Source organism: Saccharothrix sp. NPDC042600 (genome assembly GCF_040647305.1).
Classification (GTDB): domain Bacteria; phylum Actinomycetota; class Actinomycetes; order Mycobacteriales; family Pseudonocardiaceae; genus Actinosynnema; species Actinosynnema mutabilis.
Genome location: NZ_JBEZBW010000011.1, coordinates 54,274 through 141,867, shown reverse-complemented (window position 1 = coordinate 141,867; position 87,594 = coordinate 54,274). Strand labels below are relative to the sequence as shown.

Here is an 87,594-nt window from a genome sequence, read left to right as displayed (position 1 = left end):
GCACCGGCCGGCCGGCACCGGGCGGCCGGCACCGGGCGGGCAGCCAGCACCGGGCGGGCGCGGCGGCAGCGCGGGCGTGGCCGGCGTGAGCGGTCAGGGGTGCAGGTAGCGGAGCTGGCGGGACTTGCCGGTGGTTGCCTCGGCGTGGGCTGCGGCGATCGCCGGTCGGTGGGAGGTTTCCGGCACGCCGACTTCCCACCACGCCCCCGCCTCCGTCCACGCCGCCGGGTGGGTGCGCAGGACGACCACGGCCGGTCGGTGTTCCGTCCGGGCCACCTCGCGGGCGGCTCGGTACGCCTCGGCCAGGCCGGTCGGGTCGGCGGCGTCGTCGACCGGGAAGACCGCGCAGCCCATCGCCGCCGCGTGCGCCGCGAAGTCGGTGCGTGGCGGCTTCGCGTGCGGGGTGCGGCAGTCGTCGTAGAGGTTGTTGAAGGGCGCGCCGCCCTGGCCCGTCTGGAGGCGGTGGATCACCGCGTAGCCGTCGTTGTCGCACACCACGGCCACGAAACCGTGCCCCGCGAACGCCGCCGAGAACAGCTCCGAGTTCAGCATCAGGTACGAGCCGTCACCCAGGAGGGTGGTGACGACGCCATCCCTTCGGGCGATCGCCGCGCCCCACGCCCCGGCCAGCTCGTACCCCATGCACGAGAACCCGTACTCGACGTCCATGGTCGCCTCGCCGACCGCCCGCCACCCGCCGATCAGCTCGCCGGGCAACCCGCCGGACGCGGTCATGACGTAGTCCTCGGGACCGCTCGCCGCATTCACCACGCCCACCACCTGCGCATACGTCGGCAGCCCTGTCCCGGGAGCGCGCAGGCCGTCGATGTGGGCGTCCCAGCGCGCCCGTTCCGCGGCCGCCCGGTCGGACCACGCCGACGACGCGCGCCACGTGCCGAGCAGGTCGGTCAGCTCGCGCAACGCCTCGTCCGCGTCGGCGACCACGGCCAGCGCGCCGTGCTTGACCGCGTCGAACCGGGCCGCGTTGAGCGACACCAGCCGGGCGTCCGGCGCGAACACCGTCCAGGACGCGGTGGTGAAGTCCTGCAGCCGGGTACCGACCGCGATCACCACGTCGGCCTCGGCCGCCAGGACGTTCGCGCTGGTCGAACCGGTGATGCCGAGCGGACCGGCGTGCAGCGGGTGGTCGTGCGGGACCAGCGTGCGGCCGGCGGTGGTCTCCACGACGGGCACCCCGTGCTGCTCGGCGAACCGCAGCGCCCGCCCGGCCGCGCCGGAGTACCGCACGCCACCCCCGAGCACCAGCAACGGCCGGCGCGCGGCGCGGACCGCGTCGGCGGCGGCGGTCAGCGCGCGCAGGTCGGGGCGCTGCCGCTGGGGGCGGTGGACGACCGGGGTGAACAGGGCGTCCGGGAAGTCGTACGCCTCCGCCTGCACGTCCTGGGGCAGCGCGAGGACGACCGGGCCGCAGTCCGCCGGGTCGGTGAGCACGCGCGCCGCCTGCGGCAGGGTCGCCAGGAGCTGCTCGGGCCGGGTGATCCGGTCGAAGTACCGGCTGACCGCGCGGAAGGCGTCGTTGACCGTGGTGGTCGGGTCGCCGAAGTGCTCGACCTGCTGGAGCACCGGGTCGGGGGCGCGGCTGGTGAAGGTGTCGCCGGGCAGGAGGAGCAGCGGCAGGCGGTTGGCGTGGGCGACGCCGGCGGCGGTGACCATGTTCAACGCGCCGGGGCCGATGGACGACGTGGCGACGCCGACCCGGCGGCGGTGGGTGGCCTTGCCGATGCCGACGGCGGCCAGCGCCATGCCCTGCTCGTTGTGGCCGCGCCAGACCGGCAGCTCGTCCCGGTGCTCTTCCAGGGCGTTGCCCAGGCCGAGGACGTTGCCGTGCCCGAAGATCGCGAACACGCCCGGGAACAGCGGGGCGGTGGTGCCGTCGAGGAGTTCGGTGTGCTGGGCGAGCAGCCAGCGGACCAGGGCCTGGGCCGTGGTGAGTCTCATGCCGTCCGTCCTTCGGCGGTGGTGACCGGGCAGCGCGGGTCGAGGGCCTGGGTGCGCCAGCTCTCGCGCACCCAGGTGTGGGCGGGGTCGTCGCAGAACGCCATTGAGCGGTCCGCGCCGGGCCCGGCCAGGACGTTCAGGTAGTACATCGGGTAGCCGGGGGCGGCGACGCACGGGCCGTGGTAGCCGCGCGGGATGAGGAAGACGTCGCCGTCGCGCACGGTCACGTCCTCGTCGATCGCGCCGTCGTCGGTGTAGGTGCGGTGGAAGCCGAAGCCCTCGCGGGACGGCGTCACGCCGTCGCGGCCGGCGATGCGGAAGTAGTAGACCTCCTCGTTGACCACCTCGCACGTGTCGTCGTGCTTGTGCGGCGGGTAGGACGACCAGTTGCCGTCCGGGGTGATCAGCTCGCACGCGATGAGCTTGTCGGCGTGGTCCCAGACGCCCGGGACGCCGAAGTTCGTCACCTGCCGGGTGGCGCTGCCCGCGCCCCGCACCTCGACCGGCACGTCCTCGGCCGGCCCGTAGCGCGCCGGGAGCCTGCGGCCGGCGCGGGCCATCGGCAACGCGACCTCCACGCCGTCCTTCGTGGACAGCCGCACGGTCGCGTCGCGGGGGACGTAGGCGAAGTCCGTGACCCGGGTGAACACGGAGTCGCGGCCGGCGAGGTCGAAGCGCTCGCCGTCGACCTCGACGGTGCAGGAGCCGGACAGGGGCAGCACGAAGGCCTCGAACCCGCCGGTGTCGAGGGTGCGGGTGGCGCCGGGGTGCAGGAGCAGGACGCGCAGGCCGGTGTGGGTCCAGCCGGCGTCCTCGGGGTACAGCTCCACGGCGTTCTCGCCGTCGGAGAGGGTGCCCAGGGGGCGGTGCAGGTTCTTCACGCGCTCACCTCGGTCGGAGTCGTGTCGCGGGCGGCGCGGAGGACCTCGGCGGCGGCCTCGACCGCGCCGGCCACGTCGCCGTCCGGCGGGTACAGCAGGGCCCGCCCGATGACCAGGCCGCGCACGGTCGGGTGGCGCAGCGACCGGCCCCACGACGCCAGGTCGTCCTCCGGCCGCGCCGACGGCACGCCGCCCAGCACCAGCGCGGGCAGGGTGGTCGCGTCCAGCACCTCGTCCGGCGAGGCGGGCAGCTTGAGCCACGTGTACGCCGACGTCACGCCCAGCCCCGCCGCGACGCTGCCCGCGCGGGCCAGGGCGGCGGCGTCCTTGCGCAGCACCAGGTGCCCGTCGGCGTCGCGCTCGTAGGGCAGCGGCTCGACCATGGCCATCAGCCCGCGCTCGGCCAGGGCCGACACGGCGGCGGCGCAGCTCTCCAGGGTGGGGACGGTGCCGGGGTCGGAGTCGACCAGGCGCAGCAGCATCTTGCCGCCGTCCAGGCCGCACGCGGCGATGGCGGTCGGGTCGTAGGCGGTGAACCGGTCGTCGATCTCCCAGTCCGCGCCGGCCAGGCCGCCCCGGTTCATCGAGCCGATGACGACCTTGTCGTGCAGGCCGTCGAGCAGGAGCAGCTCCTCGATGACGTCCGGGGTGCCCAGGACGCCGTCCACCGCCGGGTTGGCCAGGGCGGTCAGCAGGCGGTCCAGCAGGGACCGGCGGTCGGCCATGGCGAGCGGGTCCCCGCCGACGCCGAGCGCGCCACGCGCCGGGTGGTCCGCGGCGACCAGGAACAGCGTGCCCCGGTCGGACAGCAGCCGGTCGCGCCGGCGGCGGGCCAGGTAGGCGCGGCGCACGCTGCCCGGGTCGGTCGCCCGGGTCTCCAGCAGGCGCCGCCACTGCTCGTCGGTGATCACGGGTGTGCCTCGATCTCGTCCGGGGTGGGCATGGCGTCGGCGCAGGCCAGGCGGGACGCGACCAGCGCGCCGGCCACGTTGGCGTAGCGGGCGGTGCGCACCGGGTCCCAGCCCGCCAGCAGGCCGTGCGCCAGCGCGCCGCCGAACGCGTCCCCCGCGCCCAGCCCGCACACCACGTCCACGGGGTGCGGCGGCACGGTCCACCGGCCGTCCGGGGTGGCCACCAGCACGCCGTCCGCGCCCTTCTTGACCACGGCCAGCGCCACGCCGCGGGCCAGCAGCCGGTCGGCGGCCCCGTCCGGGTCGGCGGTGCCCACGGCCACCTCGACCTCCGACCGGTTGCCCACGGCCACCGTCACGTGGTCGAGCATCCACCCGATCTCCCGCCGCGCGGTGTCCACATCGGACCAGAACATGGGGCGGTGGTCGAGGTCCAGCACGGTGTGCGCGCGCCTTCCCCGGTGCTCCAGCAGCTTGCGCTGGGTCGTCCGGGCCGGCTCGGCGCTCACGCCGGTGCCGGTCACCCACAGCAGGGGGACGTCCGCGACCAGGTCCCACGGCACGTCCGCCTCCTCCAGCGTGAGGTCGGGCGCGATCGGCGCGCGGTAGAACAGCAGCGGCGGGTCCTCCGGCGGGTCCAGGGCGCAGAACACCACCGGCGTCTGGAGGCCCTCGGCGGTGCCGACGTGCGCCGACGACACCCCGAAGCCTTCCAACGCCTCCCGCACGTACGGCCCGAACCCGTCCGGCCCGACCTTGGTCAGCACCGCCGAGGACCGGCCCAGCCGGGCGGCGGCCACCGCCACGTTGGTCGCGGTGCCGCCCAACGACTTGGCGAACGTCTTGACCCCGGCCAGCGGCACGCCGCTCTGCTCCGGGTACAGGTCCACCCCGACCCGGCCGACGGTCAGCACCTCGATCATCCGGCGACGCCCCGCAGCTCGTGCGCCAGCGCCTCCAGTTCCGCGCCGCCCGCCATCTGCCGGGTCAGCTCCTCCAGGGTGATCTCGGACTTCTCGTAGCAGCCCAGCGGACGACCCCGCTTGAGCAGCAGGAACCGGTCACCGACCGGGTAGGCGTGGTGCGGGTTGTGGGTGATCAGCACGACGCCGAGGCCGCGGTCGCGGGCCTGCGCCACGTACTTCAGCACCACCCCGGCCTGCTTCACGCCCAGCGCGGCGGTCGGCTCGTCCAGGATCAGCACCTTCGCGCCGAAGTGCACGGCCCGCGCGATGGCCACGCACTGCCGTTCGCCGCCGGACAGCGTGCCCACGGGCTGCTCGACGTCCCGCAGGTCGATGCCCATCTCGGCCAACGCGGACTTCGTGATCGCCCGGCCCTTCCCGCGGTCGAGGAACCTGAACGGCCCGAACCCGACCGTCGGCTCCGAGCCGAGGAAGAAGTTGCGCCACACCGACATCAGCGGCACGACGGCCAGGTCCTGGTACACCGTCGCGATGCCGCGGTCGAGCGCCTCGCGCGGCGAGGAGAACGTGATCTCCTCGCCCTCGACCAGGAACCTGCCGCGGTCGTGCCGGTGCACGCCGGCCAGCACCTTGATCAGCGTGGACTTGCCCGCGCCGTTGTCGCCGAGCACGCACGTGACCTCGCCGGCGTTGACGACGGTCGAGACGTCCCGCAGCGCGATGACGCTGCCGTAGGTCTTGCCGATGTCCTGGACCTCGATGAGTGCCGGTTTCTCCGGGGAAGTCATCGCCGCACCCTCTCCGCCCGCCGCCGCAGGGCGTTGTTGACCAGCACGGCCGCGAGCAGCATCACGCCGAGGAACAGCTGGAACCAGTCGCTGTTCCAGTTGGCGTAGACGATGCCCTGGCGGGCCATGCCGAAGATCAGCGCGCCGATCGCCGCGCCCACCGCCGACCCGAACCCGCCGGTCAGCAGGCACCCGCCGATGACGGCCGCGATGATGAACTGGAACTCCAGCCCGATGCCCTGGTTGGCCTGCACGCTGGTGAACCGCAGGATGTTGATCGACCCGACGAGCCACGCCGCGCCCGCCGTGGTCATGAACAGCAGGACCTTGGTGCGCAGCACGGGAACGCCGACCGCGCGCGAGGCCTGGGCCGCCCCGCCGACCGCGAAGATCCAGTTGCCGAACCGCGTCCGCACCAGCACCAGCGACGCCACGACCGTGAACAGGACCCACCACACGATCGACACGTAGAACGACGTGCCGGCCAGGTCGAACGTCGAGGCGAACAGGAAGCCGGCGGACTCGTAGCCCTCGGTGGACCGCATCCCGGAGACCTGGACGGTGCCCGTGACCAGCCGCGTCACGCCGAGGTTCAGGCCTTGCAGGGCCAGGAACGTGCCCAGGGTGACGATGAAGCTGGGCAGGCCGGTCCGCATCACCAGCCACCCGTTCAGCGCGCCCACGGCCAGCGCGAACGCCAGCGACGCGAGCAGCGCGAACCAGACGTTCCAGCCCAGCCTGGTGGAGAGGATGGCCGTGACCAGCGCGGTGGACGCGGTCAGCACGCCGGCGGACAGGTCGAACTCGCCGCCGATCATGAGCAGGGCCACCGCCACCGCCATGATGCCCAGCGTGGACGCGTCGTCCAGCCAGGTCGCCACGCCGCCGGGGCTCAGGAACCGCTCGGTGACCACCGAGAAGAACACGAACACCAGCAACGCGCCGAGCAGTGCGCCGATCTCGGGCCGCACGACGAGCCGGTCGAGCAACCTCGGCGACCCGAGCCGTTCGTCCTTCGGTGGAGCTTCCGCTGCCACGGCCATCCTTGTCGTCTCCCTTACCTGGTGCCGCGCTTGGCGTACTCGGCGACCTTGTCCACGTTGGACTTGTCCACGAAGCCCGGCCCGGTGAGCACCGGCTTGCCGCCGCCGACGGTGTTGGCGTTGTCCCGGTACAGCTTGAGCATCACGACCGGCAGGTAGCCCTGCTCGTACTGCTGCTGGTCGACCGCGAACAGCACGTCACCGGACTTGATCGCGTCGGTCACGTCGGAGTTCAGGTCGAACGTGGCCACCGCCGCTTTGGACGACGCGCCCTTGGCCGCGTTCACCGAGCTGACCGCCACCTGCGGGTTCAGGGCGAGCACCGCGTCCACCGACGGGTCGGTCTGCAGCGCGCCCTTGATGCGGGACTCCACGTCGGTCGGGTTGTTGATGTCCACCTGGAGGTTTGTGACGGTGCCGCCGAAGCCGGCGCGGGCCCCGTCGCAGCGCTGGTTGAGGCCGACGTTCCCGGCCTCGTGGATCACGCAGAGCAGCTTGGTCTTGCCCGCCGCCTTGAGCTTGCGGCCGGCTTCCTCGCCGGCGACGCTCTCCTCCTGGCCGACGTGGGCGAGCGCGCCGAACGAGGCGCTCTTGTCGCCGCCGGAGTTGATGGTGATGACGGGGATGCCCGCCTTGACGGCGTTCTCGATCGAGGTCTTGAGGGCGTCCGGGTTGGCCATCGACACCACGATGCCGCCGACCTTCTGGGACACCGCGTTGTCGATCAGGGTGGCCTGGCGGCCGGGGTCGCCGTCGGAGTTGTAGTCGACGGTCACGCCGAGCTGCTTGCCCGCGTCGGTCGCGCCGTTCTTCACCACGTTCCAGAACGCGTCGCCCGCGGTGCCGTGCGAGATCACCGCGACGCGCAGGTCGCCGGAGGGCTGCGCGGCGCCGGTGCCCGGCTGGTCGGTGGTCTGGTTCGACGCGCCGGGGCCGCTGCACGCGGCCAACAGCACGAGTCCCGCTGCCGCGAGGCCCACGCGCAGGGCTTTCCGGACAGAGCGAACGGACGTCATCGTCACTCCTCGCTGGGGTTGGTCGAGCCGGTGGACTGGGTGAGGTGCGCGAGGCTGCGCGCGGTGTCCCGCACGGGGGTGTCGGCGGGGTCGGTGTCCGAGAGCGCGGTGTCCTGCTCCAGGACGAGCCAGCCGGTGTACCCCCGGTCCCGCAGGAGTGCCACCAGCGCCTGCACGTCCACGTCGCCGTCGCCCAGCGGCACGTACATGCGCTGCCGGACGGCGGCGGTGTAGCCGGTCTCCCCGGACCGCACGGTCGCGGCGATGTCCGCCCGCACGTCCTTCAGGTGCACGTGCCCGATCCGCTCGGGGTGGCGGCGGGCCAGCTCGACCGGGTCCGTGCCGCCGATGAGCAGGTGGCCGGTGTCCAGGCAGAGCGGGAGGTCGGAGTCCGCGAGGAACCGCTCGACCTCGGCGGTGCGCTCGACGTGCGTGCCCACGTGGGGGTGCAGGACGGTGCGCAGGCCGTGGCGGGCGGCGGTGTCGCGGACCTCGGCGGCGGTGGCGACCAGGGTGCGCCACTCGTCGTCGGTGAGCGCGGGGCGGTCGTCGTAGCCGTCGAGACCGGTGGCGGCGGCCAGCACCAGCACGTCCCCGCCGGCGGCGGCGAGCAGCCGGGCGACCCGGTCGGCCTCGTCCAGGGTGGACTCGACGTCGGTGTGCAGGGTGACCGCGAGGAACCCGCCGACGAGCTGGAGACCGTGGCGGTCCAGGAGTTCGCGCAGCTCGTCAGGGTTCGAGGGCAGGTAGTCGGGCGGGCCCAACTCGGTGGCCTTCAGGCCGAGGGAGGCCATCCCGCCCAGAACGGTTTCGGGATCCAGGACGCGGCCCCACCCCGGTACCTCGCAGACGCCCCACGAGATGGGCGCACCGGCGATCTTCACGCCGTCACCTCCGTGTCGATGGTGTCGATGCGGACCGGGGCACCAGACCGCCGCGACCGCTCGCACGCCTCGGCGAGCTGGAGGCTGATCAGACTCTCCCGCGCCGGCGACGGGTTCGCCACCCTGCCCGCCACGACGTCGGTGAACACCGCCATCTCGTTGAGGTAGGCGCGGTGGAAGCGCTCGGGGAAGCCCGGGTAGGCGTTGTGCGCGCGGGGGCCGTCGGGTTCCAGCGAGGTCAGCGGGGTGCGCGGGTCGAGGCCGGCGGTCAGGGAGTCCTTGCTGCCCAGCACCTCGATGCGGTGGTCGTAGCCCAGCGGGTCGTGCCGGCCGCCGGCCAGCGTGGCGTGCGCGCCGCCCGCGAACTTGAGCAGGACGACCGCGTTGTCCACGTCGTCGGCCTCGGCGAACGCCCGGTCGACCAGCACCGACCCGGACGCGTACACCTCCACCACGGGCTGCCCGACCAGCCACGGCACGGCGTCCAGGTCGTGGATGAGCAGGTCGCGGAAGATGCCGCCGGAGTGCGGCAGGTAGGAGAAGTCCGGCGGGTCGGCGTCGTTTCCGACCGCCCGCACCAGGTAGATGTCGCCGACCTCGCCCGCCCGGATGCGGCGGTGCAGTTCGGCCACGGCCGGGTCGAAGCGGCGCTGGAAGCCGACCAGCACCTCCACGCCGGACTTCTCCACCTCCGCGACCAGCTCCTCCATCTCGGCCAGGTCGCTCGCGATGGGCTTCTCGCACAGCGTCGGCACGCCCGCCGCGATCGCCTCGCGCACCAGCGCGGGGTGGGTGGTGGTGGGCGTCGCGAGCAGGACGCCGTCACACGCGGTGAGCAGCTCGGCCAGGTCGTCCACGCTCTTGGTGCCCGGCAGGCCGGCCGACGCCTGCGCGGCGCGGCCCGGGACCGGGTCGAACAGCAGCACCTCGTCCACCTGTTCGAGCCCCGCCAGGTTGGTGGCGTGCATGGTGCCGATCCGGCCTACTCCGGCAACTCCGATCCGCATCCGGAGGGTCTCCGTCCTGGTAGGAGGGGCTTTGCGTTAGAGCGCTCTATTGGTTGGAGCGCTCCAATGCTGTAGCCTCCGTCACACCGAAGTCAAGGGCCGGTTTTCCGGCGGCCGTCGGACGCGAGGGGAGGCGCCAGTGGTCAGGCCCACGATGGAGGACGTCGCCGCACGTGCGGGGGTGTCCCGCGCCTTGGTGTCACTGGTGATGCGGGGTTCACCCAAAGTGAGCGACCAGCGGCGCGCCGCCGTCCTGAAGGCCGCCGAGGAGCTGGGGTACTCGCCGCACGCGATGGCCCGCTCGCTGGCCAGCCGAACGTCCCACGTGCTCGGCGTGATGGTGTCCGACCTGCACAACGCGTTCTTCGCCGAGGTCGTGGACGGCCTCGACGCGGTGGCCCGCGAGCAGGGCTTCGACCTGATCATCAACACCGGTGGGCGCAGCCCCGCCCGGGAGCGCCGCGCGGTGCAGAGCCTGCTGTCGTTCCGGCCGGCCGGGCTCGCGCTGCTCTCGCCGGTCGTGCCGTCGGCGGCGATCAAGTCGGCGGCCGACCAGACCTCCGTCGTCCTGGTGGCCCGGTCGTCGCGCCTGTCCACCGTGGACACGATCAACGACGACGGCGAACGCGGCATCGGGCTGGCCGTGGACCACCTGGTGTCGTTGGGGCACACCGAGATCGCCCACCTCGACGGCGGCGAGGGCACGCAGGCCGCACCGCGCCGCCGGGGCTACCTCGCCGCGATGGAGGCGCACGGCCTGGCACCCCGGGTGGTCGCCAGCGAGTACACCGACGCGGGCGGCGCGAAGGCCGTGCAGGAGCTGCTGCGCGGCGGTGCGGTGCCGACGGCCCTGGTGTGCTGCAACGACTTCAACGCGGTCGGCGCGATCTCGGCGTTGGAGGACGCCGGGTTCCGCGTGCCGCACGACGTGTCCGTGGTGGGCTACGACAACACCTCGCTGGCCGCCCTGCGGCACGTCTCGCTGACCACGATCGACCAGCCGCGCAACGAGTTCGGCCGGCTGGCCGCCGAGGCGCTGCTGCAACGCGTGCGCGGCGAGCGCACCGAGCCGGTCCGGCACCTGCTGCACCCGTCCCTCGTCGTCCGCAACACCACCGCCGCACCTGGAGGTCCGCGTTGAGCACCACCATCCCGCACTGGATCGACGGCGCCCGCACCACCGGCGTCTCCACGCGCACGTCGGACGTGTTCGACCCGGCCACCGGGGAGGTCGCGCGGCAGGTGGTCCTGGCCGAGCGGGCCGACGTGGACGCGGCCGTCGAGTCGGCGCTGAAGGCGTCGGTCGGGTGGGGCGAGTCGTCGCTGGCCACGCGCAGCCGGGTGCTGTTCGGGTTCCGGCAGCTGGTGGACGAGCACCGCGACGAGCTGGCCGCGCTGATCACCGCGGAGCACGGCAAGGTGCTGTCGGACGCCGCCGGCGAGGTGCAGCGCGGGCTGGAGGTCGTGGAGTTCGCCTGCGGCATCCCGCACCTGCTCAAGGGCGAGCACGCCGAGCAGGTGTCGCGCGGGGTGGACGCGTACTCGCTGCGCCAGCCGCTGGGCGTGGTCGCGGGCGTCACGCCGTTCAACTTCCCGGTCATGGTGCCGATGTGGATGTTCCCGGTGGCGATCGCGGCGGGGAACGCGTTCGTGCTCAAGCCGTCCGAGCGCGACCCGTCCGCGTCGGTGCGGCTGGCGGAGCTGTTCCGGGAGGCCGGGCTGCCCGACGGCGTGCTCACCGTGTTGCAGGGGGACGCGGTCGCGGTGAACGCCCTGCTGGACCACCCGGACGTGGCGGCGGTGTCGTTCGTCGGGTCCACGCCGATCGCCAAGCACGTGTACGCGCGTGGAACGGCGGCGGGCAAGCGGGTGCAGGCGTTGGGCGGCGCGAAGAACCACATGGTCGTGCTGCCGGACGCGGACCTGGACGTGGCGGCGGACGCGGCGGTGTCGGCCGGGTACGGCAGCGCGGGCGAGCGGTGCATGGCGATCTCGGTGGTCGTCGCGGTCGGGGACGTCGGGGACGCCCTGGTGGAGAAGATCGCCGCGCGGACGCGCGAGCTGGTGACGTTGCCCGGCACCGATCCGCGGGCGCAGATGGGTCCGTTGGTGACGGGCACGCACCGCGACCGCGTTCAGTCCTATGTGGACGCCGGCGTGGCGGAAGGCGCCTCGTTGGTCGTGGACGGCCGCGGGTACGCGCCCGACGGGCACGAGGGCGGGTTCTGGCTCGCGCCGACGCTGTTCGACCACGTGACGCCGGAGATGTCGGTGTACCGGGACGAGATCTTCGGGCCCGTGCTGGGCGTGGTGCGGGTGCCGACGTTCGAGGACGCGGTGGCGCTGGTCAACGCCAACCCCTACGGCAACGGCACCGCCGTCTACACCGGTGACGGGCTGGCCGCGCGGGAGTACCAGCGGCGGGTGCACGTGGGCATGGTCGGGATCAACGTGCCGATCCCGGTGCCGATGGCGTACTTCTCGTTCGGCGGGTGGAAGGACTCGCTGTTCGGCGACACCCACGTGCACGGCGCGGAGGGCGTCCGGTTCTACACGCGGGCCAAGGCGATCACCGCCCGGTGGCCGCGCCAGCACGGCGTGGACCTGGGCTTCCCGACGCACGGCTGATCACGGTCGGTCGATCTGCGGGCGGCGGCGGTCGGCGGGCGGCCGGTCGGCGGGCGGCGAGCAGCCGCGGGCGGGCGTGGTCGGGTGGCGGGGACGGCTCGGTCAGCGGTCCGGGGGGCGGACGTAAGCGAGGGCGAAGGCCGTGTCCGCCGGGCGGCCCGTGGGGTCGAAGCACCACACGCTCAGCTCCACCGCCCCGCGCGTCATGTAGCCGTTGAGCGCCGCCACCGAGCAGGTCCGCACCTCGCCGCCCAGCACGCTCACCTGCACCGTGTCCGTCGGCCACACCCTGGTCCGGAACCCGAGCGTCGTGTACTTCACCGTGTACCGGCCCACGTTCGTCCGCACCACCGAAGGCACCTCGCCGGTCGTGCTGAACGACCGCGCCACCGCCCCGCCCGGCTCGACCGCCAAGTGCCCAGCCGGCACCGCGTCACCGTGCAGCCCGGTGTCCGTGAAGCTCACCTGCCACGTCGTGTCCCGGTCGCACGACACCCGAAGCGTCCCCGACCCCACGGTGTGCCGGCAGCGGGCGAAGCCGCCGGTGGCCGTCAGCTGCGCGTGACCGGCACTCGCGGGCACCTCGTACTCGCCCACGCCCAGCCGGGTCGCCTGCGCGGACGTCACAGCCGGACCACCACCCACGTACACGTGGAACGCCAGGTTCTTCGGCGTCCCCGCGACCCCGTAGCAGTTCACGCCGACCAGGGCGTCGTCGCCGTCCACCCGCTGGTCCCGCACGACGCACACGTCGGCGGCCTGGGAGTGCGGCGTCACGTGCGCCACCGGTGAAGCGGCCAGGCCCGGCATGCGCACGGTGTACTCGCCGACGCCGGTCCGCAGGACGCTCGTCTTCCGCGCCCACCAGTGGTCGTTGCCCGGCAGGTAGCCGCCCCACGTGGACCACTGGTGGTTCGGGTTCAGCTGCGCCGGCACGCCCAGCGCGGTCGTGTGCTGGTGGACCTGCGCGTAGCCCCACCCCGGCCGGCTCGGGCCCGGGTCCACCGGGTGCCGCGGACCGGGCTGCTCGCCGGCGGCGAACGGCGGGCGGATCGTCGCGATGCCGAAGTGCTTGTCCGCCAACGCTCCCGTGTCGTCCACGCACTGCACGTCCACCCACACCTCACCCAACGGGTGCGCGAACGTGTGCCACCACTGAGTGTGGCAGTACCCGGAGTCGGTCGCGCCGGAGAACGCCGTGCCACCCCACGTCCCGACGCCCCGCACCAGCACGCGGTACTGGCCGACGCCCAAGCGGTGCACCGTGAACGCGCCGCCGGTGTTGTTGTACGAACGGGCGGTGTCGATGCGCAGGTCCGGCGCGGTGCCCGTGGTCTGCGCGTACGCGCCCACCCCGGCGAGCGCCACGCCCTCGACGTGGGTCGCGGCCCACCGGGTGTCGCGGTCGCAGTGCACGCGCAGCGTCCGCCCCCGAACGCCGGACGACTGGCAGCGCGCGAAGTCCGACCCGTACGGCGTGACCTGGGTATAACCGGTGCCGTTCCCGGCGGGCAGGTCCACCTCGTAGCGACCCACGCCGGTCCGGCGGACGGGCGCGTCCGGCCCGACGACCGCGGCGCCCGGCGCGGGTTCGGCCAGCAGCACGGTGAACCGCGTGTCGGCCGGCGTGCCGCCTTCGGCGCAGGCGACCACGACGACCTGGTCCGCGCCGTCCTCCCGGTTGTCCCGCACGACGCAGCCGACGGGGCGGGCCACCGCGTAGAAGGTGACCGTGGCGTGCGCGACCGCCGTGTCCGACGCCTGCGCCGGGAACCGCAGCCGGTAGACGCCGGTGGCCTCGCGGGTGACGGTGACGGGTCGCGGCGTGCCCCACTGCCACGTGCCGGACAGCTCGGTCTCCTCGCCGATCGGCGACCGCCACGGCTCGACCCGCGCGTACGCCCACTTCGGCGCGCGCGGCGGAGGCGGCGGCAACTCGGTCGTCGTCGTGGTGGTCGTCGTCGTGGTCGAGGTCGGGGCGGTGACGGGCGGCGCGGGCGACTCCGGGGCCGGCGCGGCGGGCGTCGGCCGCGTGGTGGTCGGCGGCGGTGGGGCGACCGGCGGGCGGGTGGTGGTGAGCGCGACGACGGGTTGCGCGCCCTGCGGCGGGGTCCCCGTCGACAGCGTGGGCACGAACGGCGCGGTGACCTGCGTCGTCGGCAGCGCCACGGTCCCGTCCCGCTCGGGCTGGGTGGCCAGCACGGCGATCACCGCCGCCGCGACGAGCCCGATCGCGCCCGCCGCGACCCGCACGAGCGCCGGGTTCTCCTGCGCCGCCCGGACCGCCGCGTCCACGCCGGGCAAGCCCATCACGCGCGTCCCCAGCGACCCGAGGAGCCGCGGCGGCGCGGTCGCGAACTCCGTGCCCCGGCCGAAGAACGCGAGCGCCGTGCGCCGGTGCTCGTCGTCGTGCGCGACCCCGATCAGCCCCGGGCCGAGCGCCCACCGCGCGCAGTCCCGCGCGTCGGCCCGCCGCGCCCCGCAGACCGCGCACCGCGCCGCGTGGTCGAGCACGAGCGTGGACTGCCGGGCGTCGAACGGGGTGGTGACCAGGGCGGCGAGCTGCTCGCACCGGTGCGCGCCGACGTGCCCGATGACGTAGGAGGTGACGGCGTTCTCGGTGGCCCGGCGGGCGCGTTGGAGCTGCCGGTCGGCCTGGCCGCGCGGCACGCCCAGCTCCTCGGCCAGCTCCGCGCCGACCACCAGCCGGCCGCGCTCGGCGGTGAGCCGGATGTGCGCGGCCATCACCGGGCGCAGCCCGGCCGGCACGCCGGGCAGGGCGTCGCGCAGCACGTCCATGACCCGGGCGCGGGTCATCAGGTCCTCGATGTCGGTGTCGGGTTCGACGGCCCGGTCGGGCACCTCGCGGTCGTCCCGGCGGGCCGTGTCGGTGTAGTGGGCCTTGAGCAGGTTGTGGGCGATGCCGGTGAGCCAGGCGTCCAGCTCGCGCGGCTCCTGCCCGTTGCGCAGGCCCTCCAGGGCGCGCACGACGACCTCGCCGACCAGGTCGTCCACCTCGTCGGCCCGGCGCACCCGGGCCCGGAAGAACGGCCGGACCTTGGCCTGGCAGCGCGCGAAGAGCTCGCGCCGGGCGGCCTCGTCACCGGCACGCAGTCGGTCCAGGAGCGGTAAGTCCTCGTGGGCCATCATCGACACCATCTCCACCGGTCGGGGTCGTGTTACCTCCGGTGGGGACGTGCGTGCCGGAACCGGGATCTCCCCGGTTCCGGCGGATCTCCTCCTACGCGTCCACCTTCTCCCGCTCGACCTGCGGCGACGCCGCGGCCGGCGCGGGCCCGCGGACCAGGCGGCGCGCCAGCGGCCACGCCAGCAGGACCACCACGACGGCGTACACCGCGATCGAGAACGGGGTGTTCACCAGCCCTCCGAGCGAACCGTCGGACAGCTGCAGCGCCCGCCGCATCTGCTGCTCGGCGGCCGGCCCGAGGATGGTGCCGATGATCGCGGGCAGCACGGGCAGGCCGTAGCGGCGCATCGCGAAGCCGAGCAGGCCGATCACGAACATCACCAACAGGTCGAACACGTCCGCGTTCACCGCGTACGCGCCGACGCTCGCGAAGAACAGGATGCCCGCGTACAGGTACGGCCGCGGGATGCGCAGCAGTTTCGCCCACACCGGCGCGAGCGGCAGGTTCAGCACCAGCAGCAGCACCAAGCCGATGAACAGCGACGCGATCAGGCCCCAGACCAGCGCCGACTCGCGCTGGAACAGCAGCGGGCCGGGCTGGATGCCGTATTGCTGGAACGCCGCCAGCATGACCGCCGCCACCGCCGTCGTCGGCAGGCCCAGGGTCAGCATCGACACCAGCGTGCCCGCGGCCGAGGCGGACGCCGTCGCCTCCGGCCCCGCCACGCCCTCGATCGCGCCCTTGCCGAACTCGTCGCGGTGCTTGGACAGCCGCTTCTCGGTCACGTACGACAGGAAGGTCGGGATCTCCGCGCCGCCGGCCGGGACCGCGCCGAACGGGAACCCGATGAACGGCCCGCGCAGCCACGGCTTCCACGCCCGCTTCACGTCCGCGCGGTGCAACCACGGCCGACCCACCGGGATGGCCTCGCCCGCCGTGCGCCGCAGGTGCGCGGCGACCCACAGCGACTCGCCGACCGCGAACAGCGCCACCGCGACCACGACGACGTCCACGCCGTCCGCGAGGTGCAGCGAGCCGAACGTGAGCCGCTGTTGGCCGGTCATCTCGTCCAGGCCGACCAGGCCGATGGTGAGGCCGATGAGCAGGGACGCGAACCCCCGCACGCGGGACGCGCCCAGCACGGAGGTGACGGCGATGAACGCCAGCACCATGATCGCGAAGAAGTCCGGCGCGCCGATGTCCACGGCGTACTTCGCGACCGTGGGGGCCAGCAGCACGAGCAGGGTCGTGCCGATGACGCCGCCGACGAAGTGCCCGATGGCGGCCGCGGCAAGCGCTTGCGCACCCCTGCCCCCGCGGGCCATCGGGTTGCCGTCGATCGCCGCGACCACCGCCGCGCTCTCGCCCGGGGTGTTGAGCAGGATCGACGTGGTCGAGCCGCCGAACATGCCGCCGTAGTAGATGCCGGCGAACATGATGAACGCGCCGGTCGGCTCCAGGCCGTAGGTGACCGGCAGCAGCAGGGCCACGGCCATCGCCGGCCCGATGCCCGGCAGCACGCCGATCGCCGTGCCGAGCAGGACGCCCAGCGCGGCCAGCGCCAGGTGGGTCGGGGTCAGCGCGGTCGCGAACCCCTCCAGGAGGTTGCCGAAGACGTCCATCACAGCACCCCCACCAGCGGACCGCCGGGCAGGGGAACGCCGAGCAGGTTGTTGAACAGCACGAACGTCAGCACCGACAGCCCGGCGGCGATCAGCGGGTCGCGGACGGGGTGGCGGCTGCCCAGCGCGTAGGCCGCGCCCCAGAACAGGACCGCGCCGGAGATCGGGAACCCGACCACGCCGATGAGCGCGGCGTTGGCCAGGAACGCCCCGCACAGCAGGAGGACCGTGCGCCAGTCGGCGGGCGCGGACAGGTCCACGTCCTCACCGCCCTCGGCCTCGCCCCGGCCGCCGCGCAGGACGTCCCGCGCGAGCAGGACCGCGACCACGACCAGCGCAACGCCGACCACGACCGGCACCGCCTTCGGGCCCACCGGGCCGCGCTGCGCGAAGTCGGTCGGGATGCGGATCGCGTCCACCAGGACCAACCCGCCCAGCGCCACCAGGACGGCGCAGATGCCCAGTTCCGAGTGGTCCCGCCACCACGACCGGCGGGACCGCGCTTGTGTCGTCATGCCAGCCCCAAGTCCTTCAGCACCGTGGCCACTCGCTCGTTCTCCTCTCGCAGGAAGGCCCCGAACTCCGCGCCGGGCGTGAAGGCGTCGGTCCACCCGTTGCGCGTCAACGCCTCCCGCCACTGCGGGGTCGCGTGCAGGTCCGTGAACAGCTCCACCAGCCGGGCGCGGTCGGCGTCGGACACCCCCGGCGGGGCGACCACGCCGCGCCAGTTGGTGAACTCGACGTCCACGCCCGCCTCGCGCAGCGTGGGCGCGTCCACCCCGGGCACCCGCTGCCCGCTGGTCACCGCCAGCACGCGGATCTGCCCGGCCTCGATCTGGTCGCGGTACTCGCCCACCCCGGACACGCCGAACGCGACCTTCCCGCCCAGCACGGACGCCAGCAGCTCGCCGCCGCCGTCGAACGGGATGTAGTTGACCTGCCTGGGCGCCAGCCCCACGGCCTTCGCGATGAGCATCGGCGCGAGGTGGTCCGGCCCGCCCGGCGACGACCCGCCGCCCACCTGCACCGCGCCGGGGTCCGCCTTCCACGCCGCGACCAGCTCGGCCAGCGTCCGGTACGGCGAGTCCTTGCCGACCACGACGATGTCCGGCTCCTCGATCAGCTTCGCGATCGGCGTGGTGTCCAGCAGCGACGACGGCGACTTGTTCGTGTAGACGCTGCCGACGACGCCCAGGCCCATCGACATGACGAGCTTGCCGTTGCCGCGCTCGTTGACCGTCCGGCCCAGGCCGACGGTGCCGCCCGCGCCGGGCAGGTTGAACACCTCGGCGTTGCGGATCAGCTCGGCGTCCTCCATGGCCTTCGCGGCGGTGCGCGCGGTGACGTCGTACCCGCCGCCCGGCGAGTTGGGCACCAGCACGCGCAACCCGCGCAGGGTGGCCCCGCCGCCGTCCGCGCCGGAGGTCAGCAGCGGCGGCACCAGCACGACGACCGCGAGCGCGGCGGCCACCGCGAGCCGGCCCCTCCACCGTCCCGAGGGCCGGCCGGACAGCCGCTCGGACGGCATGTCGGTGGTCGGTGACGACACTGTGATCCCCGCCTCTCTTCCGCGTGGTTGGACATGTTGCACTCGTGTAAACAGGGAAGTCCCGCTTGCGCGCCTAGAGGTTTTTTTGGTCGTTGTGGTCACGGAGGTGCCCATGGGTGGACGTGGGTCGCTGGCGCGCCAACTGCTCGTGTGGCAACTCGTAGTGGTCGTGGCGCTGCTCTGCGCGGTCGGCGTGCTGTCCGTCGTCCAGGCGGGGGCGAACTTCCGCACGACCGAGGGACGCCGGATGCTGTCCGTGGCCGAGGACACCGCCGCCACCGCCGGGGTCCGCGCCTCCCTGGCCGACCCGCTGCGGCACTACGCGCTGGCCCCGTTCGCCACGACCGCGCAGAGCCTGTCCGGCGCGAGCTACGTGGTCATCGCCGGCGCGGACCGCGAGGTGCTCACCTCGCCCGACCCGGGCCAGGTCGGCGAACCGCTGGAACTGGGCGACAGCACCGCCCTGGCCGGCCGCTCGTGGGTGGGCGAGCTGGGCGGGGCGACCGTCGCGCACGTGCCGGTCATCGGTGACGGCGGGCAGGTCATCGGCCTGGTCGCCGCCGGGCAGCAGGCCCCGGGGTTCTGGGAGGGTGTGCTCGACTCGCCGGACAACGCGCTGCGCCTGCTCGGCGTGGCGCTGGTGATCGGCGTGGCCGGCTCGCTGCTCCTGGCGCGCCGGGTGAAGAACCAGACCCTGGGCCTGGAACCGCACGAGATCACCGCCCTGGTCGAGTACCGCGAGGCGTTGCTGCACGGCATCAAGGAGGGCGTGGTGGCGCTGGACCCGCAACACCGCGTGACCCTGGTCAACGACCACGCCCGCGAGCTGCTCAACCTGCCCGACGACGCCGTGGGCCGCTCGGTGGCCGACCTGGGCGTGGACGAGCGGCTGCGCGACGTCCTGACCGGCCGCGTCACCGGAGCCGACCAGGTGGCGCTGGGCGAGGGCCGGGTCCTCACACTGAACCGCATGCCCCTCGACGTGCACGGCTCGGTCGTCACCCTCCGCGACCGGACGGAACTCAGAACGCTCCAGGACGAGCTGGACGCGAGCCGGCACGCCACGGACACCCTGCGCGCCCAGGCGCACGAGTTCAGCAACCGCCTGCACACCATCGCGGGCCTGGTGGAGCTGGGCGAGTACGACGAGGTGCGCGGTTTCATCAGCCGGATCAGCGGGGCGCAGGGCCGGTGGCGGGCGGAGGTGTCGTCCCGCGTCGCCGACCCGGCGGTGGCGGCGCTGCTCATCGCGAAGTCGAGCCTGGCGGCGGAACGCGGCATCGGCCTGCGCCTGGACCCGGGCAGTCGGCTGTCCACTGTGGACGAAGTGCTGTCGACGGATCTCGTGCTGGTGCTGGGCAATCTCGTGGACAACGCCCTCGACGCGTTGACCGAGCAGGGCTGGATCGAGGTGTCCGTGCGCCAGGTGGACGGCGAAGTCCTCGTGGTGGTCCGGGATTCCGGGCCGGGCGTCGCGCCGGAGCTGGCCGAGGAGGTGTTCCGCCACGGCTTCACCACCAAGGCGGCGGAACAGGGTTCCCGGGGCCTGGGGCTGGCGCTGATCCGGCAGACCTGCTTGCGGCGCGGCGGTTCCGTCCGCGTGGACGGCGCCGTGTTCACCGCGCGGCTGCCCGTGGAGGTGGCGGTGTGATCAGGGTCCTGGTGGTGGACGACGACTTCATGGTCGCGAAGGTCCACAGTGGATACGTGGCGCGGACGCCGGGCTTCGAGGTCGTCGGCGTCGCGCACACCGGGGCGGACGCGCTGCGGCTGGTGCGGGAGCAGCGGCCGGACCTGGTGCTGCTGGACATCTACCTGCCGGACCTGGACGGGCTGGGCGTGCTGCGCGAGCTGCGGTCCGGGCCGGACGAGGTGGACGTCATCGTGATCACGGCGGCGACGGACGTGGAGACCGTGCGCAGCGCCATGCGCGGCGGGGTGCTGCACTACCTGATCAAGCCGTTCGAGTACGCCGCGCTACGCGACCAGTTGGCGCACTTCGCGGCCCTGGACCGGCGGCTGGGCCGGTTGGCGTCGGCCGGGCAGGCGGACGTGGACCAGGTCTTCGGGGCGCGGCCGACGTCCGCGGCCCGGTTGCCCAAGGGGTTGAGCCCGCCGACCGCGGCGCTGGTGGAACGGGTGCTGCGGGAGCGGCCGGGCGGGGTGTCGGCGTCGGAGTGCGCGGAGGCGACCGAGCTGGCCCGGGTGTCGGCCCGGCGGTACCTGGAGCACTTCGTGGCGATCGGGAAGGCCGAGGTGCGGCTGCGGTACGGCGGCACGGGCCGACCCGAGCGGCAGTACGTCTGGCTGGGCTGACCGCCGACGCCGCGCGGGAGCTAGTCCCAGCGGCCGGTGCGGCCCTGCTTGGTCTGGGCGCGGCGCTTCTTCTCCGCGATCCGGCGTTCCTGCGAGCCCTTGGTCGGCTTGGTGGGCCGCCGCTTGGGCGGCGGGGGCGCCGCCGCGTCGCGCAGCAACCGGACCAGCCGTTCACGGGCCGCCTGGCGGTTCTTCAGCTGGGTGCGGAACTCGCTGGCCGCGATGGTCAGCACCCCGTCCACCAGCCGGTTGTCCAGCCTGGCCAGCATGCGGTCGCGCAGGTGTTCCGGGACGGCCGGCGAGGACGCCAGGTCGAACGACAGCTCGACCCGGCTGTCCGCCGTGTTCACGCCCTGGCCGCCGGGGCCGGAGGACCTGGAGAAGCGCTCGCTCAACTCGGCCGCCGGCACCACCAGCGTCCGCGTCACCACCAGGTCCTCGCCCACCCGACCAGGTTAGAACGTCAGGCCGGGGATCGCCGCGAGCTTTACCGCCTGGTCCTCGGTCAGCGGCTGACCGCCGTCGCCCACGGCCTTGTCGCTGCTGTTCGACACCTGGACGTGCACCCAGCCGCCCGGGATGGCCACGTCCGCCAGGGTGAGCTTGATGCCGTTCCACTCGCTGGTGCTGACGAACACCTCCCGCTCGTCGGGCTGCCGGTACACCCGGCAGCCCGGTGAGCACTTCGGCAGGTCACCCGGCATGAGGTAGATCAGCACCATGCCCCGGCCCGCCGACGTCGTCACGTCGGTGACCGACTTGTACTGGTTGCCGGACGCGGCGAACGTCCACGGCGTCATCGGGTCGCCGGCGATCGGGTCGACCCGCGCGCCCTCCGGCAACACGCCCGACGCGGCGAGCAGCGCCGTGAGCTGTCCGGCCCGCTCGTCCGTCACCGGCCGCGGCGGCTCGGCCCGCGGCATCGTGGGCGGTGACCCGGTGGTGCCCGGCTTCACCGTCTCGGTGGGGGACGACTCGTTCGCCGGCGACGACGGCGGGGCCGCGGTGGTCAGCGGCGGGGACGCCGAGGACGCCCCCACCTCCACCGAGCCGCCGCCCCCGCTGGACCCGAGCATGGCGGGCACGCACACGGCGGTGACGGTCGCCAGGACGGCGACGCCGGTCGCGGCGCGGCGCACGGCCACGCGCCGCCGGCCGGCCTTCATGATCTTCGGCACGTCGAGGGTGAGCGGGGGCTCGCCGTCGAACGCGGTTTCCAGGGCCTGCTTGATGTCGCTCATCGCTGCTCCTCGAAGACGTGGCGGCCGAGAAGTTCCCGCAGCGTGGCCAAGCCCTTCGCCGCCTGGCTCTTCACGGTGCCCTCGGACCGACCGAGGAGACGGGCGGTCTCGGTGATGCTCAGGTCCTCCCAGTAGCGCAGGACCACGACGGCGCGCTGCCCCTTCGGCAGGGCCGCCAACGCCTCCCGGACGTCCAGGTCGGCGTGGCCGGCGCCGGTCACGGGCGTGTCCGGCAGCCGCTCCACCACCGTCTCCCGGCTGCGGAACCCGCGCCGCGACTCGTCGATGGCCGCGCGGACCAGGATCTTGCGCGCGTAGGCGTCCAGCCCGCCGTCCCGGCGGATCCGGGGCCACGCCACGTACAGCTTGGTCAACGCGGTCTGCACCAGGTCCTCCGCCCGGTGCCAGTCCCCGCACAGCAGGTACGCGGTCCGCCGCAGCACCAGCGCGCGGGCTGCGACGAACTCGGCGAACTCGCGGTCGCGTTCCACTCGCCCTCCCTCGGTCGCCGGTCAATACGGGACCGGGACCGCGCGGGGTTGCCTCACCCGTCGAACGACATCCAGGCGTCCACGTCCAGCTCGACGCGGGCGCAGTCCCCGCCGGGGCCCCGTTCGGCGGCGAACACGAACTCCCGGCCGCTGACCAGCGGGAACTCCACCCGCTCGATCGGCTCGCCGGCGCCGACGGCCACCCCGTCCACGGTCACCCGCCACCGCACGGCCGCGGCGCAGCCGCGCTGGGCAACCGACAGCCGCGCGACCCCGTCCCGCGGCCCCCGCCGGTCGACGGCGGCGAACCGGGTCTCCACCTTCCCGCCCGCCGCCAGCTCGTAGCGGTGCACCTGTTGGCACACGGTGGAGTCGTTGAGCTGGAAGCACTGGTCCGCGGTGCGCGGCCGGTCGCCGCCGACGACCTCGACCGCCGCCCGGTCGGGCAGCAGCCGGCCGATGGCGTAGGCGGAGAGGATCAGGACCACCGCGGCGCCGGCCGCCGCCGTCACCGCCCGCAGCCGCTTGCGCAGCGCCTCGTCCCGCCGGCGCTCTTCGGCCTCGAACTCGGCCAGCAGTTCCGGCTTGTCCGTGGCCAGCGCGAGGACCTTCACGAAGTCGCGCGAGGACGCCTTGGCCGTCCGAGCCGCCAGGACCGCCGCGACCAGCGCGACCACCGCGCTGAAGATGCCCGCCAACCACGAGAAGCGCTCGATCGACTCCCACGACACCCCCGCCATCCAACCGGACGGCGCGGGGCGTCATGGTCGTTTTCTAGAACCTCGGGTGATCACCGACGAGCGCGGTCGCGCCGTCCTCGGACCGGGTCACCTCGCCCAGCACCCAGGCGGGCACGTGGCGGGCGGTCAGCACGGCCAGGGCGCGGTCGACGTCCTCCGGGGACACGACGGCGACCATGCCGATGCCCATGTTGAACGTCTTCTCCATCTCCTCGCGCTCCACCCGGCCGCGCTGGGCGATCATCTGGAACACCGGCGCGGGCGTCCAGGTGCCGCGGTCGAGGGTGGCGTGCAGGCCCTCGGGCAGCACGCGCGCCAGGTTCGCGGCCAGGCCTCCGCCGGTGACGTGCGCGAACGTCCGCACCTCGGCCTCCGCGGCCAGCGCGAGGCAGTCCTTGGCGTAGATGCGGGTGGGCTCCAGCAGCTCCTCGCCGAGGGTGCGGCCGAACTCCTCCACGTGCCCGGACAGCGGCATGCGGCCGATGTCCAGCAGCACGTGCCGGGCCAGGGAGTACCCGTTCGAGTGCAGTCCGGACGACCCCATCGCGATGACGACGTCGCCGTGCCGCACGCGGTCCGGCCCGAGCATCGCGGACGCCTCGACCACGCCCACGCCGGTGCCGGAGATGTCGTAGTCGTTCTCGCCCATCAGGCCGGGGTGCTCGGCGGTCTCGCCGCCCAGCAGCGCGCAGCCGGCCTGGACGCAGCCCTCCGCGATGCCCTTGACCAGCGCCGCGACCTTCTCCGGCACGACCTTGCCGATGGCGATGTAGTCCTGCAGGAACAGCGGCTCCGCGCCGCACACCACCAGGTCGTCCACGACCATCGCGACCAGGTCGATGCCGACGGTGTCGTGCTTGTCCAGCGCCTGGGCGACCGCGATCTTGGTGCCGACGCCGTCGGTGGACGACGCGAGCACCGGCTCCTTCCAGCGGTCCAGGCGCAGCTTGAACAGGCCCGCGAACCCGCCGATGCCGCCGAGCACCTCGGGCCGCTGCGCCTTCGCCGCCCACGGCTTGAGCTTCTCCACCGCCTCGTCACCTGCGGTGATGCTGACTCCGGCGGCGGCGTAAGTGGCCTTGGGGGTGTCGGTCACGTCACTGGCTCTCATGTTGTGCGGGCAGGTCTGTCAGGGACGCCGCAAAGCGTCCTCGGCACCGTACCCGTTCGCCAGAACGGGAGCCGCCGAGCCCGCCACGCCCCGGATGCCCTCCAGCAGGTGCTTGCCGATCAGGGCGTCCTCGGGCAGCGGGATGGGGTACTCGCCGTCGAAGCAGGCCGAGCACAGCCGCGTGCGGGGCTGTTCGGTGGCCGCGACGAGCTGCTCCAACGACACGTAGCCCAGCGAGTCGGACCCGATGGAGCGGCGGATGCCGTCGTCGTCGAGGCCGTTGGCGATCAGCTCGGCGCGGGAGGCGAAGTCGATGCCGTAGAAGCACGGCCACTTCACCGGCGGGGACGCGATCCGGACGTGCACCTCGACCGCGCCGGCCTCGCGCAGCATGCGGACCAGGGCGCGCTGGGTGTTGCCGCGCACGATCGAGTCGTCCACGACGACCAGGCGCTTGCCGCGGATGACGTCGCGCAGCGGGTTGAGCTTGAGCCGGATGCCCAGCTGCCGGATGGTCTGCGACGGCTGGATGAACGTGCGGCCCACGTAGGCGTTCTTGACCAGGCCGGACCCGTAGGGGATGCCGGAGGCCTGCGCGTAGCCGATGGCGGCCGGAGTGCCGGACTCGGGCACCGGGATGACCAGGTCGGCCTCCACCGGGTGCTCCTGGGCCAGGCGGCGGCCGATCTCGACGCGGGTGGCGTGCACGGACCGGCCGGCGATCGTGGTGTCCGGGCGGGCCAGGTAGACGTACTCGAAGATGCAGCCCTTGGGCTCGGGGTTGGCGAACCGGGACGACCGCAGGCCGTTCTCGTCGATCGCGATCAGCTCGCCCGGCTCGACCTCGCGGACGAACGACGCGCCCACGATGTCCAGGGCGGCGGTCTCGCTGGCCACGACCCAGCCGCGCTCCAGCCGGCCCAGCACCAGCGGGCGCACGCCGTGCGGGTCGCGCGCCGCGTAGAGGGTGGACTCGTCGGAGAAGGCGAGGCAGAACGCGCCGCGCAGGGTCGGCAGGAGCTGCATGGCGGCCTGCTCGATGCCGATGTCCGCGGCCTGCGCCGCGAGCAGCCCGCACACCAGGTCCGAGTCGGTGGTCGCGCCGTGGCTGGTGTCCACGCCCAGCTCGCGGGCGCGGCTCAGCAGCTCGGCGGTGTTCACCAGGTTGCCGTTGTGGCCCAGCGACAGGCCGGAGCCGGTCGCCGTGGTGCGGAAGGTGGGCTGGGCGTTCTCCCACGTGGTGGAGCCGGTCGTGGAGTAGCGGCAGTGCCCGACGGCGACGTGGCCGCGCAGGCTGGACAGCACCTGTTCGTCGAACACCTGGCTGACCAGGCCCAGGTCCTTGAAAACGACGACCTGGCTGCCGTCGCCGACGGAGATGCCGGCGGCTTCCTGCCCGCGGTGCTGCAACGCGTACAGGCCGTAGTAGGTGAGTTTGGCGACCTCTTCGCCTGGCGCCCAGACACCGAACACCCCGCATTCCTCGCGGGGCTCCTGCTCGGTATCGGTGCGGCCGGCTGCTGACTGGTCGGTGACCACCGAGTGCTCCCTAGCGACGCGGGCGGGCTGCACACCGAGTGTAAGGCGAACGGGGGGTGAACCACCCCCATCAGCACCCGTCGGACGTGAGCAAGCACACCCCGTCAGTCCAGCTTGATCACGCTGAGCAGGCTCTGGTCACCGGTGGTCTTGAGCGGCAGCCGGCCCCAGAGCCCGTAGTGGACGATCTGCGCCTCGCCGGTGATCTGGAGGTCGGTCTCCTCACCCGGCCACGCGGCCCGCAGCTCGGGAACCACGCCGGGCTCCAGGGTGACCACCCACGCCTCGGGGACGTCGGTGAGCTGCACGAACGCGGCGCCCTTGGCGGTCGGCGGGACGTCGGTGGCGTACTTGGCGGCCAGGAGGGTGCCCAGGGACTCCTCGATGCCGTCCACGGCGAAGTCGGTGTCGCCGGCGACCAGTTCGCGCAGGGCGGCCTGGGCGTCCCAGCGGCGCAGGTCGAGTTCGTGGGCGATGCGGCGGTGCCACACCCACGCCAGGTCGGGCGCGGCGGGCGAGAACGTCCAGGCGGGGCGGTTGCCGGGGACGGCGGGCAGCACCTCGGCGGCCAGCGCGAGCTGCGCGTCCAGGTAGTCGAGGGGGACGACGTCCCGCGGCACCGGGGGCAGGTTGAGCCGGACCGTGCTGCCGCTGCGCAGGTATTCGAGGGAGGTCTGGAGGAAGCGGCCGACGTGCAGGGTCAGCTCGGTGAACGTCCAGCCGGGGCAGCTGGGCACCTTGGCCTCGGGGTCGGCCGCGCCCACGGCCGCGCGGAACATCGCGGCCTGCTCCTCGAACTTCGCCGTCCACCGCTGCGGGTTCCAGCCGCCCATCGCCCCTCCAGGTGTTCTGTGCCGCCCTACCGACGCGGCCACGGCGGACATGGTTCCGCATCGACGTCCGGGATGGGCGGAACCGGGGATGATCGTGCTGCGTCGGAGGGTCCAGCGGCTGTGCGGCACGAAGGGTGGGGAACCGTGTTCGGTGTGCGACCAGAGACGTTGCGCGCGGCGTCCAAGCAGTTCCACGAGGGTGCGGACGCGGCGGGCGACGGCGCGGAGATGATCTCCATGCTGCGGCTGGACGCGGGTGCCCTGGGCGAGGTCGCCGCCGCCGCCGAGTTCGCCGACGCCCTGGCCAAGTGGGCCGGCGAGCAGTCCGACGACCTGCGCCGCGGCAGCGCCTGGTACCGCGACGCGGGCGACGGCCTGAACGAGAACGCCGACGCCTACCAGCGCGCCGACGACGACTCCCAGAACTCGTTCCGCACCGTGGAAGGTGGCCTCGCGTGAGCTACGTCGACCCCGAGGTCCTGTACGGGCAGCTCGCGTCCGGCGACGCGGGCCGAGTGGCCGCCGCGGCGGACCCCATCAGCGGCGCGCGGAGCGCGGTCGGCCGCGCGAGCCAGGCCGTCACGTCCGGCGGCCAGACCGCGACCGCCACGTGGCAGGGCGAGTCCGCCACGAAGTTCGGCGCACGGGCGGACCTGTCGACGAAGTCCGCCACCGTGGCCGGCGAACGCCTGGGCGCGGGCATCGACATCGTCCAGGCCGCGTCCCGCGCGTACGGGCAGATGCGCGGCAGCGCGGACCAGCTCATCGACTTCTGGCGCGGCCGCTCCCCGGCGCTGGACGAGGCCCAGACCCGGGAGCTGGCGAACAAGGTCAACGAGCAGCTGACCAACGTCAAGAACAGCTACGAGAACGTCCTGCGCTCGTACGCCAAGGCCCTGACCGGCGTCCGCCCGGCCTTCCAGGAAGTCGCGGCGAAGGACGCGGGCTGGAACACGGCCGTCCAGGCCATGCGCACCACCGCTGCGGTCCCGCCGCCGGGCACCGACCCGAAGAAGGTCGCCGAGTGGTGGAAGTCGCTGACGAAGGAACAGCAGGACGAACTCCTGCGCACGAAGTTCCAGGAACTGGGTCAACTCCGCGGCCTGCCCTCCGGTGTGCTCGACCAGGCGAACCGTGCCCGCATCAAGGACGACATCCAGCGCTTCGGCGCGGAGCGCGACCAGCTCCAGTCGCAGATGGACGCCCGCGCACGCGAGTTGGGTCTCGACCCGAACAAGTCCGAAGACCTGAACAAGCTCATGAACGACCCGCAGTACGCGTCGCTCTCGGAGCAGCGGCAGGAAGCGGCCACCAAGGCGGACAACGCCGCCAAGGCCGAATCCAGCCTCCGTGATGCCACGCGGATCGCCGGGGAGAAGGGCTGGAACGCAAGCGACGTCCGGGTGCTCGCCTACGACCCGTACGGCCCGCGCGGCGATGGCGGCATGGCCATCGCCTACGGCGACCCCGACACGGCCAAGAACCTCGCCGTGTGCGTGCCGGGCACCGGTTCCGAGCTGGACAGCTTCTCCGTCGGCCAGGCCGCCAACCTGCGCGAGGCGATGGGCCCGAACGGCAACGCCACCATCCAGTGGCTCGGCTACGACGCACCCGGCTGGGCGCCCGGCGAGGTCGACAACCCGGCGCAGGCCCGCGAGGGTGGTGCGAACCTCGTGGCAGACGTCAACGGCTACCGCGCCGCCGCCGAGGCGGCCGGCAACCGCCAGCACCTCACGGTGATCGGCCACTCCTACGGCTCCACCACGGTCGGCTACGCGGGCATGAACGGCCTCGCGGCCGACGACATCGCCTTCGTCGGCTCGCCGGGCGTGGGCGCGTCCAACGTCAGCCAGCTCTCGGTGGGTCCCGGCCACGTCTACGCCGGCGCGACCGAGCACGACCCGGTGGTCCAGGGCACCAGTTCGAGCTGGTTCACCCGGGACGGCTCGTCGATCGGCCCGTACGACGACCGCTTCGGCGCGAAGGTGTTCGGCACCTCCGACTCGTCCATGATCGACCACGCCCACTCCGCCTACTACGACAAGGGCTCGGAGTCGGTGCAGAACCTGGCCCGGATCGCCAATGGCGACGGCGCCTCGGTGACCGAGCAGAAGTGGCACGACAACCCGGTCGGCCCCTCGCTGCCCGGCTCGCACATCCCGGTCGTCGGGCCGGTGCTCGACGCGGTGAGCGGCACGGCCGTCGGCGCGGCCGACCTGGTGACCGACGCGGGGTCCGGCCTCTACAACGCCGGCCGCGAGGCGTGGAACGGCAACTGGTCGAACGCGGGCACCGGCCTGGTCAACACCGGCAAGGAGATCGTCAGCGACGGCCTGGACGTCGTGGTCGGCGGTGTCGGTGACGTCGTCGAGGGTGGCCGGGACATCGTGGAAGGCGCGAAGGGCGCCTGGGACCGGACGGTCGGTTCCTGGTTCTGACCGGTCAGGGTCGGCGGCAGGGCCCGGTCTCGTCCTGGGGGTCGATGCCATCGAGGCCGTTGTCGTCCCAGCGGCGGTGGTGGCAGAGCACCACGTCGCCGACCTCGATGTCGGGCGGGAACTGGTCGATGTTCGCGCCCTCGGTGGTGATCGGGGGCAGTCCCTCGGGCTGCTCCCGGTCCGGCTCCATCACGACGTAGGGCGGGCGCGTCTGACCGACGCTCTCGTACGCGGGGTGGATGCGGACGACCTTGAACCGGATCTCGCCCGTCCACTCGCTGCACCCGGTGAGCAGCGAGCCGGCCACCAACAGCGGCGCGCCGATCTTGAACGCCTTCACGGGGCAGACGTTAGCCGGCTGCCCGCGCTGCGCTCAGGCTTTGCGGCACGAACTGATGGACTGCACGCCCTCGGCGTCGTCGAGCTTGCTCTCGTCGCGCTGCTTCACCTTGCAGACCAGGGTGTCGCCGACCTCGACGCCGGAGGGCGCCTCGTCAAGCCGGACGAAACCCCCGGTGATGGGCGCCGCGCCGGACGGCTGGTCCTGGGCGAGTTCCAGGGAGAGCTGACCCTCCCACTTCTGGCCGGACACCAGCACTTCGTCCTTGGTGACCTTGGTGACCTTGAAGCGGACGTCGCCCTCCCACTCGCTGCTGCCGCACCCGGCGAGGACCGTTCCGACCGCGAGGATGGCGGCGACCGCCTTGAGCGCCTTCACCCGGTCGAGCTTAGTCAGATCCGGACGACCGGGAGCAGGGTGGAGAGGTCGGCTCGGCTGCCGGATGCGGTCACCCGCGCGGCCTCCAGGGCCTGGGACCACTCCAGGCGGCCTGTGGCCAGGAGGAGCCAGGTTTCCGGGTCGGTTTCGATCACGTTCGGTGGGGTGCCTCGGGTGTGGCGGGGGCCGGCTACGCACTGGACTGCCGCGAATGGCGGGACCCGCACCTCGACGCTGCGGCCCGGGGCGAGCTGTTCCAGGGTGCGCAGGCTGAGCTTCACCGCCGTGGCCAGGACCGGGCGGTCCGGTTTGTCCGCTTCCCCGGTCAGCCAGGGGATCACGGCGGCCACGGCGGTGCGCAGCTCGGTCGGGTCGACGGGCTTGGGCGGCATCCGACCAGGTTAGCGGTGGCGCAGGGCGCGTTGGGCCTGGTGCAGGTTGCGGGGCTCGACCGGGGTGCCGTAGGACTCCAGGGCCGCGTTCAGGGGGCCGGTGAAGTCCGGTTTGTCGATCTGGCCGAACTCGGTGACCTCGCTGATGCCGACCGTGGCGCTCAGCGGTGCCACGTGGTCGATCTTCACGCAGCCCGCCCGGCCGTTGGTGACGGTCACGTTCCAGTGCGTGAACCTCGCCCCGTACAACGGTCCCGCGTCCGCCGAACCGCCGTGCGCGCCGTCGTTGCGGATCGTGATCTCGGTGCGGACGTTGGCGAACGGCAGGCCGCGGTGCGTGTCGAACGTGCCCGCGTCCATCCGCCCGCGCGACCAGACGTTGCCGCACGACAGGCCTTCCACGTTGATGCCGTGGTGGCCGGACCCGGGCGTGGGCGGTTCGGTGAAGGCGCCGATTGCGAAGTCCTGCACCAGGTTGTCGTGCGACTGCTCGCGGCAAGCGTACGAGTGGTGCTGACCCCGGCCCTCGACGCGGGTGTTCAGCAGCGAAACACCCTTGGCGGACACCAGGAGGAACCCGTTGTCACTGTCCACAACGGACACGTCGTCGGCCCAGCAGTCCCAGGCGCACTGGAACGCCAGGCCGTTGTACCCCTTGTCCTGCAAGTGGGCCGGGCGGGCCGTCTTCACCATGCGGATCGTCAGGCCCTCGACGCCGGCGCCGGTGATCGGCGGCGCGAGCGTGGTCAGGCGGGGGTTGAAGGACGGGCGGGCGTCCAGGGGCAGCGGTTGGACCAGGCGGACCTTGTTGCCGCGCACCGATTCGATGCGGACCGGCCACAGGAAAGGCTTGTACGACAACAGTTTCGTCTTGTCGCTCCACTTGTAGGTCTGCGTGCCCGGGATGTCGCCGCACATGTGCTTGAACAGCCCGTGCTCGCCGTCGTCGTCCAGTTGGAGCAGGACCCGTTGCCCGGCGCGGAGTTCCGACCCGTCGGCGACGGTGAGGTCACACGTTCCACGATCCGCGTGTTCAACAATCCTCGTCAGCTCGGTGCTCTCGTCACCGCCGTTGCCGGTCCAGCCTTCGAACGGCCAGCGCTGCGCGCGGATCGCGTCGACCAGCGCGCGGTACCGGTCGCGGTGGCACACCCACACCAGCCCACCGCTCCAACTCCACGCGGAACTGGCGCCGCCGTACCGGCTGCGGTTGATCCCGACGACCTCTTCGAGCGAGCGCGTGGCGAACAGCGTGGTGCGGGCACTGCCGACGCCGCGCAGGACGACGTTCGAGTAGCCGACGCGGACGATGTCGTCGATGCGGTAGGTCCCGGCGGGCAGCAGCACCGTGCCACCGCCGCGCCGGCCGACGTCCTCGATGGCCCGGTTGACGGCGGCGGAGGCGTCGGCGGAACCGTCCGGCTTGGCGCCGTAGCGCAGGACGTTGGCGCGCACGGCGGGGCGGGGCGGGCGTTGCCCGGTCCGGTAGCCGGCGAAGGCGACGTTGGGGATGCGCGGGTGGGCGTTCGGGTCGGCCGCGAACTCCCGCCACAGGTCGGCGGGTGCGGGTGCCGAGCCTCGCGCGGTGCCGGCGAACACCGCGCTACCGAGTAGGGCCGCTCCGGATCCGATCAGGAACTGCCGTCGCTCGATGGTCATCTGGCCGTCTCCTCGTGCAAGGGGGCGGCAGCGGTGACCAGATCAAACCCCAGGAACGACCCGAACGCCAGACCCGGGGGCCGGGCGCGCGCAGGAAACCCGCCGAACCGGGCGCCGGGCGCGCATACGGGACGCGCCGACCCGACCCCGGGGGCGCTAGATCTTCGCGGCGCGCACGGCCTCGGCCAGCAGCTCCTCCACCTGGTGCACCAACCGGCGCGCGTCGGTCGGCGTGAACGTGCTCCACGGCTCCGACCCGTTCGACGCCCGCCGTTGCTGCAGGTAGCGCCCGTCCTCGGTGTCGAAGAACGCCACCACCCGGTCCGGCCGGCAGCGCTTGCCGTACTTGTCCCGGGCCGCCGCGCCGAAGTTGCCCGTGTGGACCAGGCCGGTGAACATCTTCACCAGCGTCGTCGCGTCCTCCTGGCGCACGCCGTGGTTGCGCAGCGAGTTCTCCAGGCTCTTGGGCGAACCGTCGGAGTTCTTCACCGCCTTCTCCAGGTCGGCGCTGGGCATGGTCACCGAGTGACCCGTGCCCGCCGGGTGCGCGGGCAGCGTGCCGAGGACCGCGCTGGGCAGGCCGCTGCCGGCCGCGCGCCGGAACGTCAGCTGGTTGTCGCTCAAGGTCGCGATCGCGCCGTGGTCGCCGTTGGCCACCGCGAGCACGCGCACGCTGCGGCCCACCCAGATGCGGCCGTCCACCTCGCGCTCCGGCCGGACGAACTGCCGGAGCAGGTAGTCCAGCTCCGGGTGCAGCCCGGTCGGGCCGCCCAACCCGCGCGCGCCGACGGCCTGCCACACGCGGCGCTCCAGGTCGGCCCGCTCCTGGTGGGTCTTGCCCGGCGACGGCACCTTGATCACCAACGGCATCGGCCCGAGGTCGAGCCGTTCCCACAGGACGTCGAACTCCTCGGCGGAGAGGGTGATCGGTTCCCTCTCGGCCTGCCCCCCGAAAATGGTCACTGCTGCCGCTCCACGTCACCCTCAGCACCGGCCCCACCCCGACGATGGGGCCCTCTTGCCAGTCCAGGCCGGGACCCGTGGAGGTCCCGGCCTGGACGCCGAACTGTCGAGCTACTGCGGGGTCTCGCCGATCACCGGCGGCGCGACCAGGCGGTCGTCACCGAACACGTCGTCCGTCTCGACCAGGTAGTCGGCGGACTTGTGCTCGATGTCGTCCTCGCCGTTCGCGCCGTGGCCGGCCGCGCCACCCGCGCCCATGCCCGCGCCCGGACCACCGGGACGACCACCGGGGCCGCCCGGACCGCCGGGGCCACCGGGACCGAAGCCGCCGACACCGGCCATGCCGCCACGACCGGGCATCCCGCTCGGGTTGCCGCCCATGCCGGGGCCACCGGGCATGCCCGGCATACCGGGACCGCCGGGGCCGAAGCCGCGACCCATGCCGTTCGGACCACCGGGACCACCGGGACCGCCCGGCATGCCGGGACGCATCGGCGGCACACCCGGCCGGTTCTGACCACCCGGACCGGTCGGCACGCGCGGCGGCACCGGCGGGTTCGTGCCCGTCGGCGGCTTCCAGGCGGGCGTCGGACCACCGGGCGGGTTCGTGCCCGGCGGCAGACCGCCGATCGGCGGCGTGGGCGTCGGCGTGACCGGCGGCGGGGTCGGGGTCGGCGTGGGCGTCACCCACGACGGGTTGGTGGTGCCGCCCGGGAACGACGGCGGCGGGGCCGCCGGCGGGGTCGGCGTGGGCGCGGTCCAGGACGGCTTGGTGGTGCCGCCGCCGCCGTCACCGGGCGGCGTCCACGTCGGCGTGCTGTTGTAGTTCGCGCTGCTGGTGTTGTAGCTCTGCTGCCCGCCGGGCGGCGGGGTGTCGACCACGACCTGCGGCGGGGGGACGAACTCGCCCAGCGTGTTGGAGTTCCACTCGCTGCTGGACTGGTAGTTGTTCATCACCTCGACGGCCTTGGCCTCGGCGTTGTCCTGCGCCGCTTCCTGGGCCTCGTGGTCCTTCTGCTGGTTGATGACGTGCATCATGCCCACCGGGCCGCCCAGCGCGCCGAGGACCTTGTCCCCGGTCGACGGGGCCTCGGTGGTCACCTTGACCGGCTCGGGCATCTCCTTGCGGGCGTCCGCGATGTAGTCCGCCTGCAGCTGCGCGGAGGCCTTCATCGTGTCGGAGCCCTGCTTGGCGTCACCGGCCCACTGGGCGAGCGGCGACAGCGCCTTCTGGGTCTCGTCGGCGGTCGAGCCCTCCCACTTGGCGCCCAGCTTCTCCAGGCCGCGGTGGATCGACTCGTCGATGTCGGCCAGGGTCTCGGAGAGCGCCTTCCACTTGTCCTCGATCGGACGGGAGGCGGCGACGCCCGGGCCTTCGTTGATCATGCGGTGCAGATCGGGGTGGGCATACCCGCGCCAGCGGTGGTCACCCATCGTGCTCGCCCCCCTCGGGTGCGTTGTCCATCAGTCTGTGGTCGGTGGTGGTCAGTCGCGCTTGACGCGTCCCCAGGATGCGACGTTGTCACCCTCGACGCGGCGGTAGTTGTCCTCGATCGCCTGGAGCTGCCGCACCACGCCGTCGAGCTGCTTGCGGTACTCCTTGATCGCGGTCAGCGCGGCGGAGTCACCGGCCTCGAAGGTGTCCTGGTTGAACTTCTCCGCGGTCTCCTTGGAGACCGGGTCGCCCGCCCAGTTCTTCGCGCGCAACGCCCACTCCGCGTCCCGCAGCTGCGCGTCGAGGCGCTCCAGCGCGTCGGCGAACACCTTCTTCGCCTCGGGAATGGCCGTCGGGTCGACGTGCAGCTTCTGCTGCGTCCCGCTGTACGCCGGCGGAGTATCCGTGGTACCCCCGCCACCACCATCCGCGATGAACACGGCACACCCTCCTGTAGTGCTGCACATACCCCAGCGTGTGCATTTGGGATGACTCTAGCTCTGATGCGTGACGCGGGTGGATGGTTCCACGTGCAAAGCGAGTAGTTCTACTCGTGTTTCAGCGAGCTGAAAGGGTGGCGACCGCCGCACCGGCGATCTGCTGCACCAGCTCGCACAGCCGGCCCTGGGGCACCGACTCGTCGATGCTGGTCGTCTGGAGCGCCAGCACCTGCCCGTCGGACACGTCCACCCCCAGGTAGCAGGAGCTCTTCTGCTCGGGCGTGCTGCCGAGGACCGCCGGGTAGCCGGCCACCTGGAGCTGCTGGGTCTCGACGTCGAAGCTGCCGTCGGTGAAGAACTCGATGCCCGCGGTGGTGGCGGTGATCACGGTCGCGCCCCACGTGCGGTCCTCGCGGTTGTGGTCGCACGACGGCGACTGGAACACGGTGGACGTGCCCTTCGTGGGCGGGCGGTCGAGGCCGAGCTCCTTGCGCTGGGCGTCGGTGAGCAGCGTGCAGGGATCGACGTCCTTCAGGTTGATCGTCTTCGGCCGCTTGGCCGGTTCCTTCGACGTCGAGGTCGGCTTGCCGGACGACCCGGTGGTCGCGCTGGTGGGCGAGCCCGGGGTCGGGGAGCCGGTGGTCGACTCGGAGCAGCCCGCGAGGAGCAACACGGCGGCGAGGAGCGGCACGGCACGGCGCATGGAGCCCAAAGTATCCGATCGGCGCGCACGGAGCGTCGCCATCGCGCACACCCGCGTCACCCGTCGGCAGCATTGCCCGACCGCCCCACTGAACGGAAACCTCCTTTACGAAGAGCCGCCGCCCTGATCAGGGGAGTTGCAATGCGCTCACGGGCAGTCCCGCTCGTGGCGGCTCTGGCACTGGCCCTCGCCGTGCCCGACGCCGTCGCCCTTCCCACAGACCGGCCCGGTCGGACCGCCGGCACGCCCCAGGCCCCGCTCACGGTCGCCGCCGACCCCGGCACCGCCGCCACCGTCCCCGACTGGCGGCTGCAGTCCAGCGCCCGCGCGCCCCAGACCGGCGCGGACATCTCCACCACCGGGTACTCCGACGCCGGCTGGCTCACCGTGCCCGCCCGCTCCACCGTCCTCGCCGGCCTGGTCGCCGGCGGCGCCTACCCGGACCTCACCCGCGGCGACAACCTCAAGCAGGTGGACCCGGCCGACTTCACCGTCCCCTGGTGGTACCGCAAGGTCTTCACCGCCGACCCCCGCCCCGGCACGCACACGTCCCTCCGGCTCGACGGCGGCGTCATCTCGCGCGGCGAGGTCTGGCTCAACGGCGCCCTGGTGGCGGGCCCGGACCGGGTCGTCGGCGCGTACCCCACGCACGAGTTCGACGTCACCGCCCTCCTCCGGCCCGGCGCGAACGCCCTCGCGATCCGCGCCCGGGCCGCCGACCCGAAGCAGGACCTGCTCATCCACTTCATCGACTGGTCGCAACTGCCGCCCGACCGCAACCAGGGCCTGTTCCGCGACGTCCGCTTCACCACCAGCGGCCCGGTCTCCCTGCGCTTCCCCCGGGCCACCGCCGACCTGCCGCTGCCCGCCCTCGACAGCGCGAAGGTCACCTTCGAGGTCGAAGCCCGCAACAACACCGACGCCCCGGTCACCACCCTGGTCACCGGCACCATCGGTCACACCCCGCACAGCCGGACGGTCACCCTCGCCGCCCGCGCGACCACGACCGTCACGTTCACCGAGGACGTCACCCGCCCCCGCGTGTGGTGGCCGTTCCAGATGGGTGACCAGCCCCTCTACACCGCGTCCTTCACGGCGACCGTCAACGATCAGGACTCCGACCGCGCCACCACCCGGTTCGGCATCCGCGAGGTCTCGTCGTCGCTGGTGGACGGCGGGCGGCAGTTCCACGTCAACGGCAAGCCGTTCCTCGTGCGCGGCGGCGGGTGGGCCTCCGACCTGTTCCTGCGCACCGACGTGCGCAGGATCGAGGACCAGCTCGGGCTCGTCCGCTCGATGGGCATGAACACCCTGCGCCTGGAGGGCAAGCCCGAGAACGACGAGCTGTACGACCTCGCCGACCGGCTCGGCATCATGCTGCTCACCGGCTGGGAGTGCTGCTCGAAGTGGGAGGACTACGCGTCCTTCGACGCCGAGGACATGCGCGTCGCCGGCGAGTCCGCGGAGAGCGAGGCCCGCCGCGTGCGCAACCACCCGTCGATGCTCGGCTTCCTGATCGGCAGCGACGCCGCGCCCGGCGCGGAGCTGGAACGCGTCTACCTGGACGCCCTCGCCCGCGCGCACTGGAACCTGCCCATCGTCTCCTCCGCCAAGGCCATCGCCTCGCCCCGGCTGGGCGCGCCCGGGATGAAGATGGAGGGCCCGTACTGGTGGGTCCCGCCGACCTACTGGTACACCAAGCGCCTCGGCGGGGCGTTCGGCTTCGCGTCCGAGGTCGGCCCCGGCCCGACCATCCCGGAGCTGGACGAGCTGCGGAAGTTCCTCACCCCGCGGGACATCGCCAAGCTCACCGACTACAACGCCGTGCAGTACCACCTGGCGCCGTCCCCGACGTTCAACAAGCTGTCCTTCTGGGGCACCGCCCTGGACAACCGGTACGGCCGGCCCGCCACACCGGAACAACTGGTGCGCAAGGCCCAACTGGCGAACTACGAGGTCAACCGCGCCCAACTGGAAGCGTTCGGCCGCAACTCGTCCGACCCGTCGAAACCGGCCACGGGCGTCATCCACTGGATGCTCAACGACGCCTGGCCGACGCTCTACTGGCACCTGTACGACTACCACCTGGCCACGGCCGGCTCGTACTTCGGCGCGAAGGCCGCCCTGCGGCCCCTGCACGTCCAGTACTCCTACGACGACCGCTCGCTCGTCGTGGTGAACACGGGCCTGGCCGAGGTGGGCGGCCTGCGGGTCCAGGCCACCGTCTTCACCCTGGACGGCACGGTGAAGGCCGACGACACCCACCCGGTCACCGCCCGCGCCAACGGGTCCACCCGCGCCGGCACCCTGCCCACCCCGGGCGGCCTGTCCACGACGTACTTCGTGCGCCTCCTGCTCAAGGACGGCCAGGGCCGCGTCCTCGACCGCAACGTCTACTGGCTGTCCACCAAGCCCGACACCCTCGACTACGCGAAGTCCACCTGGTACCACACGCCCCAGTCCGCCTACGCCGACCTCAAGGGCCTGGACCGCCTCCCGACCGGCCAGGTGGCGGTGAGGACCGCCTCGACCGACGGCGAGACCCGGGTGGAGCTGACCAACACCGGCCGCTCGGTCGCGTTCTTCGTGCGGGCGACGATCCGCAAGGGCGCCGGCGGCCCGGAAGTCCTGCCCACCGACTGGAGCGACAACTACGTGACGCTGTGGCCGGGCGAGACCGTCACGCTCACCGCCCGCTACCGGTCGGCGGACCTGGGCGGGGCGTCCCCGGCGGTGGAGGTGTTCGGCCACAACGTGCCGCGGGTCGTGCGCTGAGTCGTAGACCGGCGTGGACCGCCGTAGCCTCTCGTCCCGTGGGTGACACGGTGCGGGCCGCGATGGTGGTGCCAGGCAAGCCCGACCTGGCGACGGTGGTGGACCACGAGGTCACCACGCCGTCCGACGAAGTGGTCGTGCGGGGCTTGCTGGCCGGCATGTGCGGCACCGACGTGGAGATCATCCGCGACGGCTTCGGCCGGCTCCCGCCGGGCAGGGACGGCCTGGTGCCCTTCCACGAGTCGGTGGGGCGGGTCCTCTCCGCGCCGGACGGTTCGGGGTTCGCACCGGGCGACCTGGTGGCGGGCGTGGTCCGCAGGCCGGACCCCGAACCGTGCCCGGCGTGCGCCGTGGACGCCTGGGACTTCTGCCGCAACGGCGGGTACCTGGAGCGCGGCATCAAGGAGCTGGACGGGTACGGCATGCAGCGCTGGAGCGTGCCGCCCAAGTACGCCGTCCGCCTCGACCCCACCCTGGGCGAGCTGGGCGTCCTGACCGAACCGGCGTCGATCGTGGCCAAGGCCTGGACCCAGGCCGACCGGCAGTCCCGGCGCGCCCACGTGCAGCCGCGGAAAGCCCTGGTCACCGGGGCCGGCCCGATCGGCTTGCTGGCCGCCCTCCTGGCCACCCAGCGCGGCCTGGAGGTGCACGTGGTGGACCGCGTCGAGAAGGGCCCGAAACCCGACCTGGTCCGGGCCCTCGGCGCGCACTACCACCGCTCGCTGGACGAGGTCGGGGACGTCGACGTCGCCATCGAGTGCACCGGCGCGGCCCCCGTCGTCTGGGACACCGTCCGGCGGGCCTCGACCACGGTCCTCGCGGGCCTGACCGGCGACCACGACCCGGTCCCGCTCGACCCGTCCGTGTTCGACTCCGTCGTCCTGCACAACAAGGCCGTCATCGGCACGGTGAACGCGGGCCTGCCCGACTACGAGACCGCGGCCGAAGCCCTCGCCCGCGCCGACCGGGCGTGGCTGGACGGCCTGATCACCCGCAGGATCCCCCTGGACCGCTTCACCGAGGCCCTCGACAAGGAGGAGGACGACGTCAAGGTCGTCATCGACCTGGCCTGATCAGGCGCGCAGCAGCTCGTCGATCTCGCCGGGCGTCATCGGCTTGGCGAAGAACCAGCCCTGCCCGGTGTCGCACCCGATCCGGTGCAGGCGCTTGGCCTGCGACGGCGTCTCCACGCCCTCCGCCGTCACGCCCAGCTGCAACGCGTGCGCCAACTGCACCAGCGTGGACACGATCTGGACGTCGACCGGGTCCTCCTCGTCGGCCGCCCGCAACCCCTCCATGAACGACCCGGCGATCTTCAGCTCGTGCACGGGCAGGTGCTTGAGGTAGGCCAGGTTCGAGTAGCCGGTGCCGAAGTCGTCGATGGCGATCCGCACGCCCATGTCGGACAACGCCCGCAGCGCCTCCAACGGCTCGTCGGCGGTGCCCATGATCGCGCTCTCGGTCAGCTCCAGCTGCAGGTGGTGCGGCGGCAACGCGCACTCGTCCAGGATGCGCTTCACGTCCCGCACCAGCTCCGGGTCCCGCGACTGCCGCACCGCCAGGTTCACCGACACGAACGGCGCGGACTCGCCGAACTCCTCCAGCCACCGCCGGGCCTGCCGGCAGGCCGCCCGCAGCACCCACCGGCCCAGCGGGACGATCAGCCCGGTCTCCTCGGCCAGCTCGATGAACCGGTCCGGCGCGAGCCGCCCGAACTCCGGGTGCTGCCACCGCACCAGCGCCTCGACGCCGACGACCGTGCTGTCCTCCAGCCGCACCAGGGGCTGGTAGTCCACGTAGAACTCGTCGCGCTCCAGCGCCGCGGGCATGGTCGCGGACAGCGTGAACCGGGCGACCTCGCGGGCGTTGCGCTCCGGGTCGTACAGCGCCCAGCGCGACTTGCCGTCCGCCTTCGCCCAGTACAGCGTGATGTCGGCGTCGCGCATCAGGTCGGCCGCGGTCGTGCCGGACAGCGCCCGCTCCACGATGCCGATCGACGCCGACACGGTCAGCTCGTGCCCGCCGATCCGGATCGGCGACTCCAGCTCCCGTAACACCCGGTCGGCCACGTCCACGATGTCCTGGGTGTCCGCCGACCCCTCCACCAGGATGACGAACTCGTCGCCGCCCATCCGCGCGACCAGCTTGCCCTCGCCGGACACCGAGTGGTCCAACCGCCGGCCGACCTCGACCAGCAGCTGGTCGCCGATGTCGTGGCCCAGGCTGTCGTTGATCACCTTGAACCCGTCGAGGTCCAGGTAGCACAGGCCGGCGCGGCGGCGCGCCCGGTTGTTGAACACCCGCCCGAGCCGCTCCAGGAACAGCGCCCGGTTGGGCAGGCCGGTCAGCGGGTCGTGCAGCGCCTGGTAGCGCAGCCGGTTCTGCAGCAGGTGGCGGTCGGTGACGTCCTCGATCATCGCCACCTGGTACTGCGGGTCGCCGTGGTCGTCGCGGACCAGGGACAGCGTCAGGTGCGTCCACACCTGCTCGCCGTCGGCGCGGCGGAACCGCTTCTCCGCCCGGTAGTGGTCGCACTCCCCGGCGGTGAGCTGGTCGTAGAGGCGCCAGACGCTGGAGCCGTCCTCCGGGTGCATCAGGTCGCGGATGTTGTACTGCCGCATCTCCTCGACGCTGAACCCGAGCATGTCCTGCAACGCCTGGTTGACGTCGAGGATGCGGCCCTCGATGTCGGCGATGCCGATGCCGATCGCGGCCTCGGTGAACATCGCCCGGAACCGCGCTTCGGAGGCCCGCAGCGCCGCCTCGGCCTGGTCGCGGGCGTCCAGCACGGCCGCCCGGATCGCCTCCTGCTCGGCCAGCGTGCGCTCGCGCAGCGCGCGGGCGTACCCGGCGGACAGCGCGCCCTGCAACGCGGCCAGGCGGGACCGCATCAGCTCGTCGGGCGCGATGCCCAGCTCGGCGAGCAGGTCGTCGCCGAGCAGCTGGATGGTGCGGCCGAGCGTGTCCGTGCCGGTGAAGTGCGCCTCCACCAGGCGGGCGCCGATCTCGTAGCCGGGCGCGGTGCGGAACGGGCTCGCGTGCAGCGCGTGCACCAGCACCTCGGTGAGCGCCTGGAGGTGCTCGGCGACCTCGGTGCGGGTCATCGGGACGTAACTGCTGCCGATCACCGCGGTGGCCCACGTGCGGGCGAAGGACTCCGCCCCGGCCAGTACGGCGGGGTCGAGGTTCGATCGGCCCGGTGTCGCCACCCGATGGTCAACCTGTTCCGTCATGTCCGCCGGCCTACCGCCACAACGCAGAGGATACGGGCGTGCGCGTGCTGGAGTCGAACATCAGGACTTCCGCCCCACGGCGCCGAAGCCCAGGAAGTGGGCGGCGCCCTCGTCCACGTCGTCGGGCGACTCGGGGTGCCACAGGGGCAGCCGCGCCACGCCCGGCTCCACCAGGTCGAAGCCGTCGAACAGGGCCTCCACCTCCGACTTGCGCCGGTAGGTCATCTCGCTGACGCCGCGGTTGTAGGTGCCGCGGGCGTCGTCCCACGCCGGGTTCCACTCGCCGTCCTCGTAGCCGGCGTGGGAGACGGCGAGGAAGCTGCCGGGCGGGAGGGCGTCCCGGTAGGCGGCGACGATGCCGTGCGGGTCGTCGGTGTCGGGCACGAAGTGCAACAGGGCGATCATCAGCACGGCGATGGGCCGGTCGAAGTCGAGCAGGTCCTGCACCTCGGGGGACTTCAGCACGCCCCGCGCGTCCCGCACGTCGGTCTGCAGCACGTTGACCGACTCGTTGCCGGTGAGGATGGCGCGGCTGTGCGCGACGGCGACCGGGTCGATGTCGACGTAGACGATCTTCGCGTCCGGGTCGACGGCCTGCGCGATCTCGTGCACGTTGCCCACGGTCGGGATGCCGGACCCCAGGTCCAGGAACTGCCGGATGCCCTGCGCGAGCAGGTACCGGACGGCGCGCCGCAGGAAGGCGCGGTGGTTGAGGATGACGTTCCGCAGGATCGGCACGTCGGCCAGCACCTTGTCGCCCACGGCCCGGTCGATGGCGAAGTTGTGCGCGCCGCCCAACCAGTAGTCGTAGACGCGTGCGATGCTCGGACGCCCGAGGTCGATGTCGACCGGCGCCCAGTTGGGGCGCTCCACGCTGTCCACGGGGTTCTCCTTACGCCTTGGTCCGGCCGGTTGCCCGCCGTTGCGGTGACCCCCACATCATGGGCCAATCCGGTGAGTTAGCACACCGCTCCCCCGCGGGTAGTTGTGTTCCCGTCACCGTGTCGGCGGTCACCGGGAAGAATGCCCGCCTTGTGAAGTACCTGTGGGCCGCGGGCGCGGTCGTCAGCGCGGTGGGCTGGGTGTGGTTGCTGCTGGTCGTCCGGCGGCGCAGGCCCCGGCTCAAGCCGGTGCTGGTTTCCGCCGTCGGCGCGTTCCTGCTGGTCACGGGCTGGCTGTTGGTGCTGGACCCGAACAGCCCCAAGCACGAGCTGATCAAGTCCGGCGGGCTGGCGGCCGGGTCGGTCGTCGCGCTGTACGCGTTGTGGCTCAACGACCGGCGCCGGCGCATGGACGAGAAGCGCCACGACCTGGAGATCCAACGGGCCGAACACGACCGGTCGCGGGTCGCCGACGAGAGGTTCGCCCGATCGGTGGAATTGCTGGGTCACGAGACCGAACAGGTGCGGGTCGGCGCGATGCACGCCCTGGCCGGCCTCGCGCGGTCCCGCCCGGAGTACACCCAGACGGTGCTCGACGTCCTGTGCGCCTACCTGCGCCGACCCTTCCAGCCCGACGCGCTCGACGCGCGGGCCGGGGAGCGCGCGCCGGAGCGGGAGCCCGACGGCGCCGGCCACTACACGCCGGAGAGCGAGCGCGAGCTGGAGGTCCGGCTCACCGCCCAGCGCCTGGTCGCCGACCTGCTGCCGCGCGACGACCAGGGCGGCGCCGAGCTGTACGACCTGAACCTGACCCGGGCCTACCTGGAGTACTTCGACCTCTCGCACCGCCAGGTCGGCGAGCTGACCGTCCGGGCCGCGCGGCTGGCCCGGTCCAACTCGTTCCACCACCTCGTCGTGCACGGCGGGGCGTGGTTCACCGACTCGGTCAGCACGGGCCGGCTGCACATGCACGACATGATGTTCTGCGACCTGGGCTGGTTCAGCCGGGTCGAGTTCGGCGACCGGGCGGACTTCGCGCGCACCCGGTTCTTCGGCCGGGCGAAGTTCGCCGGGGCGCGCTTCCGCGGGCCGGTGACGTTCGAGGGCGCGCGGTTCGACGAGCCGGTGGACCGGATCGGGCTGGAGCTGCCGCCCGACGCGGTGCCGCCCGCGGGCCGACTGGACGAGGTGGTGGGGTGAACGTGCGGGGACGGGCGTTGCTGGCGGTGAGCGTGGCCGCCGCGGTCCTGGTGGCCGTGGCGACGACGGTCGTGCTGCTGTGGGTCGAGCCGAAGCTGTCCAAGGCGGAGGCGGTCAAGACCGGCGGGCTCGCCGGCGGCGCGGTCGTCGCGCTGTACGCGCTGTGGCTCAACGACCGCCGCCGCCGCACCGAGGAGGCGCGGCACGAGCTGGAGAGCGACAAGGTCGCCGACGAGCGGTTCGCGCGGGCCGTGGAGATGCTGGGCGACGAGGCCGACCAGGTCCGGGTGGGCGCGATGCACGCCCTGGCCGGCCTGGCGCGCTCCACGCCCCGCTACAAGCAGACCGTGCTCGACGTGCTGTGCGCCTACCTGCGGCGACCGTTCACGCACGCGGCCTACACCAAGCTGGCGGAGGACCCCGACCAGGCGTTCCACCGGTTCACCGCGGCGGACAAGCCGACGCCGGAGGAGGACCGCGAGCGCACCGTCCGGCTCACCGCGCAGCGGCTGATCACCGACCTGCTCCCGTGGGGCCAGGACACCGACCCGACGCTCTACCACCTCGACCTGACCGGCGCGAACGTCGAGTACCTGCGGTTGGAGGGCCGCCGGGTCGGCCGGCTGACCGCGCGGCGCACCCGGTTCCACGGCATCACCGCGTTCCGCGAGGTGTCGTTCGGCAAGCCGGCGCTGTTCTCCGGCGGCGAGTTCCTGGGCCGGGTGGACTTCCGCGACGCGCGGTTCACCGGCGGGATGTCCTTGCAGGAAGTGCGGTTCGAGCGCCCGTTGGACGTGCGCGGGGCGAAGGTCGGCGAGTTCCTGCACATGCCGCCGACCGCGCCGGAGCTGGTCGGGTCGGTGGAGCTGCTCCCGGGGACCCGCGTGAAGGAGGACCCGACCGGGTGGGAGCTAACCGGTCGCGAGGGTGCGGTCTTCCAGCACCATGTCCAGCAGGACTGACGCCGCCGCGCTCACGCTCGCCCCGGTGACCACGGACGTGCCGGTCGTCGGGGCGTCCGCGATCGGCACGAACCGGGCCCGGGTCGGCTTGTGCCGGAACGACTCGGGCACCAGCGCGACGCCCAGCCCGAAGCCGACGAAGTCCAGCAGCGAGTGGACGTCGTTGACCTCCACCGCGACCCGCCGCTCCACACCGGCCTGCGCCAGCGCGCGGTCGACGTCGTCACGCGTGCCCCAGTCGGGGTTGAAGTCCACGAAGGACTCCCCGGACAGGTCGGCCAGCAGCACCGACTCCTCTTGCGCGAAGCGGCTGTCCGGGCCGCAGACGAGCACCATCGACTCGGTGTCCACAGAGGACTGCGGCAGGTCGCCGGCGCTGGCCGAGGTGACGAACGCGAGGTCCAGCCGGCCCGCCCGCACCTCCTCCGCGAGTTCGCCCGAACCGCCCTGCCGCAACCGGATCTCCACGCCGGGGTGCCGGTCGTGGAACCGGGCCAGCACCTCCGGCAGGTGCACGGCGTGCAGGCACTGGACCGACCCGACGGCCAGCGTGCCGCGCAGCAACCCCTGCACGCCCGCCACGGCGTTGCGGGCCGCGTCGACCGTGCTGAGCACCCGCCGCGCCTCCTCCAGCAACGCCCGCCCGGCCTGAGTCAGCTCGACCTGCCGCGTGGAGCGCAGGAACAGCGGCGCGCCCAGCTCGACCTCCAGCGCCCGGATGGACGCGGACAGCCCCGACTGGGCGACGCGCATCCGCCGCGCGGCCCGCGTGAAGTGGCACTCCTCCGCGACCGCGACGAAGTACTCAAGCTGGCGCAACTCCACGATTCATCACCCGAACTGCTGAATGGCATCAGGTCCTTCTGTTGGACAGCTTAATGCTCCGGGCGCACGCTGGTGGGGACAGCCGACGAAAGGACCAGCACACCATGCACCAGCGCCGGATCGCCGACGCCGAGGTCAGCGCCATCGGCATGGGCGCGATGCCCCTGTCCCTGGCGGGCCGGCCGTCCCGCGACCAGGCCGTCGAGACCGTCCGCGCGGCCCTCGACGCCGGGGTCACGCTGTTCGACACGGCCGACGCCTACTCCGCCGACGAGCACGACTTCGGGCACAACGAGGAGCTGCTCGCCGAGGCCCTGAAGGGGGTGACCGGCGTCCTGGTCGCCACCAAGGGCGGGCACACCCGAACGCCCGGCGGCGACTGGGGACTGAACGGCCGCCCGGAGTACCTCAAGGCCGCGTGCGAGCGGTCGTTGCGGCGGCTCGGGGTGGAGGTGATCGACCTCTACCAGTTCCACCGGCCCGACCCGGCCGTGCCGACCGCCGAGTCCGTCGGCGCGCTCGCCGAGCTGCTCGACGAGGGCAAGATCCGGTTCGCGGGCGTGTCCAACTTCGACCCGGCGCAGATCCGCGAGGCCGACGACGTGCTCGGTGGCCGGCTCGCCGCCGTGCAGAACCAGTTCTCGCCCGCGTTCCGGTCCAGCGAGCCGGAGCTGGACCTGTGCCACGAGCTGGGCATCGCGTTCCTGCCGTGGAGCCCGTTGGGCGGGATGAGCGCCGCCGGGCGGCTCGGCGAGCGGTTCGGCGCGTTCGCCGAGGTCGCGGACGCGCACGGGGTCAGCCCGCAGCAGGTGTGCCTGGCGTGGATGCTCGCCAAGTCGCCGGTCGTGGTGCCGATCCCGGGCTCGTCGCGGCCGGCGAGCATCCGCGACTCGGCCGCCGCGGTGCACCTGGTGCTCACCGACGACGAGCTGAAGCGCCTGGACGGGTGACACCCGCCCGGATGCGGAACCGCAGGCGTTGCCCGACGATCTAGGCCAGGCGCACCAACGGTCTACGGCGAACGGGGGGCTCACCGATGAGGTTCCGCACCTGCTTGACACATGCGGGCGCGATCGCCATCACCCTGGCGATCGCGCCCGCCGCGCAAGGCCTGCCGGAGGGTTCCGCCGACCACTACGCGGGCTCGCAGATCGCCAAGCACGAGGGTTGGGGGCGCTCCGGCGACCCCCCGACCGAGGGCAAGGTGCCCGGGATGGACGTCAGCAGCCACCAGGGCGACGTCGACTGGCCGAAGGCGTGGGCGGACGGCGCGCGGTTCGCCTACGTCAAGGCGACCGAGGGCACCGGGTACCGCAACCCGAACTTCGCCCAGCAGTACAACGGTTCCTACGCCGTGGGCATGGTCCGCGGGGCCTACCACTTCGCCCTGCCCGACCGCTCGTCCGGCCGGGAGCAGGCGGACTTCTTCGTGGACAACGGCGGCGGCTGGTCGTCCGACGGCAAGACCCTGCCCGGCGCGCTGGACATGGAGTACAACCCCTACGGGGACACGTGCTTCGGCCTGGACCAGAACGCGATGGGCGCGTGGGTCGAGGACTTCAGCAACCGGGTCCGGGAGCGCACCGGCCGGCACCCGACGATCTACACGTCCACGAGCTGGTGGACCAGGTGCGTCGGCACGTCCCGGTCGTTCGGCGACACCAACCCGTTGTGGGTCGCGCAGTACAACGACACCCTCGGCCCCCTGCCGCACGGGTGGAGCTACGAGACCATCTGGCAGTGGCGGGCGGCCGGGCTGTTCCCGGGCGACCAGAACCTGTTCAACGGCCGCGCGGAGCAGTTGGCCCGCTTCGCGCGGGGCTGAGCCGGACTACTCCGTTTCGTGACCAATTAACACGAAGTCTGGCTATCCGGTTAGAACAGCGGCACACTGCCCAACGAGTCACCCCCTGCACTGGCTCGAAAGGTGTTCGCCATGAGAGCACTCCTGCGCGGCGCCACACTCGCCGCGACCGCGTTCGCCCTGATCACCACCACCCTGACCCCCGCACAGGCCGCCCCCGCCGTCGACGACCACGCCATGGGTTCCCAGATCCGCAAGCACGAGGGCGGTGGCGACCGCCGGATCGTGATCAACACCGACCCCAGCGCCCAGGCGGTGGTGTACGGCATCGACGTGAGCTCCCACCAGGGCAACGTCGACTGGGCGTACTGGTGGGGCCAGGGCAAGCGCTTCGCCTACGTCAAGGCGACCGAGAGCACCACCTACCGCAACCCGTACTTCGCCCAGCAGTACAACGGCTCCTACAACGTCGGCATGATCCGCGGCGCCTACCACTTCGCCCTGCCGGACCGGTCCGGCGGCGCCGCCCAGGCGGACTTCTTCGTCAACAACGGCGGGGGCTGGTCGCGCGACGGCAAGACCCTGCCCGGCGCGTTGGACATGGAGTACAACCCGTACGGCTCCACCTGCTACGGGCTCTCGCAGGCGTCGATGATCGCGTGGGTGCGGTCCTTCTCGGACCGGTACCACTACCGGACCGGGCGGTGGCCGGTCATCTACACCTCGACCAGCTGGTGGAACCAGTGCGCGCCGGGCGACTTCACCACGACCAACCCGTTGTGGGTGGCCCGGTACGCGTCCACGGTGGGCACCCTGCCCTACCGGTGGAGCTACTACACGTTCTGGCAGTACTCGTCGAGCCCGATCGACCAGAACGTCTTCAACGGCGCTTACGACCGTCTCCAGGCGTTGGCCAACGGATGAGCGAAGGGCGCGCGGCGACCACCGGTCACCGCGCGCCCTCCGGCCGTGCTCAGTCGAACAGCGCCGGCAGGGTGCCTTCCCAGGCCTCGCGCACCTCGGCCAGGTCCAGCTCGCCCAGGCCCTGGACCTCCAGCGCCCGCGACTCCGGGTCCACCACGCCGACCTTGCGCCACGGCAACCCGCGCGCGGTGCACATGTCGGTGAAGCGCAGCTCTTCGGTCCGGGGCACCGCCACCAGCACGCGGCCCGCCGACTCGCTGAACAGCTCGGTGAACAGGTCCCCTTCCAGGAACACCCGCGCACCGGTCTCACCGATCAGGCACGTCTCGACCAGGGCCTGCGCCAGGCCGCCCTCGGCCAGGTCGTGCGCCGCCGACAGCATGCCGTCGCGCGAGCCCGCCACCAGGATCTCCGCCAGGAGCTTCTCCCGGGCCAGGTCCACGCGGGGCGGGAGGCCGCCGAGGTGGCCGTGGACGACGTGCGCCCACTCCGAGCCGCCGAACTCCTCGTGCGTCTCGCCGAGCAGGAGCAGCGTCTCGCCGGCCTCCGCGCCGATCCCGGTGGGGGTGCGGCGGCGGACGTCGTCGATCACGCCCAGCACGCCCACGACCGGGGTCGGCAGGATCGCCGTCGCGCCGGTCTGGTTGTAGAAGCTGACGTTGCCGCCGGTGACCGGGATGCCCAGCTCCACGCAGCCGTCCGCCAGGCCCTTCACGGCCTGCTCGAACTGCCACATCACGGCCGGGTCCTCGGGCGAGCCGAAGTTCAGGCAGTTGGTGACCGCCACCGGCGTCGCGCCCGTGGTCGCCACGTTCCGGTACGCCTCGGCCAGGGCCAGCTTCGCGCCCGTGTACGGGTCGAGCTTGGTGTAGCGGCCGTTGCAGTCCGTGGACAGCGCCACGCCCCGGTGGGTCTCCTCGTCGATCCGGATCATGCCCGAGTCGGCCGGCTGCGCGAGGACGGTGCCGCCGCGCACGTACCGGTCGTACTGCTGGGTGACCCACCGGCGCGACGCGAGGTTCGGCGACGCCGCCATGGTCTTGACCAGGTCGAGCAGCTCCTCGCGGGCCGGCTTCGGCAGCCGGTCCGGGGTGTCGGCCTGGAGGGCGTCCTGGTCGGCGGGGCGCTGCACCGGCCGGTTGTAGACCGGGCCCTCGTGGGCGACGGTGCGCGGCGGGACGTCCACCACGACCTCGTCGTGCCACGTGATGACCAGGCGGTCGCCCTCGGTGACCTCGCCGATCTCGGTGGCGATCACGTCCCACTTGGCGCAGACGGCCATGAACGCGTCGACGTCCTCGGGCCGCACGACCGCGCACATGCGTTCCTGCGACTCGCTGGACAGCACCTCGGCGGGCGTCATGCCCGAGGCGCGCAGCGGAACCCGGTCCAGCTGCACGCGCATGCCGCCGTCACCGGCGCTGGCCAGCTCCGACGTCGCGCACGACAGGCCAGCGCCGCCCAGGTCCTGGATGCCGACGACGAGCTTCTGCCGGAACAGCTCCAGCGAGCACTCGATCAGCACCTTCTCGGTGAACGGGTCGCCCACCTGGACGCTCGGCAGCTTCTTGCGCTTGCCGGCGGTGTCGTCGAAGGTCTCCGACGCCAGCACGGACACGCCGCCGATGCCGTCGAGCCCGGTCCGCGCGCCGTACAGGATGATCTTGTTGCCCGCGCCCGAGGCGTGCGCCAGGTGCAGGTCCTCCACTCGCATCGCGCCCACGCACAGCGCGTTGACCAGCGGGTTTCCGGAGTACGACGCGTCGAAGACGACCTCGCCGCCGATGTTGGGCAGACCCAGGCAGTTGCCGTAGCCGCCGACGCCGGCGACGATCCCGGGCAGCACGCGACGGGTGTCCGGGGCGTCGGCGGGGCCGAAGCGCAGCGGGTCCATCACGGCCAGCGGGCGGGCGCCCATCGCGAGGATGTCGCGGACGATGCCGCCCACGCCGGTCGCCGCGCCCTGGTAGGGCTCGACGTACGACGGGTGGTTGTGGCTCTCCACCTTGAACGTGATCGCCCAGCCGTCGCCGATGTCGACGACGCCCGCGTTCTCGCCGATGCCCGCGAGCATCTTGGCGCGCATCTCGTCGGTGGTGGTCTCGCTGAAGTACTTCAGGTGCACCTTGGACGACTTGTAGGAGCAGTGCTCGCTCCACATCACCGAGTACATCGCCAGCTCGGCGTCCGTCGGGCGGCGGCCGAGGATCTCGCGGATGCGGGCGTACTCGTCGTCCTTCAGGCCCAGCTCCTTGTAGGGCTGCTCCTGGTCGGGCGTGGACTCGGCGTTCTTGACCGTGTCGAGGCTCATGCGCTCACCACCGCGTCGAGCAGGGACAGGAACATGCCGAGGCCGTCGTCCGTGGGGCCGGTGAGGGCGTCGATCGCGTGCTCCGGGTGCGGCATGAGGCCCACGACGCGGCCGTTGGCGCTGGTGATGCCGGCGATGCCGTTGCGCGAGCCGTTCGGGTTGTCGCCGACGTAGCGGAACACCACGCGACCCTCGCCCTCCAGCTCCTTGAGGGTCTCGTCGTCGGCCTGGTAGCCGCCCTCGCCGGACTTGAGGGGGACGAGGACCTCGGCGCCCTTCTCGAACCGGGTGGTCCAGGCGGTCTCGTTGTTCTCGACCTTGAGCCACTGGTCGCGGCACACGAAGTGCAGCTTGTGGTTGCGGATCAGCGCGCCGGGCAGCAGGTGCGCCTCGCAGAGGATCTGGAAGCCGTTGCAGATGCCCAGCACGGGCATCCCCTTGTTCGCGGCCTCGACCACTTCCTGCATCACGGGGGCGAACCGGGCGATGGCGCCGCAGCGCAGGTAGTCGCCGTAGGAGAACCCACCGGGGACGATGACCGCGTCCACGCCCTTCAGGTCGTGGTCGGCGTGCCAGAGGCTGACCGCCTCCCCACCCGCGTACCGGACCGCGCGGGCGGCGTCGACGTCGTCCAACGTGCCGGGAAAGGTGATGACCCCGACCTTCATGCGTCGACCCGCCGGACGACCCAGTCCTCGATCACGGGGTTGGCGAGGAACGTCTCGGCGATCTTGGCGAGCGTGGCGTCGTCGACGTCGTCGGCGACCTCCAGCTCGAAGTGCTTGCCCTGGCGGACACTGGTGATTCCGTCGAACCCGAGGCGGGGCAGCGCGTTGGCCACCGCCTGTCCTTGCGGGTCGAGGATTTCGGGCTTCGGCATGACGTCGACGACGACTCGGGCCACGACAGGCTGCTCCCTGGTAGGAGGGCTGGCGGTACTGCCGAAGCCTACCTGACCTGGGTGTTCATCAACTTCACAGGTGGCGGGCGGCACACGTTCACCTGGGTTCACCCGATCGAGAGCAGCGGGTTCGGGGGTGCCGCGTGCTAATCTTGAGGTGCTTCGGCCAATAGGCCGGGGAAGTGAGCGCGGCACCCGTTCGGACGGACGGCCGGCCGCGCTTCGCGCTATCCAGGGCCAGTCCAGTCGGACGACGTCCCCCAACACCGGCTCGATCCGCCGGGCCCAGTCCTGGCCCGCACCGTGGCACCACGCGGCGACGTCGGCGATCCACAACAGCGGCTCGTCCTGACTGGCGACGTGCTCGTAGGTCAGCGGCACGTCCCGACCGGCCTTGCGGAGCACGCGCCCGATGGTCTCGCGGTCGCGGAAGTCCCGACCTTCACGGCTGTCGAGCACCAGGCGCATGGCCCCCACCCCGACGAGGTCCCGAGCCAACCGCGTCCGACACTCCTGCCGCGCCCGCTCCTCACCCAGGCGGCAGCTCGCCGAGTAGAGGCCGACCTCCGCGCCGAGCGCGCACAACGTGGAGACGATCAGCCGCTTGCGGGGCAACGTCTCCTTCTTGAAGTGCAACTCCCGCTGGCCGGGGAAGAGCAGTCCTCGCAGTTGCGAGCGGGTCTGGCGCAGTTGGCGGGGGTGGACGACGGCGGCGGCCAGGTAGTAGGTGTCCTGGCGGCGGGATTCGTCGACGAACGCGTGCACGGTCACGACAACACATCGGCACTCCGCTGTTCGAGCTACAGCACCCGAACGCCTGTTCACACCCGCCGAGCGTTTCACCCGATCGAGAGCCCGGCCGCGGGGGTCGCCGGTGCTAGCCTGGAAGCAGCTCCGGCCCGTACGCCGGAGAAGTGAGCGTGGTCCCCGTCCGGACGGTCGGCGGCCACGCTTCGCGCTTTCTACGGCCCGTCCAGGCGGACGACCGAACCGATGACCGGCGTGATCCGCCGCGCCCAGTCCTCGCCCGCGCCGTGGCACCACGCGGCGATGTCCGCGAGCCACAGCAGCGGTTCGGCGACGCCTGCCGATGTGCTCGTAGGCCACTCCGGTCTCTTGAGGGCGCCACCACGAACAGAATGGCGCGCCTGCGCGCGGGCTTCTCCTTCACCGACTGGCGGCCGAACAGGTGTTCCACCGCCGTCGCGTTCGCTGTGGGCTGATCGGCTGGCGGTGGAGGGTGTAGCGCCGGAGGGTGGGGATCATGCGGATCCTGGTGCTGGGTGGGACGGTGTTCCTCGGGCGGGCGGTGGCGGGGGAGGCTGTTCGGCGGGGGCATGATGTGGTTTGTGCTGCTCGCGGCGAGTCCGGGGTGGTGCCGGACGGGGCTGTGCACGTGCCGGTCGATCGGAACCACGGGCTCGGGGGCCTCACCGGCGAGTGGTTCGACGGGGTCGTGGATGTCGCGCGCAGTGTGAGTTGGGTGCGGGACGCCGTCAGATCGGTGCAGGCTCGGCACTGGACGTTCGTCTCGACCTGCTCCGTCTACGCCGACCACGCGACGCCGGGCAGCACCGAGACCCTCCCGCCCCTCGAAGACGACCCCGACGCGCCGATGACGCCCGAGCGCTACGGCAGCGTGAAGGTCGCCAGCGAGAACGCCGTCAAGGAAGTCCGGGACGCGTTCATCGTCCGCGCCGGGCTGATCACCGGGCCCGGGGACACCAGCGACCGGTTCGGGTACTGGCCCAACCGGCTCTCGCGCGGCGGGCGGGTGGCCGTGCCCGACGTCCCCGACCAGCCCGCGCAGCACGTCGACGTGCGCGACCTCGCCGCCTGGATCGTCGACTCCGCCGAGAACGGCACCACCGGCACCTTCGACGCCATCGGCCCCTCGAACCCGCTCAGCCTCGTCCTCGGCGAGATCGCCGGCGCGACCGCCCCACCCGGCACCGAACTGGTCCGCATCCCCGAGCAGGTCCTCGAACAGCACGGCATCGCGCCGTGGGCGGGCCCGCGCTCGCTGCCGCTCTGGCTGCCGGCCTCGCACCGCGCGCTCATGTTCCGCGACGCCGGACCGGCGCTGGCCGCGGGCCTCAGACCGCGCCCGACCGCCGAGACCGCGCTCGACTCGCTGGAGTACGAACGCGGCCTCGGCCTCGACCGTCAGCGCCGCGCGGGGCTGCCCGCGGACGCGGAGGCCGAGTTGCTCACAGCAGTGGGTTGACCTGGGCCGCGATCAGGTCGATCCGGACGCCCTGGTTCGGGCACCCGCCCCAGTGGTGCAGGCCGATGACCTTGTGCGTCTGCCGCGACAGCACCGGCGAACCCGAGGACCCGCCCTCGGTGTCGCACTTGTAGGCGATGTCGGACTGCGACGAGTCGCCGTTCACCCGCACCGCGGTCACCTTGCAGTACCCGCCGCCGCTCTGGTCGTCGCGCAGGGACAGCTTCTTCAGCTTCCCCGCCGGGTGGCCGACGATGTACATCTCCTCGCCGACCGCCGGCACGCGCGCGTCCAGCTCCAGGTAGCCGAACGAGCTGATGGTGCTGAAGTTGGTGACGCTGAACAGCGTGTAGTCCAGCGCCGCGTTGGTCTTCAGCACCGACGACACCAGCACCTTGGTGACCGTCGCGGACGTCGTCCCGCCGCACGTCGGGCACTGGTAGTTGAACCACACCTCGATGCCGGTGCCGCTGGTGAAGCAGTGGTTGTTGGTCAGCATCCGGTTGTTCGGACCGACCCGCCACGCCGTGCACAGCGACCCGCCGTTGCGCAGCAGCTTCGCGACGGGCCGGGTCTTGCCGAACTCCGTCGGGTTGCTCGACTGGTAGCACGCGACGTCGCGGTAGTCGTTCGTGCCGCAGATGCTCATCGGCGCGAGTTCGGCTTCCCGGGCCAGTTCGGCGTCGGTGAAGCCCCGGGTGATCTTGTCGAGCTTCGCGCGGGACGCGGGGTGCGGCGCGCCGCCGTCCCGGCCCTTGATCGACACGACCGCGCGGTCACCGGTGATCGACATCGCCCAGAACCCGGTGGCGTCCGCGGACGCCGTGCCGGACGCGAGCGGGTCGGCGGTGTACCGGTAGGACTCGGTGCCCGCGGGGTTGGCGACGGTCAGGACGTCGCCCGCCACCAGCCGCAGGGCGCTGAAGTGGGCTTTCAGGTACCACGACCCGGGACGCGAGATCGTGGTCTCGGTGGACCGGCCGCCGACGACGGTCGAGACGACCTCGTCCTGGCCGACCTTCTGGGTCTGCTCGAAGTGCTCCGCGGCCGTGGCGGCGGTTGCGGTTCCCGCCAGCACGGGTACAACGAGCAGGGCGGCAGCGAGGAGGCGCAGGGTGCTCCGCACTGTGTTCACCTCACGTTGTGAGCAGGGACAACTACATCCAGTGATGGTCCTCACATCACCCGTTCGTGTCTCCCCGCCGAACGTCGGTAATTCACGCGGAAGGTTTCAAGGATGCGAATCGTCCACTTCGGACACTCGTGCGTGCTGGTGGACACCGGCGCCGCCCGCCTGCTGTTCGACCCGGGCGCCTGGTCGACCGGGTTCGAGGAGGTCAGGGACCTGGACGCGGTGCTCGTGACGCACCGCCACCCCGACCACCTCGACCGGGACCGCCTCGACGACCTGCTCGCCAACAACCCGAAGGCGGTCTTCTACGCGGCCGACGAACTCGACGGCGCGCAGGCCGCCCGCCCCGGCGAGGCGCTGGACGTCGAGAACGTCTCCGTGCTCGTGGTGGACGCGCCGCACGAGCAGATCCACCCGTCCGTGGAGGTCCCGGCGAACGTCGGCTACCTGGTCGAGCACGGCGCGTTCTACCACCCGGGCGACTCGCTGACCGTGCCCGACGTGCGGGTGGACGTCCTCGCCGTCCCCACCGCCGCGCCGTGGATGAAGCTGTCCGACGCCGCCGACTTCCTCGGCCGGGTCCGCCCGCGGATCGCCGTGCCGATCCACGAGGCGATCGTGGCCCGGACCGAGGTCTACTACCGGGTCCTGTCGAGCACCGCGCCCGAGGGGACGGAGTTCATGGTGCTGCCCAGGGGCGAGTCGGCCGAGCTGTAGGTCCTCGGCACGGCTTCGTGGTGCAGGGCCAGGTCCACGGCGTCCAGCACCGGGTCGCGCAGCCGGTCCAGGTCGGCCGCGTCCACGCCGATGCGCACCAGCGCGCCGCGCCGGGCCGCGCGGCCCACGCCGGCCAGGTAGCTCCAGTGGTCGGTCACCATCCGCACCCGGCCCGGCCGCACGTCACCGGTGCGCAGGTCGCGCACGCCCGCCATGTCCGCGCACACCGCGAACCGGTGCCGGCGCAACGCGACCAGCGTGCCCGGTGACGCGAGCCAGCTCGGCGGCGCGAAGGAGTCCGTGGCCAGGCCGAGCCGGTGCAGCGCGGCCCGCGCCGCGACCAGCCGCAGGCCCGCCTCGTGCGCGGGCAGCGCCGAGAACTCCGCCCGCCGGCGCAGCGACACCGGGCGGCGGCACGGGTCGGCGTCGTGGTCGAACCCGTGCAGGACCAGCGCGTCCGCCCCGCGCACCCGGGCCCGCACCCAGTCCAGCGCCGCGCCCGGCACGGCCTTGCGCGGCGCGAGCAGCAACGACAGCGGCACCCGCCGCCGGTCCAGCTCGTCGGCCAGGTCGGCGCACCGGGCGAGCGTGCTCGGCCCGATGCCGGACAGCGAAACCACGAGGGTGGCGACCATGCCCACCAGTGCGCCGCACCGGCGTGTCGCCCGCCTGACGGCCAGGTGACGTGCCGTGACCGATCGCGCGAACTCCGGTCACGAGGGCCGACGCGCGGGGCCGGCGGCTACGAGATCCAGTCGTCGAACGACAGCCCGGTGATGCGCTCGTAGGCCTCGACGTACCGGGCGCGGGTCGCCGCGACGACCTCGGCCGGCAGCGGCGGGGGCGGGGTGTCCGAGGCGCGGTCCCAGCCGGACTCCGCCGAGGTCAGCCAGTCGCGCACGTACTGCTTGTCGAACGACGGCTGCACGCGGCCGGGCTCGTAGGAGTCCGCCGGCCAGTAGCGGGACGAGTCGGGCGTCAGCACCTCGTCGCCGAGCACCAGCGTGCCGTCGGCGTCCAGCCCGAACTCGAACTTCGTGTCGGCCAGGACCACCCCGCGCGACCGGGCGAACTCCCGCGCCGCCGCGTACACGTCCAGCGTGGCGGTGCGCAGCCGCGTGGCCAGGTCCAGGCCCACCGCCTCCACCACGTGCTCGAACGACACGTTCTCGTCGTGCTCGCCGATCGCGGCCTTGGTCGCGGGCGTGAAGATCGGCTCCGCCAGCTCGGACGCCTCCACCAGCCCCGGCGGCAGCTCGACCCCGCACACCGCGCCGTTCTGCCGGTACTCGACCATGCCCGACCCGGTCAGGTAGCCGCGCGCCACGCACTCGACCTGCACCATGTCCAGCCGCCGGACCAGCAACGCCCGGCCGCGCACCTCCGCCGGGATGCGCGGGTCGTCCCACGCCACCAGGTGGTTGGGCACCAGGTCCGCGAACTTCTCGAACCAGAACACGCTCATCGCGGTGAGCACCCGGCCCTTGTCCGGGATGGGCGTGGTCAGGACGTGGTCGTAGGCCGAGATCCGGTCCGAGGCGACGAGCAGCAACAGCTTGTCGTCCACCTCGTGGATGCTGCGGACCTTGCCGGCCGCGATCTGGCGGTAGTCAGCGAGCTTGGGCACGGCCCGAAGCCTACTTCGTCCCAGGTCATGGGCGGCCCTTCCCACCTGCGGCAAGATTCCTGCCATGCGTGCACCCGCATCGATACTCGCCGTGGCCGCCCTGCTGGCCGCCGCCTGCGCCCCCGCGGACCAGGCCACCCCCACCCCGACCCAGGTCGACGGCGTCGCCTGCACCAAGGACAAGCTGGCGACCCTGACCCCCGGCAAGATCACGTTCGGCACGGACCAGCCGGTCTACCAGCCGTGGTTCGTGGACGACGACCCCACGAACGGCAAGGGCTTCGAATCGGCCGTCGCCTACGCGGTCGCGGAGGAGCTCGGCTACGCCAAGACCGACGTGGTGTGGACGCGGGTGCCGTTCAACGCGGCCATCCAGCCCGGCAAGAAGTCCTACGACGCCGACATCAACGAGTTCTCCATCACCGAGGAGCGCAAGCAGGCGGTCGACTTCTCCGCGCCGTACTACGACGTGGACCAGGTGCTGATCACCCTGAAGTCGTCCAAGGCCGCGTCGGTGAAGACGCTCGCCGAGGTGAAGAAGGTCAAGATCGGCGCGCAGGTCGGCACCACGTCGTTCGAGGCGGCCAAGCGCCTGGCGGCCGAGCAGGACGTGGCCGTCTACAACACCAACGACGACGCCAAGGCCGCCCTGCGAGCGGGGCAGATCGACGCGCTGGTGGTGGACCTGCCCACCGCCTTCTACATCACCTCCGCCGAGCTGGAGGACGGCCAGATCATCGGCCAGGTCCCCGCGGGCGACGGCCGGCCCGAGCAGTTCGGCATCGTGCTGGACAAGGGCAGCCCGCTCACCGGCTGCGTCTCCAACGCCGTCGAGTCCCTGCGCTCGAAGGGCACGCTCGCGAAGCTGGAGCAGGAGTGGCTGTCGTCGGCGGGCAACGCACCCGAGCTGAAGTGACCGTCTCCGAGCTGCAGCGGGAGCGCCTGGCGTACAAGCGCTTCCGCTCGCGGCGGTCCACGGTGGTCGCCCTGCTGTCCACCGTGGCGTTCGCCGCCGTCGCGTACGCCACGATCACCGGCGCGCCGGGCTGGCCGCGGGTCCGCGACTCGTTCTTCGACGTCGACGTGGCGTGGCGCGCGCTGCCCGCCGTGCTCGAAGGGCTGTGGCTGAACCTGCGCGTGCTGCTGGTGTGCGGGGTGCTGATCCTGGTGCTCGGGCTGGGGGTGGCGGCGCTGCGCACGTTGCGCGGACCGGTGTGGTTCCCGGTGCGGGCGCTGGCCACGGCGTACGTGGACCTGTTCCGCGGCATGCCGCTGATCCTCACCCTGTACCTCGTCGGGTTCGGGCTGCCCGCGCTGCGGCTGACCGGCGTGCCCAACGACTACGTGGTGCTGGGCGGCGCGGCCCTGGTGCTGACCTACACGGCCTACGTCGCCGAGGTGTTCCGCGCGGGCATTGAATCGGTCCATCCGTCGCAGGTCGCGGCGGCCCGGTCGCTGGGCCTCGGACCGCGCCGGACGCTGCGGCTGGTGGTGCTGCCGCAGGCGGTCCGACGGGTGCTGCCGGCGTTGTTGAACGACTTCGTGGCGTTGCAGAAGGACTGCGGGCTGATCTCCGTGCTGGGCGCGGTGGACGCGGTGCGGGCGGCGCAGATCGAGCAGGCCAGGACGTTCAACTTCACCCCGTACGTGCTGGCCGGCCTGCTGTTCGTGCTGCTGGCGGTGCCGTCGGCGCGGTTCGCGGACGCGATGGCGCGGCGCGCGGAACGCCGGGAGGGCCGTCGATGACCGCCCCGGTGCTCAGCGTGCGGAACCTGGTCAAGCGCTACGGGCCGCACACCGTCCTCGACGGCGTCGACCTGGACGTGCGCGAGCACGAGGTGGTGGCGTTGATCGGCTCGTCCGGTTCGGGCAAGTCGACGCTGCTGCGGTGCGTGAACCTGCTGGAGGAGCTGGACGACGGCCAGGTGCTGCTGGACGGCGTGGACGTGTCGGACCCGAGGGTGGACGCGGACGTGGCCCGGCGCGCGATGGGCATCGTCTTCCAGGCGTTCAACCTGTTCCCGCACATGACGGTCCTGGACAACATCACCCTCGCGCCGCGCGTGGTGCACCGCGTGGCGCGGGGTGAGGCCGAGCGGACCGCGCTGGAGCTGCTGGAGCGGATGGGCCTGGCCGAGAAGGCCGGCAGCTACCCGGACCGCTTGTCCGGCGGCCAGCAACAACGGGTGGCGATCGCGAGGTCGTTGGCGTACTCGCCCCGGCTGCTGTTGCTGGACGAGATCACCAGCGCCCTGGACCCGGAACTCGTCGGGGAGGTGTTGGCGCTGGTCAGGGAGCTGGCCGGGCAGGGCCGGACCATCCTCATGGCCACCCACGAGATGGGCTTCGCACGCCAGGTCGCCGACCGCGTGTGCTTCCTGGACGGCGGGCGCCTGGTCGAGTCCGGACCACCGGAGCAGGTGCTGGGCGAGCCGGAGCACGAGCGGACGCGGCAGTTCCTGCGGAGGATCATCGAGGCGGGCCGGTTGTAGGGCGGGTTGAGGCCGGTCGAACGGCGGGTGAAGGCGGGGTGAGGTGAGGGTCACTTGGGTATCGGACGGGTGCCCCCTACCCTGCTACCCGTGATGGCACGGAAGGTGGTCTGGGCACCGGTCGCGGTAGGCGTCGGCCTCCTGCTGGGCGCGTGGGGCAAACCCCAGGCCTCACCCACCCCGGTCCCGGTGCCGAGCATCACGCCGTCCCCGACGAGCCACTCGGTCCCGCCCAACGCCTCGATCTCGGTCCGCCCGGCCCCGACCACGAACCCGACGACGGTAGCCGCGACCACCGAACCACCCCCACCCCCGCGGGCCCAGCCGCCGGTCCAGGTCCAGCCACAGCCGACCGAGGTCGAGCCGACCCAGCCGCCGCTGCGCGAGGTGGCCCTGCTGGGCTTCCCGTGCGACACGGAGGGCGAAACGGCGACGGACCCGGCAGGCAGGCCACTGGTCTGCGAAAAGTCCCGCCGAGGCAGGCTCTTCTGGGTCAGGCCCTAACCCACTCACCGCACAATGCCTTCGCCGCGCAGCGGCCAGCCTTTCGCCGCGCTCCGCGCGGCCGGGCTCCCAGCCACAAGGGGCTCCGTGTTCCCCACCGTATGACCTGCCCGAAGGGCTACCACAGATCGGCCCGGGTGCGGCCAAAAAGTTTTGCGAGGAACGAGCAAAAGTTTTTAGCGGCACCCGGGCCGATCTGTGGTTGGCTCCGCCAGGTCATGCGGTGGGGAACACGCAGCCCTTCCCCCCACTGGAGGCCTCCCAAGCCCGCTTTTGAGCTTTTGAGCTTTTTGCTTTTACGCTCTTGATCTTGAGAGCCAGCGCGTGGACGCTAAAGGATCGGCGCGGGAACATACCCGGCGGCGGTCGGGTACTTCGCGAGCACGTCCTCCACCTGAGCCACCACACTCGCCACCTGCTGCCCCGCCACGCCCGTGAACGACAACCGGTCGTCCAGCAACGCCTGAAGCTCGTCCCGGTCCAGCGGCAACCGGGCGTCCGCCGCCAACCGGTCCAACAGGTCGTTCCCAGCACCCTGCTCGCGCATGGCCAACGCCACCGCGACCGCGTTCTCCTTGATCGCCTCGTGCGCCGTCTCGCGCCCGACGCCCTTCCGCACCGCCGCCATCAGGACCTTCGTCGTGGCCAGGAACGGCAGGTAGCGGTCCAGTTCGTTCGCGACCACCGCCGGGTACGCGCCGAACTCGTCCAGCACCGTCAGGAACGTCTCCAGCAGGCCGTCGAAGGCGAAGAACGCGTCCGGCAGGGCCACGCGGCGCACGACCGAGCAGGAGACGTCGCCCTCGTTCCACTGGTCGCCCGCCAGCTCGCCGACCATGGACAGGTAGCCGCGCAGGATGACCGCGAAGCCGTTCACGCGTTCGCACGAGCGCGTGTTCATCTTGTGCGGCATCGCGCTGGAGCCGACCTGGCCCGGCTTGAAGCCCTCGGTCACCAGTTCGTGGCCGGCCATCAACCTGATCGTCTTGGCCAGGCTCGACGGGCCCGCCGCGAGCTGGACCAGGCACGACACCACGTCGAAGTCCAGCGAGCGCGGGTAGACCTGGCCGACGCTGGTCAGCACGCGCTCGAAGCCGAGGTGGCCCGCGACGGTGCGCTCCAGCTCGGCCAGCTTGTCGTGGTCGCCGTCGAGCAGGTCGAGCATGTCCTGCGCCGTGCCGACCGGGCCCTTGATGCCGCGCAGCGGGTAGCGGGCGACCAGTTCGTCCAGCCGGCGGAAGGCGACCAGCACCTCGTCGGCCGCGGACGCGAAGCGCTTGCCCAGGGTGGTGGCCTGCGCGGCCACGTTGTGCGAGCGGCCGGCCATGACCAGGTCCGCGTGTTCGGCGGCGAGGCGGGCCAGGCGCGCCAGGACGGCGGCGGTCTTGCCGCGGACGTGCTCCAGCGAGCGCAGCACCTGAAGCTGCTCGACGTTCTCGGTCAGGTCGCGGGAGGTCATGCCCTTGTGGACGTGCTCGTGGCCGGCGAGGGCGTTGAACTCCTCGATGCGGGCCTTCACGTCGTGCCTGGTCACCCGCTCGCGCTCGGCGATCGAGGCGAGGTCCACCTGCTCGACGACCCGCTCGTAGTCGGCCACCGCGCCGTCCGGCACGGCGACGCCGAGCTCGGCCTGGGCCTTGAGCACCGCGAGCCACAGCTCCCGCTCCAGCACGATCTTGTGCTCGGCGGACCACAGCGTGGCCAGCTCGGTGGAGGCGTAGCGACCTGCGAGGACATTGGCGATCCTGGGCTTGCTCGTCACCGCCACAGGATAGTTGCCCACCGGGGCGCCGCCCGCCGCCAGCCACCCACCGCCGCAACCAGTCACCCCATCACCCGGTCAGCCAGCCAGCCGGTCAGCCGGTCAGCCGGTCAGGGTGAGCACCGGGTCGGTGGCCAGGGCGATGAGCTGGTCCGGCGTGATCGGCGCCACCGGCTCCGCGCCGCTCCGGTCGTAGTCGTGCCCGGTGATCACCACGACCGTCCCGTCCAGGCGGAAGTGCGCGACCATGTGGGTGAACAGCTCACGTTCCGGCGCGACCGACGACGCCACCTCCACCCGGCTGCCGTCCGGCTGGATCCGGGACGGGTCGCACTGGGCCGGCGCGCAGAAGGCCGCGCGAGTCACCACGACCGGCGGGCCGATGAACTCCACCGTGAGGCTGGTGGTGCCGCGCTTGCCGGAGAGGAACACGTACCCGGTGACGTGGCCCCGGGTGAGCTTCCGCGTGTCGGAGAAGTCGACCTTGACGTCCACCGTGGTCGGCACGACCTCCGTCACCCGCTTGGTCAGGTAGCCGCTCAGGTGCTCCACGCCCTCCTCGACGGACACCGGGGCCGGGGCGCTCACCACCGAGGGGCTCGGTTCGGGCCGCGCGGTCGTGGTCAGCACGCGGGCCGCGTCGACGGACCCGCGCGGCGGCGCGAGGACGCCGGGCAGCGCGAGCACCGTCCCGATCAGCGCGAACGTCGCCACACCCACCGCCACCAGCGCCCGACGGCGCCGGCGAAACGTCTCCGCGCGGGCGATCAGCAGATCGGGGTCGAAGTTCAACGGCGGCTCGTCCGCGACCGCCGCGTGCAGGCTCTCCCTCAGCTCCGCTTCGCTCATGACGCCACCACCGCCCCCGCCTCCAGTTGTTCCACCGCCGCGCGCAACGCGACCAGCCCACGCGCCGTCTGGCTCTTGACCGTGCCCTCGGTGCAGCCCATCGCCACCGCCACCTCGCTGACCGGCAGGTCCTCGAAGTACCGCAGCACGAGCACCGCCCGCTGCCGGGGCGGCACGCGCAGCAGGGCCGCGTGCACCAGGTCGCGCGCCCACAGCTTCTCCTCGGCCAGGTCGGGGTCGGCGGACGCGTCGGCCCGGTCGGGCACCTCGCCGTCGCGCTGCTCGGCCCGCCGCCACGGTCTGCGCTTCTCGTCCAGCCACGTCCGCAGCAGCACCTTGCGCGCGTAGGCCGAGGGGTTGTCCCGCCACTCGACGCGGTGCCACGCCTGGTAGAGCTTGAGCAGGCTCGCCTGCATCAGGTCCTCGGCCGTGTGCCAGTCGCCGCAGAACAGGTAGGCGGTGCGCCGCAGTGCGGCGGCGTGACCCACCGCGAACTCGCGGAAGCCCTGCTCGTCGGCCGTGCCCATCCGCACCCCTTCCGGACCCTCCACCACTTACACGAACGGGTGACCGGAGGGGTTGCACCGAGGGGTCAGCGCGGTTGCATGGCCTTGGCGAGCATGCGGCGGGCGGCGGCGCGGGGGTCGGGGCTGATCTCGATCAGGGCGTTCACCACCGCGCCGTCGACCAGGGCGATCAGCTCCTCCACGCGTTCGCGCCCGACGGGCTGGCCGGCGCGGGTGAAGATGTCCAGGAGCAGGCCGTGCAGCTCGCCGCTGAGCTTGCGCATCAACGGCCGCAGGTACGGGCGGCGGCCGGTGGCCACCAGCCGCTCGTAGCGCAGGAGCACGGCCTCGGCGTCGCGGTCGCCCGCCGGCGGCCCGAGCAGGAGGTCCAGGACCAGGTCGATGAAGGCCTCGCCGCCGCACTCGCCCGGGTCCAGCTCGTCCAGCCGCGCCTTGCCGTACTCCAGCTCGGCCCGGCCGTGGAACTCCAGGGCGGCCGTGACCAGCTCGTCCAGCGAGTCGAAGTAGTACGTCGTGGACGCGAGCGGCAGGCCGGCGCGCTCGGCGACCGCGCGGTGCCGGACCGCGTCGAAGCCGCCGTCGACCAGGAGGCCGGCGGCGGCTTCGACCAGCGCCTGGCGCCGGCGCTCGCCCTTGGGCGTTGCGGCAGTCATCGGGAGAAAGGTACTAGTGCCCGCCACCGGCCAGGTTCAGGCCGATGACACCGCTCACGATGAGCCCCAGCGACACGAGCTTGAGCGTCGAGACGCCGTCGCCCAGCCACACCATGCCGATGACGGCGGTGAGCGCCGCGCCGATGCCGGTCCACACCGCGTACGCCGGTCCGGCGGGCAGCTGCTTCATCGCCCACGCCAGGCCGGCGAAGCTGATCAGCGCGAACACCGCGAACGCGACCGTCCACCACAGCCTGCTGAAACCGTCGGACAGCTTCAGCGCGACCGCCCAGCCGGCCTCGAACAAGCCGGACACGATGAGCACGGCCCACGCCATGACGACCACCTCCGAAGTAATCTGGCACAACCGTACCAAATTACTGGCACAGCCGTACCAGAAGGTGACCACCACAACCACGTCAGAACTTCGCGGCGATCTCCCGCGCCAACTCGTCCAGCTCCGCCGCGAACGGCGCGACCGACGACCCGGCCTCCGGCTCGCTCAGCACGTGCACCACGCCGGTCTTCGCCGGGCTCGACGCCTCGGCGGTCGCACTCGACGGCACGGTCAGCGTCCCCGGCGGCACCAGCACCACCGACACCACACCGGGGATCGAACCGTCGCGGACCAGGTAGGACGCGCCGCGCGACCCCGGCGGGCACTGCGCGGCGGCGGGCGCGGGCTGGAGACCGTCGGCGGCCGGGAGCTTGTCGGCGAGGGCGACGGCAAGCTCCCGGTCCACCTCCTGGCACCCGGAGGTGCCACCGGGCGCGATGCGACCGGTCGTCCCCGACGTGCCGTCCCCCTGCGTAGACGGGGCGTCGGGGCCACTCTTGGGCAGCGCTTCGCCGCTCTGGTCGGTCTCCGCGCGCTGCTGTCCCTCCTGCGGAACGGCGAACGGGGTGAGGTTAGGGGACGGGGAGTCCTGAGCGGAACCCGCGGACGCCGTGAGCCCACCGGAGTCCTGCCGCGTGAGGTCGGTCGTCACGAGGACACCGCCGAACAGCAGCACCACGGCGAGGGTGGACCCGAGCGCGACCCGCGTCCGACGCCGGGCGGTCACCCGCGCCGACTCGGCGCGCACGCTGCCCACGTCGAACGACGGCGGCGGCGCCGCACCGCCCGCGGCGTCGCGGAACAGCTCCGCGAGCTTGCGCTCGTCCACCTCAGCACCTCCCCTTCACGACGCGGGCCTCAGGTCGTCGATCGCGTCCCCCAGCGCCTCCCGCAGGGCTTCCAGCCCGCGCGAGGTCTGGCTCTTCACGGTCCCCTCGGAGCACCCGAGCACCTCGGCCGCGGCCGACACGTCCAGGCCCTCCAGGAACCGCAGCACGAGCACCGCCCGTTGCCGGGGCGGCACCCGCTTCAAGCCCGCGACCAGGGTCTCGCGCGTCGCCACCGCGTCGCCGACCTCCCCGTCGTGCGCGGGCGTGTCCGGGACCGAGTCCACGAACCGCTCGCGCCGCCAGGGGCGTCGCGACTCGTCGATCACCGCGCGCACCAGCGTCCGGCGGACGTACGCGTCCAAGGCCTGCTTGTCCCGGACCTTCCGCCACCTCCGGTGCAACGCGACGAACGCGGTCTGCGCGAGGTCGTCCGCCCGGTGCCAGTCACCACAGAGCAGGAACGCCGTTCGGCGCACGGCCTCCCGGCGAGCTGCGAAGTACTCCGCGAACTCCTGCTCGTCGCGCTGATCCACGCGGACTCTCTCCGCTCGTCGTGCTTGCACCTACCGGACGGAACCGGGGCGGCCCACGGTTGCACGCCCGTCGTCCGAGACTTGCGTCACCCCCATCGTGGTACCGGCGACCGCGCGCGGTAAGGCCTTGCCGCGTGTGATGTGATCCATTCGTGACCCAGCTCGCACCCCTGGACTTCCGGTCCGACACCGTCACCCGCCCCGACGAAGCCATGCGGCTGGCCATGTCCACCGCCGAAGTGGCCGACGACGTGCTCGAACACGACCCGACCATGCTCGCCCTGGAGGAGCGGGTCGCCGACCTGCTGGGCGTGGAGGCCGCCCTGTGGGTGCCGTCGGGGTCGATGGGCAACCTCATCGCGCTGACCGTGCACCTGCGGCCCGGCGACCGGTTCCTCGCCGCGCGCGGCGCGCACGTCCTGGACAACGAGCTGGGCACCGCCGCGTGGATCGCCGGCGGCATGCCGCACCCGCTGGAGTGGGACGCGCCCGGCCGGTTCACCGCGGACGCCGTGCGCGCGGCGGCCGGCGCCGACGGCCCGTACTACTCGCTGCGCACGACCCTGCTGTGCCTGGAGAACACCCACAACGCGGCCGGCGGCACCGTCACCCCGCCCGACGAGCACGCCCTGCTCGTGTCGGCGGCCCGCGAGACGGGCCTGAAGGTGCACCTCGACGGCGCGCGGCTGTGGAACGCGTCGGTGGCGCTGGGCGTGCCGCCGGCGGCGTTGACCGTGGGCGTGGACACCGTGCAGGTGTGCCTGTCGAAGGGCCTGGGCGCGCCGGTCGGCTCGGTCGTGGCGGGCACGCGGGCGTTCGTCGCCGAGGCGCGGCGGGTGCGCAAGATGCTCGGCGGCGGCGTGCGGCAGGGCGGTGTGCTGGCAGCGGCCGGCCTGGTGGGCCTGGACCGCATCGACGACCTGGCCGCCGACCACGCGAACGCCCGCGCGCTGGCGCGCGGCCTGACCGAGCTGGGCTGGCAGGTCGTGGAGCCGGAGACCAACATCGTGCTGGCGGGCGTGCCGGACCTGGAGGTCACCCTGACCGGGCTGCGCCACCTGGGCGTGTTCGCCGGGCCGATGTCGGGGAAGGTGCGGTTCGTGCTGCACCGGGACGTGACGGCGGAGGACGTGGCGGAGGCGTTGCGGCGGATCGGGTCGGTCAGCTCGTGACCCGGTGGGTCGTGTTCGACTACGGCAACGTGCTCAGCGAGCCGCACACCGGCTTGGACGCGCTGGCGGGGGTGCTGGACGCGCCGGCGGACCGGTTCGAGGAGGTGTACTGGAGCTTCCGGCTCGCCTACGACCACGGGATGTCCGACCTGGAGTACTGGCGGTCGGTCGGCAGGGCGCTGGACGTCGAGGTGTCCGAGGGGTTGGCGGCGGAGCTGAACCGGGCCGACTTCGCGGTGTGGCTGCGGGCGTCACGGCCGGCGGTCGCGCTGGTGGCGGAGCTGGCGGCGGCCGGGGTGCCGCTGGCGCTGCTGTCCAACGCGCCGTCGTCGCTCGGGCGGGCGCTGGCGGAGCAGTCGTGGACGCGGCACTTCGACCACCTGGTGTTCTCGGGCGACCTCGGGGTGGCCAAGCCCGCGCCGGAGGTGTGGGCGTCGGTGGCGGAGCTGCTCGGGTCGTCGGACTGCGTGTTCTTCGACGACCGGCCGGAGAACGTGACCGGGGCCGTCGAGGCGGGGTGGACCGGCGTGGAGTGGCGGGGCGCCGACCACGCGCGGGCGGAGCTGGCCCGGCTCGGCCTGCTCTAGGGGTCGCGGGAGGCGCGGAGCTCGGCGCGCAGTTCGGCCAGCTCCGCCTTCACCGAGCGGAGTTCGGCCAGCGTGGCCTCCTCGGCCTCCGCGACCTGGTCCTCGACCCCGCTCAGCCGCTCGACCAGCCACGACGCGATGGTGCCGGTGATGACACCGAGCAGCGCGATCCCGCCGATCATGAGCAGCGCGGCGACCAGCCGCCCCTCCCACGTGACGGGGTAGCGGTCGCCGTAGCCGACGGTGGAGATCGTGGTCAGCGTCCACCACGCGGCGTCGCCGAACGTCGTGATCGTCGCGTCCGGGTGGTTGCGCTCGGCGTCCAGCACGGCCAGCGACGCGCACAGCCCCACGAGCACGGTCACGCCCGCCGCGTACAGGCCGATGCGCTGCCGCACCTTGCCCGCGAACCGCCGGTTGAGCACCTTCAGGACGGTGATCAGCCGCAGCACCCGGAGCTGCCGGATCATCGGCAGCAGCACCGTGAGCAGGTCGAACAGGTGCGTGACGAAGAACCGCCGCTTGTCCACGGCCAGCGTGAACCGCGCGACGTAGTCCAGCGCAAACACCAGCCACACGCCCCAGAGCGCGACCTCCAGGGCCAGGTGCAGCCCGTTGGTGGCCCGGTTGTCGAGCACCTGCCAGGCGTAGACCACCAGGAACACGACGGCCAGCACCGTCAGCGGCCACTCGACCCGCCGCTCCCACCGGGTCAGCCGACGCTCATCGCTGTCCAACACCGCCCCATGGTGACCGCCGGAGCAGCGGTTTTCCAACTAACGAGGCCCGTTGACGCCCTTCCGACCGCTGCTCTTGATCGCCCCGTAAGCGGCCGTGCCGAGGAACAGCACCCCGCCGACGATCGCGAGCCAGAACAAGCCCTTCACGACCGCGCCCACCAGGCTCAGCGCGACCCAGATCGCGAGCAGCCACAGGATTATCTTGACCATGCCCGGGACAACGGGCGGGCTGACCTGGGAGTTCCGCGCTACAGCCACGCCTTGAGCCGGCGCAGCGCCTCGTCCATGTCCTGCGCGCTGCCGGCGAACGAGAACCGGACGAACTCGTGGCCGTGCACGGGGTCGAAGTCGATGCCGGGGACGATCGCCACGCCGGTGTCGGCGAGCAGCCGGCGGCAGAACGCCATCGAGTCGTCGGTCAGGTGCGACACGTCGGCGTAGGCGTAGAACGCGCCGTCCGCCGGGGCGATCCGGGTGATGCCCAGGTCGTGCAGGCCGGCGAGGAGGACGTCCCGGTTGTGCCGGTACCCGTCGACCAGCGAGGCGGTGTACTCGTAGGACTCCGGCGTGAACGCCTGCACGGCCGCGTGCTGGGCCAGGGCCGGCGGGCACAAGGTGAAGTTGCCGGTGAGCCGGTCGGCGGCGTCGCGCAGGTCCGGCGGCATGAGCATCCAGCCCAGCCGCCAGCCGGTCATGGCGAAGGCCTTGGAGAACGAGTTCACGACGACCGAGTCGCGGGAGGTCTCCCACGCGCAGGCCAGGGGCGTGCCGTAGCTGATGCCGTGGTAGATCTCGTCGCTGATCAGCCGGGTGCCGCGGGCGGTGCACCAGGTCGCGAGGGCGGCCAGCTCGGCGGGGCTGAGCACGGTGCCGGTCGGGTTGGCGGGACTGGCCACGACCAGCCCGTCCAGCGGTCCAGCGGCGTCGAGCACCTCGGTGGTCGGCTGGAACCGCGTCTCCGGCCCGCACGGCAGCTCGACGACCTCGCAGCCCAGGGCCCGCAGGATGTTCCGGTAGGCGGGGTAGCCGGGCCGGGCGAGCGCCACCCGCGCGCCGCTGTCGAACGCGGACAGGAAGGCCAGCAGGAACGCGCCGGACGAGCCGGTCGTGACGACGACGTCGTCGGCGGTGACGTCGAGGTCGTACCGGCGGCGGTAGTGCCCGGCGAGCGCGGTCCGCAGTTCGAGGGTGCCGAGCTGCTCGGTGTACCCGAGCGGGCTGTGCCGCAACGCGTGCTCGGCGGCCCGCAGCACCGGCTCGGGCGCGGGACTGGACGGCTGCCCGGCGGCGAGCGACACGACGTCCCCGTGCGTCCGCTGCCGCTGGGCGGCGGCGGACACGATGTCCATGACGTGGAACGGCGGCACATCGGCCCGAGCGGCTACACCCAACATGGCCACAGGCTAATCCGCGCTAGTAGCCCTGGTACCCGCCGCCCGACGCCATCGACTTCAGCCCCGGGTGCCCCTCGAACCCGCCGTAGCGCGAGAACGTGTACCGGACACCGGCGATGATGTTGTCCACCGGGTTCCAGATGTCGTCGTGACCCGGCAGCTTGTGCGCCTGGAACGTCGGGTCGATGCACTGCATCAGGCCCTTCGACGGCGTCCCCTTCGCGGCGTTCGAGTCCCAGTCGTTGATCGCGTGCGGGTTCCCGCCGGACTCCTTCTGGATGATCGTCCAGATCTCGTCGATGTTCTCCTCCGTCACCGGGATGCCGTTGGCCTGGAGGATCTTGATCGCCTCCCGGATCCACTGCTCGACGTTGCCCGGCGGCGGACCACTGGCCGGCGGCCCACCCGACGGCCCCAGACCACCCATCCCGCCGCCACCCACCCCGCCACCGGACCCACCCGAGCCGCCGGACCCGCTCGACCCGCCGGACCCGCCCGGGTCGGACGGCGTCGGGTCGGCCTGCGCGGGCCTGGTCTCCGGCTCGGGCGTCGGGCTCCACTCCACCGGCCGGCCCGGCGCGGGCACGAAGGCCTGCGTGCCGGGGTCCGCCATGGTCGAGAAGGCAGGCGTGATCGACCCGGCCCGCCCCTTCAACGCCCCCAACGCCCCGCTCAACGCCTGCTCCGCCTGCGCGATCACCGGCCCGGCGTCGCCCTCCGCCTCCGCGCACATCCCGCGGATCGCGCTGTCCACGTCCTCCGGCGGCATCCCGTGCGCCTGCTGCCGCAACCGCCGCACCCGGCTGAGCAGGTCCTCACAAATGCGCTCGACCGACGACTTCGCCGATTCCAACGCCGTCGCCACGGATTCGAGATCACCCGCCGCCGCGGTCAACGCTTCGGTCAACGCCGTCCCGCACCGCGCGAATTCGCCCATGTAGGCGACAAAGCCATCGGCGGACCCGCCTTCCCAGGCGCCGTCCAGCCCGACAACGGCCTGCTTGACCGCATTGCCCGAATCGCCACCGGCCGCGGCGGCCTGTTTCCACCGCGCCGCGATCTCGCGAACCGCCTCGGGCCGGGCGGTCTCCACCCGGTCGGCCAACGCGGCCAGTCCCGCCCCACCCGGCAGACCCGCCACCTCGTCGAACGCACTCACGTCACACCGCCCGGAACGAGGACGCGGTGACGTCCTCCACGTCGACCACGGACGACTGCACCGCATCCAGCGCCCGCTCCACCTTGCCCAACAGCGCCTCGGCGGCGGCGAATTCCGCCCCCGCCCGCGTGTCCAGTTCGGCGGCGGCCGAGGAAAGTCCACCCGAATTCGCCAGCTTGCCGAAGATGCCCGGATCGGCGTAATGGCCGGAGAACCCGTCACCCACGGCACCGAATCGTCCGGCTTGCGCACCCACCGTGCTCCGGCACTGCTCCATCGCCTCGGCGTTGAACTTCGCGACCGCCATTTTCCACACTCTAGGGAATCGACCGCGAGCGCACCCCCGTTATGACGAGAGTTCATCCAGCAGCGCGGTCACCGCGAAGCGCAGCGCCGCCGGGTCGGTCGGGCCGTGGAAGTCCACGACGTCCGCCGACCGCCTGCGGTGGCCCTCCGCGTCCAGCACGGCCGCGCCGAAGCGACCCCGCAGGTCCGCGCCGCCGACGTGCCCGCCGCCCAGCACCGGCAACAGCCCGACCAGGGCCGACGCCAGGTCCGACGCCAGTTCGCGCACGGTCACGACGTCGCCGGTCAGGACGGCCAGCACGGTCCCGTTGCCCGCGGACGCGGCCAGCGCGCGCACCGCCGTGCTGCCGAAGCCGAGTCTCAGGTCCGCCGCGCGCGGCGGGTTGGCGAGCAGCTTGAACGCCGCCCCCAGCCACGGGTCGAGCTCCGCGCCGCGCGCGAGGCCGGCGGCGGTCAGGTCGGTCCACGGCGCGGGGTCGTCCGCCACGTGCAGGACGATCGGCATCGCGCCGAGGTCGAGGTGGTCCCAGGCGGTGCGGAACGCGGCGGCGCTCATCGTCGCGGTGGTCACCAGACGTCACTCCCGGCTGACGGCGGGCCGTGGTGCCCGCAGGGGAGTTGACGCGGTGACCGCCGCGCGGGTTCCCGTCAGACCTCGTCGACCAGCTCCCACACGCAGGTGGCGAGGCGGGCGTTGTCGATCGGGGTGATCGTGGACCAGTCGCGGCCGTCCGAGCTGGGGCGGACGAGGTGCAGGTAGCGGCCGGTCGGGGTGTCGTGCCAGGCGACGACGCGGCGCGCCCGGACCGGCGGACCGCCGGGCTGGGCCCGTTCCGCGCCGAACTGGCCGCGCGTGCTCATGCCGTCGCACATGCCCGCCAGCTCCTGCGCGTCGCTGAGCGGCAACCCGTGCCGTTCCAGGGCGAGCACGAGCTTCTCGGCGTTGCGCCCGGCCTCGTCGGACGCGGCGCGCAGCACGTCGTTGGGCAGGCTGATGGACCGGCCGCGGCCCGCGGGCATCTCGCCGGTGACGGACACGGCCGCCTCGGCCAGCGCGCTGGCGCGGGCCTCGATCAGCCACACCTCGTCGCCGTCCACGACCGCGAGGACGGCCTCCTCACCCGAGGCGGCGGCCAGCCCCTTGATCTTGCGGCGGTCCACCCAGATCCAGATGTCCACCGCGACCTGCGGGTTGGCGAGCAGGGCGAAGGTGTCCGCCAGCTCGGGGACGAGCCGGCCCCCGCCGGCCAGCCCGCGCTGCTCCAGCGACCCCCACGCCTGCTCCACGAACCGCGCCCGCTCGGTGTGCGTGACACCGGGACTGGGCACGTCGAGGGCGACGTTGCGCCGCTGGTGCCGTTCGGCCTCCCACGCGACGTCGAACTCCAGCGTGGACAGGACGACCGTGCCGCTCACTTCTTCTCGGGCTCGTCGCCGATGACCTGCTGCACGACCATGCGCTCGTCACCGAAGACGTCGTCGGAGTCCACGCCGTACTTGCGGATGTGCTCCGCGTCCTCCTCGCCGTCCTTGCCGCGCGGCGAGGCGGCGGCCTGCATCATCGACCCGGCCCCGGCCTTGCCCGCGGCGCCGGCGGCACCCCGGTTGCCCGGCACGCGCTCGTCGGGGTCGATGGCCCCGATGGTCGCGGAGATCCCGGCCTTCCCGGCCAACCCGCTCGCCCCGGGCACGCCACCCGGCATCCCGGGCACGGCCGGCTTGCCACCCGCGGGCGCCTTCCCGCCGTCCGGCTTGCCGCCACCACCGGGCGGGACCGGCGCGGACGGGTTGCGCACGACCCGGGCCCCCTTGGCGGTGGCCGCGAGCCCGGTCAACGTAGCCCCGGCGGCGAGCCCCAACCCGAGCCCGAGCCCGAGGTTGGAGGACCCGACCTTGCCCGGCAACACCGGCGAGGCGCCGGGCGTGGGCACGGAAGTCGTCGGCGGCAGCACCCCGGTGGACCCGCCCGGCAACTGCGGCGGAACGGGCACCTGGCCGCCACCGGGCACCTGCGGCGTCCCCCCGGGCAGCCCACCCGGCACCCCACCGGGCACCTGGCTGATCCCGCCACCGGGCTGCTGCACTTGGGCGACGGGCGTGGCCACGGCGCTGGAGGCGGTGGTGACCTCGAACGAGGGCGGCTTGTTCATGCCCTGGTACTGGTTCAGCGAGTCCCGACTGGCATCGACGTACTGGTCGAACCCGCGGATGACCTGCTCACGCGCGGCCTGGGTCTCCTTGACCTCTTTGGCGTGGTCGGTCTCGTAACCGAAGAAGCCACCGGCGTCGTCCCAGAAGCTGGTCTCGGTGTCACCGGCGAGCTTGGACGCGTCGGGCATGCCGTTGCGGGAGTCGCTGTAGGCGTCACCTTGAACGGCGGTCGCCTTGGAGTTCTGCTCACCGGCTTCGGTGCCGGAAGTGGCCACCTCGGCGGTGTAGCTCACCTTCTCGTGACCGGTATCGCCCGCGGCGCCCTGCCACGAGTGGCCCATGGGGGCCAACAGGCCCCGGATGGTGTTGTCGACGGATTCCAGGCTCGCCGCGAGCTCGCGCAGCGCCTGCGAGGCCCGGCTGAACCGCTCGGCCGCGTTGCTCTGCGTGAACTGCTGCACCAGCGACATGAGGCCGGGGTTGTCGAGGCCCTGGAACCGGTGGTCCTTGAGCTGCTTGAAGTCGGTCACGGTGTCCCCCTCACTTCAAGGTCTGCAAGGTCGCGAGCGCCAACTCGGCGCCCTTGGCGGCGTTCTGGCACATGACGTCCTGCGTGGTGTCGCGGCCGATCGGCAGGAACTGCACGAAGACCTGCTGGCCGTCGGCGACGTCGACCGCCACCGAGCAGTCCACGGAACTGGTGCCCTTGAAGGTGACCTGCTTGGCGGGGAAGCCGGCGACCTTCTTCTCGGCGATGTCGAGGTTGCCCGCCGAGTTCCAGTAGTCGATGCCCTTGCCGGTCACCAGGTGCACCGCGTACGAGTACACCTTGGAGGCGCCGGGGCCGGTCAGGAACGTGCAGGCCGGCGACTTCACACCCTCGACCACGTCCGACTGGTCGGGCTGCGTGACCACCGTGCCGAGTTGCTTCTGGTCGTTCGCGCTGAGGGCCTTGCACGGATCGAGGCCGTCGAGCTTGATGTCCTTCGGGCGGTCGGAGGGCGCGGACGTCGCCGAGGTCGACGTCTTGGAGCCCGCCGTCGTGGTCGCGGGAGTCGGGGTGCCGACCTGACCGGTGGAGACGCAACCGGCGAGCGTCAGGGCCGAGAGCGCCACCACGGCGCTCCACTTAACGAGGCGCACCAGCGGCCCCCATCGCGGTGTTGATCTCTTCTTCGGTGAAGCCGTACTGCTCGGCCACCTTGCGGAGCTGCTCGGCGAGGCCGCTCAGGCTGGTGATGTACTCGTCCACGCGGGCCGCGTACGACTCCGGGTGCTGGAGCAGCCGGTCGTTCCACGCCTCGGCGATGTCCGCGTTCACCTCGTCCATGCCGTTGAGGTTGATCCGCATGCCGCTCAGCGCCTTGGCGTAGGCGAGCTGGAGGAGGGACACCTGGTCCTGGATGACCTTGCCCATGGCCAGGACGTCGTCCTTGTCGACCTTGAAGTGCGTGCTGCCGCCCGGCGCGCCGGCCAGGGTGTCGTTGAGCCGCTTCTCCGCCGCGAACATGTCGCCGACCGCACGCCCGATGGCTCCACCCACGCCGGCGACGGCTCCCAGTAGGCCGTTCTCCTCCACCACGACGTCCATCCCCCGTACGGTCGGTAACGGATCGGTCCCGGTTCGCAGGCTACCAACGTGCGCGTGAGCCGGGTCTGAGGTTGGACGAACTCGACCGCCGTCCGGTTCCGGGCCGATCGTGGGCATGGTCGAGGCCCCGCACACGAAAGAGCGCGGGGCCGGGGCCAACACCTGGGTTACGGGACCTCGATCTCGCCGTTCGCCGCGCGCAACGCGATGTCGGTGCGGTGGTGGGAGCCGGTCAGGTGGACGGCGGAGACTCGGCGGTAGGCGTCGGTTCGGGCGTCGGCCAGGGTGTCGCCGGTGCCGACCACGGACAGCACGCGGCCGCCCGTCGAGACCACCGCGCCGTCCTCCCGACGGCGGGTGCCGGCGTGCAGGACGCCCTCCGCCTCGCCGCCCGTCACGACGTCGCCCGTGCGCGGCCGGCCCGGGTAGCCCTCGGCGGCCAGGACGACCGTCACCGCGTAGCCCTCGGACCACTCCAGCGCGCCCACGCCCGACAGCGCGCCCGTCGAAGCCGCCAGGAACAGGCCGGCCAGCGGGGTTTTGAGCAGCGCCAGCACGGCCTGGGTCTCCGGGTCGCCGAAGCGGCAGTTGAACTCGATGACCTGCGGTCCGGTCGAGGTCAGGGCCAGGCCCGCGTACAGCAGGCCGGTGAACGGGGTGCCGCGGCGCGCCAGTTCGTCGACCACGGGCTGCACGCACGTCGACACGATCGTGTCCACCAGGTCGGCGGGGGCCCAGGGCAGTGGCGCGTAGGCGCCCATGCCGCCGGTGTTGGGGCCCGAGTCGCCGTCGCCCACGCGCTTGAAGTCCTGCGCGGGCAGCAGCGGCACCACCGACACGCCGTCGGTCAGGCAGAACAGGGACACCTCGGGGCCGTCCAGGAAGGACTCCAGCAGCACCGGGTGGCCGTGGTCGAGCAGGGTCATGGCGTGGGCGCGGGCCGTGTCGCGGTCGGAGGTGACCACCACGCCCTTGCCGGCCGCCAGGCCGTCGTCCTTGACCACCCAGCGCGGGCCGAAGTGGGTCAGGGCGGCGTCCAGGCGGGCCGGGTTGTCCACGACCTCGGACGTGGCCGTGGGCACCCCGGCCGCCTGCATGACGTCCTTCGCGAACGCCTTGGAGCCCTCGATGCGGGCCGCCGCGGCGGACGGGCCGAAGCAGGGGATCCCGGCGGCGCGCACGGCGTCCGCCGCACCCGCCACCAGGGGCTGCTCCGGCCCGACCACGACCAGGTCGGCGTTCCACTCCTTGGCCAACGCGGCGACCGCCGCCGGATCGCCCACGTCGACGCCGTAGGTCTCGGCCGCGCCCGCGATCCCGGCGTTGCCGGGCGCGCAGGCCAGCGCGACGACCGCCGGGTCGCGCGACAGGGCGAGGACAAGGGCATGTTCACGGGCGCCGGACCCGATGACCAGGACACGCACGGTGGGCCAGCCTAGATGACGCGGCGGGTCAGCCGCCGAACGCGTCCAGGGAACCCGCGTGCAGCGGCACCGGGTCGGTCATCGCGGCCTTCTCCTTGATGATGTCCTTGGCCGCCGGGTGGACCTTCTCCAGGTCCGCCTTCTTGTCGAAGACGAGCTTGGTGATGGCGCACGCGTTGGCGTCCGGGAAGTCGGCCTTCACCAGCAGCAGGTTCGGCACGACGACGGTCGGGATGTCCGCCGGCTGCCCGTAGGTGGCGGCCGGGATGGTGCCCTTGTCGTAGACCGAGTTGATCTCCTTCAGCTTCTGCAGCTGCGGGGTGATGTCGAGGAACTTGACCTGGTCCTTCAGCGACGTGGTGATGTCGGTGATCTGCGCGGTGGGCAGGCCGCCGGACCAGATCAGGCCGTCCAGGCTGCCGTCCTTCATGCCGTCCGCGGTCTTGGCCAGGTCGAGGCGCTGCGCCTGGACGTCCTTCTCCGGGTCGAGGCCGGCGGCGGTGAACAGGCGGTTGGAGATCACCTCGGTGCCGGACTTGGGCGAGCCGGTGGAGATCCGCTTGCCCTTCATGTCGGCGATCGAGTTGATGCCGCTGGACGCGCGCACCAGCACCTGCGTGTAGTTCGGGTACAGGCGGGTCAGCGCCTGGACCTTCTGCGGCTTCCCGTCGAACGCGCCCTTCCCGCTCACGGCGTCCGCGGCGGTGTCGGCCAGCGAGAACGCCATGTCGTAGTCGCCCGCGACCAGCTGCTGGATGTTCTGCACCGACGCGCCGGTCTCGGCCGCGGTGGCCTTGAGCTTGGTGTTGTCGCTGATCAGCTTGGCCAGGCCGCCGCCGACGACGTAGTAGACGCCGCCGGAGTTGCCGGTCGCGATGGTGATCCGGCCGTCGGCCGCCTCGCACGCCGCGGTGCCGGAGCCGGTGTCCGCGGCCTCGCGCTTGCCGCCACAACCGGCGGCGACGAGCGCCACCGCCAGGACGGCGACGGGGACCTTCCAGCTACGCATGGTGTTCCTTTCGCATCTTCGGCAGGAGCAGGTGCACGGCCACCGCGGCGACGAGGAACCCGACGCCGACGGCGATCGTGACCGGTTGCAGGTAGAGCAGGGCGATGGCGGCGGGAATGCACAGCAACCGCTCGGGCCAGGCCGCCTGGTGGACGAGCCACCCGCCGGTGACCACGGCGAGCGCCGCGACCCCCAGCGCCGAGGCGGCGAAGACCCAGAGCGAGTCCAGCGCCGACGCGCGCAGCAGCAGGGCCGCGCCGTCGTCGGTCAACACGAACGCGAGCGGCACGAGGAACGCGGGCAGCGTGTACTTCCACGTCCGCCACATCGTCTTCATGACGTCGCCGCCGGTGATGGCGGCGGCGGCCACCGCGGCGAGCGCCGTCGGCGGCGTCACCTCGGACAGCACCGCGTAGTAGAAGATGAACATCGCGGTCTCTTCGCGGGCCACGCCCAGCTCCACCAGCGCGGGCCCGATCACGACCCACGAGATGATGAAGGACGCGGTCACCGGCACGGCGAGCCCGAGCACGCTCACCGCGACCGCGGCCAGCACGACGGTCACGAACAGCACGACCGACGGGTTGGACGAGATCAGACCGGCGATGTCGACCAGCGCGGAGGCCAGTTCCTGCCCCAGGCCGGTCTTGGTGATGGTCGAGGTGATCACGCCGGCCGCCGCGCACACCGCGATCACCGGCAGCGCGCCGCGCACCCCGGTGGACAGCGCGTCGAGGATGGTCCGCCCCCAGGTACGGACATCCCCCTTGTGCGCGATCAACGCGAACAAAGCCGCGACCCCCGACGCGTACACCACGGCCGAGTAGACCGGGATGTCCAGCGCGAGGAAGACGACGATCACCCCGAGCGACAGGAAGTGGTACCCGCCGCGCTTGAGCAGCACCCACGGGCTGGGCGCGTCGATGTCCACGGGCTTCGCCCCGAACCGCCGCGCGTCGATCTCCACGGCGAGGGCGATGCCCAGGTAGTACAGGAGGGTCGGCAGGATCGCCCAGATCAGCACCTGCAGGTACGAGGCCTCCAGGTACTCGGCGATGATGAACGCCGCCGCGCCCAGCGTGGGCGGCGACAGGATCGCCCCGATGCCCGACGCGGCCAGCAACCCGCCCGCGCTCTCCTTCGGGTAACCGGCCTTCTTGAGCATCGGCCAGGTGACCGCGCCCAACGAGACGGTCGTGGCCGTGCCCGACCCGGACACGGTCCCCAGCAGGAACCCGGCGGTGGCGGCGGTGCGCCCCGGCGCGGTCCGCGACTTGCGGAACGCCGAGAAGCTGATGTCCACGAAGAACGTCCCGGCCCCGGACGCGTTGAGCACGGCGCCGTAGATCGTGAACAGCACGATGTAGGTGGCGGCCACGTCCAACGGCGTCCCGTAGAACCCGGTCGCGTCGTTGTAGAACCCGTTGATGATCTGCGCGAAGTCCACACCGGCGTGCGAGATCGCCCACGCGGGCGGCAGGTACCCGCCGTAGTAGGCGAACGCGACGAACCCGACGCACACCAGCGGCAGCACCCACCCGGTGGTCCGCCGGCATGCTTCGAGGATCAGGAGCAGCAGGACCGACCCGGCGACGACGTCGAGGTCGGTCAACTGCCCCTGCCGGTCGAGGAACGCGTCGAACCCGCCGAACAACGGGTACGCCCCGACCGCGAACGCCAGCACGGCGAGCGTCCAGTCCACCGGCCCGGGGTCGTCGGCCCCACCCTTGCGCGGCCGGTAGCAGAGGAACACCAGCGGCAACGTGACGGCGAGGAAGATCACCAGGTAGTACTGCCCGCCCTTGGCGAACGGCCAGAACACCTGCTTGAGCACCAACAGGGCCACCGACAACCCGGCGACCCAGATGCCCAACTCCCACCGCCGCGACAACGACCGCGAGGGCCGTTCCTCGTCGTACTCGGCGATCAGTTCGGCGACATCAGCCTGTGGCTTCGTCGACACGCGCACTCCTTCGTGTCGCGCAGGGATCATGCGCTCCAGAAGCTACTTGTGGTCGCTCTCACAGCCATAGACCCACCATCTAAAGGGACTGTAAAGACCGTCGCCAGCCCCCCTCACACCCCGGACCACACCCCATCCCCACCCACGCGAGCACTTCTTCGCGCGAAGCGCGATCACGGGCCTCCGCCAGGTCACAACCCAACCCGGGCTTCTTGCTCGTGTCATCTCCGTATGGCCTGCCCGAAGGGCTACCGCACTTTGCCGGGGTTGGGCCAAAAAGTTTTGCGAGGAACGAGCAAAAGTTTTTCGACCAACCCCGGCAAAGTGTGGTTGGCTCCGCCAGGCCATGCGGAGATGGCACGGGCAAGAAGCCCCCGCTCTTTCTTTTGCTTTTGTGTCATCTTTGGCGGCCTGCCCGCCGGCGAGGCTCTTTTAAGCTTTTCGGGCTCTTCGAACCCAGCGCTTCGCTTCCCAAGCCGGACGCGCTTCGCGCTGGTCAACGCGCTGGCGCGCTCTCAAGATCACAAGCGGGCCGGGAGGCCTCCAGTGGGGAGGGAAGGGCGTCGTGTTCCCCACCGCATGACCTGGCGGAGCCAACCACACTTTCCGGGGGTTGGCCTGAAAACTTTTTGCTCGTCCCTCGCAAAAACTTTTGAGTCCAACCCCCGGAAAGTGCGGTAGCCCTTCGGGCAGGTCATACGGTGGGGAACACGAGGCCCCTCCCGTGGTTGGTGGCCAACCCGCCGCGCGGAGCGCGGCGAAAGACTTGCCGCTGCGCGGCGAAAAGCGCGCGACCGGGCAGCCGGGAAGCCTGCTCTGCGGCGCGAAAGGGATGGCGTGAGGCCGTCCGACGGGTTTCGATGAGACGGTCGGACGATTCCGGGAGGCGTGACGGTGAAAACTGAGGACCGGTTGTCCCAACCGGACTAGACCACTCGGCCGTCCTCATAGCACCAGCGCCAGTCCTCGCCGGGCTCGAACGACTTCATCACCGGGTGGCCCTCCGCGTGGAAGTGGGCCGTCGCGTGTCGCCTCGGGCTGGAGTCGCAGCACGCCACGTGCCCGCACGTCAGGCACATCCGCAGGTGGGCCCAGTTGTGTTCGCCCGACGACAGGCAGTCCGCGCAGCCCTCCGTCGTGTCCGGGGACACCGTCTGGGGCAGCGTGGCGAGGTGAGGACAGGTCATGCGGGCCATCATCACGCAAGATTGCGCCATGCACGGACCGGAACTCCTGCTCCTCCTCGTCGGCGCCCTGCTGGTCACCGCCGCCGCCAAGCGGCTCGGGTGGTCGGCGCCGCTCGTCCTGGTCGCCGCCGGGCTCGCGGTGTCGTTCATCCCCGGGTTGCCGGAGTTCGCGCTCGAACCCGAGTTGATCCTCGTGCTGGTCCTGCCCCCGCTGCTCTACTCGGCGGCGCTGGACAGCTCGTATCACAACATCCGGGCCAACCTCCGGCCCATCGGGCTGCTCGCCGTCGGCCTGGTGATCGCCACGACGATCGGCGTCGGGTGGGTCGCGCACCTCGTCCTGCCGGAGCTGTCCGTCCCGGCCGCGCTGGTCCTGGGCGCGGTGGTCGCGCCGCCGGACGCCGTGGCCGCCGTCGCGATCGGGCGGCGGCTCAACCTGCCGCGACGGACGATGACGTTGCTGACCGGGGAGAGCCTGATCAACGACGCCACCGCGCTGACCGTCTACAAGGTCGCGGTGGCGGCGACGCTCGGGGTCACGGCCACCTGGGTCGACGGGCTGCGGACGTTCGTGATCGGCGCGGGCGGCGGTGTGGTCATCGGGTTGGCCATCGGGATGGGGGTCCGGTGGATCCGGACCCGGCTGGACGACGGCGTGATGGAGAGCGCGCTGGGGATGCTGGTGCCGTTCGGCGCGTACCTGTTCGCGGAGGAACTCGGCTCGTCCGGCGTGCTCGCCGTCGTGGTCGCCGGGCTCTACATCGGCCACTACGCGCCGCGCAGCTCGTACTACACGCGCCTCCAGGACACGGCCGTGTGGCGGTCGGTCGACGTGCTGCTGGAGTCGTTCGTCTTCGCGTTGATCGGCCTCCAGCTCAAGACGACGGTGGCCGACGTGGACGTGACCACCGGGTTGGTCGTCGCCGCCGCCTGGATCCTGGCGGCCACGATCCTGGTGCGGTTCGTGTGGATGTACCCGGCCGCGTACATCCCGCGCTTCCTCTCCAAGCGCATCCGCGCCCGCGAGAAAGCGCCCGGGTGGCGCGGCATCACCGTGTTGTCGTGGGCGGGGATGCGGGGTGTGGTGTCGTTGGCCGCCGCGTCCGCGTTGCCGCTCGACCTGCCCGGTCGGGACGTGATCGTGTTCTGCGCGTTCGTCGTGACCGTCGGGACGCTGCTGCTGCAAGGCCTCACCCTGCCGTGGGTCATCCGGAAGTTGGGCGTCCGGGGCGACGAGGAGCGCGCGGACGCCCTCGCGGAGGCCCAGGTGCAGCACGCCGCCGCCCAGGCCGCCGTGAACCGCCTGGACGAGCTGGTCGACGAGGGCGACCGCACGCCCGACCACATCGTCGAACGGCTGCGCGTGCTGGCCGAGCACCGCGGCAACGCGGCCTGGGAACGCCTGGGCCGCCAGGAGGAGGAAAGCCCGGCCGCGTCCTACCGCCGGCTGCGCCGCACGATGCTGGAGGCCGAGCGCGAGGTCTTCATCGAGGCCCGGGACAGCGGGCGGATCGACGACGAGGTCCTGTTCCGCGTGCTGCGCGAGTTGGACCTGGAGGAAGCGGCCATGTCCCGAGAGTGACGACCCACCACGCATTCACCGTGACGCCGCCTGCCCTTCACCCTACGGTGACCGGGAGGTCGCGGTGCGCAACGAGGCTGCGCCGCGTCTGGGTTCGCGAACAGGGAGGTCGGCGATGGTGCGGACGAGGATCGTCGGGGCGGCGCTCGCGGCGCTCGCGGTGGCCGGGGTGGTGACCGTGTCGTCGGCGTCGGCGCAGAACGACGTGGCCGGGGCGCACAAGCCGAAGGGGCCGATCGTCATCGGTCACCGCGGCGCGTCGGGCTACCGCCCGGAGCACACGCTCGCGGCGTACGAGCTGGCGGCGCGCATGGGCGCGGACTACGTCGAGCCCGACCTGGTGTCCACCAAGGACGGTGTGCTGGTCGCCCGGCACGAGAACGAGATCGGCGGCACCACCGACGTCGCCGGCAAGCCGGAGTTCGCGGGCCGCAAGACCACCAAGGTCATCGACGGCGCGTCGATCACCGGCTGGTTCACCGAGGACTTCACCCTCGCCGAGCTGAAGACGTTGCGCGCCAAGGAACGCATCCCGGAGATCCGCCCGCGCAACACGCTCTACGACGGCCGCTACCAGGTGCCGACGCTGCAGGAGGTCATCGACCTCTCCCGCCGCCTGTCCCGCGAGCTGGGCCGGGACATCGGCATCTACCCGGAGACCAAGCACCCGACCTACTTCCAGGACATCGGCCTCGCCCTGGAGCCCAAGCTGGTCGACGTGCTCAACCGCAACGGCCTCAACCGGCACAACGCCAAGGTGTACGTGCAGTCGTTCGAGGTGGCCAACCTCAAGGAGCTGCGCAAGTCCCTGCGCGTCCCGCTGGTCCAGCTGGTCAACTCCTCCGGCGCGCCGTACGACTTCGTCAAGGCCGGTGACAAGCGCACCTACAGCGACCTGGTCACGCCGGACGGCCTGCGCGAGATCCGCACCTACGCCCACGGCGTCGGCGCGGCCAAGGACCGGATCATCCCCCGCAACGCGCAGGGCTTCCTCCAGTCCCCGACCACGCTGGTCCGCGACGCCCACACCCGCGGCCTGATCGTGCACGCCTGGACGTTCCGCAACGAGAACACGTTCCTGCCGGCCGACTTCCGCACCTCGACAGACCCGGCCGCGTACGGCCGCGCGTTCGAGGAGTACGCGAAGTTCTACGCCACCGGCCTGGACGGCGTGTTCGCCGACAACCCGGACACCGCCGTCGAGGCCCGCGCGGCCCGCTGACCGGGTTCGACCCGCCGCGCCCGGTTCAGCCGGCCGGCGTGAGCACCGGCGCGGCCTGCCCGACCCCGAGCAGGCCGCGCCGCGCCAACTCCGGCCGGACCCCTTCGCCGAACCAGTAGGCCGTAGTGCTCGCCCGCGAAGTCGACCGGCTCGATCTGGGCGGCGAGCGTGGGCGAGATCACCCCCGGCCGGAACGCGACCGGGAACTTCAGCCGCCGGGTGCGGGCGATCAGCGCCGCCCTGGTGAGCCAGGCGTCCTCGCACCACGTGCCGGTGGGCGTGAGCGCGCCCTCGAACCCGTTGCGCTCGGCCGCGACCGCGACCTGCTCCAGGTGGTCGATCCCCGCGTCGCGCGGCGCGGGACCGCCCTGGGCCCGGTTGGCGTGGAAGCGCTCGACGACCGTGCGGCCGTCGCCGGACGTGGGCAGGAACCAGTGCAGGACCACCGACACGACGAACCTCCCGGCGAGACCGGCGAAAACCCGGGTTTTCGGCGTCCCGCCGGGAGGCGTCAACGCGTCCCGGATGGTGACAAAGGCTCTGTCCGCGGCAGAACCGGGCCGGGTCAGGCCAGCATGTCGTGGCGCACGATCGTCTGGTCGCGGCCCGGGCCCACGCCGATCGCCGAGATCCGGGCGCCCGAGATGGACTCCAGGTGCTCGACGTAGGCGCGCGCGTTGGCGGGCAGCTCCTCGAACGTGCGGCAGTGGCTGATGTCCTCGAACCAGCCCGGCAGCTCCTCGTACACCGGCACGGCGTGGTGCACGTCGGTCTGCGTCATCGGCATCTCGTCGACGCGCTCGCCGTCGATCGTGTAGCCCACGCACACCGGCACCTTCTCCAGGCCGGACAGCACGTCGAGCTTGGTGAGGAAGTAGTCGGTGATGCCGTTGACCCGCGAGGCGTAGCGGGCGATCACGGCGTCGAACCAGCCGGTGCGCCGGGAGCGGCCCGTGGTGACGCCGAACTCGCCGCCGGTCTTGCGCAGGTGCTCGCCCATGTCGTCGTTCAGCTCGGTCGGGAACGGACCGGAGCCGACGCGCGTGGTGTAGGCCTTGAGGATGCCGATCACGGTGGTGATCCGGGTGGGGCCGATGCCCGAGCCCGCGCTCGCGCCGCCCGAGGTCGGGTTGGACGACGTGACGAACGGGTAGGTGCCGTGGTCGACGTCGAGCAGGGTGCCCTGCGAGCCCTCCAGCAGCACCGTCTCGCCCCGCTCCAGGGCGTTGTTGAGCAGCAGGCGGGTGTCGGCGATGCGGTCGGTGAACTTCGCGCCGTGCTCCAGCACCGCGTCCACGACCTGCTCGGGGTCCAGCGCCTTGCGGTTGTAGACCTTGACCAGCACCTGGTTCTTGAAGTCCAGGGCGGCCTCGACCTTCTGCCGCAGGATCTTCTCGTCCAGCAGGTCCTGCGCGCGGACGCCGACGCGGGCGATCTTGTCCTGGTAGCACGGGCCGATGCCGCGGCCGGTGGTGCCGATCTTGGCCTTGCCCAGGTACCGCTCGGTGACCTTATCGATCGCCACGTGGTAGGGCATGATCAAGTGCGCGTCGGCGGAGACCAGCAGGCGCGAGGTGTCCACGCCCTGCTTCTCCAGGCCGTCCAACTCCTCCAGCAGCACGCCGGGGTCCACCACGACACCGTTGCCGATGACGCTGGTCACGCCGGGCGTGAGGATGCCGGAGGGGATGAGGTGCAGGGCGAACTTCTTGCCGTCGGGCAGCACGACGGTGTGCCCGGCGTTGTTGCCACCCTGGTAGCGGACGACCCACTGGACCCGTTCGCCGAGCAGGTCGGTCGCCTTGCCCTTGCCCTCATCGCCCCACTGGGCGCCGATCAGCACTACGGCCGGCATGTGAAACTCCAAGCGGTTCGACGGGTCAAGAGCGTGACGGACCAGCCGTCACTTGCCGGTGGTTGAGGGTAGACCAGGAGATGAACGTGCGCGGAATCGTGTTGGCCTGCGGAAACTCGCAGTCGCCAATGATCACTGACGGTGACCGGTTCGAGGTGCGCCCGGTGGCCGCACGCCCGGGAAAGGCCGAGGTAGACCCGGTTCTGGCCGATCTGGGTGACCGACGTCTCATCGTCCACGGTACGGACGCCGACCTCAACGCGGTCGTCCTGCGCCTGCTGCGCACCGAGCGCCTGGCCGAGGTCGCGGTGGCGTACGTGCCCTCCTCGCCCGACTCCGACGTGGCCCGCCTGTGGGACCTGCCGACCGATCCGGGCCGCGCCCTCGACCTGGCACTGTCGGGCGACCCCGACCGCGTGTCACTCGTCCGCGACGACGTCGGCGGCGTCCTGGTCGGCAAGGGCTCGCTCGGGCCGGTGCGCGGGGTCGGCTACGCGGACGACACGGTCGTGCTGCGCGGGCAGGCGAGCCGCATCGAGGTCGTGCCGGACAACGAGCTGGGCCTCGCGGTGAGCGTGATCCACAAGCGCCTCTTCACCAAGAAGGTGACCACGACCGCCGGTCGCGCGTTCCAACTCGGGTGCCTGCCCGTCCAGGTGAACCTGGACGGCGTCGCCCACCCGCGCCCGATGAACAAGTGGACCTGGTACCGCCACACGGAGGATCTCCGCCTCATTCGCGGAGTGCACTGACAAAGCGTTTTCCCTTAAGCCACAAGCGTGTCACCCAAAAGCATTGTGATCGTCCGACAATTGACCCAAGGTGATTCCGACAGCTTCCAACTAGGAAGGTCGGAATCATGTCAACGGTCAACAACCCTGCCCGTTTTTCGATCACCCTGCTCCTGGCTGGTGCGCTCACCCTCGGCCTGACGGCCCCCGCCCAGGCCACTCCGCCCGACATCCCCAGCGCCGCCACGGCGAATTCCGAACTGGCGGCGCTGACGGTCGCGTCCGAAGGCTCCACGACCGGCTACTCGCGCGACCTGTTCCCGCACTGGACCACCGTCTCGGGCACCTGCAACACCCGGGAGACGGTCCTCAAGCGCGACGGCACGAACGTGGTGACCGACTCGAACTGCGCCGCCACCTCGGGCCGCTGGTACAGCCCGTACGACGGCGCGACCTGGAGCGTCGCGTCGGACGTGGACATCGACCACATCGTGCCGCTGGCGGAGGCGTGGCGGTCGGGCGCGTCGTCGTGGACCACGTCCCGCCGCCAGTCCTTCGCCAACGACCTGTCCGGCCCGCAGCTGATCGCGGTGACCGACAACGTCAACCAGGCCAAGGGCGACCAGGACCCGGCGCTGTGGAAGCCGCCGCTGACGTCGTACTGGTGCACGTACGCGAAGATGTGGGTACACACCAAGTACCGGTGGGGCTTGAAGGTGAACTCCGCCGAGAAGACCGCGTTGCTGTCGATGCTCGGAAGGTGCTGATGGCCGACTACTCGTCTCCTTTCGTGGCGGGTCCGGGCGGCGTGATGACCGACGAGGTCGGCGTGATCACGGGCCGACTGGAATTGCGCACCACCTTCGCCAACGGGGTGGTCCGCGCGAGGGTCCGCTACGAAGGCGCCGACGAGTGGTACGCCATCACCGGCGCGTCCTGCCGGTTGGCGGACCAACGCGACCACGCGGCGGTCCACCAGGTCCTGTTGGGCGTCCTGAACCGCCCGCTCGGGTGATCCGCCGGGGGCGCTTCGCCGTGCCCCCGGCGGTTCAGCCCTCGTTCCTGCGGCTCAACGGGGGCAGCGCCTCGGCCGCCTCCGCGCGGGTCAACCCGGTGGCCTGCAACAGGTCCACCGCCACCGACCGGACCTGGGCGAGCACCACCTTGGTGGAGAACCCCTCCCCGCCCAGCTGCCGGGCCGTGGCCACCGCCGCCGCGTCGCGCACCGCGGCGCGGGCCCGTCGCGGCTCCTCGCCCCGGGCCAGCTCCGCCCGCAGCACCTCGACCGCGGACGCGTACTGGCGCAACACGTCCGGCAGCACCGCGGGCATCTTCTCGTTGTCCCGCAAGGCGGCCAGCGCGCGTCGGGCCAGCACCCTGGTGTTGCGCAACGCGTAGTCCACCGGTGCCGCGACGGCTTCGTAGCGCTTCAGGTCTCCGCGCTTGCGCCACCGGATCGGCGCGATGGTCGCGATCTCGCCGCCGGTCTGGAGGGCGGTCTTGAAGTCGTCCACGGCTTCCTGGCTGTCGCGCAGCCGCGCGAGCACGCCGGCGGCCTGCACCGGGTCGCCGTCGGCCACCGCGTCCGCGACACCGCGCAGGGCTGTGGCCAGCTCGCCGAAGACGGCCTTGCCCTGCCGGTGCGCGACGGTGAGCGGGTTGGCCGGGAGCAGCGCCGCGACGGCCAGGCCGACGAGCCCGCCGACCAGGGCGTCCACCATCCGGTCGAGGCCGCCGCCGGCGCTGGGCGGCAGCAGCGTCGCGACCAGCACGGCCGAGGAGCCGGACTGCAACGCGATCACCGCGCCGCCGTCGAGCAGCACCGCGGTGGACATGGCCAGCGCCACGACCAGCGCGATCTGCCACGGGCCGGAGCCGATCACGCTGATCAGGACGTCCCCGACGCCGACGCCGACCGACACGCCGACGACCAGCTCCACGACCCGCCGCAGCCGCTGCCCGAGCGACACGCCCAGGCACACGACGGCGGCGATGGGCGCGAAGAAGGGGTGCGCGTGCCCGACCACGGTGGTCGCGACGAACCACGACAGCCCGGCGGCGAGCGCGGCGTGCAGGATCGGCAACGCCGTGCCCTGCCACCGCTTCAGCCGCCGCCCCAACTCCGCCCGCACC

General features: G+C 72.3%; 86 protein-coding genes and 1 pseudogene (1 of these 87 only partly in view). 26 read left to right on the top strand and 61 right to left on the bottom strand.

All coding sequences use genetic code 11. The annotated features are described in order from the left end of the window. Positions 1-93: 93 nt before the first annotated feature. From iolD to AB0A74_RS11070, 9 genes are read right to left on the bottom strand one after another with little or no spacing between them, the layout of a single operon-like run. Entirely contained in the window at positions 94-1,959 is a 1,866-nt protein-coding gene (gene iolD / locus AB0A74_RS11110; RefSeq protein WP_358248667.1) for a 3D-(3,5/4)-trihydroxycyclohexane-1,2-dione acylhydrolase (decyclizing), read from the bottom strand. Further along, entirely contained in the window at positions 1,956-2,840 is an 885-nt protein-coding gene (gene iolB, locus AB0A74_RS11105) for a 5-deoxy-glucuronate isomerase (RefSeq protein WP_358248666.1), read from the bottom strand. The genes iolD and iolB overlap by 4 nt, the downstream gene beginning before the upstream one ends. After that, positions 2,837-3,751 (bottom strand): aldolase, encoded by a 915-nt coding sequence (locus AB0A74_RS11100; protein WP_358248665.1) that lies wholly within the window; start codon positions 3,749-3,751, stop codon positions 2,837-2,839. The genes iolB and AB0A74_RS11100 overlap by 4 nt, the downstream gene beginning before the upstream one ends. Further along, positions 3,748-4,674, bottom strand: coding sequence for a 5-dehydro-2-deoxygluconokinase (iolC, locus tag AB0A74_RS11095; RefSeq protein WP_358248664.1), 927 nt, complete (start codon positions 4,672-4,674; stop codon positions 3,748-3,750). The genes AB0A74_RS11100 and iolC overlap by 4 nt, the downstream gene beginning before the upstream one ends. Next, positions 4,671-5,465, bottom strand: a complete 795-nt coding sequence (locus tag AB0A74_RS11090) for an ATP-binding cassette domain-containing protein (RefSeq protein ID WP_358248663.1) — start codon at positions 5,463-5,465, stop codon at positions 4,671-4,673. The genes iolC and AB0A74_RS11090 overlap by 4 nt, the downstream gene beginning before the upstream one ends. Then, the gene (locus AB0A74_RS11085; protein WP_358248662.1) at positions 5,462-6,508 is read right to left on the bottom strand and encodes an ABC transporter permease; all 1,047 of its coding nucleotides are present in this window, start codon (positions 6,506-6,508) and stop codon (positions 5,462-5,464) included. Before AB0A74_RS11085 ends, AB0A74_RS11090 begins: the two co-directional genes overlap by 4 nt. A gap of 14 nt (positions 6,509-6,522) precedes the next feature. After that, positions 6,523-7,524, bottom strand: coding sequence for a sugar ABC transporter substrate-binding protein (locus tag AB0A74_RS11080; RefSeq protein ID WP_358248661.1), 1,002 nt, complete (start codon positions 7,522-7,524; stop codon positions 6,523-6,525). A 2-nt stretch (positions 7,525-7,526) separates the two neighbouring features. Next, complete coding sequence (locus AB0A74_RS11075) at positions 7,527-8,408, bottom strand: TIM barrel protein (protein ID WP_358248660.1); 882 nt, start codon at positions 8,406-8,408, stop codon at positions 7,527-7,529. Beyond that, positions 8,405-9,415, bottom strand: a complete 1,011-nt coding sequence (locus tag AB0A74_RS11070) for a Gfo/Idh/MocA family oxidoreductase (protein WP_358248659.1) — start codon at positions 9,413-9,415, stop codon at positions 8,405-8,407. Before AB0A74_RS11070 ends, AB0A74_RS11075 begins: the two co-directional genes overlap by 4 nt. A 139-nt stretch (positions 9,416-9,554) precedes the next feature. Here AB0A74_RS11070 and AB0A74_RS11065 point away from each other — a divergent pair, with 139 nt between their 5' ends. Together AB0A74_RS11065 and AB0A74_RS11060 are read left to right on the top strand one after the other, a co-directional pair. Next, positions 9,555-10,556, top strand: a complete 1,002-nt coding sequence (locus AB0A74_RS11065) for a LacI family DNA-binding transcriptional regulator (protein ID WP_358248658.1) — start codon at positions 9,555-9,557, stop codon at positions 10,554-10,556. Further along, entirely contained in the window at positions 10,553-12,043 is a 1,491-nt protein-coding gene (locus AB0A74_RS11060; RefSeq protein ID WP_358248657.1) for a CoA-acylating methylmalonate-semialdehyde dehydrogenase, read from the top strand. Before AB0A74_RS11065 ends, AB0A74_RS11060 begins: the two co-directional genes overlap by 4 nt. A gap of 102 nt (positions 12,044-12,145) precedes the next feature. On the opposite strand, the gene AB0A74_RS11055 is transcribed toward AB0A74_RS11060, so the two are convergent. From AB0A74_RS11055 to AB0A74_RS11040, 4 genes are all read right to left on the bottom strand, one after another. After that, positions 12,146-15,193: an RNA polymerase sigma factor gene (locus AB0A74_RS11055; protein WP_358248656.1), complete on the bottom strand. Its 3,048-nt coding sequence runs from the start codon at positions 15,191-15,193 to the stop codon at positions 12,146-12,148. Positions 15,194-15,284: 91 nt separating this feature from the next. Beyond that, positions 15,285-16,814, bottom strand: a complete 1,530-nt coding sequence (locus AB0A74_RS11050) for a tripartite tricarboxylate transporter permease (protein ID WP_358248655.1) — start codon at positions 16,812-16,814, stop codon at positions 15,285-15,287. Further along, complete coding sequence (locus tag AB0A74_RS11045; protein ID WP_343934059.1) at positions 16,814-17,329, bottom strand: tripartite tricarboxylate transporter TctB family protein; 516 nt, start codon at positions 17,327-17,329, stop codon at positions 16,814-16,816. Before AB0A74_RS11045 ends, AB0A74_RS11050 begins: the two co-directional genes overlap by 1 nt. Then, entirely contained in the window at positions 17,326-18,342 is a 1,017-nt protein-coding gene (locus tag AB0A74_RS11040; protein ID WP_358248672.1) for a tripartite tricarboxylate transporter substrate binding protein, read from the bottom strand. The genes AB0A74_RS11045 and AB0A74_RS11040 overlap by 4 nt, the downstream gene beginning before the upstream one ends. 133 nt (positions 18,343-18,475) lie before the next feature. On the opposite strand from AB0A74_RS11040, the gene AB0A74_RS11035 reads away from it, so the two are divergent. Next, on the top strand, positions 18,476-20,014 hold the full coding sequence (locus tag AB0A74_RS11035; protein ID WP_358248654.1) for a sensor histidine kinase: 1,539 nt from the start codon (positions 18,476-18,478) through the stop codon (positions 20,012-20,014). Further along, the gene (locus tag AB0A74_RS11030) at positions 20,011-20,679 is read left to right on the top strand and encodes a response regulator (RefSeq protein ID WP_343934057.1); all 669 of its coding nucleotides are present in this window, start codon (positions 20,011-20,013) and stop codon (positions 20,677-20,679) included. The genes AB0A74_RS11035 and AB0A74_RS11030 overlap by 4 nt, the downstream gene beginning before the upstream one ends. Positions 20,680-20,699: 20 nt before the next feature. Here AB0A74_RS11030 and arfB read toward each other — a convergent pair whose 3' ends face one another. The 7 genes from arfB to AB0A74_RS10995 all read right to left on the bottom strand — a co-directional run bounded on the left by arfB (position 20,700) and on the right by AB0A74_RS10995 (position 26,634). Continuing rightward, positions 20,700-21,125, bottom strand: coding sequence for an alternative ribosome rescue aminoacyl-tRNA hydrolase ArfB (gene arfB, locus AB0A74_RS11025; RefSeq protein WP_358248653.1), 426 nt, complete (start codon positions 21,123-21,125; stop codon positions 20,700-20,702). A 9-nt stretch (positions 21,126-21,134) separates the two neighbouring features. After that, entirely contained in the window at positions 21,135-21,920 is a 786-nt protein-coding gene (locus AB0A74_RS11020) for a hypothetical protein (protein WP_358248652.1), read from the bottom strand. Further along, positions 21,917-22,411, bottom strand: coding sequence for a SigE family RNA polymerase sigma factor (locus tag AB0A74_RS11015; protein WP_358248651.1), 495 nt, complete (start codon positions 22,409-22,411; stop codon positions 21,917-21,919). The genes AB0A74_RS11020 and AB0A74_RS11015 overlap by 4 nt, the downstream gene beginning before the upstream one ends. Before the next feature lie 53 nt (positions 22,412-22,464). After that, positions 22,465-23,142, bottom strand: coding sequence for a hypothetical protein (locus tag AB0A74_RS11010; RefSeq protein ID WP_358248650.1), 678 nt, complete (start codon positions 23,140-23,142; stop codon positions 22,465-22,467). A gap of 43 nt (positions 23,143-23,185) precedes the next feature. Continuing rightward, positions 23,186-24,247: a phosphoribosylformylglycinamidine cyclo-ligase gene (gene purM / locus AB0A74_RS11005; protein WP_343934053.1), complete on the bottom strand. Its 1,062-nt coding sequence runs from the start codon at positions 24,245-24,247 to the stop codon at positions 23,186-23,188. 33 nt (positions 24,248-24,280) lie between these two features. Further along, a complete protein-coding gene (purF, locus tag AB0A74_RS11000; protein WP_358248649.1) occupies positions 24,281-25,801 on the bottom strand; it encodes an amidophosphoribosyltransferase in 1,521 nt (506 codons plus the stop codon). Between the two features lie 104 nt (positions 25,802-25,905). Next, positions 25,906-26,634: a maleylpyruvate isomerase N-terminal domain-containing protein gene (locus AB0A74_RS10995; protein ID WP_358248648.1), complete on the bottom strand. Its 729-nt coding sequence runs from the start codon at positions 26,632-26,634 to the stop codon at positions 25,906-25,908. 153 nt (positions 26,635-26,787) lie between these two features. Here AB0A74_RS10995 and AB0A74_RS10990 point away from each other — a divergent pair, with 153 nt between their 5' ends. Further along, on the top strand, positions 26,788-27,093 hold the full coding sequence (locus AB0A74_RS10990; RefSeq protein WP_358248647.1) for a hypothetical protein: 306 nt from the start codon (positions 26,788-26,790) through the stop codon (positions 27,091-27,093). Further along, positions 27,090-29,072, top strand: a complete 1,983-nt coding sequence (locus tag AB0A74_RS10985; protein WP_358248646.1) for an alpha/beta hydrolase — start codon at positions 27,090-27,092, stop codon at positions 29,070-29,072. Before AB0A74_RS10990 ends, AB0A74_RS10985 begins: the two co-directional genes overlap by 4 nt. A gap of 4 nt (positions 29,073-29,076) precedes the next feature. Here AB0A74_RS10985 and AB0A74_RS10980 read toward each other — a convergent pair whose 3' ends face one another. From AB0A74_RS10980 to AB0A74_RS10945, 8 genes are all read right to left on the bottom strand, one after another. Continuing rightward, a complete protein-coding gene (locus AB0A74_RS10980) occupies positions 29,077-29,412 on the bottom strand; it encodes a hypothetical protein (protein WP_358248645.1) in 336 nt (111 codons plus the stop codon). Positions 29,413-29,445: 33 nt separating this feature from the next. Beyond that, complete coding sequence (locus AB0A74_RS10975; RefSeq protein ID WP_358248644.1) at positions 29,446-29,790, bottom strand: hypothetical protein; 345 nt, start codon at positions 29,788-29,790, stop codon at positions 29,446-29,448. 14 nt (positions 29,791-29,804) lie between these two features. After that, complete coding sequence (locus tag AB0A74_RS10970) at positions 29,805-30,182, bottom strand: sterol carrier family protein (protein ID WP_358248643.1); 378 nt, start codon at positions 30,180-30,182, stop codon at positions 29,805-29,807. A 9-nt stretch (positions 30,183-30,191) separates the two neighbouring features. Further along, the gene (locus AB0A74_RS10965; protein ID WP_358248642.1) at positions 30,192-31,841 is read right to left on the bottom strand and encodes a glycosyl hydrolase family 28-related protein; all 1,650 of its coding nucleotides are present in this window, start codon (positions 31,839-31,841) and stop codon (positions 30,192-30,194) included. Positions 31,842-31,997: 156 nt separating this feature from the next. Further along, positions 31,998-32,804, bottom strand: a complete 807-nt coding sequence (locus AB0A74_RS10960) for an ESX secretion-associated protein EspG (RefSeq protein WP_358248641.1) — start codon at positions 32,802-32,804, stop codon at positions 31,998-32,000. A 111-nt stretch (positions 32,805-32,915) separates the two neighbouring features. Continuing rightward, positions 32,916-34,238 (bottom strand): PPE domain-containing protein, encoded by a 1,323-nt coding sequence (locus tag AB0A74_RS10955; RefSeq protein WP_358248640.1) that lies wholly within the window; start codon positions 34,236-34,238, stop codon positions 32,916-32,918. Between the two features lie 51 nt (positions 34,239-34,289). Beyond that, positions 34,290-34,679 (bottom strand): transcriptional regulator, encoded by a 390-nt coding sequence (locus AB0A74_RS10950; RefSeq protein WP_343934043.1) that lies wholly within the window; start codon positions 34,677-34,679, stop codon positions 34,290-34,292. Positions 34,680-34,797: 118 nt separating this feature from the next. Continuing rightward, complete coding sequence (locus tag AB0A74_RS10945; RefSeq protein WP_358248639.1) at positions 34,798-35,382, bottom strand: DUF3558 domain-containing protein; 585 nt, start codon at positions 35,380-35,382, stop codon at positions 34,798-34,800. Between the two features lie 141 nt (positions 35,383-35,523). On the opposite strand from AB0A74_RS10945, the gene AB0A74_RS10940 reads away from it, so the two are divergent. Next, on the top strand, positions 35,524-38,157 hold the full coding sequence (locus AB0A74_RS10940) for a glycoside hydrolase family 2 TIM barrel-domain containing protein (RefSeq protein WP_358248638.1): 2,634 nt from the start codon (positions 35,524-35,526) through the stop codon (positions 38,155-38,157). A 38-nt stretch (positions 38,158-38,195) separates the two neighbouring features. Beyond that, the gene (locus AB0A74_RS10935) at positions 38,196-39,230 is read left to right on the top strand and encodes a glucose 1-dehydrogenase (RefSeq protein ID WP_358248637.1); all 1,035 of its coding nucleotides are present in this window, start codon (positions 38,196-38,198) and stop codon (positions 39,228-39,230) included. Here the strand turns inward: AB0A74_RS10935 and AB0A74_RS10930 are convergent, their stop codons facing one another. After that, entirely contained in the window at positions 39,231-41,390 is a 2,160-nt protein-coding gene (locus AB0A74_RS10930) for an EAL domain-containing protein (RefSeq protein WP_358248636.1), read from the bottom strand. A 60-nt stretch (positions 41,391-41,450) separates the two neighbouring features. After that, a complete protein-coding gene (locus AB0A74_RS10925; protein ID WP_358248635.1) occupies positions 41,451-42,272 on the bottom strand; it encodes an SAM-dependent methyltransferase in 822 nt (273 codons plus the stop codon). Between the two features lie 152 nt (positions 42,273-42,424). Here AB0A74_RS10925 and AB0A74_RS10920 point away from each other — a divergent pair, with 152 nt between their 5' ends. Together AB0A74_RS10920 and AB0A74_RS10915 are read left to right on the top strand one after the other, a co-directional pair. Further along, entirely contained in the window at positions 42,425-43,471 is a 1,047-nt protein-coding gene (locus AB0A74_RS10920) for a pentapeptide repeat-containing protein (RefSeq protein ID WP_358248634.1), read from the top strand. Beyond that, entirely contained in the window at positions 43,468-44,433 is a 966-nt protein-coding gene (locus AB0A74_RS10915; protein WP_358248633.1) for a pentapeptide repeat-containing protein, read from the top strand. Before AB0A74_RS10920 ends, AB0A74_RS10915 begins: the two co-directional genes overlap by 4 nt. Here AB0A74_RS10915 and AB0A74_RS10910 read toward each other — a convergent pair. Then, positions 44,383-45,258 (bottom strand): LysR substrate-binding domain-containing protein, encoded by an 876-nt coding sequence (locus AB0A74_RS10910; RefSeq protein ID WP_358248632.1) that lies wholly within the window; start codon positions 45,256-45,258, stop codon positions 44,383-44,385. The two genes, AB0A74_RS10915 and AB0A74_RS10910, sit on opposite strands and share 51 nt — an antisense overlap. A gap of 104 nt (positions 45,259-45,362) precedes the next feature. Between AB0A74_RS10910 and AB0A74_RS10905 the strand changes: the two genes are divergently transcribed. From AB0A74_RS10905 to AB0A74_RS10895, 3 genes are all read left to right on the top strand, one after another. Next, positions 45,363-46,208: an aldo/keto reductase gene (locus AB0A74_RS10905; protein ID WP_358248631.1), complete on the top strand. Its 846-nt coding sequence runs from the start codon at positions 45,363-45,365 to the stop codon at positions 46,206-46,208. A 128-nt stretch (positions 46,209-46,336) separates the two neighbouring features. Further along, the gene (locus AB0A74_RS10900) at positions 46,337-47,083 is read left to right on the top strand and encodes a lysozyme (protein ID WP_358248671.1); all 747 of its coding nucleotides are present in this window, start codon (positions 46,337-46,339) and stop codon (positions 47,081-47,083) included. Positions 47,084-47,194: 111 nt separating this feature from the next. Further along, positions 47,195-47,986, top strand: a complete 792-nt coding sequence (locus tag AB0A74_RS10895) for a lysozyme (RefSeq protein ID WP_358248630.1) — start codon at positions 47,195-47,197, stop codon at positions 47,984-47,986. A gap of 49 nt (positions 47,987-48,035) precedes the next feature. On the opposite strand, the gene purL is transcribed toward AB0A74_RS10895, so the two are convergent. From purL to purS, 3 genes are read right to left on the bottom strand one after another with little or no spacing between them, the layout of a single operon-like run. Further along, positions 48,036-50,297 (bottom strand): phosphoribosylformylglycinamidine synthase subunit PurL, encoded by a 2,262-nt coding sequence (gene purL, locus AB0A74_RS10890; RefSeq protein WP_358248629.1) that lies wholly within the window; start codon positions 50,295-50,297, stop codon positions 48,036-48,038. Further along, on the bottom strand, positions 50,294-50,965 hold the full coding sequence (gene purQ, locus AB0A74_RS10885; RefSeq protein WP_358248628.1) for a phosphoribosylformylglycinamidine synthase subunit PurQ: 672 nt from the start codon (positions 50,963-50,965) through the stop codon (positions 50,294-50,296). Before purQ ends, purL begins: the two co-directional genes overlap by 4 nt. Next, complete coding sequence (gene purS, locus AB0A74_RS10880) at positions 50,962-51,201, bottom strand: phosphoribosylformylglycinamidine synthase subunit PurS (protein WP_343934029.1); 240 nt, start codon at positions 51,199-51,201, stop codon at positions 50,962-50,964. The genes purQ and purS overlap by 4 nt, the downstream gene beginning before the upstream one ends. A gap of 1,261 nt (positions 51,202-52,462) precedes the next feature. Here purS and AB0A74_RS10875 point away from each other — a divergent pair. Next, positions 52,463-53,425, top strand: coding sequence for an NAD-dependent epimerase/dehydratase family protein (locus tag AB0A74_RS10875; RefSeq protein WP_358248627.1), 963 nt, complete (start codon positions 52,463-52,465; stop codon positions 53,423-53,425). Here the strand turns inward: AB0A74_RS10875 and AB0A74_RS10870 are convergent. Next, complete coding sequence (locus AB0A74_RS10870; protein ID WP_358248626.1) at positions 53,409-54,551, bottom strand: serine protease; 1,143 nt, start codon at positions 54,549-54,551, stop codon at positions 53,409-53,411. The two genes, AB0A74_RS10875 and AB0A74_RS10870, sit on opposite strands and share 17 nt — an antisense overlap. A 111-nt stretch (positions 54,552-54,662) precedes the next feature. On the opposite strand from AB0A74_RS10870, the gene AB0A74_RS10865 reads away from it, so the two are divergent. Then, positions 54,663-55,274 carry an MBL fold metallo-hydrolase gene (locus AB0A74_RS10865; RefSeq protein ID WP_358248625.1) on the top strand — a complete coding sequence of 204 codons (612 nt, stop codon included), beginning with the start codon at positions 54,663-54,665 and terminating at the stop codon, positions 55,272-55,274. Here AB0A74_RS10865 and AB0A74_RS10860 read toward each other — a convergent pair. Next, complete coding sequence (locus tag AB0A74_RS10860; protein ID WP_358248624.1) at positions 55,196-55,909, bottom strand: DUF2334 domain-containing protein; 714 nt, start codon at positions 55,907-55,909, stop codon at positions 55,196-55,198. The two genes, AB0A74_RS10865 and AB0A74_RS10860, sit on opposite strands and share 79 nt — an antisense overlap. A 107-nt stretch (positions 55,910-56,016) precedes the next feature. Beyond that, positions 56,017-56,901 carry a phosphoribosylaminoimidazolesuccinocarboxamide synthase gene (locus tag AB0A74_RS10855; protein WP_358248623.1) on the bottom strand — a complete coding sequence of 295 codons (885 nt, stop codon included), beginning with the start codon at positions 56,899-56,901 and terminating at the stop codon, positions 56,017-56,019. Positions 56,902-56,965: 64 nt separating this feature from the next. On the opposite strand from AB0A74_RS10855, the gene AB0A74_RS10850 reads away from it, so the two are divergent. From AB0A74_RS10850 to AB0A74_RS10835, 4 genes are all read left to right on the top strand, one after another. Beyond that, entirely contained in the window at positions 56,966-57,817 is an 852-nt protein-coding gene (locus AB0A74_RS10850; RefSeq protein ID WP_358248622.1) for an ABC transporter substrate-binding protein, read from the top strand. Beyond that, entirely contained in the window at positions 57,814-58,647 is an 834-nt protein-coding gene (locus AB0A74_RS10845) for an amino acid ABC transporter permease (RefSeq protein WP_358248621.1), read from the top strand. The genes AB0A74_RS10850 and AB0A74_RS10845 overlap by 4 nt, the downstream gene beginning before the upstream one ends. Further along, a complete protein-coding gene (locus AB0A74_RS10840; protein ID WP_358248620.1) occupies positions 58,644-59,393 on the top strand; it encodes an amino acid ABC transporter ATP-binding protein in 750 nt (249 codons plus the stop codon). The genes AB0A74_RS10845 and AB0A74_RS10840 overlap by 4 nt, the downstream gene beginning before the upstream one ends. A 90-nt stretch (positions 59,394-59,483) precedes the next feature. Next, positions 59,484-59,897, top strand: a complete 414-nt coding sequence (locus AB0A74_RS10835) for a hypothetical protein (protein WP_358248619.1) — start codon at positions 59,484-59,486, stop codon at positions 59,895-59,897. Positions 59,898-60,228: 331 nt separating this feature from the next. Here the strand turns inward: AB0A74_RS10835 and purB are convergent, their stop codons facing one another. The 7 genes from purB to AB0A74_RS10800 all read right to left on the bottom strand — a co-directional run bounded on the left by purB (position 60,229) and on the right by AB0A74_RS10800 (position 65,388). Beyond that, positions 60,229-61,659 carry an adenylosuccinate lyase gene (purB, locus tag AB0A74_RS10830; protein ID WP_358248618.1) on the bottom strand — a complete coding sequence of 477 codons (1,431 nt, stop codon included), beginning with the start codon at positions 61,657-61,659 and terminating at the stop codon, positions 60,229-60,231. A 102-nt stretch (positions 61,660-61,761) separates the two neighbouring features. Continuing rightward, positions 61,762-62,508 (bottom strand): hypothetical protein, encoded by a 747-nt coding sequence (locus AB0A74_RS10825; protein WP_358248617.1) that lies wholly within the window; start codon positions 62,506-62,508, stop codon positions 61,762-61,764. Continuing rightward, complete coding sequence (locus tag AB0A74_RS10820) at positions 62,505-63,035, bottom strand: SigE family RNA polymerase sigma factor (RefSeq protein ID WP_358248616.1); 531 nt, start codon at positions 63,033-63,035, stop codon at positions 62,505-62,507. Before AB0A74_RS10820 ends, AB0A74_RS10825 begins: the two co-directional genes overlap by 4 nt. A gap of 65 nt (positions 63,036-63,100) precedes the next feature. Then, positions 63,101-63,688, bottom strand: a complete 588-nt coding sequence (locus AB0A74_RS10815; protein ID WP_343934013.1) for a TetR family transcriptional regulator — start codon at positions 63,686-63,688, stop codon at positions 63,101-63,103. A 13-nt stretch (positions 63,689-63,701) separates the two neighbouring features. Continuing rightward, a complete protein-coding gene (locus tag AB0A74_RS10810; protein ID WP_358248615.1) occupies positions 63,702-64,025 on the bottom strand; it encodes a multidrug efflux SMR transporter in 324 nt (107 codons plus the stop codon). A gap of 82 nt (positions 64,026-64,107) precedes the next feature. Continuing rightward, positions 64,108-64,854, bottom strand: coding sequence for a hypothetical protein (locus AB0A74_RS10805; protein WP_358248614.1), 747 nt, complete (start codon positions 64,852-64,854; stop codon positions 64,108-64,110). A 15-nt stretch (positions 64,855-64,869) separates the two neighbouring features. Further along, positions 64,870-65,388: a SigE family RNA polymerase sigma factor gene (locus tag AB0A74_RS10800; protein ID WP_358248613.1), complete on the bottom strand. Its 519-nt coding sequence runs from the start codon at positions 65,386-65,388 to the stop codon at positions 64,870-64,872. A 152-nt stretch (positions 65,389-65,540) separates the two neighbouring features. On the opposite strand from AB0A74_RS10800, the gene AB0A74_RS10795 reads away from it, so the two are divergent. After that, on the top strand, positions 65,541-66,560 hold the full coding sequence (locus tag AB0A74_RS10795; protein WP_358248612.1) for a GntG family PLP-dependent aldolase: 1,020 nt from the start codon (positions 65,541-65,543) through the stop codon (positions 66,558-66,560). Then, complete coding sequence (locus tag AB0A74_RS10790) at positions 66,557-67,147, top strand: HAD-IA family hydrolase (RefSeq protein ID WP_358248611.1); 591 nt, start codon at positions 66,557-66,559, stop codon at positions 67,145-67,147. Before AB0A74_RS10795 ends, AB0A74_RS10790 begins: the two co-directional genes overlap by 4 nt. Here AB0A74_RS10790 and AB0A74_RS10785 read toward each other — a convergent pair. From AB0A74_RS10785 to AB0A74_RS10720, 14 genes are all read right to left on the bottom strand, one after another. Continuing rightward, the gene (locus AB0A74_RS10785; RefSeq protein WP_358248610.1) at positions 67,144-67,887 is read right to left on the bottom strand and encodes an ion channel; all 744 of its coding nucleotides are present in this window, start codon (positions 67,885-67,887) and stop codon (positions 67,144-67,146) included. The genes AB0A74_RS10790 and AB0A74_RS10785 overlap by 4 nt on opposite strands. A gap of 36 nt (positions 67,888-67,923) precedes the next feature. Continuing rightward, positions 67,924-68,097, bottom strand: coding sequence for a hypothetical protein (locus tag AB0A74_RS10780; protein WP_358248609.1), 174 nt, complete (start codon positions 68,095-68,097; stop codon positions 67,924-67,926). 38 nt (positions 68,098-68,135) lie between these two features. After that, positions 68,136-69,281, bottom strand: coding sequence for a pyridoxal phosphate-dependent aminotransferase (locus tag AB0A74_RS10775; RefSeq protein WP_358248608.1), 1,146 nt, complete (start codon positions 69,279-69,281; stop codon positions 68,136-68,138). 19 nt (positions 69,282-69,300) lie between these two features. Then, positions 69,301-70,440, bottom strand: coding sequence for a transglycosylase SLT domain-containing protein (locus tag AB0A74_RS10770; RefSeq protein WP_358248607.1), 1,140 nt, complete (start codon positions 70,438-70,440; stop codon positions 69,301-69,303). A gap of 1 nt (position 70,441) precedes the next feature. Then, entirely contained in the window at positions 70,442-70,747 is a 306-nt protein-coding gene (locus AB0A74_RS10765; protein ID WP_358248606.1) for a hypothetical protein, read from the bottom strand. A 39-nt stretch (positions 70,748-70,786) separates the two neighbouring features. Continuing rightward, on the bottom strand, positions 70,787-71,317 hold the full coding sequence (locus tag AB0A74_RS10760; RefSeq protein WP_358248605.1) for an ESX secretion-associated protein EspG: 531 nt from the start codon (positions 71,315-71,317) through the stop codon (positions 70,787-70,789). Positions 71,318-71,394: 77 nt separating this feature from the next. Further along, positions 71,395-72,162, bottom strand: coding sequence for an ESX secretion-associated protein EspG (locus AB0A74_RS10755; RefSeq protein ID WP_358248604.1), 768 nt, complete (start codon positions 72,160-72,162; stop codon positions 71,395-71,397). Then, positions 72,159-73,427, bottom strand: a complete 1,269-nt coding sequence (locus AB0A74_RS10750; RefSeq protein ID WP_358248603.1) for a hypothetical protein — start codon at positions 73,425-73,427, stop codon at positions 72,159-72,161. The genes AB0A74_RS10755 and AB0A74_RS10750 overlap by 4 nt, the downstream gene beginning before the upstream one ends. A gap of 10 nt (positions 73,428-73,437) precedes the next feature. Continuing rightward, positions 73,438-74,040: a DUF3558 domain-containing protein gene (locus AB0A74_RS10745; protein WP_358248602.1), complete on the bottom strand. Its 603-nt coding sequence runs from the start codon at positions 74,038-74,040 to the stop codon at positions 73,438-73,440. Then, positions 74,027-74,488, bottom strand: coding sequence for a hypothetical protein (locus AB0A74_RS10740; RefSeq protein WP_358248601.1), 462 nt, complete (start codon positions 74,486-74,488; stop codon positions 74,027-74,029). The genes AB0A74_RS10745 and AB0A74_RS10740 overlap by 14 nt, the downstream gene beginning before the upstream one ends. Before the next feature lie 167 nt (positions 74,489-74,655). Next, on the bottom strand, positions 74,656-75,912 hold the full coding sequence (gene purD, locus AB0A74_RS10735; RefSeq protein WP_358248600.1) for a phosphoribosylamine--glycine ligase: 1,257 nt from the start codon (positions 75,910-75,912) through the stop codon (positions 74,656-74,658). A gap of 28 nt (positions 75,913-75,940) precedes the next feature. Continuing rightward, positions 75,941-76,921 (bottom strand): TAXI family TRAP transporter solute-binding subunit, encoded by a 981-nt coding sequence (locus tag AB0A74_RS10730; RefSeq protein WP_358248599.1) that lies wholly within the window; start codon positions 76,919-76,921, stop codon positions 75,941-75,943. Beyond that, a complete protein-coding gene (locus tag AB0A74_RS10725) occupies positions 76,914-78,914 on the bottom strand; it encodes a TRAP transporter fused permease subunit (RefSeq protein ID WP_358248598.1) in 2,001 nt (666 codons plus the stop codon). The genes AB0A74_RS10730 and AB0A74_RS10725 overlap by 8 nt, the downstream gene beginning before the upstream one ends. An 896-nt stretch (positions 78,915-79,810) precedes the next feature. Beyond that, positions 79,811-80,071 carry a UBP-type zinc finger domain-containing protein gene (locus AB0A74_RS10720; protein ID WP_343933997.1) on the bottom strand — a complete coding sequence of 87 codons (261 nt, stop codon included), beginning with the start codon at positions 80,069-80,071 and terminating at the stop codon, positions 79,811-79,813. 28 nt (positions 80,072-80,099) lie between these two features. Here AB0A74_RS10720 and AB0A74_RS10715 point away from each other — a divergent pair, with 28 nt between their 5' ends. Together AB0A74_RS10715 and AB0A74_RS10710 are read left to right on the top strand one after the other, a co-directional pair. Continuing rightward, positions 80,100-81,653 (top strand): Na+/H+ antiporter, encoded by a 1,554-nt coding sequence (locus AB0A74_RS10715; protein WP_358248670.1) that lies wholly within the window; start codon positions 80,100-80,102, stop codon positions 81,651-81,653. A gap of 115 nt (positions 81,654-81,768) precedes the next feature. Further along, positions 81,769-82,875 carry a glycerophosphodiester phosphodiesterase gene (locus AB0A74_RS10710; protein ID WP_358248597.1) on the top strand — a complete coding sequence of 369 codons (1,107 nt, stop codon included), beginning with the start codon at positions 81,769-81,771 and terminating at the stop codon, positions 82,873-82,875. Between the two features lie 152 nt (positions 82,876-83,027). Here AB0A74_RS10710 and AB0A74_RS10705 read toward each other — a convergent pair. Further along, positions 83,028-83,327: pseudogene (locus AB0A74_RS10705) on the bottom strand (LLM class flavin-dependent oxidoreductase); the annotation flags it as partial. Between the two features lie 113 nt (positions 83,328-83,440). Then, positions 83,441-84,730: an adenylosuccinate synthase gene (locus AB0A74_RS10700; RefSeq protein ID WP_358248596.1), complete on the bottom strand. Its 1,290-nt coding sequence runs from the start codon at positions 84,728-84,730 to the stop codon at positions 83,441-83,443. 128 nt (positions 84,731-84,858) lie between these two features. On the opposite strand from AB0A74_RS10700, the gene AB0A74_RS10695 reads away from it, so the two are divergent. From AB0A74_RS10695 to AB0A74_RS10685, 3 genes are all read left to right on the top strand, one after another. Then, a complete protein-coding gene (locus AB0A74_RS10695) occupies positions 84,859-85,482 on the top strand; it encodes a hypothetical protein (protein WP_358248595.1) in 624 nt (207 codons plus the stop codon). A gap of 107 nt (positions 85,483-85,589) precedes the next feature. After that, entirely contained in the window at positions 85,590-86,228 is a 639-nt protein-coding gene (locus AB0A74_RS10690; RefSeq protein ID WP_358248594.1) for an HNH endonuclease family protein, read from the top strand. Further along, positions 86,228-86,476 (top strand): hypothetical protein, encoded by a 249-nt coding sequence (locus AB0A74_RS10685; RefSeq protein ID WP_358248593.1) that lies wholly within the window; start codon positions 86,228-86,230, stop codon positions 86,474-86,476. Before AB0A74_RS10690 ends, AB0A74_RS10685 begins: the two co-directional genes overlap by 1 nt. Before the next feature lie 34 nt (positions 86,477-86,510). Here AB0A74_RS10685 and AB0A74_RS10680 read toward each other — a convergent pair whose 3' ends face one another. Further along, positions 86,511-87,594: the 3' portion of an FUSC family protein gene (locus AB0A74_RS10680; RefSeq protein ID WP_358248592.1), read on the bottom strand. The gene runs 245 nt beyond the window's last position; 1,084 of the gene's 1,329 nt are visible here — the last part of the coding sequence; its start codon lies beyond the right edge, outside the window; its stop codon occupies positions 86,511-86,513.

Bases quoted from the DNA above. Each gene is read 5' to 3' on its own strand.
- AB0A74_RS11020 (WP_358248652.1), bottom strand. From the start codon at position 21,920: ATGAGCGACATCAAGCAGGCCCTGGAAACCGCGTTCGACGGCGAGCCC.
- AB0A74_RS10685 (WP_358248593.1), top strand. From the start codon at position 86,228: ATGGCCGACTACTCGTCTCCTTTCGTGGCGGGTCCGGGCGGCGTGATG.
- AB0A74_RS10695 (WP_358248595.1), top strand. From the start codon at position 84,859: ATGATCACTGACGGTGACCGGTTCGAGGTGCGCCCGGTGGCCGCACGC.
- AB0A74_RS10775 (WP_358248608.1), bottom strand. From the start codon at position 69,281: ATGTTGGGTGTAGCCGCTCGGGCCGATGTGCCGCCGTTCCACGTCATG.
- AB0A74_RS10930 (WP_358248636.1), bottom strand. From the start codon at position 41,390: ATGACGGAACAGGTTGACCATCGGGTGGCGACACCGGGCCGATCGAAC.
- AB0A74_RS10730 (WP_358248599.1), bottom strand. From the start codon at position 76,921: ATGCGTAGCTGGAAGGTCCCCGTCGCCGTCCTGGCGGTGGCGCTCGTC.
- iolD (WP_358248667.1), bottom strand. From the start codon at position 1,959: ATGAGACTCACCACGGCCCAGGCCCTGGTCCGCTGGCTGCTCGCCCAG.
- AB0A74_RS10810 (WP_358248615.1), bottom strand. From the start codon at position 64,025: ATGGCGTGGGCCGTGCTCATCGTGTCCGGCTTGTTCGAGGCCGGCTGG.
- AB0A74_RS11040 (WP_358248672.1), bottom strand. From the start codon at position 18,342: ATGCCGTCCGAGCGGCTGTCCGGCCGGCCCTCGGGACGGTGGAGGGGC.
- AB0A74_RS10700 (WP_358248596.1), bottom strand. From the start codon at position 84,730: ATGCCGGCCGTAGTGCTGATCGGCGCCCAGTGGGGCGATGAGGGCAAG.
- AB0A74_RS10765 (WP_358248606.1), bottom strand. From the start codon at position 70,747: ATGGCGGTCGCGAAGTTCAACGCCGAGGCGATGGAGCAGTGCCGGAGC.
- AB0A74_RS10905 (WP_358248631.1), top strand. From the start codon at position 45,363: ATGCACCAGCGCCGGATCGCCGACGCCGAGGTCAGCGCCATCGGCATG.
- AB0A74_RS10715 (WP_358248670.1), top strand. From the start codon at position 80,100: ATGCACGGACCGGAACTCCTGCTCCTCCTCGTCGGCGCCCTGCTGGTC.
- purQ (WP_358248628.1), bottom strand. From the start codon at position 50,965: ATGAAGGTCGGGGTCATCACCTTTCCCGGCACGTTGGACGACGTCGAC.
- AB0A74_RS10850 (WP_358248622.1), top strand. From the start codon at position 56,966: ATGCGTGCACCCGCATCGATACTCGCCGTGGCCGCCCTGCTGGCCGCC.
- AB0A74_RS11050 (WP_358248655.1), bottom strand. From the start codon at position 16,814: ATGGACGTCTTCGGCAACCTCCTGGAGGGGTTCGCGACCGCGCTGACC.
- AB0A74_RS11045 (WP_343934059.1), bottom strand. From the start codon at position 17,329: ATGACGACACAAGCGCGGTCCCGCCGGTCGTGGTGGCGGGACCACTCG.
- AB0A74_RS10840 (WP_358248620.1), top strand. From the start codon at position 58,644: ATGACCGCCCCGGTGCTCAGCGTGCGGAACCTGGTCAAGCGCTACGGG.
- AB0A74_RS11035 (WP_358248654.1), top strand. From the start codon at position 18,476: ATGGGTGGACGTGGGTCGCTGGCGCGCCAACTGCTCGTGTGGCAACTC.
- AB0A74_RS11055 (WP_358248656.1), bottom strand. From the start codon at position 15,193: ATGATGGCCCACGAGGACTTACCGCTCCTGGACCGACTGCGTGCCGGT.
- purL (WP_358248629.1), bottom strand. From the start codon at position 50,297: ATGAGCCTCGACACGGTCAAGAACGCCGAGTCCACGCCCGACCAGGAG.
- AB0A74_RS10780 (WP_358248609.1), bottom strand. From the start codon at position 68,097: ATGGTCAAGATAATCCTGTGGCTGCTCGCGATCTGGGTCGCGCTGAGC.
- AB0A74_RS10865 (WP_358248625.1), top strand. From the start codon at position 54,663: ATGCGAATCGTCCACTTCGGACACTCGTGCGTGCTGGTGGACACCGGC.
- AB0A74_RS10815 (WP_343934013.1), bottom strand. From the start codon at position 63,688: ATGACTGCCGCAACGCCCAAGGGCGAGCGCCGGCGCCAGGCGCTGGTC.
- iolC (WP_358248664.1), bottom strand. From the start codon at position 4,674: ATGATCGAGGTGCTGACCGTCGGCCGGGTCGGGGTGGACCTGTACCCG.
- AB0A74_RS10955 (WP_358248640.1), bottom strand. From the start codon at position 34,238: ATGGGTGACCACCGCTGGCGCGGGTATGCCCACCCCGATCTGCACCGC.
- AB0A74_RS10965 (WP_358248642.1), bottom strand. From the start codon at position 31,841: ATGACCATCGAGCGACGGCAGTTCCTGATCGGATCCGGAGCGGCCCTA.
- AB0A74_RS11070 (WP_358248659.1), bottom strand. From the start codon at position 9,415: ATGCGGATCGGAGTTGCCGGAGTAGGCCGGATCGGCACCATGCACGCC.
- AB0A74_RS10720 (WP_343933997.1), bottom strand. From the start codon at position 80,071: ATGACCTGTCCTCACCTCGCCACGCTGCCCCAGACGGTGTCCCCGGAC.
- AB0A74_RS10970 (WP_358248643.1), bottom strand. From the start codon at position 30,182: ATGCCGCCCAAGCCCGTCGACCCGACCGAGCTGCGCACCGCCGTGGCC.
- AB0A74_RS11080 (WP_358248661.1), bottom strand. From the start codon at position 7,524: ATGACGTCCGTTCGCTCTGTCCGGAAAGCCCTGCGCGTGGGCCTCGCG.
- AB0A74_RS10995 (WP_358248648.1), bottom strand. From the start codon at position 26,634: ATGGGCGGCTGGAACCCGCAGCGGTGGACGGCGAAGTTCGAGGAGCAG.
- AB0A74_RS10945 (WP_358248639.1), bottom strand. From the start codon at position 35,382: ATGCGCCGTGCCGTGCCGCTCCTCGCCGCCGTGTTGCTCCTCGCGGGC.
- AB0A74_RS11085 (WP_358248662.1), bottom strand. From the start codon at position 6,508: ATGGCCGTGGCAGCGGAAGCTCCACCGAAGGACGAACGGCTCGGGTCG.
- AB0A74_RS10825 (WP_358248617.1), bottom strand. From the start codon at position 62,508: ATGAGCGAAGCGGAGCTGAGGGAGAGCCTGCACGCGGCGGTCGCGGAC.
- AB0A74_RS10940 (WP_358248638.1), top strand. From the start codon at position 35,524: ATGCGCTCACGGGCAGTCCCGCTCGTGGCGGCTCTGGCACTGGCCCTC.
- AB0A74_RS10710 (WP_358248597.1), top strand. From the start codon at position 81,769: ATGGTGCGGACGAGGATCGTCGGGGCGGCGCTCGCGGCGCTCGCGGTG.
- AB0A74_RS10860 (WP_358248624.1), bottom strand. From the start codon at position 55,909: ATGGTCGCCACCCTCGTGGTTTCGCTGTCCGGCATCGGGCCGAGCACG.
- AB0A74_RS10820 (WP_358248616.1), bottom strand. From the start codon at position 63,035: ATGGGCACGGCCGACGAGCAGGGCTTCCGCGAGTTCGCGGTGGGTCAC.
- AB0A74_RS10690 (WP_358248594.1), top strand. From the start codon at position 85,590: ATGTCAACGGTCAACAACCCTGCCCGTTTTTCGATCACCCTGCTCCTG.
- AB0A74_RS10725 (WP_358248598.1), bottom strand. From the start codon at position 78,914: ATGATCCCTGCGCGACACGAAGGAGTGCGCGTGTCGACGAAGCCACAG.
- AB0A74_RS10895 (WP_358248630.1), top strand. From the start codon at position 47,195: ATGAGAGCACTCCTGCGCGGCGCCACACTCGCCGCGACCGCGTTCGCC.
- AB0A74_RS10875 (WP_358248627.1), top strand. From the start codon at position 52,463: ATGCGGATCCTGGTGCTGGGTGGGACGGTGTTCCTCGGGCGGGCGGTG.
- AB0A74_RS10740 (WP_358248601.1), bottom strand. From the start codon at position 74,488: ATGGACGTCGTGGTGGAGGAGAACGGCCTACTGGGAGCCGTCGCCGGC.
- AB0A74_RS11090 (WP_358248663.1), bottom strand. From the start codon at position 5,465: ATGACTTCCCCGGAGAAACCGGCACTCATCGAGGTCCAGGACATCGGC.